This window comes from Flavobacterium sp. FlaQc-47 (genome assembly GCF_044006475.1).
GTDB lineage: Bacteria > Bacteroidota > Bacteroidia > Flavobacteriales > Flavobacteriaceae > Flavobacterium.
Genome location: NZ_JBIPCQ010000004.1, coordinates 346,030 through 461,372 on the forward strand (window position 1 = coordinate 346,030; position 115,343 = coordinate 461,372).

Consider the following 115,343-nt stretch of genomic DNA (forward strand, 5'->3'; position numbering starts at 1 on the left):
CCATCGTTTAATGAGCTCCGCATCTGTTTTTTGTACTACTCCAAACAAACACTCACTAAACCTAATTATATTTATAAGACCAAAACATTGGTCTGACATAAAAAATATTTTTTGATTCATTCTTAAATTTTATTTTCTTAATTAAATCGTTAGCAGTTATTGCTTTTGATTTCTCTTTTTTACTTCACGAATGTTCCTTTAATTGATAAAGTACTACATTCAAATGTTCAAACGCCATTGCGCAGTTATTTTGCGCGATACAAAATTGTTTTATCTTTTTTATACCACTTCTAATTCCAGTCGTTTAATTCCAAAATCTGACTTCCTTAATTTACACATTCTGGTATCAGAGATATGGTGAAATACAATTCCTTCAATGTCATTTTCAGATAAAAACTTTTCCAGATCGTCAAATTCAAAGCTTACAAAATCCAGTACTTCGCTACCGTGCCTAATTAAAAAATGCCTTTCTAATTTCTCAGGATTCCCCTGTACTTTAGGTCCGCATAATTCGTATGTTCCGTCTGTTTTTGCTTTTAAACCTTCAAAACCTTCAAAGAAAAATGTATCCGATGATTTTGAACGATCACATTTTACCCAGTGCGGGTGATGTCCCGTTATTGCATCAGCTTCCTGACATGGGATGGCATTTTCCGGAATTGACCTGCCTTTTTTAGCATCAAATCTCTTAAACAATTCGCCATCAATAATGGCAACAGCCGTACCGTCAAACTTTCTGGTCGCAATTGCTTCACCCGTGATTACCCATGCATTTTCAGCATTTATCTTGTTTATTACTCTTGCTAAATTGTTTGGGTTTTTAGCAAATAATGTGCTTATCTTTTTCATTTTATGTCTTTTTTAAATTTGCTGCAAATGCAGTAAGCTTATTTATTTTGTCTATTCACTTTGTCTTTTTAATCTCAGGTAAAAACGCAAAACCGCCATGTTTTTAATTTTCTTATTAGAAAAAACCTTTGCACCTTTGCAACTTTAAGCCTCTGCCCCTTTTTTTAAGGGCATAAAAAAAGCACCCGATTAAAGGTGCTTCATGAGATTCAATACGATATAACTATCCTACTGCCATTCATGCACCTGCATTGTTAAACATCCCAGTTTAAAACCCGAGCTTAACAGTTGTACGTTATATATATATTTATTAAAAATCATCTTTTGTATTGTATTATATAGTGAAATCTTTGTTGTTGACAAATCCGTTTTAACAGGTTTTCTTATGCAAATATAAAGTCAAAAAAATCAATTATCCAAATCATTTTTTAACATATTTTATTGATAATCAAATAGTTGAAATTAAAAACAAATCATAGAAATTCCTGTCCGCATTATCATGCAGATTCTTGATTGTATCAAATAACTGTTATTGACCAGATTACTTTTCAAGATTATATTTCGCTATTGAGTTTAATCATTAAACATTTGGTTATTTATTTTGTTAATTATTTTTAGTCATGGTTTATTTTTTAATCTTTTTTCTCACATTTCCAATTCTGAATATTCTAAAAAAGTACTTGCAAAAAGGTATGAAACAAAAAAAGCGCCCTGTTGAGGACGCTTTATATATTTATGTTGAGTTTGTAATTACAATTTACATTTCAATTTTTTAAATACATATCACATCCATATCCTTTAGCAGGTATAAATACCTCTAAACGATCGCTATATTGCATTGCGGACAGGTTGATATGTATGTTTTTCGTTTCCATATTATAGAACAAATATAATAGTTTTTTAATATATTTTAACATTTGCAAATAATTAATTCTTAAATATTTATAATACAGCGAACAATTTTAACCAAAATTTTCACTTAAAAAAACCTGCTATCCCTTATAAATTTTATATTTTTGAGAATATACAAACCTTTCATTTTTGATCAACACTTCCTACAACAGCATGAAAAAATACCTCAAATACATAGATGGAAATTCAGATAAGTTTTGGCAAATTGAAGTTACAGGACTAGAATATACTGTGACTTACGGAAAAAACGGAACTTCTGGAACCACTCAGACCAAATCATTTTTAACACCTGAAGAATGCCTCAAAACAGCCGAAAAAATACTTGCCGATAAAGTAAAAAAAGGATATTCAGAAACCGGTGATGTTACTGTAGATTCAAAACCAAAAACAGCCAAAAGCACTAAATCTGATGAAGTTCTGGAAGAATATGACGCTATCGTAAAATCTAAAAATATCAATTTACTATTGCCTTTTCTTAAAGAAAAATCAAAAGGAAATATTGAGACTTTAAAAAAGCTGATCAAGAAAAGTAAACGTTACTTTATGACCTATACTGATCTTACAAAAGATCCGGGTTATGTAAAAAAAGACAAACACGATTACGGCTGGGGAACCCGCGGCGATAAAAAGCAAAGCGATATTATTACATTAAGTGCTATCGCATTATTTGATAAAACCGAAATAAATTCTTGGGATGAAGCTCTAACTTTATTGAACGAAATAGACGAAAAATCTCAGGTTCTGGATGTTTTATTGTGGGCAAAACCCAACTGGCTAGACACTTTTATTTTAGACAAAGTAAAAAGACAAGATTGGGTAGGATTTAATTATCACACGCTGCGCAAACTCGAAGAACACGAATTGTTACCTTTTAATCCTGAATTATACGCTTTGTCGCTCGCCGCAACTAATGAGTGGCGTGCCAAAATAAAGACCAGAAAATTTATTAATAATGCATTAAGCGATAAACTAACCTGGCAAAGGGATATTCCGGAATTGTTTAATTATGAAACGATTCTTCATAATAGTTTTTTTAGGGATAATGATTCGCAACAACACGACGAATTCCAGACTTGGGCGGTTGTTTATAAATCATTATTAGAAGAAAAAAAGATGGAACGCGCGTTTTTTATCGAAAATGCACTCCTGATTCAAACCAAAGAATGGAACAACAACCTAAAATCGTTTTTTAGAAAAAGAATCGAAGAATTTAATGTCACGGCAGATGAACTTGTTGTTCACCAGGAAACTATATTCTCGTATTTACACCATCCGTATCCGCCAATAACGACTTACGGAATTGAACTGATCAAGAAAATTTACGAGCATCCCAAATTCAAAACCAAATCATTTCTGGAATGGCTGGAACCTTTAATGATGCGCAGCGATTGTAAAGCAGGAATTAAAAATGTATTGCCGGTTTTAGAAAAGCTGACCAAATCAAACCCTAAATTAAGCGCAACAATTGCAGCTATAATTGCTGATGTTTATGTAATTGCTGATCTTGCTTTGCAGGAACGCGCTACCAAAATTATCCTGAAAATTGCCAACGTAAAAGATAAAGTTTTAAAGGAAAAATTATCGTCGTACGTAACTTTAATGCAGGGAAATATCAAATCAGGATTAACGCAGTTTTTAGACGAAGATGCTCTGACTGTCGATGATGATGCTCATGAAGAATATACATTCGAACCTCAAAAAGAATTATTGCTTACAGACGAAGTTCAGTTGCCAAAGGACTGGAATGATGTTGTATTTCAGTTTGGTAATTTCATCAATTCAGATGAAACATTAGATGCTGAAATTTTATTGAATATTTATATTGCTCAAAAGGATTTATTTCCGTCAGATTATGGCGTGCAATTACAGCCTTATGAAAAACAATTGCAGAAACATTATTTTGAAAGTGTTCACAAAAGTTTCGTGAAAGCATTTTTACAAAATAAAATCACTAATTACGATAATAAATTCACGAATAAGGCGGGTCATTATTCAAAAATTAATACCGTACAATTAATGCAGCCTTTGCTGGAAAAAGTACAGCAAAAGATGGAAACTAATTCTGTTTTGCCATTACTTTCTTTTCCCAGTCATAAGCCGTATTGGGTTGCACCAAAGGTTTTATTAGAAAGAGTTATTGCGTATCAAACTACCAATGAAGAAATCGATTCGGTTGATTTGGCTATTGCAATCGCGCGTATGCCAAGAGAAAATGTAGCAGAAGCTATTCCGTTATTGGATAAAATCGAAGGAGAATTAAAACAATTATTATCTTTTTGTCTGGGCGTAAACGATAAGGTTGCATTAGATGATACTTCTCTGTTTTCGAAACTATTGGCAACAATGGGAAAAACAACTAAAGAAACCGGAAACTTATCTCTTTGGGCGGTTGCGGCAAGAACTTTTTACCCAAATGATACTTTTACTGAATTTGAAAACACGTATTTAAAAGAGATTCCGTTTGTGGTTACTCCTTTTAAACCCGATGTGAAATTTAAAGAAAAATGGAACGAGTGGACCAATTATCAAACCAAAGAAAAAGAACGAACTCCGTCCTGGTATGAAATGAGATTTGATTTGCCTAATTATTCTAAAATTCCCAATTACTTATTATATAGTCTTGATATTTATCAGCGGCCTAATAGTTGGGATTATCTGATTAACTCAGCAGGAAATACGTATTTCTGGCACAGCCTTACACCACAAAATTCAGATGCGCTGGCGTTGACATTATTGCAAAATTGCGCCACCGGAGATGGAGCAAAACCGGATTTGAAAGCGTTTCTGGAAGTCATAAACCGACCTGAATTTCAATTATCTGATATTAGTTTGCTTTTATATGCGTGTTGCTTTTTTCAGGAAAAGAAAGATTTACGATTAATGGCATCAGAAGTTTTAATGCATTTAATAGAGAAACAATCTATTGATTTGGTTTTATTTGCCGAGAAATTAAGTTTTTTAACTTCAGAAAAATATGGCGTATTTTTAAGAATGGCAGATGCATTAATTGCTATTAAAGATGTTTCGCCTTTGCACAATAGTGCTTTATTACAATTGCTAAATTCGTTTTTTGAAAATCTGGATTTAAAAGAAAAACTGCCCACAAGCTTCAAGAAAATAGTAGAAAACTATCTTGATATTTTAACCAAAACAAATGGCAAACCATCAGACAAAGCAGCCGTTTTCTTTGAGCAATGGAAAGATAATGCATCGCTTAAATCATTGATTAAGCAAATTTTAAAATAAAAAAAATGACAGATCTCGAATATAATTATAAAGGAATTTCGACTTACAGTAAATCAAAAGGCATCAATAATCTGGTTTTAGCGCATCAGACAGAAATTGAGGAAGTCAACAATATTCCGTGTTTTTTCTGGGGAAGCTTAACAGATCCGTATGTTACCGCAAAATGCTGGAGCACGATTGCAAAAGTCGTTCGCTCCAGTTTTGGACCCGTTCCGCCAAGTTTGCGCGATCCTATCGTTTCGGCGGGATCTGAGAAGTTGCGTTTTGAAGGTTTTTCGTCCTGCAATGGCGTTTATGTGCGATTAGATATGAAACCGGAAGCAATTGACGGTGAATTTATTGCGAACGGAACTACAAATGTCGACTTTAATGATCCAATGCTGAATGCTTTAAATGCGATTCAGAAAAACGAAAAAGTAACGCTTGCAGTGGGTCAGCAGGATGTTCAGGTAATCACCAGCAAAGCAAAAGTGACCGAGAAAAAAGTGACTTTGCCCATGCGATGGATCAAAGGTTTAACGAGCGTTCAATTGTATCTGGCGGATATGGATATAAAATTTGAACTGAATAAAATTCAGACGATCCAGTTGTTTCAGAGTTTACCAAAAGGAACTGTAAAAGGTGATTTTTTCATTACTAAAAGAGCCGGAAAATTTATGTTTTCTACTTTGGCTACAGCCGATAGTGTCAGAATTGGCGGCGTTCAGCGTTTACGATTGTTAGAAGGAATTCTTGCCATTGTAGATAAAATTTTCATCTACGAATCGTCAGACAAACAAACGTGTGCTATTGTTGCCGAATTTGGAAAAATGCAGCTTTTAATGGCGTTTTCTCCTGATTCGTACCGCGGATTTTCCGGCGAAGGAAATGTACTGGAAACCATGACCGAAAACTTACCAATAGAATGGGTTTACGGCTTAAACAGTTTATTGAAATCGAATGAAACTTTTGACCCAACAATGCTGTCTATCGAAAATGATATTGATTTTGGTACCATGGATAATCTGACTTCGAATTTATCTTCAATGGGATTACTGGGTTATGATTTAAGTGAAAAATCGCATTTTTATCGTCGTCTTCCTTTTAAAACAGAACGTATTTTATCACTAAATCCAAGACTTAAAAATGCCAAAAAACTAATCGATAATGAAGATATCGAAATCGTTGAAAAAAGAGCTAATTATATTGAGGCCAAAGTAAAAGGTTCGGGCGTTTTACACAAAGTGATTATCGACAATAATTCACAAAGATGTACTTGTGACTGGTTTACGGCTTATCAGGGAAAAAGAGGAATCTGCAAACATATTCTGGCAGTAAAAATGACTGTTTCTTAATCGAATTTTGTTTCTATAAAATATAAAAATCGCCTTGATATTGGGGCGATTTTATTATTATATAAAAAATATCAATGTGTTTATTTAGACGCGGATTATATGGATTCGCTTTGCGAAAACGCGGATTTATACTGATTTTTTTAGGTTATTGCTTTTCATTTAATTCACATAATAATTGAATTAAAGTATGGAATGATTTAAAGTTTATAAAAGTCTTCTGTAAGATAGAAAACGGTATCGATAAAAAATAAAGCTCCCTGAACAGTCAAAACATTTTCATCGTGCAAATCTTCAAGTATAATCCCTAATTCCGGATTAAAATAATCATTATTTCTAGTGTTCACAAAACCGTTTGAGGTTAAAAAAACTTTTACGTTTTCTAACTCTGTATCACTATCAGATTTTACAAACATTTGTTCTACTACCGCATAGATTGTTTCATTTTGTTCAAAAAAACCAATCAATTGATATGCAGTATCAGGGAAATAGTAGTTGTTTAGTAATAAATTATTGAGATAGTCTTCCCAACTTTCGTAATAAATACTGTCATTCAGCTTTATTACTTTATGTGTATTTTGAAGATAAACTTTTTGCTCAGCTCCAGAAGAAATAAAAGCATTGATATTAATCTGAGTAATCCAAAAGCCATTCTTATCGCAAAACTGTTTTATTAACGTTGCTTCTTCTCTTTTGATTTGCTTGCCTGACTCAAACGTTCCGCTTGGGCTCTTGCTTTTTCTAAGGTAACGGGAGATTGTTTGGATAGAATTTCCATGCCTAACCTGGCTCTTTCCTGAAATGATATTTTGTAGCTCATTCTTCATGATTTATAATGCAAATATAACGTTTTAAAAATTAAGATTTACTTCACAAAATCATTCTGCAAAATGTCAGCAAACAGGTTTGAGTAAAATAAAAATCGCCCTGAAAATCCAGGGCGATTATTCTAAAAAATATTTTTATTTGCTTAGTTGATTTTGGCAACACTAATTTTTTCCAGTGTAACTTTAGCATCTCCGCTTCCGGTTTTTTTGATGATGATTTCAAAATCCTTATCAGAGTTTACTAAATCATCAGAAATATAATAAGAAAAATTAAGTTTAATTCCGTCTTCGGCAGTATCATGTTTTACGTCGATTCCGTGATCGTGAGCCACGCCAAAGAACGTCATTGCACCCACATACTGATCTGGTTTTCCGGGATAACGAAGGTAAACCGTATAAAAATCTTTTGGCTCTTTGTACACCACAACATCCAGATTCAGGACAATTTTAGAATTCAATTCAGCAGTAAAAACCTTGTTCGTGTTTTTTGCCAAAGTACTTGTCACTTTGTGAGTAAAAGGCGTTGCGCTTAAAGGTTTGCCTACTTTTTGTTCCCAGATAATTTTTTCTTTTGAATCCTGAAACGAGATTTCGTTTTTTGCTTTTGCTTCGTTAGCAGCCAAAACCGGAGCTTTAGATCCGTAAAGCAAATTATCATATTTATAATCTAAATTAAAAACAATTTTATAGACTTCCTCCATAGTGTACGTTTTGCGTTCACCGGTTGGCGTTATAAACTCATACGTCCACGGGTTCGCTTTTAGTTCCTCTAATGTAGGACGTTGCCCGTAAGCCGAAACATCCCATGATTCCCAAATACGGTCAATCATACTGTGGTGCAGCCAAAATATTGGATCAAATCCAGCCGAAGGAACATTTGCCATCAAGCCTGAAAAATTCTTTAACTGATAAATTTCATTATAATACGTTTCTGCCGGAGATGCATATTCTCCGCCTATTAAATCGTGCATAAAACCATGAGGCGCAATTTCCAGATTTTTACTAAAACCTGCAGATCCCGCAAACGAAGGATTTGTTTTTAACTCGTTTAATGATAATTGAAGCTGGTTCACCTGATCTTTAAGGATAGGTTTTCCGTCGTTTAAAATACTGTAACGCGCTGCAACATATAGAGAACCTGATTTATCACGTGCTTCTTTTGGCATAATATTATCCGCTTCGTCTGTGCTTCCGTAATTCCAGTATGGGATTGCAAAATCCTGTTTTCCGGATAATTCCCTCACGATTTTTTCCAGATACCAAATGTACATTCTGTGCCATAAAAGGAAATTTAGTGACGCAGCATCAGAATTTTTCTTGTGCGTACAATCTTCCCACGCCCAGAGTTTATCTTTAGTGGTTTGATACTTGGCACAAAGCTCGTTTTTACCGTTAATTTCTGCCGGAATATTATGTATTGCGCCCTGATAATACCAGCCAAGACCGTTCTCGCAACCCATATCGCGCATTTTTTTAAAGGCAACATTCATCGCGTCAAGATTAGCATGTCCCTGCGGTGTAGTCACATTATATCGCGTATATTTCGCATTTGGGTTATCCTGACCAAAGGAATAGAGCGAAATCAAAATAATAAACAGATTAGTAATTTTTTTCATTTTGTTTGTTTTTGGGTGAATATTTATTGTTTATTTCCCTTAAAGCACATCGACTTCAAAGGTTAAAATTTTAGCATAATCAGGATTTGCCTTATCATAGATTTTAAACTTTACAATGCCGTTGCCCGGTTTGTTTGCCGGAATTACATGAATGGCAATAAATCCCTGCTGATCTGCATTTAATTTATTAAAAGCCGAACCCTTTGGAATTCCAATCTGGCACGCTCCATGCTGGCACATAGAACAATCCCACTCTTTTGGGAACGTATTTGATACGGTTTCCCAAACCAGATAAATGGGTTTGTTCGAAATGTTTTCGACCTTGATTTTAGAAATATCAAGGCGTTTATTTTTCAATAAACTTTCCTTATTTATCGCGTTTCCCACCACCGAAAATGTGGGTTTGCTTTGCGCAAATGCATACGAAAACGAAATAAGAAGAATGAAAGAGAGTAGATTTTTTTTCATAGTTTTTTGTTTTTAATTTAATAGAAAACCGGAAGAATGGCTTCGTAACTAATTTTGTTTGAAAGAGGATTTATAAAATGATAAACAATAAATTCCTTATCGGCTGTGTTTTCTAAAAAAGCCATTAATTCCAGACATTCGCCGGATTTTAGCCTAACTTTTCCCTGCGATAATGCTTGTACCGAAGTTTCATTTCCTGAAATCAATTCCAGTTTAATTGGCATTGGAAACTGTATTTCATGAACGTATAGTCCTGAATTTACCAAACGGAGCAATACGGCTTCTTTTTTGTGATCCCGCGATTGTAACCCTTTGATATTGTTTGTTGTTTTGCCATTAATCAAAAAGTAATTGGGCGTGTAGTCAGGCAGCATCAACGGTTTATTGTCAACATCATATTCTGTTCCCATAATGGCGTTTGTGTGCCATTTAGTGTCAATTTCGTTGCTGCACCATAATACCTCAGCCACAGATTGAGGCGCACTATCAATTTGTTTTGAGCGAATAATAATCACGCCAAACATTCCTGCCTGAAGATTAAAAGGATAATTTTCAGGACTATAATAAAGATAGGTTCCTGCTTTTTTTGCCTGAAACGAATAAAAACCATGTTCCATATGATGAATGGCTTCTTTGGTTTTCATTATTTCGTTTTGCTTATTGCGCTGTACAAATTCAATTTCCTTGCAAAACAAGGAAACAGGATTTCCCTGCGAAATATTCCAGAAGTCAATATTCACGCTGTCACCTTGCTGAACCTGAATATCTGATCCCGGAAAAGTAACTTGTGCCGAAAGCGAATTAGTAAAACCAAATGTTCTGATTTCCAGATTTTTCCTGATCAATAACTTTCCGGTTGTTCTGCCAATAATTAATTTTTCGTTTTGAGAAAACGAAGATGTGATAATGAATAAAAAAGAAAATACCAGTAAAATTTTATTCCATCGTTTCATTTCTAAACTCAAATAAATATTGAATATCAATTGTTTGAAGATTCAAAATTAGAATTATTTGCAGCTAAAAAATAGCGTATAAATACCTGATTTTGTAGTAAAAATCTCAATTCACTTTATGATATATAGAAGCATTTTACTAGAAGTTGAGAAAAACAAAGATTAGCTTCTTCCAGAAACAATCCCAAATTGATACATATTCTGATCGTAAATTAAACCTTATTATAATACTATTAAAACTTTTAGTAGCTATTTAGGAAATATCCTCTCAATACATTTACTACAACGATTTAGTTTCAGGTATGTTTCTGCATACAACTATTTAATCTTTTGAAATCTAAATTCTAGACATCTACTAATTAACCAATTAAGAAAATAAAATGAGTTTTTTATCCAAATTACATATTGACGGACAAGAATTTAATGTCCTGGATTTCGACACTCAGTTTACTCAGGGAAAAGATTCTACCGGTAAACCAATGGGCGAACCAAAAGGAGGAACTATTAATATCGTAATTGAAGCAACCCAAAGTACTGATTTTTTATCATGGATGCTGAACAGCACGTTAACTAAGGATGGCAAAATTGTATTTTATAGAAGAGATGCCATGAGCAAAATGAAGGAACTCAAATTTGTAAAAGGTTTTTGTATCAACTACCGCGAACAATTTACAAGTACAAATGCTGTACCTATGAGAATTACACTGGAAATTGTGGCAAAGGAACTCACCTTTGGCAATGCTAAATTCTCAAACAACTGGATTTCATTAGATTAAAATTATAAGCCACTATTAAAATAAAAATTATGTCACATTTCGCAGAGCAGGTACATATTACAATAGATGAGTTTACACAAAATATTGTGTACTATGATTTAAAATTAACACAGTCAATGATGGATCATCATCATTTTTCTTTTACATGGCAATATACAGCCTCGCCCGTGATTAAACCCGCAGATCAGGCAGCTGCGCTTAGAAAATATGAAGGAAGAGAAGTAATTTTTACTTTTAAAAGTCAGTCAGGGATTCGACTAATGTCTAAAGGTATAATCACTAAGTTAAAATCAGTTGATGTTGACGGAAGTCCTCTTGGATTGCATGTTACAGGAATAAGCCACACTATTTTATTAGATGATTTGAAAAAGTCAAGATTTTTTTCAGACCGCAGTCTTAAGGAAATAGCGATAAATATTTTTGCTGAAGAAACCGCGGGTGAGTTTTATCAAAGAGACTCGATTGAACCCACTTTTACTAAAATATTTGAACATAAAACACAATATAACGAAACCAGTTTTGAGTTTTTAAAACGCCTTTCGGCAAGACACGGGCAATGGTTTTATTTTGACGGAATGCGTATTCAGTTGGGACAAACCAAAACCAGTAAAGTAAAATTAATCAACAAATCATCATTACATAATTTTTGCATAGAAACCAATTTGGTATCGCATAAAGCATCATTTGCCGGTTATGATTATACGAGTGCAACAGGAATGCGAAAATCTGCTCTTGCAACCAATACCGGTAGTGCCGATAGTTTTTCAAGAGTTGTTCTGGACAGGCAGGCATCTGTTTCACAGCCTAATTTAAATATTGCATCCTATACCAATCAGGCAAAAAATGCCGATGAAATTTCAGAAATGGTCAAATTGAAAACCGCAGGAAAAGATGCCAATAGTGTTTATTATAGCGGAACTTCTTATTTACCCATTGGAGTTGGACAAGTTTTTAGCATCGAAAACCAAACGGTAGAACATCACCTTATTGCCATTGAAGTTATTCATCACTCAGAAGTACACGGTAATTATACCTGTGAGTTTAAGGCGATTCCTGCCGATGTTACCGCTCCGCATTATACAGATGTAGAAACCTTTAGAAAAGCAGAAACTCAGTCTGCGATAGTAAAAGACAATAACGATTCGGAAAAACTGGGACGTGTAAAAGTAGCATTTTATTGGGCAGGCGGAAATACCGAAAGTGAATGGATTCGTGTAAAACAACAATATGCAGGAGAAACAAGAGGATCGTATTACACACCCGAAATTGGTGATGAAGTTCTGGTTGATTTTGAAGGAGGAAATATCGAATGTCCTTATGTTTCAGGATCACATTATAACGGAAAAGCAAAACCTGAATTCTTCGATCCTAAAAATATGATAAAGGGATTCAAATTTAGATTTGGTCAATTATTAAAATTTGTCGAAAAAACAGGTATCTGGCTTTCTGATCCAAGCGGAAATGAATTACATCTTGATGAAGAGAATAAAAATATGAATATGACTTCTACTGAAACCATCACATTCAATTGTAAAAATTTTATAGTAAACGCCTCAGAAGGGATTACATATAATGCAGGAACTCATATTGCTGAAACGGCAATTCTAAATAAAACTACAACCATTGGCGGAGGTTTAAATACAAGTGTTACAGGGAGTAATAGCTTAAAAGTTGATGGTGATTTTTATGAGCAAATAGATGGAAACTTTCATTCGCATACTGAGAAAGATAGAAATGAAATTGGTCAAAATGGAGTTGTAACATCCAGTGAAAATGATTTAAAAAATCATTCAAAAAATATAATTCAACATAACAGCGGAGAAGGAACCAGACAAAATTAAATCATGAGGATAAGAATTGTAAAAGGAACAATAACAAAAACCACCGGTGGAAATCATAATATTTATTCTAATGGAGATATTATCTACAATGCTGGTGGTTTTATTGATGAATATGCTGAAAATGGTTTTGTTTACGGAGATCCCGAAGATGCTCCATTACCAAAGTTTTTTGATCGCATCATAAATGTAAACGGACATTTTTATAATAAAGATGGTACATTTGAAGGTAAAATAAACGAGCCTGATTATGAAGGAAGTGTAAATGACGTTTACGTTTGTGATGGGAAATCGACACAAACAGATAAAAACGGAAATGAAACTTTGACCTATAATAATACCAAATTATTGAAAGAGAATGAGGTAAATATAACGCATGAAAAGTTTATAAATTTGGCGTCTATAGCATATGGAGAGTGTTCGTTAGAGTATAATATAGATGTCAAATTAGAATTGTTTGCAATAGCATATGTCAACTATAAACATCCTAAGAATGTAGCTTATGGAAAAGATAGTGCCGGAGCAATATCTTTTAGAAAAAAAGAAAATGAAAAAAGAAATAGTACAGTAATGCAAACTGCAATTGCTGCCGTTATTAATGTACTTATAGGCGGAAAGGATTATAGCAATGGTGCAGATTCATGGGATGGCGTGGATGTATTGACAGGAAGATCTGATGCAAAATGGAAGCAAGAAAATCATTTTAGACAAAGAGTGCATGGCAAAAGAAAAGGAATAACTGATCCCGAAAATTTGGCTTCAACGTTTTATAATAGTGTGAAAAAAGGATTAGAAAATAAAATCAGCAATCCAAAAACAAGTGAAGCATTACAAAAAGATTATCAAAACAAACTTGATAATTTAAAAAATCTAATAATTTATAAAGAGGAATATGAAGTTGTAAATAAACAGGACAAACTTAAATATACACCTTGTTTTGAAGTACTAGCAACACATGCAGCAAGTATTTTCTATAAAGAACTAAAATGATTATGAAAAAAATTTATATAATATGGGGGATTTTAATTGTTAGTAATCTATTTTCTCAAAATAAAAAATACGATACAATATTATTTAAAAATATTAAAATTGATAATCATGAATTGTATTTTCATTATAAAAAAATCAAAGATTTAGAATCTATTTATGGAAAGTTAAATAAAAATTCAAATAAAACGAATACTGCTGAAAAGATTCCTTTACATTATCATTCAAAACTCATCAATTCATTTTCTAATGATGAGGTTTCATTATTAATAACTAGCGACAGGGCTTTTATAGATTATTTTAACTTTGAATTATCTAAAAACACTGGAATAATTTATTATAAAAACAAGAAAATTATATTATCTAAAAACATGCAATTGTCTCAATTTAAAAAAGTCTTTAAAAACTCATATGAAAACGCTTCAGGATTACCAGTTATTGCGCTGGAAAGAGCTGCTTTTATATCTGCTTATATAATAAACAAAAAAAGTATAGGATATATTAGCTTCACATTTTATGATAGTAAATTAATTTCAATATTTATATCTGATCATAAACCAGAAAACTTTTAATAAAATGAAGCATTATTTACTCACATTAATTTTACTTATATTTTTAATTTCTTGTAATTATAAAACTAAAAAAGAGAATATTTTAATTATAAAAGATCAACCAAAAGATACTATTTATCTGCCAAAAAATATGGCGATAACTAAAACATGTCAAGATCAGGTAAAAGGCTATAAAAATAAATATGGAATAATTTTTTCAAATTATTATACAGATGAACATTATAACCTAAATTTTGGCAATGACAAGATAATTGATACGATTGCTGTTTTAAAACCATTTTATCAAAAAAATATAGATGATTGTTACCCTAAAAATGCTGAATATGATTTTCCAATTCTCATAGTATCAGATATAGATAATAAAGGTAAAAAAAATAAAATTTACAGAAACATATTAAAAAATAATGAGGCTAACTATTACGAAGAAATAAGTGTTAAAAAAGATGGTTTTATCATTTCGAAAGATTATAACGGTAATAATGGTTTTTATACCAAAACGTATGTTTCATTTAAGCAAAATGATTTTTATGTAGATAGTATAAGTGTAGAATCTTGGGGAGAACATCAATATAAAAAAACAATAAAATTTAAAAGTAGAACTTTTGAATTATCAAAATACAATAGGACATATATTGATTCAATAAGAAAACATTTTGATAATTAATCCATGAAAAAAGCAATTCAAAGACTTTACAGACATTTAGAAGGAAAAGATGGAAAAGGTCATGATAAAGATAAATCAAAAGCAGAAGCTTTAGCGACCATACCGTTTGAAGAAAAGAAAAATACCTTGACAAATGATTCATATAATATTTTTGATTTTGAACAAAAGAAAAACAGTGTTTGGGATATTTCAGTTGATTCAAAAGGATTAAAAAATGTAGATTATTACGAAACAGTTGGCACCGGCCAGTACAATAAAGGAAGAACTCTTAATAAAGCAACTACAGTTGTAGGAAGACATATATTTTGGAAACCATATAAAGAACACCCGAACAATAAAGGATATTATTGGAAAGCAATGATGAATCATAAACTATAAAAATGAAATATAAATTTTTAATCCTTTTATTAATTGGCTTTATCAGTTGTAAAATGGATAATCATAAATCTATTAAGCAAGAAAAAAAAATAAACAAATCGATAGACCCAGCTAGCGCGAGCGTCTCGCTCGTGAACACAAAGAATTCCACAATACAAATAAAAAAATAAAAGCTAACAATAATCTAATAAATAGATAAGGGATTAATCTATTCTTGATTTGATTGCGTTCACGAGCGAGACGCTCGCGCCAGCTGGGGGTAAAATTTTATTCCATCGTTTCATTTCTAAACGCAAATAAATATTGAATATCAATTGTTTGAAGATTCAAAATTAGAATTATTTGCAGCTAAAAAATAGCGTATAAATACCTGATTTTGTAGTAAAAATCGTAATTGAAGCTGTAATAAATCGCAGCATTTTACAAGAAGTCGACAAAAAACGAAACCTGGCAATTAAAGTAAGAAAAAGCATATATTTACCACAAGCGAAAAACATTAAAAATGATATTTTACTAAATCAATCTGTTTTTTACCAATGAGTATTTTTTAAAAGAATTTTAAATATCTTTGAATTATGAGCACAGCAACAAAACCAAAACATATTGGCAGAAATATTAGCCGAATCAGAGAGCTTCGCGGAATGAAACAAGAAGTACTTGCAGAAGCTATTGGCATAAGTCAACAAACTATTTCAAGTATTGAAGGAAGCGAGGAAGTTGAATTTAAAAGACTTTTAGAAATTGCCAAAATTCTGGGAGTTACCGTAGAAGCAATTGAAAACTTTTCGGAAGAATCAGTTTTTAGTTTTTTCAATAACTTTTATGATAATAGTACTGCTGGAAGTGGAGTATTTAATCATCCAAATCAATGTACTTTCAATCCTCTTGATAAAGTTATTGAGCTTTATGAACGTTTGGTTCAGGTAGAAAGAGAAAAGGTAGAATTCATGGAAAAATTAATGAACGGGAAATAATATTCTTCATAGAGAATTTTTATATAAAATGCGCAATGAGAATTGCGCATTTTTTTTTGGTTTTAACCCGATGATGGTTTCGTTTATATTTTATTATTTTTTAGATTATTTCTTATTTATCAGAAAGATTTATTGTTTATATAATCATTTTGTAGTATTTTTACCATTTTTATTTTAACCGAGAACACAAGTAAAGAAATAATTACTTCACTATTAATAATGAAAAATCACCAACTTTTTTTAGTACTACTATTTCTATTTTCTTTTTGTGCAAAAAAAACAATGATTGAAAATGAATTAAGTGCAATAGAAATTAATAAAGAGAATTATAATGTAGTCGACACTATTCTTTATGAAAGAAAAAAAATAAAAACCCTGCGTTTTCACAAAGCAAAATCAGATTATATCATGGTTGGCTTTTACGAATCTGGAAAAAAGAAATCTATTGCTAATATTAAAAATAGTACTCAATTTTATGATAAAGCTATTGATTGGTACGAAAATGGAAAACCTAAATGGATTCGTAAATATGATCGTAATGGAACGCAAATAGAAAAAAACATCAGTTTTAGAGAAAACGGAAGTATTGAACACGAGTATGATAATGACACAAAAGAATCAACAGATTACTGGCTAAATGGAAAACCAAAATTTAAATACATAGAAAACGTATCCCAAAGCTATCATTACTTTAATGGCAACTTCATGGAAAAATACACACAAAAAATAAAAGATGAATATTACGTAGAATATTTTAATGAAAATAGCGATTTGGTTTTTTCCGGACTTTATAAAAAAAAGATTCTTTTTAAAGACAATGCAAGATACAACGGGAAAATCATTTGTTATTTCAACAATGGGAAAATTTCACACTTCGAGAATCTTATAAATGGAATTCCGAATGGGAAATCCTTTGCTTATTATGGCAATGAAAATCTAAAATATGAAAGAGAAGTAAAAAATCAGGAAGAGATTTTTTATAAAGCTTACTACGAAAATGGAAAAGTTGATTTTATTCGCGATCAGGTAAAAAACACATTTACAAAATGGGACGAAAAAGGAAAATTAATAGAAGAAGTTTTGCTTTGATAATATTCTTTTGAATAAGTTGTTGAGTTTGACGTTTTGTTCAGGTGGAAATAGAAAAGGTCGAATTCATGGAAAAATTGATGAACGGGAAATAATATTCTTGATAAAAGGATTTTTTATTTTTTATCTTTTTAAAGTATAATTCTTCTCAAAGTTTGAATGTAACTTTTCTAATGTGGTTTTCTCGGAAGAGTTGATGTTTGATAATGATTTGAGATTTAACTATAAATAGTCGAAATTACACTTTTTAATTTAACAAAAATAAACTGCAAATTAAATGTAAAAATGTATTTTTGAGTTTTACTATAAACTATGACCAAAATTTTAAATATTCCACCAAAATTAGAAGATGCAATACAGAAAAACAATCTAGTGATTTTTGTTGGCGCAGGTTGTTCAATGCCTTTAGGCTTCCCTTCTTGGAAAAAATTAATTGAAGATATACTTCAAGATTTGGATAGTAAATACGGAGAAACATCTGATACAAATTTTAAAAATATACTTAATGGTGTTAAAACAAATAGCAAATCATTATTTGATGCGTTAAGTAAAATTGAAAATGACTCAGATAATGGAAGTGCTTTTAAAATAAAGTCAAAAGAGTTTATTAATTCTCTTGTAGAAGAAATCTCCAAAACTTTACCCGAAGAATCTAAAGTACACAGTTTGTTGTGGGAAATTTCAAGCAAAATAATCACTACGAATTATGATAAAATATTAGAGAAATACATTCCAAAACATTTAGATCCAAAAATTTTCTATAATACAAATGCTTTTCAAGGTTTAAAAAGCCAATCTGATAATTCTCAGTTTTTATATAAAATTCATGGTGATTATGAAGACCCAGAAACAATAATTCTATTTGAAAGCGATTACAATGATATTTACAAAAATGAAAACTATAATAATGACACATTAACAACTCATTTCAAAGAAAAAACTTTTTTATTTATTGGTTTTAGTTTGACAGACCCTTTCGTGAATGATTTATTTATAAAAATTAAAAAAATATACAAAGGTTATACTGTCAATGAACATTTTATTTTTACTACTAAAAATGAAGATTTTATTAAGTATGACGTTAATCCGATAAAAATTGATAATTGGAATGAAAGCTTAATTGAATATTTGGAAGAGTTAAAAAAAATAAAAGTACAGAATGAATCAACAATTAAGAAATTAATAATTGTCAATGAACAAGAAATAAAAAAAGAAGATGAACTAACAAAAGATGATGTCAATAATATTTTTGAGATTATAACTAAAAAGACAAATGAACTATTAAACAATCCAGGAAACAAAGAACTTGCAACAGAAGTTAAAGACCTTAGAGTAAAACTAGACAAACTACTATATGAAAAAATAGATTATTTGCAAGAAATAGATAAACCATTTAGAAATAATGATTTACAAATTTTATTTGATGCTATTTATTCTTCTGAAAAATTGAACACTTATACTTTAGAACAAATTAGAAAAGTAAGAAATAGTACTGATATTTACAAATGGTATGATAGAAGTGTGATTGTAAGTGCTATTACATGCAGTTTGATACACTTTAATAAAGCGGATGAGCAAAAAATAACTCTTCTAATAGATTTTATTAATGATAATGAAGAGAAAGTTTGGCAAAAGGCTATAACATCATTATTTATGATATTAAATCATTTAGGAAATAAATGGTTAAGATTTGATTCACTTAAGACTAAAATAAAATCTTTAAATCAAAACTTAAGAATACAAGATTCTTGCGCAACAATAATTAGATTGTTTAGTGTAGGTCTAAATAACATTTCAATGGTAAATGAAGAGATATTTGATAATCCCTATTTTAGCAACAGTCCTTTCAATTATTTTCTCCCTTATTACCAAGAGGAAAATCCACAGTTTAATTTGGTATACGAAACATACGAAGGTAATGATATTGAAAACTATATTCGATTCCTAGATGAAGTTCCCCTTCCAGATCAATTAAAATACTTGTTATGTAGTAAAGAGACAAAAAAAAGTGTGCAAGAAAATGAAGAAGGAGAAGATAAAAGAGAAAGTTTAAATCACATTTTAAATTACAATTCTTATTTTTATCCTTATTCCGTTTTTGTTCAAGAAGTAATTAGCTTTTATAAATATTTTCCAGTGTTTAAACATGAAGAAAAATTAAAATCGCAACTTAAATTAACAGAAACACCTTTAAAAGACTATTTGTTAAACGAAAAAGAAAAACATACAGCATTAGGTATACACTTTATGCAAGACGAAAATTGGTCACAAGCGATTGTAAATTATAAACAAGCATTAAAACTAGATCAAAGTGATATCTCAGATTTATTGAACCTAGCCAGTTGTTACCATAATATTAAAGAATTCGATGAAGAATTAAATATACGAATTAAAATACAAAATGACAAACCAGAGAATGAAAGTAATCTTAATCAATTATTTGAAATTTATTATAATATAAAAAAAGACTTTAAAACTTCACTAATTATAGCGAATCAATTACTTTCAATTGATAAAAAAAATGCTGATTATTGGAATTTAACAGCTGCAGCATATGATGAATTAGATGAATTAGATAAATCTTTAATAAACTATAATAAAGCAATCGATCTTAATTCACAAAAAGCTTCATTCTTTTTTAATAGAGCTAACCTATATTCTAAACTTGAAGAATACCAGAAATCTATTTTAGATTATAATACTGCAATTAATCTAGATTTGAAAAAAAACTCTGTATACCTTTATGGTAGAGCTGCAGTATTTTCTTTAATAAAGGAATATGAAAAAGCAAATAATGACTTAAATATTTCAATTAAAATTAATAATAAAGATACAAATTTTCTACTCAGTAGATCAACAAACTATTTACACTTAAAAATGTTCGATGAAGCTCTTATAGATATTAAAAAAGCTGAGTCTCTGGGATGCAGAAAAGATTTTATTTTTAATTATTTAAGTAATTATTTTAGACTTCAGAATGATTTTATTCAAGCTTTAGAATATATCCAAAAGGCAATCGATATAGAAAAAGATGCTAGACATATAGGAACCAAGGCTACAATATATGCATCAATGGGTGACGATACCAATTTTTACATGTATTTAGAAGATGCTCTTGCTAAAGGAGCAAAATCAGATTTACTTTTTCCAGATATAAAGGAAAAATACAAATATAAACCGCAATTTCAAATTCTTTTAAAAAAATATAAACAAACAAAAAGCCTTTAAACCCAGTAAAAACACCTGATTTAAAAGCCAACAAATAAAATACCTAACAGGTTTCTAAAGCCTGTTAGGAAACGCTAAATCCCAAAAAAACCATTAGCATTCCTCGTAGTTTCCTCCGCAACTTTATCTAACGAAACTCCTTTAAACTGCGCCACAGTTGCAACAACAAAAGGCAGAAAAGCGGGTTCGCAACGGCGTTCGTGGTATTTTTTCAGGAGATTGTTTGGTACGTTTTTCGGGAGCATAAATGGCGCATCGGTTTCGATCATCATTCGGTCCAGCGGTACGTATTGAATCACTTCTTTTAAATGATTAAAACGTTTACTGTCGGAAATCGCTCCCGTAAAACCGAGATAAAATCCGTTATCAAGATAGGTTTTGGCTTCGGGCAAACTTCCTGTAAAACAATGCACGACAGCTTTTGGCAATTGTATCAAATAGTCTTTTGTAATTTCCATAAACTTTGTAAAAGCCGCTCTTTCGTGCAAAAACAAAGGTTTCCTGACTTCAATTGCCAGTTCTAATTGCGCTCTGTAACAGGTTTCCTGAATATTTCTGGGCGAAAAGTCACGATCAAAATCGAGTCCGCACTCCCCTACCGAAACCACGTGTTTTTGTTTTAATAAATTCCGCAGCCTGGAAATACTCTGCCCATCAAAACTTTTCGCATCATGCGGATGAATTCCGGCTGTGGCATATAATATTCCAGGATATTCTTTGGCTATTCGCGATGATTCTTCGCTGTTTTTTACGCTTGTTCCGGTGAGTATCATTTGCGATACATCAGCATCTAAAGCGTTTTGTACAACATCGTCTATGTCGTTGTGGAATTGTTTATTGGTTAAATTAATTCCTATGTCTATGTATGTATTCATTTTTTTTAAAGTTGCTAAGGCTCAAAGGTTCAGAGGTTTTTCTCTTTGAGTCTTTATTATTATTTATTTTTTGCCACTAAGGCGGTAGGGCACAAAGTTTTTTTACACAAAGTTTGTCATTTCGACGGAGGAGAAATCACATGACGTAACCATACAGTTCGTCGCTCTCTGGATGTGATTTCTCCTCCGTCGAAATGACAATATTGGGTTCAATCTTTGTCGAGCTTCTTGCGAAGATTTCTCCTTACGTCGAAATGACATAAAATGAGGCTAAACCTTTGTCACTTTGAGCCTCTGCCCCTTTGAACCTTCAAAAAAACTAATCTTCACGACTCCCGTCATCCGCCATTCTTACTAATTTTGGTGTGAACTTAGCAACGACATCAACTAATTCCTGTTGCGCTTCCATAACCTGATTGATATCTTTATACGCCATTGGGGCTTCGTCAAGACCTGCGCCAATAAGCGTAACGCCGTGATGTTGCAAGATTGATTTCATCTCGTTTTTTGTGATTGTTTTTATGGCTTGAGTTCGGCTCATTTGTCTTCCTGCTCCGTGTGAAGCCGAGTTTATGGCGTTCTCCTCGCCTTTTCCTCTCACTAAAAATCCCGGTGCGGTCATACTTCCCGGAATAATTCCCATCACGCCTTTTCCTGCCGGAGTCGCGCCTTTTCTATGCACGATCACTTCTTCGCCGTTCCAGATTTCTTTCCACGCAAAATTATGGTGATTTTCGACTTTGGCTAAAATCGTAGCGCCTAGAGCGCGTTCCATTTTGTTATGGATAATTTCATGACAAGCCGAAGCATAATCTCCCGCCAAATTCATCGCCATCCAGTATTCCTGACCCAATTGGGAGTTCATATCCAGATACGCTAAATTCTTCGCCACATCAGGAAGTTTACAAACGTCTTTTGCCATTTTAGTATAATGTCCGGCAATTGTGGCGCCCATTCCGCGTGAACCTGAATGTGTTAACAAAGCGACATATTTACCTTTTGGGATATTCAAAACCGCATCGTCTTTTGCAAATTCCATGATTCCGAATTCAACAAAGTGATTTCCACCACCCGAAGATCCTAATTGCGACCAGGCTTTATCTTTTAAATTTTTCACAAACGGAGTCATATTAAAAGTATCGTTTTCTAAAACTGCGTGATCTGCTTTGTATTGTCCGTGAAATCCGTGACCCGCTCCAAAAATAGAGTTGGCAATTAATTCTTTTTTGAATTTGGCTTCGTTTTCAAAGTAAAAATCCTCCGCAATATCATAAACCGACAACGCCATTCGACAACCAATATCAACCCCAACTCCATACGGAATAATGGCATTTTTGGTCGCTAAAACTCCGCCAATTGGTAATCCGTAACCTTGATGCGCGTCTGGCATTAAAGCTCCGGCAACCGTAACAGGCAATTGCATCGCTACTTCCATTTGTTTTCTGGCACCGTCTTCGATACCTTCTAATCCGTAAGCCGAATATGCATTTGGGTTTTGGTTTAAAGCAATAAAATCTTCAGGTTTTTCATTTGCTTTTTCGATCAAGGCGATTGCCAGTTTGCTGAAAATAGCATCGTCTATATAATTTTCAGGAGTTGCTAGAACGTTTTTGAAATTGGTTATCATTTCATCGCGTTTCAATCCGTGTCTTTTACTGTTTATTTTTAAGGCAATCCCGATTATTTTTCCTTCAGGGAATCCTAATTCTATTATATCTGTACCGTTTATTTGTGTTTTCATGGTTTTTGTTTTTAAGGGACAAAGTTGCAGAGGTTTTCTTAGGTGCAAAGGTTTTATACAAGTACGCAGCTATTTTGCGTAGATTATTTTTTTATTTGTAATGTGCTTTTATGCGTAAGTTTTTTTCACGCAGATTTTGCAGATTTGAGCCGATTTTTTTCTTATTTTTTGTCATTTCTCATTTTATGTCATTTTCGACGAAGAAGAAATCACACTGGAAACTCCTCACAGAATGTCGCCAATCTTTGTCGAATCCCTCGTGTGATTTCTCCTCCGTCGAAATGACAAACTGTAGGCCTTTGCGAGATTAAATTTACCACACTTTGCGAAGACGCGCAGTAATCCACCTCTACAAAACCTCTGTCCCTCTGAACCTTTGTGCCTTTGCCCCTTTTTTCCTTTAATCAATTAATAATTGCGTAACTGCCGCAGCATTTATCGCCCATTTTGCATCGTAAACCTCATCGGCATTTTGATCTTCGGTGATGGTTAAACCCTGGGCTTCCGCTTTGAGTTGTAACAAACTACCAATATTCAATTTGCTGCTTAGTTTTGCCAATAATGCCTGAACTCCTTTAAAATCCAAACCTTGAACAACTTGTCCTCCAAAGGTCATCTCTAACCAAATGATTTCTCTTTTGGCTATATCCAACACTCCAAAAACCAAACCTTTGGCAACATTTTGCGTCACACGAACCTGATGATCTACACATGACGGATCATAAGCTACTCCGGTTTTTTCGGAGATTTTCATCGGGTGTTTGCTGTTCATCCAACCTACAATAAGATTTGGCGTAATACTTCCGTTGCTATAAGCGTTGCAGGTAAAAGTTACAAATTTGGCATTGGCTTTCGCCAAATCGTCAATGTTAATGTTGATATATTCAGCCGTTCCAATTTTACTCGGAATACTTCTGATATCACCGCTGTGTTTACAACCAACAGTTTCCAATCGGCTGAAAGAACATATATCGGCTTTATCTTCGTAGGCAATATGGCAGCTTAAATCCATATCCAGATGTTGCGCCGGTAAACCCGCACCCCATTGCATGAACAAACGCACTTCGTTACCTTCAATCGGGAAACGTGTTCCCATTAAAGCCACCGGTAAATCCTGAACGGTCTCGCTTCGATCTCCTATAGAAACCGGCATATTAAACAATTGCGGATCGATGTACATGGTTTTGTTTGGGTTTGCAATTGCCGCAAATCGTTTTTTCATAGCTAATAAACACAACGCTTCGATTTGATTTTTCATCGCTTCTAATTGTGCTTCGTCGTACAAATTCAATAATGCATTTGGTGCAATACGTTTGTTGGTTCCACCCAAAGGCTTCACGCTTCTTTGCATGTTTTTATCAAAATAATTTTGAGCGTACATGTTTAAAGTAAACACCAATCTTGCAGGAACTTTATCGATAATTTCTTCAAAATGTGCGATAGTTTCGTCTGCACCAAACCAAAGCATATTCGAGAATAACGAACGTGCAAATAATCCCGGACGTTGTTTTAATAAAGCAAATGTTTTATCGGCATCAAACTTTAATCTTGATGTGTTTACTTTGCTTTGCCAAACGTCATACACCTGATTGTAAAACACATCCATTAAAAAAGCTAATTTTTCAAAGCCTTTTCTTTTGCTGTATTCTGCCAAACGCAACGCTCTTATAAAACGAACCCACATTCCTCTTTTTGGGTGCATGATTTCGCACATTGTTTCCACCTCCATATCCAGATTATTCAACCAGGAAGCCACCATTAAGCATTCTTTTCTTGAATATTTAAGTTTCAAATCTTTTTGAGAAGCAATTTTCGCCTGAGCGCTTGTATCCAAAACATTGAAAAAGTGCTGTGCATTTTTTGACGTTCTTTTAATGATTGTTTTCGGTTCTATAATTTGCAATAATCCTGTATTCTTGAACCACAAATATCTTAAGATATCTGTTGGCGATTTAAAATACTGAGACGCATTTTCGGCCTGACCTTCTTCGATTAAAACATCAATCACCAACATCAAAGTTTCTTTAATTGCGATATCTGTTTTTGGTAAAGGCAAATATTTCAAAGCCATTTTTAAACTATCTGCCTGCGTAGCGTCCAATGCAGTTTTTGATTGCAATAATGATTTATAGAAATCTTCCAATTCCTTTTCTGACCATAAATCCAATACTTTTAATTTGCTTCCCTGACCGAAATTTTCGATTTTACCAAATTCAAAGGGAGTTCCGCAAAACGGACAACCATTATATCGTTCTAAAGGAAAAGTATTGTTTGGGATAATATGTCCGCATTGTAAAGTTGTTCCTTTTTTTATGTTCAGAACATTCCAGAAATAGGTCACAATATGATCTAAAACAGATTCTCCCGTTGGGATATTCCATTCTTTCACTAAAGGCGTCCAGTTTTTATCTGTTCCTAAAACTTCTCTTAGTACTTCTAAAACTTCCACTTTATAATTTGGGTTTACATTATTTAAAGCGTGTAATAACGACTCAGAAAATGTAAATCCAAGTTTTGAAACATTGGCTAATAAAACCGATGTTGTTCCTGATAAATTTTTTAATATCATTCGCAATCATTGCTGATGGAATGAAAATAGCGTTTTGACGCAAACTGATTTTTAATAATGCTGACGTTTTCATTTTTTTTCATTTTTAAAATTTAGATAATGGTGTTTCTGATTTCTACCTAAAAGATTTGAAGTAAGAAACACTTGACCTGAAATTGGAGTTTAATTGATGAACTTTTTATCAGACGGGTTTCCCCGAGAAGTAAGTTAATCTTGACCCTCCTTTTTTATTAATGATGATTTTAAAACTATGCTCGGATTCGAACCGAAATTAGCCGTGTTCTGAAGTAAGTTTTAATTGACCATTAATAGTGAAGCAGATGGGATTCGAACCCACGACCCGGACATTAGAAGTGTACGAAGTAAGTTTTGATTGACCTGTTAGGATAATTTCAAAACTACCTGCTCTACCGCTGAGCTACTGCTTCAATTTAAATTGTGTTAACCGGTAATGGTAAAAGTTTGTACGTTGGAAAGTGTTTTCGAAGTAACTTATACTTGACCTTGCTAACTCAATTTTTTATTTCTATGAACGTATGTTTTTATTTCTGAACAAAGATTTCACAACTAGTGCGCAGTTATTTTGCGCAGTAAAAAAAGAATTCTATATTTGGGTAAATTATGGTTATCAATAATCATTTAAGTCCCTTTAGAGACGGCATATTCACAGTTTTTTAAACGCATTGCAAAAAAGCCCCATCGGGTGACATATTTTTATTGATAAAGATAAAAACCGAAAATATCGCTCCGCTGGAGTTTTTCTAAAATGCATAAATTGGCTATAAATATTACGCTCCGATGGAACTAAACTACTATACCGTATAAATGTCTATAAATATTAAACTCCTCCGGAGCTTTATCAGATTAAAAAAACAACATGAATTTAAAAGAAAATTATACTGAATTACTTTCGAATATTGGCTTTTCAGGAAATGACATTCAGAAAAACTGGCTGGGTTTACAAAAAGCCTATTCTCATAAATCAAGACATTATCATAATCTCACGCATATAAAGGATATGATTGAATGTTTTGAAATGTATTCTGACCAAATAAAATCGCCAAACGAAATATTATTTTCGATTTTCTATCACGACTACATTTATAAGAGTAGTAAAAAAGACAATGAACTTAAAAGTGCCGAATTTGCATTGTCAATTTTGCCTGAAAATATTCAGCTTGATAAAACATTGGTTTTTGATGCTATTTGTGCGACACAACTTCATCAATATAATTCAAATGAAGATATTAACTGGTTAATTGATTTTGATTTGAAGATTCTCGCCCGCGATTGGGAAGATTATAAAGCCTATTTTGAACAGATTCGGAAAGAATATCGCATTTATCCTGATTTTCTATATAAACCCGGACGCGCAAAAGCTTTGAAACATTTTCTGGAGAATGAATTTATTTTTCAGACTGATGAATTTAGAAAATTGTATGAAGAAAAAGCGAGGACAAATATTGAAAAGGAGATTTTATTGTTGACGTAGAATCGTTACCGTTATTAAACCCGACAGGTTTTTAAAACCTGTCGGGTTTGCTGTACGAAAAATAGAAATAGATAAAATATAACCAAAAATTTTCTTGTTACCGTAAATGCGTGAGGGATAGAGGCGATATCCTTTTGTGAAGTGGAACGGAACAAAAGATAAAGCCGAAAGCCCGGCCCGGAGGGACACGCCCAAAATATAATAAGTCAAATTAATCTCGCAAAGACGTTAAAGACGCACAGTTTTTGTTTCACACAGATTTAGCAGATAAAGCAGATTTTTTTTATCATTTTAATCTTTTAATCTGTGGCAAAAAAAACTTTGCGTCTTCGCGACTTTGCGAGCAAAAATATACACACTATGTCTCAAAATAAAAATGCCTTAATTCGGTACAAAACAATAGACAAATGTCTACAGAATAAGTATCGCCAATGGACTCTCGAAGATTTGATTGAATGCTGTTCTGAAGCTTTATTTGAATATGAAGGTCGGGAAAATTCTATTAGCAAACGAACGATTCAGATGGATATTCAGTTAATGCGAAGTGAAAAACTGGGCTATAATGCGCCAATTGTAGTTTATGATAAAAAATATTATAAATATGAAGACGACGAGTTTACGATAACCGATATTCCGTTGACGGAAACGGATATGAATGTTTTGACAGAGACAGTTTCGATGCTGAAACAGTTTAAGGATTTCTCTTTGTTTAATGATGTATCGGATATTTTACAGCGTCTGGAGGATAAAATCTATGCCGAAAAGTCGCATACCAAGCCGGTTATTTACCTGGAAAAAAATGAAGAACTGAAGGGTTTGCATTATTTAGATGAAGTTTATCAGGCGATTATCAAGAAAATTGTTCTGGTGATAAGCTATAAATCTTTTAAATCGATCGACGAAACTAAATTTCATTTTCATCCTTTTATCCTGAAGGAATTTAATAACAGATGGTTTTTGGTGGGGAAAAAAAAAGGTTCTGCTCCTATTACAAATCTAGCTTTGGATAGAATTATTGGGATTGATTATGATTTTAATATGCCTTATTTAGAGGAAGATTTTGACGCCGATTTGTTTTATAAAAATGTGATTGGTGTTACGGTGAATTCAGGTTTGGCACCACGAAAAATTGAACTTTGGATTGATGCCACCAATGCGCCATATGTTTTGACAAAACCTTTGCATCATACACAACGGCTGATTACAGAAAATGAGGATAAAAGTATTATCGTGCATTTGTTTATTTCTCCTAATTATGAAATGGAACGTATTTTACTGGGTTTTGGTGATGGAATTGAGGTTTTAAAACCTGAAAACTTACGAAATCGTATGAAAAAAATCCTTAAACAGGCAATTTCCAGATATGAACCTCAAGAAATTACTGAATTAAAATCATGATTTTTTACAAAATGTAGAATTAAATCTTAATTTAAATCCATAAAATGATTTTTACGGCATTTATTTTGTTAAAATCTCAAAAAAGAATAGTATATTTCAATTAAAATTAAACCATAAACCACTCTAAATCAGAGATATTTTTTTAATAACCTAAAATTAATCATAAAATTATATGCATGCATAGTATTTTTTGATTATATTTGAAATCGATATAGTTACATATGAAAGAGAAAACAATAGATTATATTTTGCGAGCTACGTGGCAAGCTGTATCAAGAATGTACAACGAAGAAGCTGCTAAATACGATGCTACAATGGCTACGGGATTTGCTCTTTTGAGTATTGATAAAGAAGATGGAACTCCGTCGACAGCTTTGGGCCCAAGAATGGGAATGGAAGCCACAAGCCTAACAAGAACTTTAAAATCGATGGAAGACAAAGGTTTAATTGTTCGCAAAAAAAACCCAACTGACGGTCGCGGTGTTTTAATTTACCTGACTGAATTTGGAAAAGAAAAAAGAGATTTATCAAAAAATACGGTTCTGAAATTTAATGAGACCATTAGGAAGCATGTTTCTGATGAAAAACTGAAACATTTTATCGAAGTTTCTGAAATCATAAATGAATTAATTCAGGACAAAAATATATTTAATCAAACAGAAAAATTAGAAAACGAATAACCTATACTATAGGTTTATCTCACATTCAAATAAAAAACAAAATATTAACTCTATGAAATCGCCTACATTGATTTTCACAAATAATAAAAAGGCGATAACATATTTGACCAATAGAAAATAAAATTTACAAATATGAAACGCACAATTAAAAAAGTTGCTGTAATTGGATCCGGAATTATGGGTTCAGGAATAGCTTGCCATTTTGCCAATATTGGTGTTGAAGTTTTATTACTTGACATCGTACCACGCGAGTTGACAGAAGCTGAAACTAAAAAAGGATTAACACTTGAAAGTAAAGCTGTTCGCAACCGAGTGGTAAACGAGCATTTGGCGAATTCATTAAAATCGAAACCGTCTCCTATTTACAGTCAGAAATTCGCAAGCCGAATAACGACAGGAAATACGACTGATGATATGGCAAAAATTGCCAATGTTGACTGGATTATTGAGGTTGTAGTAGAGCGTCTGGATATCAAGAAACTGGTATTCGAACAAATCGAAAAATTCCGTAAACCGGGAACTTTGGTTACTTCAAACACTTCTGGTATTCCAATTCATTTTATGAGCGAAGGTAGAAGCGAAGATTTTCAACAGCACTTCTGCGGAACTCACTTTTTTAACCCTGCGCGTTACTTAAAGTTATTTGAAATTATTCCTGGTCCAAAAACTTCAACTGAAGTACTGGATTTCTTAAACGAATACGGTTCTAAATTTTTAGGAAAAACTTCGGTTGTTGCTAAAGATACTCCGGCGTTTATTGGAAACAGAATTGGTATTTACGGTATTCAGAGTTTGTTCCACTTGGTAAAAGAAATGGGATTAACGATTGAAGAAGTGGATAAATTGACTGGTCCGGTAATTGGTCGTCCAAAATCGGCTACTTTTCGTACCGTTGACGTTGTTGGTTTGGATACTTTGGTACACGTTGCCAACGGTATTTATGAAAACTGCCCAACTGACGAACAACACGAATTGTTTAAACTTCCTGATTTCGTCAACAAAATGATGGAAAATAAATGGTTGGGAAGTAAAACTGGTCAAGGTTTTTATAAAAAAGTAGATAAAGATATTCTTTCTTTAGACCTAGATACATTAGAATACCGCGCTGCTAAAAAAGCAAGTTTTGCTACACTTGAACTAACAAAAACTATTGATAAACCAATTGATCGTTTTAAAGTTTTGGTAAAAGGAAAAGACAAAGCGGGAGAATTCTACCGCAAGAGTTTCGCCGGAATGTTTGCTTATGTATCAAACAGAATTCCTGAAATCTCAGACGAATTATATAAAATTGATGATGCGATGAAAGCCGGTTTTGGATGGGAAAATGGTCCATTTGAAATTTGGGATGCGATTGGTGTTGCAAACGGTATCGAAATCATGAAAGCAGAAGGTCTTGAACCAGCTGCATGGGTTACAGAAATGTTGGCTTCCGGAAGCGAAAGTTTCTACTCTGTAAAAGAAGGAGCAACTTATTTCTATAACATTCCAACAAAATCACAAGTAAAAGTTCCTGGACAAGATTCATTCATTATCCTGAACAACATTCGCGAAAGCAAAAAAGTTTGGAGCAATAGCGGTGCAATCATTCAGGATTTAGGTGATGGAATTTTAAACTTAGAATTCCAATCTAAAATGAATACTATTGGTGGCGACGTACTTGCTGCTATCAATAAAGCAATCGACTTATCTGAAAAAGAATATCAAGGTTTGGTTATTGGTAACCAGGCGGCGAATTTCTCTGTTGGAGCTAATATCGGAATGATTTTCATGATGGCTGTTGAGCAGGAATATGACGAATTGAACATGGCTATCAAAATGTTCCAGGACACTATGATGCGCGTTCGTTATTCTTCTATTCCAGTTGTGGTTGCGCCTCACGGAATGACTTTTGGTGGTGGATGCGAAATGAGTTTACACGCTGATAAAGTGGTTGCTGCGGCAGAAACGTATATGGGATTAGTTGAGTTTGGTGTTGGTGTACTTCCTGGTGGTGGTGGATCTAAAGAAATGGCTTTGAGAGCTTCTGACCTTTTCCGTAAAAACGATGTGGAATTGAACGTCCTTCAAGAGTATTTCTTAACTATTGCTATGGCAAAAGTTTCGACTTCTGGTTATGAAGCTTTTGATACGGGACTTCTTCAACATGGAAAAGATGTTATCGTAGTAAACAAAGATCGTCAGATTGCTGAAGCTAAAAAACATGCTTTGCTAATGGCCGAAGCGGGTTATACACAACCTATCAGAAGAACTGATGTTAAGGTTCTTGGTAAACAAGCTCTTGGAATGTTCTTAGTTGGAACTGACCAAATGGAAGCTGGAAAATACATTTCTGAACACGATAAAAAAATCGCTAACAAACTGGCTTATGTAATGGCTGGTGGTGATTTATCTGAAGCGACTTTAGTATCTGAACAATATTTATTAGATATCGAACGTGAAGCTTTCCTGAGTCTATGTACTGAGAGAAAGACTTTAGAGAGAATTCAATATATGTTAACTAAAGGAAAACCACTTCGTAATTAGAAAATAGAATGAAAGAGTGAAAAGAAGAAAGATGCAAGAAACAAGACTTCAGAACAGAGTTTTGTCTTTTCTCTTACATCTTGTTTCTTGCCTCTTGCTTCTTCCTAGAATCTTAAAAAACAAAACAAATGAAAACAGCATATATAGTAAAAGCTTACCGTACTGCGGTAGGAAAAGCACCAAAAGGGGTTTTTAGATTTAAAAGACCTGATGAATTAGCAGCAGAAACGATTCAGTTTATGATGGATGAACTGCCTGATTTTGACAAAAAACGTATTGATGACGTTATGGTAGGAAATGCCATGCCGGAAGCAGAACAAGGACTTAACGTTGGACGTTTGATCTCTCTTATGGGATTAAAAGTAGAAGATGTTCCTGGTGTTACGGTTAACCGCTATTGCGCATCCGGATTAGAAACTATTGGGATGGCAACTGCCAAAATCCAATCAGGAATGGCAGATTGTATCATTGCTGGTGGAGCCGAAAGTATGAGTTTTATTCCGATGGGAGGTTACAAACCAACTCCGGATTATAAAGTTGCAGCTGCAGGTCACGAAGATTACTACTGGGGAATGGGTTTAACTGCTGAAGCGGTGGCTAACCAATACAAAATCTCCAGAGAAGATCAGGATGAGTTTGCTTACAACTCTCATATGAAAGCTTTGAAAGCTCAGGCTGAAGGTAAATTCGACAAACAAATCGTTCCAATTACTGTTGAACAGACTTTCATTAATGAAAATGGAAAAAAAGAAACGAAATCATATGTTGTAAAACAAGACGAAGGTCCACGTGCCGGAACTTCTGTTGCCGCTTTAGCAGGCTTAAGACCGGTTTTTGCTGCTGATGGAAGTGTAACTGCCGGAAACTCTTCTCAAATGAGTGACGGTGCTGCTTTTGTTTTGATTATGAGCGAGGATATGGTAAAAGAATTAAATCTTGAGCCAATTGCAAGATTAGTAAACTTTGCTTCTTCTGGTGTTGAGCCAAGAATCATGGGTATTGGTCCTGTAAAAGCAATTCCGAAAGCGTTGAAACAAGCTGGTTTAGAATTGAAAGATATTGACTTGGTAGAATTAAACGAGGCTTTTGCTTCTCAGTCTTTGGCTGTAATTCGCGAACTAGGTTTAAATCCTGATATCGTAAACGTAAACGGTGGAGCAATTGCTTTAGGTCACCCTCTGGGATGTACCGGTGCGAAACTCTCTGTTCAGTTATTCGACGAAATGAAACGCAGAGGTAGTAAATACGGAATTGTTTCTATGTGTGTGGGAACTGGACAAGGAAGTGCGGGGATTTACGAAGTATTGTAGAATGTTTTTAAGAGGAAAGAAGTTAGAGCAAAGAGAATAGAGCAAAGAGTCAAGACTAATATATTTTTTTGAGAAGTAAGAAGAGTGACAAATGCTTTAAAAGTAATAAAAAACTTACTTTTTAGTTCGTGTTTATTATCTTCGCTCAAAACATGAGACATAATTTTAAGAATTTGAAAATTTGGATTTTAGCTATGAATATTACAAATGACATTTATAAACTAACATTAACTTTTCCAAAATTCGAGATCTACAGCTTGACTAGTCAAATGACAGATGCTCCGTTTCGATGCCATCAAATATTGCAGAAGGTTCAAACAGAGGAAATAAACATTTTCAACATTATCTGAATATCAGTTTAGGATCTTCATTTGAATTGCAAACACAATTATTGATAGCATGTCAGAACGACTATTTATCAAAAGAAAAAACAGAAGAAATAGAAAACAAAATAATTGAATTTCAAAGGATGACCACAGGCTTCATAAGCAAGTTAGATTAAAATCTTGCTTCTTGATTCTTTCATCTTTTACCTAAAAAAAATAAAAAATGGCAGATACAATCGAAAAAAACGTAACCCGTGGTGGTCAGTTTTTAGTTAAAGAAACAAAATGCGAAGATATCTTTACACCAGAAGATTTTTCGGAAGAGCAATTAATGATGCGTGACTCTGTGAAAGAGTTTGTAGACAAAGAAATTTGGCCTAACAAAAATCGTTTTGAGAAAAAAGATTACGCATTTACTGAGGAAAGCATGCGTAAAGCTGGTGAACTGGGACTTTTAGGAGTTGCGGTTCCTGAAGAATACGGCGGATTAGGAATGGGATTTGTATCTACAATGTTAGTTTGCGATTACATTTCTGGTGCTACAGGATCTTTCTCTACTGCTTTTGGTGCTCACACAGGAATTGGAACTATGCCAATTACTCTTTACGGTACTGAAGAACAAAAGAAAAAATACGTTCCTAAATTAGCTACAGGTGAATGGTTTGGAGCTTATTGTTTGACTGAGCCAGGCGCAGGATCTGATGCTAATTCAGGAAAAACTAAAGCTGTTTTATCTGAAGATGGAACTCATTATAAAATTACTGGTCAAAAAATGTGGATTTCGAATGCAGGTTTCTGCAGCGTTTTCATCGTTTTTGCCCGTATTGGTGATGATAAAAATATTACTGGTTTCATTGTAGAAAATACTGCTGATAACGGAATTTCTATGAATGAAGAAGAGCATAAATTAGGAATCCGTGCTTCTTCTACACGTCAGGTTTTCTTCAACGATACAAAAGTACCTGTTGAAAACATGTTGTCTGAAAGAGGAAACGGTTTCAAGATTGCAATGAATGCTTTGAACGTGGGTCGTATTAAACTGGCGGCTGCATGTCTTGATGCTCAAAGAAGAGTAACTTCCGGAGCTGTAAAATATGCTAACGAAAGAATCCAATTTAACACGCCAATTTCAAGCTTTGGAGCAATCCGTTCTAAATTAGCTGAAATGGCTACTAATGCTTATGCAGGTGAAAGTGCTTCGTACAGAGCTGCAAAAGATATCGAAGATAGAATTATCGCTCGTGAAGCTGAAGGAACCAGTCATCAGGAAGCTGAATTGAAAGGTGTTGAAGAATATGCTATCGAATGTTCAATCCTTAAAGTAGCTGTTTCTGAAGATGTTCAAAACTGTGCTGATGAAGGAATTCAGGTTTTTGGCGGAATGGGATTTTCTGAAGATACTCCAATGGAAAGTGCGTGGAGAGATGCTCGTATCGCCAGAATTTATGAAGGAACCAACGAAATTAACAGAATGCTTTCTGTAGGTATGCTGATCAAAAAGGCTATGAAAGGTCATATTGATTTATTAGGACCCGCTATGAAAGTTTCTGAGGAATTAATGGGAATCCCCTCTTTTGACACGCCTGATTTCTCTGAATTATTTGCAGAAGAAAAAGGAATCGTTGCTAACCTTAAAAAAGTTTTCTTAATGGTTGCAGGAAGTGCAGTTCAAAAATATGGTCCGGATTTAGATGCTCACCAACAGTTATTAATGGCGGCTTCTGATATCTTAATCGAAATTTATATGGCTGAAAGTACCATCCTTAGAACTGAAAAATTAGCCAAAAACAAAGGTGAAGATAAAGTTCAGGAGCAAATTGCTATGGCAAAATTATACTTGTACAAAGCTGTGGATATTGTAACACAAAAAGGAAAAGAAGGAATTGTTTCGTTTGCTGAAGGTGACGAACAACGTATGATGTTAATGGGATTACGTCGTTTTACAAAATACACAAACATGCCAAATGTTGTGGCTTTAAGAGAAACGATTACCAATAAATTAGTGGCAGAAAACGAATACTGCTTCTAATATAAAAATAGTTTTTAGCTTTTAATTTTGTTTAAACCCGCACTCCTCCGAAACAGTGCGGGTTTATTTTTTGTTTTTTTTCCTATTTTTTTTTACCATATAAGTTATATAAGTTCATTTAAATATACTTTGCCGATATTACTTACTAATTTTAATTCTTATATTTCTATAGCGCATTCTAAAGATGCAGCTTATATTTTTCTTACATCACTTATATGGTTTAAAAATGCCATTTCACAAATCTTTATTAAAATTACATTTCTGTTACATCATTGGTGATGAATTTTCTAATGTAATGTTTTATATTTAGCATTCTAAAAAACGCTAAAAAACATACAATGAAACAAATTAACCTGATTGCCTTGCTTTTACTGTGCAGCTTTACGTCAACAATCTTTGCACAAAAAAGTAAAAAACTGGACATTATTGCTTATTACACAGGCGATGACAAAGTAATTAACGAATACGAAGTAAAAAAACTGGATCAGATTATATTTAGTTTCTGTCATTTAAAAGACGGAAAATTAAGCGTTGATTCTGCTAAAGATTCTATTACAATTAAACATTTGGTTTCTCTAAAAGCTTCAAATCCGCAACTAAAAATTGTACTATCGCTTGGTGGCTGGGGAGGTTGCGAGCCTTGTTCTGCTGCTTTTTCTACTGCCGAAGGAAGATTAACTTTTGCTAAATCCGTAAAAGAAGTCAGCAACTATTTTAAAGTTGATGGTTTAGATTTAGACTGGGAATATCCTGCAATTGAGGGACTGCCAGGACATTTATTTCAAGCTGCTGACAAACCTAATTTTACTGAACTAATTAAAATTTTACGTTCGACTTTAGGTAAAAAATACGAATTGAGTTTTGCTGCCGGAGGATTTCAGAAATATCTGGATGAATCTATTGACTGGAAAACTGTCGCTCCATTAGTAAACCGAATCAACATTATGAGTTATGATTTAGTAAACGGATATTCTAAAGTTACGGGACATCACACACCATTATACAGTACAAACGCTAAGGAAGAATCTACAGATAAAGCGGTTACCTATTTATTGAAACAAGGAGTTCCTGCCGAAAAGTTGATTATTGGCGGCGCATTTTATTCCAGAACATGGAGAAATGTAGAAAATATAAACAATGGTCTTTACCAGGCCGGAGAACATATTGAGGGTGTAAATTTCAAAAATTTTGCTACAACTTATACGGAAGCAAATGGCTGGAAATATTTTTGGGATGAAAAAGCAAAAGCGCCTTATTGGTACAATGAAAAAACTAAAACCTTTGCGACATCAGACGATCTTAGATCTATCAAAGCTAAAACAGAATATGTGAAAGCTAAAAAATTAGGCGGAATCATGTTTTGGGAACTTACATTAGACAGTCCGCGTGACGGAATGGTAAATGCTATTTATGAAGCTAAAACGGCTAAATAAATAAGTTTTACAACAAATAAAAAAACGGCAGTTATAAAATTTATAACTGCCGTTTTTTCTATTTTATTACTTTAGAAAGCTACTGAATTTTCGATTTATCTAATTCTCCAATAAAAGGAATCGATTCTAAAATTTCTGCTCTGATTATCGTTTGCAGGTATATTTCTAACTGAATAAATTTTGCAGCGTTTATTGCTCCAACTGCCTTTTTTGCTTTAGAATACGTTTTACAATATAATTTTTCATAGGCTAAGTGATTTTTCAAAGTACCTTTTGCCAGCTCATCAGCTTTTTCATCTGTAAGCGTCGCGTAATTAGATGCGTAATCATTGATTAGCTGAAATTTTGATTGACCGAGAGCTTTACGTGCTGTTTCATAATCATCGTACACTTTTGTAAAAGCAACAGATTGTGTATCAGATAAGTTCATATACTGTTTTACAAGATCACTTTTTGATTTACCGTACACACTTTGCAAAACATCGACATCTTCCTTGAACGAAGATTGAGCATAAGATGATAAGCAAGTAACAATCATAATAAGAATAAGACTAATTTTTTTCATAGTATTACATTTTTAATTTGTTTCTAAAAATCAACGGGTTATCAAATATACTGATTTTTTTTAACAAGTTAAAACGTTCTATTTTTTACTTTCAGTGCTTTTTGGAGCTTTGATTTCTCCATCGTATGAAATTGATGCTCTGTTATTACTATTAATAGAAACCGTTGCACCTCCGTCAGGAAAAATAGTAAACATCAGGTCATAAACATCATTTTTACCTTTGACTGTTGCTTTCACAATATAACTTTTCTTCTTTTTTTCGATCTTTATATTCTCAGGAACACCTTCAAATTTTATTCCGCCATCACCTCCGTAAGCAACATTAAAAGCCCTGCCGAAGAACGGTAAATCTCCAGTTGTTTTTTCAGTATCAAATTTTAAAAAATAGGTATTGTAATCTAAAATGATCATCCTGCCTCCTTGCGGAGTTACTTTTTGTGCTTCAAAATCGAATTTCCTAGCATTTATTAATGCTTCAGTTTCTTTTTGCTTTTGTGAATCTCTTTCTGCTTTTAGTTCTTTTTTAGTTTTTTCCTGTGCAAAAACGGGAGAAATTAAAAAGCTTAGCAACAGTAATAAAAGGGATAATTTAGTTTTCATAAAACATGTATTTAGAAGTTTCATCTTCCTTTCTATTTTTTAGTAAATAGATTGTGCCAATGTATCTTGAAATTTAAAACACACTAAATTACGTAATAAATTCCTGATGCCTTCTTGATGTCAGACTAAAATTACTAATGATAGTTTTAGATATATTTAACTTTTAGCGGGAATGAATGTCGGAATTTTATGTTAAATTTACTTAATGTTTAATTTAAAAGCCTTTTTTATGAAAAAAATAATCGTTTCCTTCGCTATAATTACAGCCTTAATTATTGGCTGTAAGACCAATACAAAATCAAATGATGCCAAAACGTTAACTGTTGCTTTAGAGCCAAAAAGTAATAGTACTGTTACCGGAACTGCTACTTTTACAGAGAAAAACGGAAAAGTAACTTTTGTAGCAAAAATGACCGGATTAACTCCCGGAGTTCACGCAATCCACATTCACGAGAAAGCAGATTGTACTGCTGCCGACGGAAGTTCTGCTGGCGGACACTGGAATCCAACGTTTAAAAAACATGGAAAATGGGGCGTTGCAGAATATCATAAAGGTGATATTGGGAACTTTACCGCTGACGCAAAAGGTAACGGATCTATCTCATTAACTACTGACGAATGGTGTATAGGTTGTGGAGACACAAACAAAGATATTTTAGGAAAAGGTTTAATTGTACATCAGGGAACTGATGATTTTACAACTCAGCCTACCGGAAATGCTGGCGGAAGAGCTGCTTGCGCCGGAATCATCAAATAAAAACATAAATAACCACCGGATTTCACAAAATCTGGTGGTTATTTCATTTAAAACTTATCCTAACAAGAGAAAAAGATATAGCTTTGCAGCTATAAATTAAAGTGAATGATTAACCCATCGGCATCAGGTTGGATAGACAAGTTTTTTAGTGAACAAAAGTTTTTAGAGGCTATTCCTTTTGAAACTACGGAATCGTTTTACTATAAAGTCAGAGAAACTGGTTTTATCTATGGACATATTATAGCTATTGATTCTCAAAAGCCTGTACATATAAAGGGCTGGTTTAAAACCGAAATTTCTAAAATCGCTTTATTAAATACCTTATATGGCGTTTATTGTTTAGAACAAAGAAGCTCTGAACCTGATAATTTTATTGCAGAAGTTTTAAAGTTTTATAATGAAATGAATCCTGAAGGGTTTAATTTATTCAAAATTTTACTTCCAAAAGATACGCCTTCCCACTCTTTAGAAAATATAATAGATCAACGTGTTCAGACAAATGACAGCATTATCAGTAAAAACTTTTCGCATTTAGTAACGAATGCACTTTTGTTTATTGATGTTTTGGCGTTCAGACAATATTTGGAAAAAGGTGCAATTCCTGAAAAATATTTAAAACGAATTGAAGAAACCGTTTTGGGTATTGTGGGATTGGCTTTAAAAACTAAAACTGTAAAATCACAACACGACGATTTATTAATTAAGCTTTTTGAAGCTTCTATTAGATATTCTAAATTTTCAAAAGTTACGGTTGACACTTTAGAAACCTTACAACTGAATTACTTTAATAATAAATTAGAATATTATTATTTAATAGATATGGCGGGAATGGCTTTATGGAGCGATGGTGTTGTAGAAAATGAAGAAGCTTACTTTTTATATTCGTTAGGATCAATGATGGGCGTTTCTGATGATTTTGTAACCAAAAGCATCGATACTACACACGATTTTATTACTACTCATAAAAAGAAGATTCCGTATTTTAATTATTCTAATCCGGTAAAGCATTTTTATGATCAAATGACGCACAGCGTTGTAAAACTAATTATAAGAAATAAAAACCGATTAGTCAAGGAAATTATTCAAAGTAAGGAATTAATGGTTTTATTGGCTTATTCTACAACCAGAGATTTGGATGCGAAGGAAAAAAAGAAAGTAAAAAAACAACTTTTAGATATTTGCAAAACGATTCCGTCACTGACTATATTTTTACTTCCCGGCGGAAGTTTGTTATTGCCTATTTTAATCAAGTTTATTCCCACTATGCTGCCATCGGCATTTAATGAAAATCTAGACGAAAACGAATAAAAAAAATCGCCCTTGTGAGGCGATTTTTTATTTATTATTATAGATTACTTAGTTGGTAAACATCGTCTAATTCATCATTAGAAGCAATGTTTACGTTTAAATCTGTTACAAAACCAGAATTTAATCCGTAAACCCAACCGTGAAGCATTAACTCCTGACCGTTTTTCCACGCTCCCTGAACGATAGAAGTTTTTGCTAAATTGTAAACCTGCTCTTTAGCATTGATTTCTACAAAAGCATTAAAACGTTCTGTTTCGTCTTCAATCGAATTTAAATATTTATCATGTAAACGGTATTCATCTTTAATATGACGAATCCAGTTGTCGATAATCCCTACGGATAAATTTCCCATAGCAGCTTTTACACCACCACAGCCGTAATGCCCGCAAACAATAACGTGTTTTACTTTTAAAACGTTTACTGCATAATCTAATACACTTAACATATTCATATCAGAGTGTACGACCATATTAGCAATATTACGGTGTACAAAAACCTCTCCCGGTTTAGCTCCAATAATTTCATTTGCAGGAACACGGCTGTCAGAGCATCCAATCCATAATAATGGCGGAGTTTGTCCTTTAGCTAAATCTGCAAAATAATTAGGATCTAATGCTAATGATTTTTCTACCCACTGCTTGTTGTTTTCTAGTATTTGTTTATAAAACTCTTTCATTTTTTTGTTTTTTGAATGGTACTTCTACATGTTTAAACATATTAAAATAACTTTACTGTAAAGTTATCTAATTTTCATACTTCTCACAATGAAGAAATACCTAAAATTAATTTAATTATTTAAAAATCTTCTTTTACCGTTTCTTTTTTAATCAAGGCTCTTTTTGCAACATCATAATAATGCTCTATAGTAACATGATTGTTAACCTCCGGAGAATTTTCAAGCTCATAAGCTTCTTTAAATCCTTTTAGTTTTACTTTGATATTTTCATCAATAGCGCGGGTTTCCTTAAACTCACGAATTAAGTCTAAAACATCATGGGCAATATACTCTGTATCGTGCGCATTGATAATTAATTTAGAATTTTGAGGAATTTCGCTCAATGTTAATTTGATAGCCGCTTTGTTTAAAAATGAAACTTCCTGGGCTAAATCAATATGAATCACATCTCCATCTTCGTATTCTTCTTTTTTGAAACTGTACGCTCTTTTCAGGTTTCCTCTCAATACAAAAATGATACTAATTACAATTCCTAAGGCAACACCTTTAAGTAAATCTGTAGCTACAACAAATACTAAAGTTGCTACAAACGGTATGAACTGGTATTTTCCTTTCTCCCAAAAATGTTTGAAAGTGGCCGGTTTCGCTAATTTATATCCTACCAAAATTAAAACGGTTGCTAAAGTTGCTAAGGGAATTTTATTTAAAATTGATGGAATTGACAACACGCTTATCAGTAAAAGTATACCGTGAATAATAGCAGACATTTTAGATTTTGCCCCTGCATTATTGTTTGCAGATGATCTCACTACAACAGATGTCATAGGCAAACCACCTAAAAGTGAACTTAAAATATTACCAATACCTTGTGCTCTAAGCTCGACATTAGTATTTGTATAACGTTTTTGAACATCCATCCTGTCCGCAGCTTCAATACAAAGTAATGTTTCAATAGAAGCTACAATCGCAATTGTAACAGCAACTACCCAAACTTGTGGATTGGTAACCGCACCAAAATTTGGTGTAATCAGAATAGATTTAAATTCACTGAAAGATTTTGGAACTGGCAATGAAACCAAATGTTCTTTTGCAATCGCCAATGAACTTCCTGACGAAACAAATAATTGGTTTAATACTACTCCTGCAATAACGGCGATAAGCGCACCCGGAACTAATTTTAATTTCTTTAAAAATGGAACTTTTTCCCATGAAATCAATATGACAAGTGAAGCAAGCGAAATTACTACTGCTCCTAATTGAATATGATTTAAGACATCAAATAAAAACGAAAAGGAATTACTTCCATCATTTTGAATAAAAGCCTGATCTCCTTCAAAATCAGCATCGTAACCAAAAGCGTGTGGCAATTGCTTTAAGATGATTATAATTCCAATACCCGCTAACATTCCTTCAATAACATTGGTTGGGAAATAATTGGAAATACTTCCTGCTTTTAAAAATCCTAATGCTAATTGAATTAGTCCAGCAATAAAAACAGACATTAAAAACACATCAAAGGCGCCAAAATCAGTAATGGCGGTTAAAATAATAGCTGTTAATCCAGCTGCCGGACCAGATACACTAATGTGCGATTGGCTTAAATAACCTACCACAATACCACCAATAACACCTGCAATAATACCAGAAAATAATGGCGCTCCAGAAGCCATTGCGATACCTAAACACAATGGAAGAGCCACCAAAAAGACCACTAAACCTGACGCAAAATCAGATTTGAGGTTGGCAAAAAGATTGATTTTTTTTGTCATAATACAATACTAAAAAAATTATTCATTAAAGATTTCCTGTATTTATATAAATACAGTTGAGTTCAAAATAATCGGAAGTATTATGCCAAGTTGGGAGGTGGAGCAAAAATGCTCGGAGAAATATTGTCTAGTTTTACAATATTTTCAGACACTATGGTCTTTTTTTGAATATAAACGGGCATTACAACTTCATGTTGAAGTATTACCGGATAAACGGCAGCCTTAAGTTCTTTATGAGAATGCTCCTCTTCAGAAAAACTGAAAAACATACATCTATCATTGCTTTTCTTCATCACCGTAACAAGAGTTGGGGTTGATAAGAAGGCAATAAATATGAATAATAATATGCGAGCGATTAATTTCATTGCAGCAAAAATAGTGTTAAAGAAATAAAATCAAAGCGTGAGAGCAAAAATTTTTTACAAATTTAACAAACATAAAAAAACAGAATGCCGGCGGACCAACATTCTGTATGTATAACATTTAAAAACAATTAGTTACAACTCTTCTTCTAACCAGGCATTCATCATCCAGATGGTTTTTTCCTGCTCTGCAATAAAGTCACTCATCATAGAATTTGTTCCTTCATCATTAATATCATCTGATTGTTTTAAAATTCCTCTTTCTATTTTCAGTAAATCAGATAGAGAGTGCACGATTAAATGAACCGCTTTTTCATCGTTTGAGATATTTTTTCCAACAGTTAATTTATTGTTGGCAATATAATCTTCAAAAGTATGCAACGGAGTCCCTCCTATTGTTAAAACTCTTTCTGCAATCATGTCGATTTTCAATTGAGAGTCTGTATATAATTCTTCAAATTTTACGTGTAAATCAAAAAAACGTTTACCACGAATATTCCAGTGTATCCCTCTTAAATTTTGATAATACACCTGAAAATTTGACAACAGAATATTTAATTCTTTCACTAACAATTCTGATTCTTTGACAGGCAATCCTAAAATATTTGTTTTCATCTTTCTTCTTTTTATAATATGATTACTACAAATTTAAAATAACTTCTTTAAAAATAGTATAAAAAAAAATTATATTTTCTTATTTTTGCATCACAAAATACTATCAAAATGACGATTACTCAATTACAATATGTGTTAGCAGTTGCAGAACATAAAAATTTTACTCTTGCAGCCGAAAAATGTTTTGTTACCCAGCCTACTTTAAGTATGCAAATCCAGAAAATCGAGGACGAACTTAATATTCTGATCTTCGACAGAAGCAAAAAACCAATCCAATTGACTGATATTGGTCAAAAAATTGTCAATCAGGCGAAAAACATTGTAAATGAAGCCGATAGAATTAAAGATATTGTAGAACAGCAAAAGGGTTTTATAGGAGGAGAATTTCGTTTGGGAATTATCCCTACTATTATGCCAACACTTTTACCAATGTTTTTAAACAACTTCATTAAGAAATATCCTAAAGTGAAGCTTTTAATCGAAGAATTAAATACAGATGAAATTATTCTGAAATTAAAAAACGGTCATCTTGATGCTGCGATTGCTGCAACTCCGCTTGAAGATGAAAAAATAAAAGAGATTGTTTTGTATTTTGAGCCGTTTGTGGCTTATATACCGGAAAGCCATTCGAGTTTTCAAAAAGAAGAAATTGAAGTATCTGATTTAAATCTAAATGAAATTTTGCTGCTGCAGGATGGACATTGCTTTAGGGACGGAATTTTAAATTTATGTAAAAACGGTTCCGATACCGACCAGAATAATTTTCAGATTCAAAGCGGAAGTTTTGAAACGCTGATCAAATTAGCCGACGAAGGTTTGGGCACAACATTACTTCCGTACTTGCACACTTTAGATTTAAAGGAGTCCGATAAACTGAAACTACGAAATTTTAAAGAACCAAAACCTGCTCGTGAGGTAAGTTTGATTTACCCTAAAAGCGAATTGAAAATGCAAATCATTGACGCGCTCAGATCTACAATTGCAGGAGTTGTAAAAGGAGCAATTGTTTTTCAGAATGTTCAAATTATAAGTCCGTTACCAAAAAAATAGAAAATAAAAAAGGAGCCAATTGGCTCCTTTTTTTATACTTTGATCAGTAGTAAACTTTGTTCTAATTCTGGTTTTTCAATAATAAAATTCATTAACCATTCTTGTAATTGTTCCATTTCGTATGGTAACAGTGTTTTGATAGCTTTCTCTAATTCTTTGCAGAAAAGTATCGGGTCGAAACTAACTCTCTCAAGTATTGATTTCGTGTAATCAAACATCATTTTTGACATAATAAAATAAGATTTTTGGGGGTTATCTATATTTCTAAACTCGCACAAATTTAATCAAATATGATTCATAAGCGCTTATTTTAACTTATTTTTTTAAAAACTATAATTACGAATACGTTTTCTTAATAAATATAAATCAATATAGAACAATTCTAAACAACTCATTTAAACCTTTTTAAAGGCTCTAAACATTTCTCGTTTTCCTGGAGGTCCCTCTAATTTTTCAACTGTAAATCCAACTTCAATCATACTTCTTTTAACAACTCCGCGAGCTGCGTATGTTACTAAGACTCCATTTGGCTTTAAACTATTGTACATTTTCCTGAAAATTTCAGTACTCCAAAGCTCCGGTTGCACTCTATATCCGAAGGCATCAAAGTAAATCAAATCAAAAATTTCAAAGTCGTTGATTTCATGAAAAAATTGTTTCCTTTTGGTTAACGAAAAAGCTTTGCAAATTTCAACTTTTTCATTCCATTCACATTTATGCATTTTTTGAAAAATGTTCTCAAATTCCAATGCCTCCAGTTCAGTCACATAATTCATTGCCAAAACTTCTGCTGCATCAACCGGATACGCTTCTACTCCAACATAATCAATCGTCTGATTTTTTTGATTACTTTCTAAAAAAGTGACAAAAGCATTTAAACCTGTCCCAAAACCAATTTCAAGAATACTTACCGGATTATTATCAAATAATGAAAGTCCGTTTTTTATAAATACATGTTTCGCTTCCTGAATGGCACCATTTTTTGAATGATAACATTCGTCCCACTCTTCTAAATGAATTGTTGTAGAACCATCTAACGTTTTAATTATTTCTCTTTTCACTATTTTCGGAATTTATAATCTGATTTTATTGGTATTCAGCGTATTTTACGAGTCAAATTTAATCAAAACAAATGCGTAAAGCCTTAAAAAACGGCTGTTTTTTCATAAATTCTTTATAAAAATGTCCTAATTTTTTGACTTTATTATAAGATAAATAAATCTCAGTTAAACGGCATAAATAATGCAGTTTTACTAAGTAAATTATATATTTTTACTTAATTTTGCATTTAATAAATTCTATTTTACACCAAATCATTACTTTAGAATCTTCTATTGGAATGTAATTACATAAAAACCTTTATATAATTATGAGTACAACTCAAACAAGCAAAATTGAAATCAGAAAAGCGACTTCGTCAAAAATAAGCGGAGTAGACTTTCAAAACTTAAGCTTTGGTGCTGTTTTTACAGACCATTTATTCGAATGTGATTTTAAAAATGGAGAGTGGCAAAATCCTGTCATTAAACCTTATGCTCCAATTTTAATGGATCCTTCTTCAAAAGTCTTCCATTACGGACAAGCTATTTTTGAAGGAATGAAAGCTTATAAGGATGACAATAACGATGTTTGGTTGTTTCGTCCTGACGAAAACTTTAAACGTTTTAATAATTCGGCAATTCGTATGGCAATGCCTGAAGTTCCGGAATCTATTTTTATGGATGGTTTGAATGAGCTTTTGAAAATTGATCAGGAATGGGTTCAAAAAGGAAACGGAAGCAGTATGTATATCCGTCCTTTTATGATTGCAACCGGCGCTGGTGTTGTTGCTAATCCTTCTGACGAATATAAATTCATGATTTTACTATCTCCTGCACAATCGTATTATGCCGGCGAAGTAAAAGTAATCATTGCTGAACATTACAGCAGAGCTGCAAATGGTGGAATTGGCGCTGCAAAAGCTGCCGGAAACTATGGTGCACAATTTTACCCCACTAATTTAGCCAACAAAGATGGCTTTCAACAAGTGATCTGGACAGATGATGCAACCCATACTAAATTAGAAGAAGCGGGAACAATGAACGTTTTCTTTAGAATCAATGACACTTTATTAACTGCTCCAACAAGCGAAAGAATCTTAGATGGTATCACCAGAAAAAGTTTACTTGCCATGGCAGAAAAAGAAGGTCTTAAAGTAGAAGTTCGTCCAGTTATTGTTTCAGAATTAGTTGAAGCGGCTAAAAACGGATCACTAAAAGAAATCTTCGGAGCCGGAACTGCTGCAGTTATCAGCGTTATTAAAGGCTTCTCTTATCAGGATGTTTATTATGAAATGACTCCCGTAGAGGATTCATATGCTTCTCTTTTAAAAGAAAAACTAACAAGTCTTCAAAATAAATTAACTGAAGATACTTTTGGATGGACGGTTAAAGTTCAATAATCGTATTTAGTATTGATATATAAACCCGACAGGTATTAAAACCTGTCGGGTTTCTTATTTTATATTATAACTATAATGCAAACTAACTTAACGAAGACAACAGGAATGTCAAACACAATCTTGTCATTTCGACGAAGGAGAAATCACACTAGAAACTCCGCAATCAAAATCGCCAATCTTTGTCGAATCTTGAGTGTGATTTCTCCTTCGTCGAAATGACAAAAATTACACAAAGCTTTGCGAACTTTGTGTTTTTACAAAATCCAGCTTATATAAAATCTTAGCGTTCTTTGCGTTAAATTTTTTTCACATTTCTATATGTCAAAATTTTTCCAGCCAGTTTCTCTATAAAAGTTTAGAAAAATCAGGTTTAAAATAATTCGGACCTTTTAATACTTTCCCGTCTTCTCTGTAAATTGGCTGACCGTCTTCGCCTAATTTACTCATATTACTACGCTGAATTTCGTCAAAAACAGCTTCAATTTTATCCTGCAAACCGTGTTCGATAATTGTTCCGCATAAAATATACATCATATCTCCAAGAGCATCAGCAATTTCAACAAGATCATTGTTTTGAACTGCTTCAAGATATTCCTCATTCTCCTCTTTCATTAAATTATAACGAAGCGTTTTTTTAATTTCGCCTAAATCTGCAATTGGCGTTTGACTGTGACCTATTTTAAAAGCAGTATGAAATTCAGTAACTGCATCAAGTTGTTTCCTCATGATTTTATTTGGTTAAATGAAATGCCAAATTAGCAACTATTCATATACAATTCTCTAAATTTGTCAAAAATAATTTTTACTATGTTTAGTCAAGGACAATTAATATTCGCGCTCTGTTTTTTTATTGCATTTGTAATCGTAATGATATTTGCTTATCGAAAAGATCTTGCATTACACAAAATTTTCTACAAAGGAAACTACAAAGTACTTATAGCATTTTTGATTTTTATCGCCCTTTTGTTTGTGATCAAATTTTTCTTTAAAAGATAACTTCAAAAAATTATTACTACATTTAGAATAAAATAATTTCGGAAAAATTTGCAATTAAACTTCGTCCGAAACGTTTTATTTTAAAGCTTTTTTTGATCAATATAATTTCATAAAGTTTACTTTTATTCCAGCACTATTAACGCGACTAGTAATAAAATTTATAACTTTACGACTCAAAATAACTGAATACAATGAAGATTCTAAAATATTTATTTCTACTATTATTATTAAGCTTAGTTGCCTTAACTGTTTTTGTCGCTACCCAAAAAGGGAATTTTGCTGTTGAAAGAAGCAAAGTGATCAATTCACCAAGAGCAACCGTTTATAATTATATAAATGATTTTAGAAACTATGAGGATTTTGAATCATGGGCTATTGAAGATCCTACTATAAAAATGACTTTCCCAAACAAAACTACCGGAAACGGTGCTTCTTTTTATTGGGACGGAACCGAAGGAAAAGGAAATGCAATTACATTAAAAGCCATTGAAGGAGAAAGTATTCAGCAAAAAATGAAATATGACGGCACAGAAGCCGATGTAAACTGGACGCTAAAGGATACGCTGGCAGGAAAAACAAAAGTTACCTGGAAATCAAGCGGAACAATGAGTTTTTTATTCAAAGTATACGCAGCTCTAAACGGTGGTTCTGATAAAGTTATTGGAACTATTTATGAAAAAAGCCTTGCTAACATTGATAAAAACCTAGATTTTGAAACTAAAACCTTTGCTGTAAAAGTAAACGGAATTGTAAAGAAAACGGAAACTGCCTATATCAAACAGACGTTTACAAGTGAAATTGCAAAAATTAATAAAAACGCCAGAATTGTAATTCCTAAACTTATTGAGTTTAGCCAGAACAATGGTTTATCGACTAACGGCAAACCTTTTATTATTTATCATACTTACAACACTGCAACAGGATTAGCTAAAGTCTCTATTTGTTTGCCTACAAATAAAGAAATCATGACAACATCCGGAAGTGATATTTTAGGCGGGAAATTAAACGGATTTGAAGCTGTAAAAACAACCTTAACCGGTGATTACACGCATCTTAATGAAGCAATGGCAAAAACCACAGCTTTTATCAACAGAGAAAAAATAACTCCGGAATTAAGCTGGTCTCATCTTGAAATTTTGGCTGTTAGTAAATTAGATGTAAAAAGTCCGTCTAAGTTAATCACGGAAATTTATTATCCGATAAAACCAAAAGTGGTTCCTGTTGTTAAAGAAGTTCCTGCATACAATCCTGCAGCAACAACATCAACTACTCCAAAACCAGCAGCAGAAGCGCCAAAACCGACACCAAAACCAACTACTGAAGAGGAACAATCAGAATTCTAAAATAATTGGCGTTAAACCTTTTGTTTAAAATTCATTCTAATAAAGTAAATCAAAAAATTTGACCGACGAGAAGGAATTTATAGCTCAATTATTAAATCCTAAAACGCAAAATACAGCGTTTCAAAAACTCGTATCTGATTACCAAAAACCGTTATATTCTCATATTCGGAACATCGTTTTGAATCATGATGATACTGATGATGTTTTGCAGAATACTTTCGTAAAAGTTTTTCAATATCTAAAAAATTTCAAGGGAGAAAGTAAACTTTTTTCCTGGATGTATCGAATTGCAACTAACGAAGCATTGACTTTTTTGAATCAAAAAGCAAAATTAAACGGATTATCATCTGAAGCATTGCAAAATAAAACTATCGACAATTTAAAAGCTGATGTTTATTTTGACGGTGACGAAATCCAGATAAAACTTCAAAAAGCCATTGTAACATTGCCGGAAAAGCAACAATTGGTTTTTAAAATGAAATATTTTCAGGAATTAAAATACGAAGAAATTGCTGAAATTCTGGGAACTTCAGTGGGAGCTTTGAAGGCATCTTACCATCATGCAGTAAAAAAAATTGAAATATATGTTACATCAAATTAAACCTTTTGTTATAAAACATATCTTATAAATATTATGAAAGCATTTAAATTAGAAAACGAACCGAAAATAGCCACTGGATTTAAAACTCCGGAAAATTATTTTGATGATTTTTCGGCAAAAGTTTTACAACAGATAAGCGAAGAAAAAGAAGTAAAAGTAATTCCGATTTACAAACGTAAAAAGGCACTTTCATTACTTGCTGCAGCAGTAGTTGTAATTGCAATGATGATACCTATAATAAACAATTACAATAATACCTCTAAAGAACTTGACGAAGATACTTTAGAAACGTATTTAGCCTATCAGTCTAATTTAAATCAATACGATCTGATTCAAAATCTAGACACGAAAGACATCAAAAAACTAAGTAAAAATGTTGCAATTGAAGATGAAACCCTTGAGGATATTCTGGCAACAAACCCAAATATTGAGCATTTAATTTCCGAATAAAACAACTTAAAAGATGAAAATCAAAAATATATTTCCAATAATGCTATTTCTGATTAGTTTTTCATTTTACGCTCAAAGCGGAAAAACAGATGAAAAACGTGAAAAAATCAAAGCTTATAAAGTTTCTTTTTTAACAACAGAACTTGAGCTGACTTCTACAGAAGCAGAAAAATTCTGGCCAATATACAATGCATACGACGATAAACAATTTGAATTAAGACATCAAAAAATGAAAACGTATATGCGTAAATTAGATGATGACAACATCAATTCAATGTCTGAAAAAGACGCTGTAACACTTTTATCCCAGATGGAAAGTACAGATAAAGAATTATATCTTTTGCGTGATAAATACAATACTAATTTAAAAAAGGTTTTATCAGCAAAAAAAATATTAAAACTTAAAAAATCAGAAGACGATTTTAATCGAAAATTATTGCAGCAATACCGGGATAAAGCTGCAAAAGATTAAAATTATTTTTACCGTAACAACAGCGACAGGAACCCTATATAATAATACTTACTTTATTATTTAGGGTTCTTGTTATTTTTATTTAAAATTGATTCTCACCAATTTATTATAACCAGCTGCAATTGCAGTATTTTTATTTAAAAACCGAATTGTAAAAAGCTTGGTATCATTTGATAACTGAACCCATGAAGCTCCATTATCAGTTGAATATTGCAATCCTCCGGATCCAACGCAAACTAATTGCATACCATTACTTCCAGGAACATATTGCACGCATGAAGCATATCCAAAACCTTCATTTTGACCAATCAGTTCCCATGTTTTTCCTCCGTCTTTAGTAAAAGCTTTGTTGTCTTTATTTTTATCGGGAGAATCAAAATCACCACCAGCAATAAAACCTAATTTGGCATCATAAAAATCAGCAGTAAAAATTCCTGCCATTTCTTTTCCCTGAGTTATAGGTGTATCCACCACTTTCCATGTTTTCCCTTTGTCCGGAGAATAAAAAGTTCTTGCTTTTTTTCCGCCCGAAACCAGCCATGTATCATTTCCTTTTATTACAATATTAGTATTACTTGCAGAAAAAGCAGCTTCACCAGCAGCATTCGTCGGCAATTTATCAGATAATAGTTTTGTCCATGTTTCTCCTCCATCACGAGTAATAATTACAGAAAAAGTATCTTCTGTAGGATCTCCAACAGCAATTCCTTCTTTGTCATTCCAGAATTGCATACTGTCATAAAACACTTTATCATTAACTTCTTTGTAAACTAATTTTATTTTTTTTGTTTTTTTAGAAACCTGATAAAGTAACGCAGGATTTCCTACACTTAGTAAAAAAACATCATTTGGAGTCTGAGCAATGCTTCTAAATTCTAACTTTAAAGTATCACGATAAATATGCTCTTCGTACTTCTCCTTTTTATCTAAATCATAGTAACCAAAACGAGAATTATCTCCACCGTACCAAATTTTATTTTTGTCTATTGATATCGCACGAATACTAATTTTATCCTTAAATAAAGTATCAACTTCAATACTGGAAAAGTATCCATTTAACGCTACTTTATCACTGTAATGCAGTGTCTTGAAAGACATAAATAAAACAAATGCGCAACAAAATAAAAGTACTTTTTTCATATAAATAATTGTTTAATGGGTGCTAAAATACAATTATTTACAAAATATAAAATAAGTTAGGTGTTTTTTTCTGGCACAGTAATTGGATATCCCAGAATATTAATCTTAATATGATTTAAAAATGAAAACGAAAATACTTTTAATAGCCATGTTAGCAATAGGTTTAGGTTCTTGTGCAGTGCAAAGCCAGACTACTGTTTATGCAAAAAATTCAGATATAAGCGATAACTTAGATTTAAGAGCGGTAGCTTCTATTTTTGGTGAATCAGCGAATCTTCAGGATTTTGAAAGACGTTTGAATGATCCAAAATATCAAATATCTAATCTTGATTTAAATGGAGATGATCAGGTTGATTATTTACGTGTAATTGAATCTGTAGAAGACAGAACTCACGTTGTAATTATCCAGTCGGTTTTAGATCGTGATGTTTATCAGGATATTGCCACAATTGATGTAGAAAGAGATAATTACAATAAAGTGAACGTTCAGGTTGTAGGTAACACCTACTTATACGGAGACAACTATATTTATGAGCCGGTGTATAGCGTTGCGCCAGTAATTTATTCTTCGTTTTGGGTTACAAATTACAGACCTTATTATTCCAGCTGGACATGGAATGTTTATCCAACCTATTATGCTGCCTGGAGACCTTACCCAATTTACAGATACAGAAGCAACATAAATGTTTGCATCAACGTAAACAATCATTATAATTATGTAAATACAAGAAGAAGTTACAGAGCTCCTGTCCTTTATGCATCAAGACGTACTTATGGTTACGAAACAAGACGTCCTGACTATAGTTTTGCTCAAAGACATTCTAATGTAACAAACAGATATGATTTAGATCAAAGACGTATTGCAAGCAGAGAATCCGGAAGAAGCCAGAATACTTATAATACTAACAGAACAAATTCTTCAAGAGTTTCAACTAGCGAAAACAGAACTCCTAATAGAAATTATGCTGAAAATAGAACTCCTGGTACTGACAGAAATTATAACACAAACCGTGGGACAACGACAAACAGAACACCGTCAGCGACTGTAAATAATTCTAATAATCCTGCAAGAGTGGAAAATGCTCCAAGAACAGAAAACAGAAGAGATTATAGCCAAAACAACACCAATACTCCAAGAGTAAATTCTCAAAACAGTATGAATACGAATAGAACGGCTCCAACTCAAAGAACAGAAGCACCGAGAAGTTATTCAGAAAACAGAGGAAACGCTACAAGACAACAAAGCACTCCAAACACGCAACGTTCTGAAGCTCCAAGAGTAAGTCAGGAGTCAAGAAGCAGCCAGCCACAAAGAGAAAGCGGTTCTGGTTCAAGAAGCGCCGGCGGCAGAAGAGGTTAATATTAAATTCGCATTTCTAAATAAAAAACTAAAGCACAATTTGACGATTGTGCTTTTTTTTATCTTTTTTCTTATAATTGATTCTAATTTGTTTTAAAACAGTAAATTTGCAACCGTCTTTTATAAAAACATACATGAGCGCATCGCATAAAAACTTACACAGTAAGTTGTCTATAGGGGGTTTATTGATCACATTAGGAATTATTTATGGAGATATTGGTACATCTCCATTGTATGTAATGAAAGCCATACTGGGCGATTACGCCATTAATTCTGATATTGTTTTAGGTGGAATTTCATGTGTCTTCTGGACCTTGACTTTACAAACCACTATAAAGTATGTTCTTATTACTTTAAGCGCTGATAATCACGGAGAAGGTGGTATTTTTGCACTTTATGCATTAGTCAAAAAGACTAAAATTCAATGGCTCATTGTGCCCGCCATAATTGGTGGTAGTGCCTTACTTGCCGATGGAATTATTACGCCGCCCATCTCAATATCATCTGCCGTAGAAGGAATTAGAGCGTTTTATCCTACAATGGAAACCCAGACAATTGTATATATTGTTATTGGGATTTTATTTATCCTGTTTACCATACAACAATTTGGAACCAAGCTCGTTGGAAAATTCTTTGCTCCAATGATGTTAATTTGGTTTGCCATGTTGGGAACATTGGGAACAATTCAAATTATAAGTCATCCTGAAGTAATAAAAGCCGTAAATCCTTATTACGCTTATCATTTATTATCCATTCATCCTGATGGTTTCTTTGTACTTGGATTTGTATTTTTATGTACAACCGGTGCCGAAGCATTGTACTCAGATATGGGACACTGTGGAAGAAAAAACATCAGAATCAGCTGGATCTTTGTAAAAACTACTTTGGTATTAAACTACTTTGGTCAGGCTGCTTATTTAATTCATCACGAAGGAAGCACATTACAACAGTTAGGCGGCGAAAACGGAAATCCTTTTTACCTCATCATGCCACACTGGTTTTTACCATTTGGGATTGTTGTTGCAACTCTAGCTGCCGTTATCGCTTCTCAGGCACTTATTAGCGGTTCGTTTACCTTGATTAACGAAGCAATGAGATTGAATTTCTGGCCTAAAGTTAAAATCAAATATCCTACTGAAGTTAAAGGACAATTATATATTCCGTCAATTAACTGGTTATTGTTTTTTGGTTGTGTCGGAATCGTTTTACACTTCGAGAAATCAGGAAATATGGAGCATGCGTATGGTCTTGCCATCATTTTATGTATGATCATGACCACTATTTTACTTAATTATTATTTGATAATGAAAAGAGTAAAATTGTATTTGATGGTGCCGCTTATTACCATTTACCTTCTGATAGAATTTAGTTTCTTAATTGCCAACATTACCAAATTTGCCGAAGGCGGATATGTAACGCTAATCATTGCCATGATGCTGATTTCGATTATGACAATCTGGTATCTGGCTAAGAGAATCAACAAAAGCTACACTAAAATCATCAAAATTGACGATTATAAAAAAGTATTAATGGAGTTGAGCGAAGACTTGTCAATCCCAAAATACGCAACGCATTTAGTTTATATGACAAATGCCAATCGTGTAGATGAATTAGAGGAAAAGGTAATTTATTCAATTTTACAAAAACGTCCAAAAAGAGCCGATATTTATTGGTTTGTTCATGTAAACATTCTTACTGAACCTTATAAAACACAATACAAAGTTACTGAGATTGCGAAAGATGACATTTACAGAATCGATTTTAATTTAGGATTTAGAGAACCTACAAAAATCAATTTGATGTTCAGGGAAGTAATTCGTGATATGGTAAAACGTGGCGAAGTAGATATTACGAGCCGTTACGAATCATTGAACAAAAACAATATTATTGGAGACTTTAAATTTGTATTGTCTGAGAAATTTTTATCGAATGACAACGACTTAAGATGGCACGAAAATATTATCATGAACTCTTACTTCTTTATTAAGAAACTGAGTTTGTCTGAAGAAAGAGCCTTTGGTTTAGATAGCAGTTCAGTTAAAATCGAGAAATTCCCAATGGTGCTTCACGCTCCGGAAAACATTGGATTAACCAGAATTATAAAATAAATCATTCTAAAATACAATTAAAAAACACTCTTTTAAACTTTTATCAGAGTGTTTTTTTCTTTTTAAAAAAGTTAAAATAACAATCAGAATTAAAAATTTAACTTTCAATCAATTAATAGTACCTTTGCAACTCAAATATTTAAAATGAGATTACACAGAAATTTAGTTTATACTACCATCGATTCTTTAAATGCAATTTTCAATGAAGGAGAATATGCAGACAAAGTGGTAGCAAGAGCATTAAAAAAAGACAAACGTTGGGGAAGTTCTGACAGGAAGTTTGTTGCTGAAACGATATACGAAATTGTTCGTTGGAAACGATTATACGCAGAAATTGCCGAAGTAAAAGAACCTTTTGACAGAGAGAATTTATGGAGAATGTTTGCTGTCTGGGCAGTTTTAAGAGGATATCCAATTCCGGATTGGAAACAATTAGAAGGAACTCCTGAAAGAAAAATTAAAGGACGTTTTGACGAACTTTCTAAAATCAGAGCATTAAAAGAATCTATTCCGGACTGGATGGACGAATTAGGTGTGAAAGAATTAGGTGAAAAAGTCTGGGCTACAGAAATTGCTGCTCAAAACCAGCCTGCCAAAGTTATATTAAGAACCAATACGCTTAAAGGAACTAAAGAAAGCCTGAGAAACACGTTGATGGATTTGAATATTGAAACAGAATATTTAAAAGATCAGCCGGAAGCTTTAGTTTTAAAAGAAAGAGCCAATGTGTTTTTGACAGATGCTTTTAAACAAGGACTTTTTGAAGTTCAGGATGCCAACTCACAATTAGTTGCCGGTTTTCTCGATGTAAAACCAGGAATGCGTATTGTAGATACTTGCGCCGGAGCCGGAGGAAAAACACTGCATATTGCTTCTTTAATGGAAAATAAAGGACAATTGATTGCAATGGATTTGTACGAAAGCAAACTAAAACAATTAAAATTAAGAGCGAAAAGAAATGGCGCTTTTAATATTGAATACAGAATCATTGACACCACAAAAGTGATTAAAAAGTTACACGAAAAAGCAGATCGTGTTTTAATTGATGCACCTTGTAGTGGTTTAGGAGTTCTTAAAAGAAATCCGGATGCTAAATGGAAATTAAAACCTGAGTTTATTGATAACATTCGTAAAGTTCAGGCAGAGGTTTTAGAAAGCTATTCTAAAATTGTAAAACCAGGCGGAAAATTAGTTTACGCAACGTGTTCAGTATTACCATCAGAAAATCAGGAGCAAGTAGAAAAATTCTTAAAAACTGAAATTGGGAAGCAATTTACTTTCGTAAAAGATCGTAAAATATTAGCCTCAGAATCTGGTTTTGACGGTTTTTATATGGCATTATTAGAACGTAAAAATGCTGTGGCAATAGCTGAATAAACAATAAAAATTCTAATATAAAAAATTCCAAATTCCAATTTTACAATTGGGATTTGGAATTTTTATTTAAGGAGCTATTTCCTGCTTTTTCTTCCAATCCTTTACGCCGAAACCCGTGTAAAAAAAATTTTTCTACACCTTCATTCTATACGCTTGTTTTCAAAAGATTTTTATTAAAACAAAAAAATGCCCTAAGCGACTTGAAACGCTTAAAAACACAGTTGTTCGGAAATTCCGAACAACTAGAGTAAGTAGAACTGTCAAATAATTTTAGTTGAAAGCCTTGTTAAAAAGTGTTTAAGAATTACTGAAAAATTTAGTAAACAGTACGAGAGGAAATTTTAAATACTCTAACTTTAATTAAATATAAAAAAAATTATTTTTCAATTGAATTTTGTACTTCACTGAATATTCTTTGTAGAATACTTCTTTTATTAGTATAGTATTCAACTTGACCAGGCATATTATAGGAGAAATCAATAACTTTGTCATGATTGGTCATTAATCCTCTTGGAAGTTTAATATCAACATAATAAATAGTGTCATGATAAACCTTTGACTTATTATAAATAACTCCCTTCAACTCTCCATATTCTTTATAAGGATAATCTTTGAGTTTGATAAATACAGTATCTTTAGTTTTAATTTTTCCATAACCATTTGCTGACATTATTCCTCTGGCGTATAAATTAGTTGCCTTTGGTAATAAAATGAATAAAGGACTATCTTTTTTTACAAACTGAGTAGAATTAAAGAATGGTTGATAAAATTCAACTTTACCAGAAACCGGAGCTTTAATAGTATAATTATGTTCCCAAAAATCGATAGCTGTTTTAAGTTCAAAAAAAGCTTTTTTTAAATTAAATAAGGTTGAAGCTATATTTTTCTCCTTTTCCTTTTCTAAAATAAAAGTTTCATCCTTCAATTCTTGATTATAATGAACTAAATCCTGACTACTTTTATCTATTGTTAATTTTTTTTCTTTAGAATTTAGTATGTTTAATTTAGAATCATCCATTTTATCTTTTATAATTGCATTAAAAGCAAATAAAGTTGAATCTGTCATAAAAGATTTTACCAAAATCTCAGACTTTTGATCGAATAGCGTTTTTCCTTCAATAACTATTTTTAATTTTTCATTATTACGTTTTGTCTTCTTCTTTATATTAGCAATTTTTTGTTTTGCTAAGTCAATTCTAAATATATTATCACATTCTATCAATGAGAGTAAAAAATTATAATAGTATTTTTCTACTTCTCCAAGCTTTAGTGTTTTATCAAATTTGAATTCATATAATGAATTTTCAATACTATTAATATTTACAATACTCAATTGACTTTTTAATTTAATTAAATCCTGATAATTTGTAGGACTATTAATTAAAGCTAAAAGATCACCCTTTTCAACATTAGTATTTTCTTTTATTATTAGAATTATTTCTCCACTATTAGGCGAATAAATATTATTAATTTGATTTTCGGAAACGATAAAAACTTTACCTATAATTTTTTCAGGATATTTTATAAAAGTTCCCAATAAAATTGCAAGAATAATAAAAGAGAAAATAAAAATAATAGTATTTTTATAACCTTGAATATTGCCTGCTAAAGATATTTCTTTTAGTTCTTCTGATTGATATTTATCTGTATATTTATCCATTTTCGTTAGGTATTTGGTCTTTAAAAAGATTGTAAAAAAATGATTTTTTTTCTATTAATTGTTCATAAGTTCCCCCATCGACAATGTATCCTTTATCGATCATAATTATTAAATCAGCACATCTAATTGTTGAAAGTTTGTGCGAAACCACAATAGTTGTTTGATCTTTCAATCCTGTAAGTGTCTCTAAAAATTTATTTTCACTAATTGAATCCAGCGCATTTGTTGCTTCATCTAAAATTAATAGTTTTGGTTTTTTATATAAAGCTCGTGCTAATAACAATCTTTGTTTTTGTCCCTGACTTAGCCCTTTACCTCCTTCGCTTAATTGTGTATTTAGCGCATCTGGCAATGCATAAATTTCATTTTTTAAATTTACTGATGGCAATATTTTATCAATTAGCTTAGAATCATAATCCTGTTCGTCTGATAAAATTATATTATTTAAAATTGTGTCTTTGTATAATGTACTTTCCTGAAAAACCACACCAGTTTGTTTTCTTAAAAAATCATTATCGATATTTCTTAAATTATTCTGACCAATATAAATCTCTCCCTGATACTCATCATATACTTTTGTGATTAACTTAAGTAAGGTACTTTTACCACAACCACTTACTCCAACAATCGCTGTGATCTTTTTATCCGGAATACTAAAAGTTACATTATTTAATGTAGTCTTGCTTGCTCCCTTATATCGAAAAGATACACTTCTAAAAATAATATCATTATTATCATTATCAAATTCAGTAATTAACGATTTAGACTTCAGCTGTTCTTCCTGCATATTATTAATATCATTAACCCTTAAAAAACTTATAAAGGCAGATTGCGCCATTCTTATAAATGCTATTAATTCCGAAACAGGCATGCCTAGTTGACTAATAATAAATTGAATAGAAATAAAAGTTCCTAAAGTTAAATCTCCCTGAACTACTAAATAAGCTCCATAAAAAGTTAAACATATATCTTTAATACCATTAATAAAATCAGCTCCGAGTTGCTGTGTTCTATCAACATTTAACAACTTAATTTCTATTTTATACAATAGTCCTTGAATTTTTTCCCATTTCCACCTTCTGTTCAAAGAATAGTTATTTAGTTTAGTGTCTTCAAAGTTCTTCAGGATTTCAATCCAAGAACTTTGATTTTCACCCATAAGCTGAAAATATTTGATGTCCATCTTTTTCCTAATTTCATAGAAAAACATAACCCACAAAACATAAAGTATTGTTGAAATAATAAAAATTAAAAACAAAAATTTATTAAATACAAAAAGGATTACACTGTAGATTGTAATAATAAAAATAGACATTATAACAGAAACAGCTGAAGTAGATACAAATTGCTGAATTCGTTCCTGGTCTTTTGACCTTTGCATTATATCCCCCATTAACATACTATCAATAAAACTGACAGGTAATGAAAAAACTTTAATAAGATAATCAGTAACTATTGATATTTTTATTCTGCTTGCAATCTGTAATGATATAGATGCTCTAATCCATTCTCCGATACTTTTAAATAACAGAAGGCAAATATTAGCTGCTAGAACAATTGTAATAAAGTTAAAATCATTGCCTTCAATTCCTACATCAATTATCGATCTGGTTATAAATGGAAGACACGCATAAACAAAAGAAATGATTATCATAACCATTAATAACTGTACTAACTTTCTTTTATAGGGAGACAAATGTCTGGATAAAAATTCAAGTGCAGATAGATAGTTTCCTTTGCTGTTTTTTTGTTCTGAAAATTTTTCTGAAACTTCAAGAACTACGACTTTTCCAATATTTTCCGAACTAACCCAACTTTTTGCAAACTCTTTTTGATTGTATTTTAAAAGTCCTTTTGCGGGATCAGAAACATAAAAAACTCCTTTTTTTATTTTATAAAGCACAACATAATGATTCTCGTTCCAATGAATTATTATTGGTTTTTTAATAGATTCCAGATCACTCAACATAATATTATAAGCGCGGGTTCTAAAACCTATGTTCTCTGCAATCTCGCATAAATCATGAATAGAAAGCCCCTTTGGGCTTAAACTTTTGTAATATGGGGAAACATCAATAATTTTTTTGTGATATTTCGCAATGATTTTTATACATGTAAGACCACAAGTCAACTTATTTTGCTGAGGATAATGAGGGAAAGATCTAATCATTTAATTCTATTTTTTTTATAACAAATGGGATGAAGGAAACGAATCTATTATCAATAAATACAACTGAGAATAGCGTAAATAAAATTTCTCTATACAGACTCCACTGTTTTACATTGATATCTTTTAAATTATCGTTGATGAAGTATGTTTTATATAATGGAATACCTTCAATATTCAGAGTTTCCGCACTATTTATCAAAAATTTTGTGATTGATTTTTCTAATACTCCCGAAGAATTATAAATCTCTGTGAATTCTCTTTTTTGGCTGTTGTACATAGCCTCAAATTTTTTCAAAGTGTTTTCTTTATCTTTCAATAAATCTGTGGTTTTAAAATTCATCCCATTATCACATGTAATTGGCAAAAAACAATTCAATAAATATTCATTAAAGGCAACAAATACGTTTGAATCATCTTTAAACCAGATTTTCTTTATTTCTTTCATTAATGAAACTGACCATTCAATTTGAAAAGATGTGTCAAATATTCTATTAGGTTTTTCTATTATTAATTTAGACACCTGCCTGAACATTGGAGTCAGAGACGCATAAATATTTTTTGTTGAAAATTTATATACAGGATCAAATTGAAAAGGAAATATTAGCTTAGCTATTTCTCGCTTATTTTTAACTAAAAACTCCAACCGATCAATTAAATAGTCATTTATAAAATCTTTATCAGCTTCAATAATCATATAAATATTTTGCTCAACTTTATTTACATTTATGGGTTTTGATAAAAAAAAGTAGTACTTCAATTTAGGCACAACAATTTGTTTTCCAAAATCATTTAAAACCGCTATAGTTTTTTTTACTATCTCTAAATTTGAGTTATTGTCTATTTCAATAACCAAATAATCGTCGTAAACTTTTGTAAGTGAATTTGCTTTTGAATAATAGGGCAATAATCCACCATGCTGATTTAAAAGGCTTGTAGCTAAATCAATTAACGGAATTTTGTTTTTATTGCCAAAAATCTCCTCTACAGCACTTAATAATAAAGTTTGAAATGTTTTATCCAATTCCCCCAGACTTTTTATTTTATATTTCCCACACCATATTCTATTCATTCTCAGCTTAAACTCAGTAGTCAAATCAATTATTTGGGTTATTGTAAATAATAGTTCATCCAGACTCTTTCCGTCCATAATATCATACAATAACGAAGTTATTTTTACCCGCATCATATAAACTTCATGGTCAGTTAGAGGCATACAACCCATTTGCCTTAATTGCTTTGCGTGAGGAATTAAGTGTTTTAAAAAATTTGAATGGTCAAAAACAATAACACCTTTAGCAAGCATACCTATAAAAGCACCTTTGGCAGTTATATAATCCATCCATAAAGTTTCCTGAATATTTTGAACGGGAATAATCATTGCCTGTATCTTCAATTTTTTATAGGAAACCATTTCATTAAATACCGTATTTCTATTCTGAACAAATACAACAACATCAATATCAGAGTATTCACTATTTGTTCCATCAACATAGCTCCCGGATATTAGACAGGCATATTGGTTAGAATAATATTTATTTACAAAAATTGTTATTTCTTTAAGAATATCCTTATTTAATTTCATTCTAATTTATTTTTTATAAGTTTTTTTTTATTTTAAACATTAAATAATTAAATATTTTTCCTACATTAGCAAATGTAAAAATTTAATCTTAGAAAACAATTTTCTACATTAAAAACAACAAATAATATTTTGATGTGTTTTTTTTAAGTTAAAAAACAATGAAATCGACTGAAAATATTTCCTGATGCAGAACTAAGAGCTGGAATGTTCAATACAGCATTTTATAAGAATAAAAAATAATACTAATTTAAAAACCAGTAATTATGAGAAATTTAAAATTCCCGGAAATTGAAAAAAAAGTACAACAAAGTGTATATGGAGCATGGGGAGGATCTAATTCAAACGAACCTTTATACGACGGAGGCTGGCTTGACGAAGTAGTTATTGGCGGCGGCGGTTCCGGTGGAGGAAATGGCTCTAGCGGCAGTTGGGATTATGGTGACAACGGATCATATGATAACGGCGGTTATTGGGGTGATTATGGCGGTGGCGGTGTTCCAGAAGCTGACAATGATTTTGGTGAAAATTTTATTGTCGCTAATAGTATGCTAAATTTTGCTCAAGGTGTTGCTAATGCCGGAGAGGCTAATTATGTTGAAAATCAAATAAGAAATGCTGTTAATGCAACGGGACTTGCAACAGGATTTATAGGAACAGCAATGGATGGATTGGAAGCTATTACTAAAGAAATTGGTTTTACCGTAAAAACATTTGGTAAGGTTGCTACTGGAATAGGAGCAGTTAGTGTTGTTATTGGTGGACGTGAAGTTTATATTGCAGCTCAAGAAGCAATATCAGGAGTAGATCCTTGGGATGAAGCTGATACATTAAATGCGGTTTCTACCTTGTTGGGAGGTATTGCTTTAATTCCTGGTCCACATTCTATAATATGTGGTGGACTATCGATAGCAATAGGACTAGTAGGTACAGCATACTCTCAAAATTAAAAAAACATGATAAAATCAAAATTGCTTTTATTTTATGAAATGTTACTTAATACATATTATTATAATCAGAATAAGGATGAAGAAACATCTAAGGAATATGCTTATTCTGCGGTAAGAAATCTTATAGGCCTTGTAGTTTTCATGCCATCAATGGTAATTCTCGCAATTGTTACATGTCTTTTCAAGTTTGAAATTAGCCTATTAGCAGGACCAATGTTCTTTGTAATTACTGGAGTCTTTTTGTACATGTATATTTTACTTACCAAAAAATTCTTTAAACCTTTATTTAATAACGTAGAACTTAAAAAAGAGAAGCCTCCAAAAAATTATTTTTTTGTAGTTACATTAGCTTTAGCAGGCTTATTTGGGGGAGGAATGTATGTTCTAGGCAGGGTGTTAACTATTTACTTGTGTGGATAATCTAAAAAATTTCAATCCGTTGCAATATTTATTAATAGCAACGGGTTGACTTTAATATTAAAAAGATAAATGATAAAATCAAAATTGCTTTTGTTTTATGAAAAATTACTTAACGACTATTTTTATAATCAAAATTATGATGAAGAGACAGCTAAAAAATATTCGTATATAGCGGTAAGAAACGTTATAGGAGGTATTGTATTTATGTTATGTGTAGTGTTTTTTATAGTTATTACATGTGTTTTTAAAATAAATGTAGATATAAAGAGAAACAGACCTCTTGCTTATCTGTTTATGGCAATTTTAATATTCTCTTATATTGAGTTTACTAAAAAAAAAAATTAAAACCAATGTTTGGAACAATAAAATTGAAAAAGGAAAAACCGCCTAAAAATTATTTTTTTTTATTTTCAGTCTGTTTTTTTCAGTTTGTTTTGCGGAGGAATGTTTGTCATTGCAAGATTGTTAAATTTTTATTTATGTAAATAATCTACAAAATTAGAATTCAATCCGTTGTAATTATTTATAGCAAAGGATTGAATTTAATAAAAGAATAAGTAATGTAAACAGAATATTATCATCCTGTTTTTTTATAGCATATAATTATGTTGAAAATATTTTTTACAGGTTTTTTGTGTTCTTTGAGTTTAACTGTTTTTTCTCAAAAAATATTTAAAGTCGATGACTTTATAAATAATTCAGAAAACTCAATAGAGAATTCAAAAAAAAACAAGTACATCAAAATTAATAAAAATGAGGATGACTTATTTTATAAAAGTTTTTTACCGGATATTGGTTTAAATTTTACATTTCCTGCTTATAATCGATCGATATCAGAAGTTACTCAGCCTGATGGGACTTTTGCTTTTAAAGAATCAAACTCTGCTAATTCAAGAGTTAGTCTTTCATTATCACAAAAAATTCCTTTTACCGGAGGAAAACTAACCATTTCTAACTCGCTGAATCGCTTAGATTTATTTGGAGATACCCAAAACTCAACTTCTTATTCAGCTTCATGGATGGGGATAAATTTATCACAACCATTGAATTTTTTTAATGCAATGAAATGGGATAAAAAAATTCAAGATTCAAAGTTTGATTATAATAATATCATGAACATCAAAAATGGTTTTGGGATTAAGAAAAAAGCTGTAAAAAATTATTTTGAGTTACTTAAAATAAAAACTGAAAAGGATTTAATAAACAAAAGATTAGAAGTAACACAGAAGTACAAAAGATATATTATAAACCTTATTAATGCAGGAAAAGCTATGGCATATGACTCCATAGATGTGGAACTAAAATTACTAAATGAACAAAAGAATTTAAGATTTCTGGATAAATCAGAAAATTTAAAAATAGAGAGTATTAATACTTTTTTCAAAAACAAGATTTTCAAAAAATCAGACTCGATGTCGATCCCGAGTGTCAAGATAAATCTTCAGGAAAGAGATTATTATATCAATAGATACATGGATGTTTACTATATAGTTGAAAAAAATAATTCATTAAGTTTTCAAAAAAATATAAAACAACTTGAGAAAAATAAGTTTTATGCAGCAAGTTTATCTGTGGGAGCAGGATTTAATAATTCAGCTCAAGAATATACTGGTATTTTCAAAAATCCTAATGAAAGTCAAAATTTTTCTATTTCATTAAATGTACCCTTGTTAGATTTTTCAAAAAAACGTATAGAATTAGAAATTGTTAGAACTCAATATGATGTCGAGATCTTAAATTTAGAGCAAGAAAAGATTTTTAACATAGAGCGTATTTCATTTTTGCATGAAGAAATAAATGATTTGCTAGATAATCTGGGAATTGAAAAATCGAGAACTGATCTTTTGAAAATTAAATTAAACAGAATGGGATCATTACTGTATGCTCAAAAAATTCTATTCCAGGATTATTCTGAAACAGAAAATTTACTATTTGAATCTCTTAACGCAAGAATAAATATCACTCAGAACATTTACAGTAAAATGATTGAGATAGAAGAAATAACTTTAGTAGAAATTATAAAAAATGAATAGAAAATGAGAGAAGAAGATAATAATATCTTAATAAATGTCATAATAGGTCTTTTTTCTGCTTTGATAATTTCAATTATATTTTATTTATATTACAAAGGCGAATATAAAAAGCCATTAAATGGAGAAACAATTGGGCTTGCAACCAGAATTAAACAAGGTAGACCCAGTACTTTAAGATATTATTTTTATGTTGATGAAAAGAGGATTTTAGGCAGAGCTTCCTTAGCTAATCCTGATCTTGTAAATAAGTTTTATAGAGTAAAATATGATCTAAATAGTCCCGAAAAAGGGCATGCTATTATTTTAAATGAAGAATTACAACCAGATTCAATCACACTAGTAAAAGCAGGTTTTACTAAAACCAAATATTACATATATGACGCTGGTGTAACTTGTAAATATATAGAGAATTCAAAATGGAAATAATCTATTACTAAAAGAATTGATGTAGAAATATAAATGTATTTATAAATCTATCTTTTTTACAACAAAAGCAATACGCTATGATTCAATAAAATAACTTTAACAGAATTATAAATAATGAAAATTAGACTCGCCGAAACGAAAGATATTAAACAAATCTTACCCCTTTTTATAGAATTAGATGTTAAGCATAGCAATAACAATACAGACTTGAGGACTGTTATTCCTAAAGAACGTTACAGAAATATTTTTCAAGATGTTTTTAAAAGTAATAGCAACTTAATATTAATAGTTGTAGAAATTGAAGAAAAAATAGTTGCATTTGCTTTAGGTAAAATAATAAAAATTCAAAACAATTTACTTTTAAAAGATCAAATTGTGGGTGAAATTCTATATTTCGCAGTTGATGTTAACTTCCAAAGAAAAGGGATAGCTAGGGTACTTATGCATGATATTGAAGAAAGACTTAAAAGTAGAGGAGCTGATAAATTAGAACTGCGTATATTTAGTTTTAATAACGAACCAATACCCGAAAAAATTAATTATAAACCTAAATATACTGTTTATGAGAAACACTAAAACAGGGGTATTAATCTCAATAAAAAATGTAGATCTTATATTAAATGAGACAAATATCGTTTTCCGCAAAGAGATTAACCAGCATAAAAAAACAGTGAAGAAGAATAAAAGAACTTTAGTAAAAAATTATACATCCCAAATTATAAATTTTGGATTTTTAAAAGTACAAACTTATTATTAATACATTAGTTTCCCATGATTTATTTGAGGTAATGCTCATCGGGAAATTATTAGGAAGCAGTATTTCATAAATGCCTTTAACCCTTAACTTATTAAAAAATACTCCATAACTATTTTTTAACTTATATTCTCTTTTTTAATATACATTAGAATTGTAAGAGACAGTTTAAAACTGCCTCTCTTTTTTCAACGAAAACCTTTATTCATTTTTCTTGTGATCATGCTCTTTTAAAGGCGGATAATCTTGCTTTTTTTCTGGTGTAACACGTCTTCTTTCATCTAATGTTCCATCTTCTTTTTTTGGTTTTGGACCTGGCTTAATAGCTTCAACTGTCTGCATATTATTTTATTTTAATTGTTATTAAGATTGGTGACTATCACTTATCTTAATAACAAATAAAATTATTAAAAACAATTTTTAATTATGGAAAACCATAATTGGAGGAATTATAAAAAACATTTAATTCATTACGGTTTTCCATACTTTAATTTTAAATCCTTTCAGTATGTTTGCTTAAAATACTTGATAAAAACATACTGGAAGAAGATGGATACTTTATTTATTTAAGAACTATCAGAAATAAAGATTATCAAAAAACAAGATAAAATATGATATTATACAAACTTGGAAGCATATGGGGAACGGGAGCACCTGATTTTTATGAAATGATCAAAAATAAAAATATTTCTTTGAGTCATATTGGTGATTGTAATCCTAAAAAAGATTCAATTATATTAATAACTAAAGGACATACTGTTAAAGCAATTACTATTCTTTTAGAAGATTGTCAACCGGTAACAAACAATCCTGAATTAAAAAATTCATTTGATGAATATAATATTAGTTATAACATAGAAACTCTTTATGCTAGATCTAAATGGATTGAATTAAAACCACAAGACTATTTTTTATTCAAAACTCAAGATGGAATCTGCAGAATTCATAAACAAGAAATTCATCAAATTACAAAATCCCTCATTTCAAAGTATATGTCAAATGAAAATTTAAATAAAAATATAGATTTACTTAAATATAAAAAACAAATTATACTCCAAGGTCCTCCAGGAACTGGAAAAACAAGGTTGGCAAAAGAACTAGCTAAAGTTTTAATAGGAGAGCAAATAATAAAGGAGAAACCGTCTAAAATTAACAATACTGATATTGAAAGGTATTTAAAAGTAGGATTGGAAATTTCAAGCGTTAAAGAAAAAGCAATATATACAATAACTGAAATTACTCCAAATAATGTTCGATTAACATTAGCAGGAGGAAAAACTTATTCTCCTAACTTTTTAGATATTAAAAAATGGTATACTAATAAAAAATGGGACATAAAAGGAGAACAAACAAATCAGTTAGATCCTTATAATGCTGCATTAGCGAAATATATTCATGATAATATTGAAGATATCGAAAATAAAATTGATTTTACTGAATCGAATCAATTCAAGCTAATTCAATTTCATCCTTCTTACACCTATGAAGATTTTGTCAGAGGCATTGTTTCTAAGCCAAATGAAAATGGAGAAGGAATTATATTTAAAACAGAAAATAAAATAATAGCTGAATTTGCAGAAAAAGCATTAAAAAACAAACTTAACAGTAAAAAAGGGGCTGCTGAATTATCAAAGGAAAAATGGGTACATGAACAATTTGAACAGTTTATATATGATATATCTGAAGATATAGAGAAAAAAGAAAAAATTGAACTAACTGAGTCTGTTTATATAGTTGAATTAGATGACGACGCTTTTAGATACAAAGGACTGGAAGGATGGACTAAAAGAGGTAATAGAATGCTTTTCAATGACATTAAACAAGCTTATTTAGATGAAAATTCAGATAGACAAGATTTAATCCATAATGACAACTTATCAGGATTAGCTAAGTGGCATGCAAGCTATTATATTAGGGTACTTGATATGTTTAGAAAATTCTTGAATGATAACAATTTAAATTTTATAGCGGATAATAGTGATAAAGAAGAATTAATAAATTACGTTTTAATAATTGACGAAATTAACAGAGCTAATCTCCCTTCTGTTTTAGGAGAGTTGATTTATGCGCTAGAATATAGAGATGAATTAGTAGACAGTATTTATGAGTATGAAGGTAAAAGAGAAATAATCTTGCCTTCTAATCTATTTATTATTGGAACTATGAATACTGCAGACAGAAGTGTTGGCCACCTAGATTACGCAATAAGAAGACGTTTTGCTTTTATGGACATTTTACCTAAAGATTTATCAGAGGAAGAAGAAATCATTTTCGATTCTCCATTATTTCATTCAGTTAAAGAGTTTTTTACCTCTGACGATTACAAAACACGTTCTAACTATTTATCAACCGATTTTGAACCAAAAGATGTTGCATTGGGTCACTCTTATTTCATTGACAAAAAAGAAGATGGAGGTTCTATGAATATTAGACTTGAATATGAAATAAAACCTATTTTAAGGGAATATATAAAAGACGGAATCTTAAAAGAAATTGTAAGAGAAAAAATTGAACAACTATCCACTACCATTTAGATTATGCTCTTCTTAACTGAACATTTTGAATACTATCAATCCAATCACATTTCCGCTTTTCAGAAACTTGATAGCTGGATGACTTATTTTGACAAACCTATTCTTGAAGATCAAATACACTTTGCAAATGATAAGAGTAAAAAATGCGTTAGTATAAAACTGCATAAAGAAGGTTTTGTAGGACATTCTTGTGATATCACATCATCTTATTACATTGGTTTAGATCGCTTTAAATCTTTGGAATGTAACGTATATATTGAGCCCAAAATAAATAACAGCAATCTGCAATTAGATTATATAACAATGCTTCTGGAGGCTTTGAAAGAACCCGAAAATTTTGATCATTTAGAGAGGTTAATTGAAACTAAACTAAAAGATAAATGGATTGAGATTAAAAGCGATCTTAAACCTATATTAACTCCTTTTTTAATAGCGCAATTTCTTTCTTTAGTTCAAGATTTGGTGAGAAAAGGATTGAAAAAATCTTATTACACCGTTCAAGAAAATTTAAATTCTAAAATAAAAGGAAAAATATTAATAAGTCAGCAAATTAAACAAAATCTGTTAAAAAATAAATTAACTAAAACAATCTGTCAATATCAGGAATTTGGTTTTGACACAGAAATTAATCAATTTTTAAAGTACGTTCTTTCGGTAATTCCAAATTTACTATCAGATTTCAGTCAGGAAAAACAATTCGACCAATTGCAAGAATTATTACATTATTGCAATGGTGGTTTTTATCAAGTAATAAACAAAAAATTTAAAAATCTAAATCATACTGAAAATAATCCTTTCTATTTAAATTATAATCAAGCTATTAAACTTGGAAATCAGATTTTAGCACTACAAGATTATAATATATCTTCTAAGAATCAGCAAGTAACAGCTATGCATCCTCCTTTTTGGATAGATATGAGTAAATTATTTGAATTATATGTCTTTAAACAACTTAAACAAGAATTTCCAGAAGAGGGTCAGGTAAAATATCATGAAAAACATAATCGTCAGGAATTAGATTATATTATAAACACACCAAATCTCAAAGCAGTTGTAGATGCTAAGTATAAACCAAGATATGTTAATGGAAATCCATCTATGGACGACGCAAGGCAACTATCAGGATATACAAGACTTAATAGTGTTTATAGAGAACTAGGAATAAATGATGATACATTGATTCCAGCATACTTTATCTATCCTGCCAATCTTTATGAAAATATTATAAACGCAACAACAAAAATAGAGACTGATATATTAGAAATCAATACAACTTCAAAAAAAATACTCAAATCTAACTTAAGAAAGTCCTCTACATATCGTGAAATATTTTTACAAGAAGTAGAATTACCAATTAATCAATATCTTTAAGTAATTAAAAATTCATTTTCTAATTTTTACATAATACTTTATTTCCACTAATTCGGTATTTCCGAATTACTTATTCAAATATCAAAATATCCCTACTCCTCATACATTTCCATCCACAACCTCGTCTCTTCCAGATCCAGCTCCTTCTCGATCTTCCTGAAAATCTCCTCATTGACAGAACCGGATTTATGCATCGATTCTAATTTATTGCGTTCCACATTCAAAAGATCAATTTGAATTTTAGTAAAATCGTTGAAAATCTCGCCACCCATCAGTTTTCCTTTTCCGAAGAAATTGGCCGGGAGTTCGGTTTTTTGAAGGCGGTTGAATTTTACTTCATATTTGCTTTTTATGTTATGGAGTAAGTCGTCGTTGAGTAACGAGAAATTATCTTCTATATGAGTAATCGTTTGCGAAACGATGATGTTTCTTATTTCGTATTCTTCGGCAAGGATGGAATATTTTTCGATTTTTAGTTTCTTAATTAACCATGGTAACGTCAATCCCTGAATAACCAGAGTAGAAAGAATCACACAAAACACCAGGTAAATAATGAGGTTTCGCAACGGGAAAACTTCTGTTTCATTCATCATTAAGGGTAATGCCAAAGCCGCCGCCATTGATACGACTCCGCGCATTCCGGACCATCCGAAAACGATCATGTTCCTGAAATCGAATTCTTCCTGCAGTCGGATTTTTTTACTGATAAATCGGGGAAGCAAAGTCGCCGGAATCACCCATAAAAAACGCACTACAATCACAACTAAACTTACAGATGCGCCCCAAACAAACAACAACCAACCGGAATAATCGCCTATTCCTAATATAATCTGGCGTAACTGCAATCCAATTAATATAAAAATCAATCCGTTAAGGATATTCGTTAGAACGCTCCAGATTGTTCCTGTCATCATTCGGCTTTCGTGGGTAAAAATAGTTCCTGATCTTGCCGAAAGGAAAAGTCCTGTCGCAACAACCGCCAAAACTCCCGAAGCTTCAAAATGTTCTGCAATTAAATAGGACGCAAAAGGTGTCAGCAATGTTAAAGTAGCTTCGATAACCTCATCGCACACAAACTTTTTATGAATAAAACTCATAATATAGCCAACACCTAAACCAATCCCAATTCCCAAAACGGACATCACGACAAAATTCAATCCGGCTTGCCAAAGCACAAAATTCCCTGCTGTAATAGCGGTCAGGGCATATTTGTAAGCCACCAGACCACTGGCATCATTTACCAGACTTTCGCCTTCAAGAATCGCAATTAACCTCGGGTGTAAACCCAAACCTTTTGTAATTGAAGTTGCAGAAACTGCATCAGGAGGTGAAACTATCGCTCCTAATAAAAAAGCTAACGGCCAGGAGATATCATCTATCAGCATATGTGCTGCAAAAGCCACGGCAACGGTTGTAAAAAGCACCAAACCTACAGCGGCAAGTGTTATGGGGCGAATGGTTTGTTTAAAATCTGACCAACTGGTGTACCACGCCGCATGGTATAAAAGCGGCGGCAGGAATACGATAAAAACAACTTCGGGGCTTAGCGCAATAACCGGAAGTCCGGGAATAATACTTATAATAACTCCGCAAAGTACGAGCACGATAGGAATGGGAAAATTATACTTTTTACTGATAAGGCTCAAAAAAGCGACTCCAAATAGTAACATGATGATTACGGTAATATTTTCCATTTTGTGGTGTTTTGGTATTTCTGGTGAGAGTACGAATATAATATTTTTAAAGTTTCCTTTTTTGTCACAGATTAAGATGATGAAAAAGATTTTGCTTCTGTTTTTTTGCTCGCAGATTTTGCAGATTAAGCAGATTTTTTCTGGTTTGTGTTTGCTTTATCCAATGATTAAATGAATTGAAAAGATTATTCCTTATAGACTTTAGTCTATGTGTATTCATGCAAAGTGAAACGCCTTTTTTCTACACATCAAAAACTATGTATATATGTGTTAAAAATTATACGCAACGAATAAGCAATCATTTTAATCCATTGCAAAACAATTATACGCAACCTACAAAACTCCAAAGCCTTCAAAATCTCATTTAACCAAATTTTATCATACTTTCCATCATAAATATCGCAAAAAAAATTACATTTGGTCCTTAAATTTATTGCCCTCAATTATGATTCATAAAAGATATTTTATTGGTTTATTGTCCTTATTTGCAGTCTTTTTTTATGCACCACTCGCCTACTCTCAAACTGCACCGCCCAAAACAGAAAACCGTCCAAAATTATTTGACGATACTACTACAGACAGTGATTATTTAATTTCTATTGAAAAAGCCGGAGAAGTTTTAGAATCTGCTCATAATGACACGGAGTTTGACGGAAACAGTCATCATTTATTTGGAGATATTAAAAGAACGCAAAGTAAACTTGACCTTATTTTATCGAGTTTAAAAGGTGCAAATCCTAATGTTCGTAATCAGCAAATGTATCGCATTGTACTGAAAGAAATCGAACAGGAACTTAACGAGCAAAATACGGCGATCAACTTACGCAATGAAACGCTTGAAAAAATAAAAAGCCGTGTAACTGATTTGCGCAAGGACAAAACCCTTATGTTGCTTATAAAAGATACGATTATCCGCAAGCGATTTAAAAGTGAATTGGCTAATCTTAAAAACAGATACCTGAGTACAGACAGTTTAATGACCAAAAATCAGGGTATTTTAAATAAAAATAAAAGACTTACCGTAGAAAGAAAAATTGCCGTTTCGAATGCTTTAATCACTGTTGACAGCAAACTCGAACAGTCCGGAATAAGTATGCTCAAAAAGGAATATCCCGTATTGTGGAGTACGAGCGATTCTACCTCAAAAAAAATCGTAGGACAAAACATTAAGGATAAAATCATCATTGAGGAAAATGTCGCTGCCTACTATTTAAGTTACAGAATAGGCGGATTAATTTTTCTGGTAGTATTAATGAGTTTATTAGGCTGGTATATTGCACGCAACTTAAAATACCTGAAAAATAACGGATACGCCGAGAACCTCTCTCAATTTAACTTCAAATATTTAAATCGGGGTATTATAATTCCGGTTGCAGTTGTAGGTTTAAATATTGCAGTTGTGAGTAATATTTATGCGCCGGCAATGTTTATAGAGCTAATTCAGCTGGTGCTTTTGGGACTATTGACTGTACTGTTTAAAAACAACTGGAAAAAAACCTCCATGGAAAATTGGTTGTTGCTGTTAGCCTTATTTTTTGTACTTTGTTTCCTTGACCTATTTATTTCGGTAGGATTTATTCAGCGTTGTGCATTTATTGTGATCAATATTTTTGCAATTCGTTATGGATTTGTTCAGATAAAAACGCTTAAAGACCAACTTTACATCAAAGGTTTCTTTAAATGGGCCACTATTATATTTATCGGCTTAAATGTTCTGGCATTATTAAATAATCTTTTCGGACGTGTTTCTCTGGCAAACATGTTAAGTATTACGGCTTTTATTTCGCTTACGCAGATTGTTGCCTTAAGTGTACTTTTAAAAATAGTTTTAGAGATTATTCTTTTACAAATTTATACAACCCGTGTTAAACGTGGTATTGAAAAGATTTTTGATTTTGAGTCTTTATCAGATACACTAAAAAAACCTTTCATAATTTTAATTAGTTATATGTGGCTTGTTGTCATTGCTTCTAATTTGAATATTTGGGAATCGCTGCGTGCCAACTTAACTTCATTATTAACGCATCCTAATACTATAGGAAGCATCACTTTTACTTTAGGAAACATTGTTTTGTTTTTCATAATTATCTGGGTTGCGCATTTATTACAAAATTATGTAGCGTACTTTTTTGGAGAAGTTGATGATGAAAATGAAGAAAACATCAACAAAAGACAACATTCTAAATTACTCATTACAAGACTTGTAGTCTTAATTGTGGGATATCTTCTGGCGGTTGCCGCATCAGGAATGCCATTAGACAAACTAAGTATTTTATTGGGAGCTTTGGGTGTGGGTGTTGGACTGGGACTTCAGAGTGTGGTTAATAATTTTGTTTCGGGTATTATTTTAATTTTTGATAAACCCATACAAATTGGAGACGTAATCAATATTAGTTCAGAATCCGGCCGTGTAAAATCGATGGGATTGCGTACCACCAAAATCAACTCGGCAAACGGTGCCGAAATCATTATCCCAAATGGTAATTTATTATCCCAAAATATTACAAACTGGACGTATACTGACAATTTTAAACTGGTAGAAATTGCGGCAGAAGTAAGCGGTGATATTATGCCGGAAGAAATTAATACCTTAATATTAGAATCTCTTGAAAGCATGGTTTTAGTCAATAATGCTAAACCACCACAAATTTATTATACTGCTATTGCCGACGGAAAGTTCAATTTGCAAATAAAATTCTGGTGCAGCATTTACCGTACCGAAGAAACAATAAGCAGCGCACGTCAGGTATTATTCAGTAATTTTAAAGCTAACGGCTTAACGTTAGCTACGTAAAATAACATATTAGATTATATCTTAAAAAATCCGTTACGCACAATCGTGACGGATTTTTTTTGAATTTATTTGCTCAAATACAAACTTTTAAGCAAAGGACTTTCTTATTCGATCCCGCCGGAATTCTGTTTACTTTCAATTTTGTTTAACTTCATTAATCTCAACCTTCAACAAATAAAATTTTATATTTTAAAAGAAGACTACAAATTGCGAATTTCGACCTGAAAACGTTAAACTTATTAGATTATACTTGATTAAAAGTAATAGAATTAATCTTACCTTAGCAGAAATATATCCACTTCAATTTTAAATGATGCGTAAAATCATCTTTATTTTGAATAAAAACGGAATTATTCCAAACAAAAAAACCTAACTAATTTTACTTATTCAAAATGAACAGACAGAATTACAATCTCTTACTAGCCGATGATGATGAAGATGACTGCGCTTTTTTTAAAGAAGCACTTGATGAAATAGTAGTACCTGCAGATCTTGTAACTGTTAATGATGGTGTAGAGTTAATGAAGTTTTTAGCTGTAAATACTTTACCGGATATTCTTTTTCTGGATCTTAATATGCCCCGCAAAAATGGGCACGAATGTCTGACCGAAATAAAACAAAAAGAGGAACTTAAAGATTTGCCCGTAATTATTTTCTCTACTTCTCTGGACATTGAAATTGTTGATAAGATGTATGAAAAAGGAGCTACGTATTACATTCGCAAACCGGGAGATTTTTCGAAATTAAAAAAAGTAATCGAAAATGCTCTGATTACAGCTTCCAAAAATAATTTTAAGCAACCCGCCAGAGCAGAATTTATTCTTCAACCCTAATTGTTTTTAGAATGAGCTTTACAAATAAAGAACATTATTTTCTTGCCGATGGTGGCGAAATGGGTAAATTGATGCGGGCTAAAGACTGGAGTAAAACACCTTTGGGCAATCCTGAAACCTGGCCGCAGAGCCTTCGCATCATGACATCTGTAATGCTCAACAATCCTTTTGCGATGTACATTGTATGGGGTGAGGATTTTACACAATTATACAACGATACTTATAGCCGGATTCTTGGTCCTGGCAAACATCCTGAAGCTTTAGGAATTACTTCACGCATTACATTTGCAGAAATCTGGGATACTATAGGTCCCATGTTTGATGATGTAAGAAAGGGAAATTCGATTATCAATCCTGATATAAAATTAATATTAAAGAGAAATGGAATTGATGAGGAGTGTTATTTTAATTTTTCATACACGCCCATTAAAACTGAAGATGGCAAAGTAGGCGGTGTTTTAGTCACCGTTATTGAAATTACCGAAAAAGTAAGAGCAACAGAAGCACTTAAAATAAGCAATACCAGATTTAAAAACAACATCATGCAGGCTCCTGTGGCGATGTGTGTTTTTAGAGGGAAGAAACATGTGGTGGAAATTGCCAATGAAAAAATGATTTCATTATGGAGAACAGAAGAAAAAGATGTACTCAATAAACCCATTTTTGAAGCATTACCGGATACAAGAAATCAATATCTTGAAGATGTATTAGATAATGTTTACAAAACCGGCGAAAAATTTGTTGCCAATGATCAACTCGTTAAGTTCTCACGCAATGGCAAAATAGAAGATACTTATATCAATTTTGTTTACGAAGCGCTCAAAGAATCTGATGGAACAATTTCCGGCGTTATGGGGATTGCGCTTGAAGTAACATCACAAGTAGTGTCACGCTCAAAAATTATAGAGAGTGAACAAAAAGTCAGGGAGTTGGTCGAAAATGCGCCTTTCCCTATTGCTTTGTACGTAGGAAAAGAAATGACAGTTGAATTAGCCAATGACTCCATTATTAAAGTATGGGGAAAAGGCAATGATGTTATTGGTAAATCTTTTAAAGATGTTGTGCCGGAACTTGATAATCAATTGGTATTTGAACAAATTAATGAAGTTTTAAATACCGGAAAATCCTTTCACACAAAAAACACACCACTTGATTTAACTGTTGACGGAAAATTAGGAACCTACTATTTCAATTATAGTTTGACACCAATATATGATGCAAACGGCAATATATATGGCGTAATGAATACCGGAGTTGACTTAACTGACCTGAATATTGCCAAGAAAAAAATTGAGGAAAGCGAGGAGAATTTACGCAGTATGGTCGCGCAATCGCCCATTGGTATCTGTGTAATAGATGCAGAAACGCTGATAAGCGAAATTGTAAATGAGAGTTTTGTTGAAGTTGCCGGAAAATCATATGACCAAATTGCAGGAAAAAACTATTGGGACACATTTGCTGAGGTAAAAACTTATTATGAAGATGAATTAAAAAAAGTAATAAGTGATGGAATACCTTTTTATGCTAATGAAGTAGAAATGCACCTCATCAGACATAGAAAAGAGGAAAAAATCTATGTAACTTTTGTCTATGCTCCGCTAAAAAATATTGAAGGCAAAGTATCAAAAGTAGCCATTTGGGTACTTGACAATACACAACAAGTGATCGCCAGACAAAAAATAGAGGAAGCCGATAAGCGTTTTAGAGACACCGTGAAACAAGCTCCGGTAGGAATCACTATTTTACGCGGTCCAAATTATATGGTCGAAATGGCAAACGAAGCTTATCTTAAGTTAGTGGGCAAAGAGGAAAGTACTTTTATAGGCAAACCTTTATTTGAATCCTTACCGGAAACAGTAGAAATTGTAACTCCGCTTTTAAAGGGTGTAATTACTACCGGCATTCCGTATCACGGCAATGAAGCGCCTGTACCTATAAACCGACACGGAATACCGGAAATATTTTATTTTGATTTTCTGTATCATCCTTTAAAAGAGGAAAATGGAGAAATTTCAGGTATAATAGTAACTGTTACAGATGTAACTGAAAAAGTAGAAGCCCGCAAGAAAGTCGAACTCAATGAAGAAAGACTAAATATTATTGTTGAAGCCAGTGAACTGGGAACCTGGGAGTTGTATGTTAAAACAAAAAATCTTCAATATTCAAAAAGATATCTTGAAATTGTTACAGGACATCAAAATGACGCATACCTAAGCCATCAGCAATTATTGAGTCACGTTCATCCGGATGATTTACACATACGCGAACGCGCTTTTAAAGAGGCAATTACCTCAGGATATATACATTATGAAGCACGTGTAATCTGGGAAGATCAATCGATTCATTGGGTTGAAGCCAAAGGAAAACTTTTTTATGATGCTAATAATAATCCTGAAAAACTTCTGGGAACCATACGAGATATTACCGATGAAAAAAATCATCAGCATGAGCTCGAAGTCAGTGAAAAAAGATTTCGAAAACTGGTCATGGAATCTCCTGTCCCAAAAGCGATTTTGAAAGGGAAAGATATGGTGATTGAAATTGTCAATGAAGCACTTTTAAAAAATATCTGGCGAAAAAAAGAAGACGAGGTTCAAGGCAAAAAAATATTTGACATATTCCCGGAACTCCGCGCTCAAAAATATGGCAAACTTTTACATGAAGTTTATACAACCGGAAAAATACACTCAGAATCTGAATCCTTATTATTAATTAACGAAAATGATGGCGAACAAAAGTTTTACATCGATTTTGAATACGCGCCAATGCGTGAAGCCGATAACGCAATTTCAGGTGTAAGAATCACCATAATTGATGTAACGGAAAAAGTCGAAGCCCGAAAAAAAATACAGGAAAGTGAAAAACGATTCAGATCATTAACCGAAAGTATTCCGCAGCTTATCTGGGAAACCGATGAAAAAGGAAACGCATTATTTGCATCAGGTAAATGGTTAGAATACACCGGAATTCATCCTGCCGGTCTGGCCGAATGGAAAGCAATGATTCATCCTGATGATTTTGAAGAAAATGTGAGAGTCTGGACACGTAGCCGGGAAACAGGCGAACCGTATAAAACAGATGTAAGGGTTTTAAGAAAAGATGGCAATTACAGATGGCACTCCGTAATAGGCGAACCTGTTTTAAATAAAGACAATAAAATTATAAAATGGGTAGGCGCGTTTACAGATATTCAAACTGAAAAAGCCTTTACTCAGGAATTAGAAAAACAAGTAACAGAACGTACAAAAGAACTGGAACATAAAAATGTAGAACTGGAGCAAATGAATAAGGAACTTCAGTCGTTTGCCTATATTTCAAGCCATGATTTACAGGAACCGTTGCGAAAAATACAAACGTTTGCAACACAGATTATCGAGAAAGAATCTCAGAATTTATCTGATTCCGGAAAAGATAAATTCCAACGCATGCAAAATGCGGCTCAAAGAATGCAGACACTTATCAATGATTTACTCTCGTATTCGAGAACAAATATTCAGGAAAGAAAATTTGAAAAAGTCAATCTTTCCCAAATTATTGATGAGGTAAAAGAAGATTTAAAAGAAGAACTGGAACAAAAAGATGCCATAATAGAAAATACTGAAAGCTGTGTTGTCAGTATTATTCCGTTTCAGTTCAGACAATTATTATACAATCTTGCCAGCAATTCATTAAAATTTTCGAAACCGGATACTCGTCCTGTAATAAAAATAACAAGTCGATTTGCTAAAGGATCAGTTTTAGATCATGACCCTTTATCAAAAGATGTTGAATATTGCCATATTAGCATTTCAGATAACGGGATAGGTTTTGAACCTCAGTACAGTAAAAAGATATTCGAAGTTTTTCAGCGTTTACACGGAAAAATGGAATATACAGGAACCGGAATTGGTCTTGCCATTGTGAAAAAAATCGTTGAAAACCATAACGGATTCATTACCGCAAAGGGCGAACAAAACAAAGGCGCCACTTTTGATATTTATATCCCGGTGATTCACCATTAAAACTAAACAAAAAAAAACGGAAATAACTTTTAAAGTCATTTCCGTTTTTGTTTTTTAATTCTAGTGAATTAAGATTACTTCAATTAATTATCTTGTATAAACAGTGATAACTCCAGTAGTTTTATCTTTAATTTTCAACTCCTTATTAGTAAGGTTCATGATATCGCTAGTTGTATTTGTAGTACCAATAGTAAGAGTTAAATCATTGTGAGATCTTACGTAAGTTCCAGTAGTTTCTACTAATGCACAGTTTGAACCGTTATAATCACCTATTACTGCTGCATTACTTAATCTTAGGTCTAAATAATCTCTGTTACATCCAGCTGCGTTTTGTGGAGCGTCGATTAAAACCTCTTGTCCATTAATAATTGTACCTGTTTGGCTTAGGTTGTATTTACCTTGGATTGGTACAATTGTTTCCCCGTCGTTGTCATCGTTACTACAAGATGTTGCGAATAAACCGATGCTTAATAATACTGCGAATAATATTCTTTTAGTTTTCATGTTTGATTTGTTTAAAATTATTTATGCTAAATTACTTTTAAAGTCTATCAGAATTGTTCTATAATTTTCGGAAAGATTTACATAATTTCATTGAATTACTAAATAATTACTTGCTAAACCCTGCTATTACTAACAATAAAGCAATATTAACCTCTTAATATCAGCATTTTATAACAAATAAGCATCTGATTTATTTTTCTCACAAATTGGTTTAGTATTGAGTCAGATCTCTGAAAAATTGTATTTTTACTTCATTAAGCAAACAAATTAGCGATTTAATTGTACCGAATCATTTTAACCGTATAATACGGCACCTAATATGTTTTTTACCTATTGCCTGATTACACTTAATTAGTATCTTTGAATTATGAGCACACTTACAAAACAAAATCACATAGGGCGAAAAATCAGCCGTATTCGTGAACTTCGGGATATGAAGCAGGAAGCTTTGGCGTATGAAATGGGCATAAGCCAGCAAACAATATCTGCAATAGAAAATAGTGAAACTATAGATGAGCAAAGACTTATTGAAGTTGCAAAAGCTCTTGGTGTAAGTGTTGAAGCCATTAAAAACTTTTCGGACGAAGGAGCAATTAATTATTTTAACAGCGTATATGACAACGATATTAACGGCAACATTTTTAATGCAAACGTAAATAATTGCAACTTCAATCCTTTAGATAAAATGATGGAACTTGTTGAGGAAAACAAAAAACTTTATGAGCGTTTACTGCAGGCTGAAAAAGATAAATTCGATTATGTAGAGAAATTATTAAACGCTAAATAATAAGTCGTAACATATATAGTATAAAAAGGACGAGGTTTCATATGAAGCTTCGTCCTTTTTTTGTGTGGTTTCAGGATGACAAGATTGCGTTTACTTTGTCATTCTGAGGAACTAAAAATAGCGCAAGAAACTCCACAAAGATTAGCACCCAGTTTTGTCATTCTGAGGAACGAAGAATCGCACACGTAATTCGACAAAGATCAACGATTTTCGTTACGGAAATCCTAGTGCGATCCTTCCTCCGTCAGGATGACAAGATTGAGTTTACTGCAATCCTTTTACTTCTTTACATATTTATTCAGGATATAATGCGTCACAGGTCTCAACGGACTATTATTTTCAGGATGTCTTCCGTGTACATTAAAAAAATCTACTCCGTTTGCTGTTTTTGCATACCATATAATAGCAACTCCGTTTTTATCAAAATAAGTCGTAGTATCACAAACTTTCAATTTTTTAAGATTAACAAGCGTTGGATCTAAAATCTCAATATTATTAGATTTACCAATACCTTCTATTTTCAATTCACAATCTACAATTTCATAATGATCGCCAGACCATTGCATGCAGTCTTTATTTGGAAAAGCAAAAAAGACAACTACAAATCCAACAAATAAAAATATTGAAGCTACCATAATAGCGTATTTTTTACTTATTTGTGATATTCCTGGTTTCGTTGGTTCTATTGGTTCCTCTATTTTCCCTGGCTTCTTCCCTACATCTACAAACGAACTTATTCCTTGTGGTGTTGAATGTATTACTTCAACAACACCTTTTTCCTTTCCTTGCTCATTTTCTTTTTCCTTAATAAATGTTTCCAAATCTCCAGAACTATCAATTTCTTCCTTTGGTGAATTTGATAATTCTGAACCATTATCAACTAAAATCTCATCTTGGTATAAACTTAGAATTCTAAATTTATTAAAAGGTCTTCCGCTAAAATCTACCAGAATTGCCGCCATATTTACCGCATCCACATTGGTTGGATCAGTTTCTCCTTTAAAAAAAGAATCTATTGGTCTGAACTTATCAATTTGTTCATCAAACTTATTCTTTCTATTTACATCAAAAGGTAATCCTAATAAAGAACTAAAAACATTTAAATCATCTTGATTTCTGTTTTGCTGCTGAAATAATTCCCAACATAAATTACGAAGTTTTGCCCTCGTAGGATTTTCCAAATAAACATGATGCGAGCCGTTTTTTTCTATCTCATACTTCTTTTTAACAGCTAATTTATAATCTTCAAAAGTATTTTTTTGCATAAGCTTTAGGAATTTCAAGGATTTCTCACTTGGATTTTTAAGGATTTTTACGGAATTGTCAGGACTTGAAAAAATACAACGGAATTCCCGGAATGCCCCATAAACAAAGGCTCATAAGCGTTGTTCCTTTGCCTAAGAAATTAGTTCTTGTTTCGATATCGTATTAAAACAAAAATACAAAACTAGTTCAATTAAAAGTACGGAAAACCGTAAGACGAAATTTATCTGGGAAGTATAAATCAATCTTACTGTTCTACGCACTTCACTTCCCAAACACGAAATGATTATTGCTTTAACAAGCTCTGGAAAACCTCCGGACGGCAATACTCATGCTTACTTTAAAATTATAAAAACATGAAAAAGCTATTTATATTGGGAGCGTTTGCGCTATTGAGTACAACATTATTTTCTTGCACTGCTGATGAAGATTCATCAGATAACAACGCTAAAACTGAGGTAAAAAAGGAAGTCATTCCCGCAAAACCATCCTATGCTGATGGTCCTGGCGATGCTCCTATAATTGTTCCACCACCTCCAACAAAAGATTAAATATTAATAATTAATTTGTAAATAAACATTTATAATAAAATGTGTAAATTCGGGGAAAGTATCTTTTATGTTACGGTCCCCGTTTTTTTTGTTTATTATATTCTTCATTGTTATTTCCTGCCAAGAAACAACGACGCCATCTATTAAGGTTAAATCAACCCCAAAAGAAGCTTCTATTTTAAGAAATAAAGGCATATCTAACTTTCAGAACAAAAATTTTAATAGTGCTTTTTACTATTTCAATAAATCTAAAATAGTTTATGAAATCAAAAAAGACAGTGCAAATGTTGTATATACTCTTATACAAATGGCCACGATACAGCAAATCAACGGAGATTATTATGGAAGTAAAGAAACTCTGACCGAGGCTTTACCCTATATTAAAAAGAAAGATATTTATAGTGCTGCAATTAATAATTTCTTTGGCATTGCAGATAAAGAACTGTCTTTATATAGTGATGCCGTTTTTTATTACAAAGAAGCCTTAAAAGATTGTACTGATGAAATATGTAAACAATCTCCATTAAATAATATTGCTGTTTTATATATTCAACAACAAAAATATGATGACGCAATTAAAGCCCTTGAATCAATTTTAAGCAATAAAACACTTGATGATAAATCATTTCTGTTTAATAAAGCACGTGTTATAGATAATCTGGGTTTTGCTTATTTTAAAAAAGGTCAGCCTGAAAAAGGTCTTTTATTATTGAATGAAGGTCTTCAACTAAGAAATAAAGTCGATGATACTTACGGTAAAATCGAAAGCAATTTACATCTTGCCGAATATTACTCGAAAACAAACCCTGAAAAATCCCACCAATTTGCGAAAACAGCCTACCAAATTGCTACAAAATTGCATAGTATTGATGAACGTCTGGAATCATTATCATTTTTAATTTCAAACACATCGAGCATTCATAATACAGAATATGCACAAAAATATGTTTTCCTGAATGACAGTATTATTAAGATTAGAAATAATTTTAAAAATAAGTTTGCCAAAATTAAATACGATTCTAAAAAAGAAAAAGACGAAAACCAAAAACTGCGTTTAGAAAAAATTGAAAATCTATATGCAATACAGGAAGCAAAATATCAACGAATATTTTTTATAGCTGGATTTATTTTTCTGGTAATTATAATTGTACTTGTTGTTCGATATTATAAAAATCGAAATCGAATTGAAAAAATAAAAACTGCCTACGATACTGAAACCCGAATTGCAAAAGACATTCACGACGAATTAGCAAATGATGTTTTTAATACGATCATTTTTTCGCAAACACAATTATTATCGAACGAAAGTATAAAGGAAAACCTTATTCAAAAACTAGATCATATCTACAATCGCGTTCGCGGAATTTCAAGAGAAAACAATGATATTGATACTAAAGAAAATTATTCGGCAAACTTAAAAGAAATGCTTTCTACTTATAATAGTGACAATACAAACGTCATTATTAATAGTATCGAAAAAGTAAACTGGGAATTAATTGATGAGGTAAAAAAAGTCGCGATATATAGGGTTTTACAGGAATTAATGGTAAATATGAAAAAACACAGTCACGCATCTTTAGTGGTTGTAAAATTTGAAAGTAACGGAAAAACAGTTTCTATAGATTACACCGATAACGGAAAAGGCAGTCAAAAAGATAAAATTATCAAAAATGGCTTACAAAATATGGAAAACCGTATTCTGGCAATAAAAGGATCGCTTATTTTTGACACTGAACCTGATAAAGGATTTAAAGTAAAAATAACGCTGCCTAAATAAAAGCTCTATGTTTAAAAAAGTAATAATTGCCGAGGATCTCGAAGATATAAATTTAGGAATCGAGCAAACCTTAAGAAGTTTAGATATTGTAAATTTTCAACATGCAAAATATTGTGATGATGCCTTTTTAAAAATACGAAAAGCCATTATGGACAATGAACCGTATGATTTATTGATTAGCGATCTTTCGTTTAAAAAAGATCATCGTGACGTAAAAATTACTTCGGGCGACGAACTTGTTGAAAAGGTTCGTGAACTTCAGCCCAATATTAAAATCATAGCCTACTCTATCGAAGACAAAAGTTTTAGGATAAAATCACTTTTTGATAACGCAGATATTGATGGTTTTGTATTAAAGGGACGAAACAGTATTGAAGATCTCAAAAAAGCAATTCATCTAATTTCAACTTCAGATCAAAAATTTATTTCGCATGAAGTTGCATCTGCACTTCAGGAAAAAAACAACTTCGAAATTGACGATTTAGACATTCAAATCCTGAAACATTTATCAGCCGGAATTTCACAAGATGATATTATTCAAATTTTCAAAGAGTCAGGAAAAAAGCCAAACAGCAAAAGCGCAATGGAAAAAAGACTTTCAAAACTAAAGGACTTTTTTAAAGCAAATAACACCATACAATTGGTTTTTATTGCAAAGGATATGGGGATTATTTAAAGTCCCTATCTACTTCATTACTAACATTCAAGCTCCTTCTGGGGCTTTTTTTTATTGTTAAAATATAAAGTTTTTGCGATTATGGATTTCCGTAAAATACTGGTTTAGAATAGCTCTAAGTTTGAATTATCAAATCATTTAAATTTAAAATTATGAAAAAATTAGTCGTTTTATTTAGTTTATTCTTCCTTGTTTTAGGAGGCAGTATTGAAGCCCAAAGTGGTCATTACAAAAGTGGAAAAGGTAGTTCTCATAAAGGAGGAAAATATAAAAATTCCAGTACAAATAATCACTACAAAAAAAGGAAATAAAAATTTACAGCTTCGATTGACATGAAAAAGGGTTCGTCAAAAGAAGTTTCTGAACTTAGAAAAACTTTAATAACTAAACCTAAAAATCATGGGCTTTCGATTTCAAAAAAGAGTAAAACTTGGAGGAGGATTTGGATTAAACATAAGTAAATCCGGTATTTCTCCAAGTTTAAGAACAAAAATGGGAACATTCAGCAAAAGCGGATATTCTACAAAAACCGGTATATCCGGACTACATTATAAAAATAGCGGATGCATGGTATTATTTGCATTTACAGGATTTATTACATTTTTAATTTATATCATATAACACTAATAATCATGGGATACAGAAAAGGATATTTCAGAAAAGACGGAACGTATGTTCAAGGACATTTCACCAACACAAGATCAAAATCATATTCAAACAAAAATAAAGGATGCATGTTGTTGCTATTATTAACAATGACATTGGGATTAGGGATTTCATGTTCAGATTCAGATGCAACAAACTCAAATTGCCCAACAAAAACTTGTGGTGATTTTGCAACTCAGCCTCAGGCGCAAGCAACTTTTGAAAGTAACAAAAGCTGTTACAAAAACTTAGATGGTGACGGAAATGGACGCGCATGCGAAAGCTTGCCTAAAAAATAAATTTAAAAAACATGATAACACTAGAATTGCAAAGCCATTTTTTAAGATTATATCAAATGGCATTATCAGACGATCAATTTAATGTTTTAGAACTTCAGATGTTATATCACTTTGCTGATGAACGCGGAATTTCAAAAGAAGAACTGGATAAACTTTTCCTAAATCCCATTAACACGCAATTACTTGTACCTGAAACCCTGACTACAAAAATTGAATATTTATACGATTTTACAAGAATCATTTGGGCCGACGGAAAAATTACCGATGACGAAGAAAATATGCTAAAAAAGTATTGTAGAAAATTTAATTTCCTGGACGAAAACATTAACGACTTATCGAGTTATCTTATTGATTGTGTTCAGAAAAATATTGGAAAAGAAGAAATTATTAATCAGCTAAATTCATAAATAATGAAGTCACTTACACAATTATTTAGTTTAAAAAAAGCAGAAGATGCGCTGGCAAATGCTTTTGAAGAAAATGAAAATGATCGCGAGCAAATTAGAATTACTTATTATCAAAGTGGATTTGCTGCATCAATAAAAGCAACCGGAAAACCTATTGTTTTAAAAGCTTGTTTGCAAAATTTATATATGAGTTTTGAAGATCAGTGCCGAAAACAAAAAGTAGAACAAGACAGATTAAAGCAGCCTTATAAGGAAGAGCAGGAAAAAAACAGAACCGAGCTTAAAAAATCTGAAGCTGCAATTGGAATCTACGAAAAGAAAGAACAGGATGTAAATACTGAAATTGATCAGATAAAAAACGAAATTATCGAGGTAAAACGCAATCCTGATAAATACGGAATCGAAGATGGCAAGGGATTAAAAGCCCAATTTTATATCGGTTTATTTTTATTACTGCCAATAACACTTTATGTATTGGTGTTTTATATTTCAGCTTCCTATTCTGCATTTTTCAAGGAATTTGCAAATGATAGCTTAACAGCTGCAATTTTTGATGCCAATGCTTTAACGAATTCTTTTCAGGCAAGTTGGCTTGAAGGTGTTTTAGTAACCACAATTCCGTTTGTATTTATGGGTTTGGGTTACGTAATTCATATGGTTCAAAAAGGAAAAGGAATCAAGAATGTTTTTAGAATGATAGCACTTTTTGTTACCACATTTTTATTTGATGCTTTACTGGCCTATCAAATAGAAAAGAAAATATATGAGTTTAATAAAACAACCGATTCTGCTCCTTATAATTTAAATATTGCATTAGGAGAAGCTGAGTTTTGGATGATCATATTTGCAGGTTTCGTAGTTTATATTATTTGGGGACTTGTTTTTGATTTTGTAATGAAAGAATTTGAAAACATCGATAAAATCAGAGCTTTTATAAGAGGTAAAAAGGAAAAATTAATTGACCTGGAAAAACTAAAAGCTGATTATCTTAATAAAGTCAATGATTTTAAACAGCAAATTGTAACCATAACCGGAAAAGTAGCTGAACTGCAATCTAAGATTGATGGTTTTGTATTTCCTGTAAAAGAATATCTGCATTATCATCACCAATATAAAGAAGGATGGTTTCAGGCAATTAATACCGAAATAGCTCTGCCCTATACAGAAAAAACAGAATTATTAGAAAGCTGCGATCTTTTTTCAGAAGAGCATTTAAGTAAATTAAACTTAGTAGATCCTGATTTTCAACATTTAGTATATTCTAAAAACTAATAGCTATGAAAAACATTTTGACAGTAACTGCAGTGTCTTTATTGCTGGTTTTAACAATCTCGTGCAAGAACGATTCTGATAAAGAAGATAAAAAAATTGCAGCAAAAAGTCCTGCTGAAGAAAATTACAACATTAGTATTCTACTTGATTTATCGGATAGAATTAGCCTTCAAAAAAATCCGAATCCCACAATGGAATATTACCAAAGGGATTTGGGATATATCAAATCAATTTCTGAGGCTTTTACCCAACATTTAAAATCTAAAAGAATACGACAAATGGATGATAAAATGCAATTGTTTTTTAATCCGGAACCTCTTGATCCAACAATAAATTCAATTGCTAAAAATTTGAGAATTGAAATTAATAAAAACAATGCTTCGAAGGATTTATTGAATTCAATTAACTCAAATTATGCTTCGCAAACGTCAAAAATTTACGATTCGGCAATAAAAGATAATAAATATGTTGGATCAGATATCTGGAACTTTTTTGATACTAAAGTAAAAGATCAATGTATTGAAAACAATTATAGAAATATACTTGTTGTATTAACAGACGGATATATGTTCTATGAAGGAACCGTAATAAAAGAAGGAAACCGAACGACTTATATTACTCCTGAACTGATTAGAAAAAACAAATTAAACACCCAGAATTGGGACAAAAAAATGCATGAACAGGATTTCGGGTTTATTAAAACAAATGATGATATATCAAATCTGGAAGTTTTAGTAATTGGGATAAATCCAAATCATAATAATCCGTATGAAGAAAAAGTAATAAAAGCTTATTGGACAAAATGGTTTACGGAAATGAAAATAAATCATTTTGAGATTAAAAATGCTGATTTACCATCGAATATGGAAACCATTATTAAAGATTTTATTCTAAAAAAGTAAATGCTACTTTACATCATCAATCTATTTAAAGAGGCAATTTATTTGTCCTCTTTTTTTCTATTTATATACTTTCAGAAATTATTTCTTATTTACGGATTTCCATAAAATACTGATTTTTATTGGTTTTACATTTGAAGAACTAAAAAACTCAAATAATAATTAAAACTAAAAATTATGGAATATAAAGTAGTACCATTCGCAGCTTCAATCGACCCAAAAAAAGGAACTTCAGATCATGTTGCTGAACAACTTGAAAGTTTGATCAAACGCCAAAATGTTCAGGGTTTGGAATATGTTCGTCTTGAAAGCGTATCAACATTTGTTCATCCGGATAATGGATGTTTTGGTTTAGGTGCCAAACCTGGCTATACAACAACGAGACAAATGGTCGTTTTTCAAAAAAAATGAAATATCTAATATTATTTAGTATTCAATTGTATTGGAAATTTATTCCTGCATCTAAACGAAAAAGATGCATTTTTAAAAAATCCTGCTCCAATCACGTATTTGAAACCACTCAAAAAGAGGGATTCATTAAGGGATTACAAGCGTTTCAATTTAGATACAAAAATTGTCGGGGAAACTTTCAAATTTTTAAAAATCCAATAAACCATCACGTACAAATGATTCTTCCCTCGCAAATAATTATTGACAGGGAAGAAATCGCTGAAAGACTAATCGATTTTTCAGATACAAAATATTAAAATCCAGTATAAATACGCATTTTAAAGAACGCATTTCTAATTAGATTAGCAACTAATAATCGATCCGGATTATTAGATTTAAATCATAAAATAGATCTGTTGTATAATTAAAATTTCATCCAGCGCCTATGTCAAAAAACTACCTAACCTTATTTTTATTACTCTTAATTTTTTCCTGCAAAAAAGCTGCTGCTCCACCTTCGCTGCAAATTAATTCATTTTACAAACAGGTCGCCCGAATTACTCCGGATGACCGAAAAACAATTACACCCGAAGAAGCTAAAACGTATCATATCAACAACACGTATCATTACGAATACAGAACGGGAAATCCTGGACAATATGAATACAATTATGATGTAAAAGGAATCAATATAAAAGGCGATTCGGTTTGCGGGAATATCAATGTTCAGGGCAAATATGGCGCAGGAATTTTACTTTGTGATTCTATTGACGATATCGAAATCAATACCGAATGGATTTCATACGGAAAACTAAAAGCTACTGACCTGAAAGGAAATGAATACCAATTAATTGTCAAATAAAAACTATAATGAAATACATTTTAATCCTACTCTTTATTGTATTTACTTCTTTTGATTTGCCGGAAACTTCAGTTTATATCTGTGGTTCAACCGGTGCTAAAAAATATCACTATAAAGAAACTTGTCGTGGTTTATCATCTTGTAGCCATGAAACGGTAAAAACGTCGCTAAAACAGGCACAAGGTTTAGGACTCACACTTTGCGGTTGGGAAGATTGATTTTCTTATTCAAATATTAGAATTAATCATTTGATAATAATCAGTTTACGTTTAATTCACATTAGTTTTATTAATTTGAATAAAACTAAACGTTATGAAATTTTTCAACCTAAATTTTCTGGTTTCATTCAAAGAATGGCTTTTTTTAAGAGCCATGCAATCCTCTTTCCTTCATTAATAGATTACAATAAAAATAAAGGAAAACTTATTTGAATGAATAAAATTGAGAACTCATTTTTAAACAAAAACCAATTTGGAGATGATTTCTTGTGGGGTGTTTCAACCGCCGCTTTCCAAATTGAAGGGGCTAATGATGCCGATGGAAAAGGTTCCTCAATCTGGGATGTTTTTACAGCTCAAAAAGGAAAAGTAAAAAACGGACATCATGCTCTAACCGCTTGCGATTTCTATAATTCATACCAAAATGATATTGACTTAATACGCGAACTAAACATTCCGAATTTTAGGTTTTCGATCAGTTGGACCAGAATTATGCCTACAGGAATTCATCCTGTAAACCAAGCCGGAATTGATTATTACAATAAAATCATCAACTCTTTATTAGCTTCCGGGATAGAACCCTGGATTACGCTTTACCATTGGGATTTGCCTCATGTTTTAGAAACCAAAGGCGGCTGGACCAATCGGGAATCTGTCACATGGTTCTCCGATTATGTGGCTATTTGTGCGCAACATTTTGGAGATCGTGTCAAGAACTGGATGGTTATTAATGAACCTTCGGTTTTTACGGGTGCCGGTTATTTTCTGGGTATTCATGCTCCGGGGAAAAAAGGTATTACCAATTATCTTAAAGCCATGCATCACGTGACATTAGCAACGGCTGCGGGCGCAAAAATACTTCGTGATAAAGTTCAGGATGCTAATATAGGAACCACATTTTCCTGTACACATATTGAACCTGCAACGCAAAGCCAAAAAGATGTTGATGCCGCAAAACGTGTTGATACTTTACTGAACAGAACTTTTATTGAGCCAATTTTAAGATTGGGTTATCCGCAAAAGGATTTACCTGTACTAAAAAAACTCAACAATTATATTTTAGGGGATGATCTGGATAATCTTGCTTTCGATTTTGACTTTATAGGCCTGCAATGTTACACGCGCGAAGTCGTAAAATCATCGATCCTGATTCCGTACATTGGTGCCGAATTAATCAGTGCCGAAAAAAGAAACGTGATCTCAACTGATATGGGATGGGAAGTTTATCCGCCCGCACTTTATGAAGTCCTTAAAAAATTCAACGAATACAAAAACATAAAAAAAATCATCATTACGGAAAACGGTGCCGCTTTTCCCGATATTCTTACCAACGGAAAAGTGTATGATATCAAACGCACGCATTATATTCAGGATCATTTAGAACAAATTCTAAAAGCAAAAAAAGACGGTTTAAACGTTGAAGGATACTTTGTCTGGAGTCTGACCGATAACTTTGAATGGGCTGAAGGTTATAATGCGAGATTCGGATTAATTCATGTTGATTTTGACACGCAACAAAGAACTATTAAACATTCAGGATTGTGGTTTAAGGATTTTTTATCTTAAAACTGATATTTCAAATACAAAAAGCCTTTCGCAATTAATGTGAAAGGCTTTTTGCATTTGAAATAAAATCGTTTATCGCTGAACTCTAAAACTATATTGTTGTTTTAAGATCCCGATATGAACCTTGCCATTATTTTTTAAAAATGCTGACACAATAATATATCTTTCTTCGGGATACTTTATTTCATAACTAAAAGTGGTATCTCTTACTTTAAACTGAAGCAAATGTTTTCCATCATCTGATATTGGCAGTTCTGCTGTTTCATATTCAGGCATTGCATTTGTTGCTTTTAAGTTAATATCCTGGACTTTCTTTTTATCCAGAAGTACTTCCAGTTTTAAGTTGTCCAATTTCATGTTTGTAGGTTGCTCAAACGAGACAACATATTTTTTACAACCAAAAGCGGATAAAACAATTAATACTATTAGAAGCTTTTTCATAAGGATATTTTTAAACTGATAGTTCTACAAGGAACATTATTGTAATGTTTTATAAATATAAATAATTTTATTCCAAAAATCCTGCTATCATTAAAAATCAAGCTTTAATAATTTAAAATTTAGTAATTAGCAGGAGTGAAATTCCTGAAAAAAAAATCCATATTTAAAAGCAAAAAAAGTACTTATTTCCTTGATTTCACTAGGTTTATCGAGATTTTTTTCTTATCTTTAAGGTATAAACCAACAGCTAATATATGATAAAAAACAAACTTTTTAAAGGTTTCAATTACTCCTCAAAAAATTATTCTTTTTATTTCTTCCTGCATTTTGATTCTCAAAATGCTTCTAAGTTTCATTCAGAAACTATTCTGTCTCCTCTTTTTTGTGCACAAAGTATAAAAGCGCAAAAGGTACCAAAGCGACAGACCCAATCCCAACCATAATTATTTTTCCTGAATATATTTTCTGATCTGTTTTTTCAGAAATATATCTCCAAAATTAAAGAAAAGATTTCCTTTTTTAGGATGTTCTTTCGACTCTTCATTTTTATTTATCACAAACTACATGTAATTCTATGATTGATTTTTTCAACACTACATTTTTCACTTTTTTTAATAGTCCTGGGCAACCTTTTTAGGATTTTTTGCCTCTATACTATAAAGGTCAAAATTGGTTTTACGCGTAAATAACACGTTCAAACAATCCTAAATTCCCATGCAATGTATTTTGTTTTAAGGAATTTTTGGGAATCCCGGGAAAACGCGGGAATTCTGGGAATCCCTTATCAACAAAGGCCTCAAAGCGCCTTTACTTTGCAATAGAAATTAGTTCAAGTTTATATCTGCAGATTAAACAAAAAACTTAAAACTAGTTCAATAGCAATGTAGAAAACGGTAAGACTGAGTTTATCCGAGAAGTATAAAACAACGTCTTACAGTTCTACAAGCTTTACTTCTCAAAAATCAATTGGTATTGCCATTAACAAGCTCTGGATAAAGCCGGACAGCAATACCTATGTCTAATTTCTAAATTAAATAAAAATGAAAAATCTAATCCTATTTATCGCTTTTGCGCTATTGTTTACTATATTTTCTTGTACTCCTGATGAGTACGAGACACAAACCAAACAGGATATACAAAAAACTGTTCAACCATTAAAAGCGACTTACGCTGATGGTCCTGGTGATGCTGGAGGACCGCCTCCACCAACACCAGAAACTGATCACTAAAAATATATTTTTAGTATCTAATTAATTACTATTTTCGGGGAAAGTAAATTTATATGTTACGGTCCCCGTTTTTTTGTTTTATTATCCTTCTCTTACTTTTTTCCTGCAAAGAAAAAAAGACCATTAATATTGACACAGAATCTATACGAAAAGAGGCACTTAGTATAAGAAATAAAGCTATTGAAAACTTTAACAAACAAAACTTTAATAATGCTTTTCGTGAGTTTAACAAATCAAAAGCACTATATGAAACTATAAAAGACAGTACTAATATAGGGTATATACTTATTCAAATAGCAACAATTCAGCAAGTCAATGGAGACTACTACGGCAGTAAGGAAACCGCAACTGAAGCATCATCTTATTTTAAAAAAAAGAATGTCTATACAGCTGAAATAAATAATAGATTAGGCATTGCTGACAAAGAACTTTCTCAGTATGATGATGCAATTGTTTATTATAAAGAAGCTGCAAAAGAATATATAGATCCTGTTTTTAAGCGAATGCCTTTAAGTAATATTGCACCAGTTTATATCCAACAAAAAAAATACGACAAAGCAATCGTTCTTTTAGAATCTCTTTTGAGCAAAAAATTATTAAGGAAGAAAGGTCAACGAAACGACGACGTCGTACTTATAGATAATCTCGGTTATGCTTATTTTAAGAATGGAATGGATGAAAAAGGATTATTTTTAATGAATAAAGCACTCAAGACCAGAAATGAATTTAAAGATACTTATGGAAGTATTGAAAGTTATTTACACCTTGCTGATTATTATTCTAAAAAAGACATTAAAAAATCAGACGAAAATGCTCATGCAGCTTACAATGCAGCGACAAAACTAAATAGTGTTGACGAAAGATTAGAAGCCCTGCAAATTTTAATTTCAAATAATCATAGTTCCCAAACCAGTAAACATGTTCAAAAATATTTCACACTAAATGACAGCATTATTAAGGTTAGAAATAACTTTAAAAATAAGTTTGCTAAAATTAAATACGATTCTAAAAAAGAAAAAGATGAAAACGCAAAACTTCGTTTAGAAAAAGCAGAAAATCAATTATCTCTTCAAAAAGACAAATACCTGCGAATTGTATTTGCAATTGCTTTTATTTTTCTGGTTATTTTAATCGCAATTTTAATACGCTATTATCGCAATAAAAACAGAGCTATAGAATTCAGGACTTCGTACAACACCGAAACCCGAATCGCTAAAAAAATCCACGATGAACTGGCAAACGATGTGTATCATGTGATTGCTTTTGCCGAATCTCAGCCATTATCTATGGAAAGCACTAAAGAGAATCTACTCCAGAAACTAGATGATATTTACGGACGTGTGAGGGGAATTTCAAGAGAAAATAACAAAATTGAGACTGGTATAGATTTTACAAACAGCGTAAAAGAAATGCTTTCGGCTTTTAATACCAGCGAAAGAAATATAATGACCACTAATTTAGAAAGTATCGACTGGGAAATTATTGACGATATAAAAAAGATCACCATTAGTCGTGTTTTACAGGAATTAATGGTCAATATGAAAAAACACAGCGGCGCGAATCTGGTAATTATAAAATTTGAAAGTGATCAAAAATCAATCTTAATAAACTATACTGATAACGGTAAAGGAAGCGAAAAAACCAAGATGGTAAAAAATGGTCTTCAAAACATGGAAAGCCGTATTCAGGCTGTTAAAGGAACTATTGATTTTGATACCGAACCTGAGAAAGGGTTTAAAGTTAAAATATCTGTACCTAAATAAATACAAACTCAATTCAAAACTATAAAGCCTTTTTTTACCGCAAAGAGCGCAATTTCTTTACACTTATAGTTTTATGAAAACACAAAGTCCGCAAAGCTTTGTATTGATTTCCAGCTTTGCAGAACTTTGTGTTATCCGCAGTTAATTTTTACCCACAGATGAAATGATTAAAAGATTTAATTGGGCATTTGATGAAACAATTCTACCATTATTTTTAATCCATCCGGAGAATACATCCACTCCATCATTTCTGCAGTTTCTTTTCCTTCATCTGCAAATCTTTCAAACATCTGTTTTTCATAATCACTTATTGCCTCTTTTATATCCGTAAACTTTTCGTTATTTAAATTCTCGCTTAAATACAAAGCGTCCAGCATCGCCGAGTTTACTCCTTCTCCATTTGGCGGTAATAAATGTGCCGCATCACCAATTAACGTTATATTAGGATTGGTTTCCCAATATTGATCGAGTGGCATACCGTATAAAGGCCTTACAACAAACTCGGTTTCATCATAATTAAACAATTCCAACCACATCGAATCCCAACTCGCAAATTCCTTTTTAAACCATTCTAAAACCTGTTTATTATCTTTAAAATCGATTCCGCTTTCCACAGCCCAGTTTTCAGCTGCTTTCCATCCAATATAAAAATCCAGACTGCCATCACCTTTGGCACTTAAAAATAAAGTTTGGGAATGGGCCATGGCAGAAATCTTTCCACCTTTTACCAACTCATGCAATTTTCGAGCATTCTTTCCCGATTTAGGAATATTGCAGACTAAATAAGTAACACCAGAATAAATGGGTTTAATTGGCGTAACAAACGGACGGATTTTTGAATTCGCACCATCAGCTCCTATTACAATATCGGCAGTTGCAACGTTACCATTTTTGAAATTAATTTCCCAAACATTATTTTTGTTTTCAACCGAAACTATATGACTGTCCCAAACCATAGTTTCAGGTTCAAGAGCATCTAATAAGATATCTCTTAAAGGTCCGCGATCAATTTGAGGCCTGAAAAATTCATCACCAAAAGCTCCTGTTGATTCTTTTGCGTGGTCATCATGAAACACATTTCCGTTTTCATCCATAACACGGTATCGATCATTATCAGGTCTGTAATTTGCTTTAAAAGCATCCATTAATCCCGCAGCTTCAATTGCCTTTAAACCTGATTCATAATGCAAATCCAGCGTTGCGCCTTGTAGTCTGACATGTCTGTTTTCATCTCTTTCATATACTTTTACATCAGCACCTTTAAGTTGTAAAAGACGGGCAAGAGTTAATCCGCCGGGACCACCTCCTATGATAGCAATTTTTTTATTTTGTAGTAACATACTTTTAAAATTAGTTTTATTACTGCAAAACTATTTCTTTGGTAACTTATGGAATAGTAGAAATCGGTCGTTTTTATCTTTGAATAATTCTTTGGGAACCACTCCGGAAAGTCTTTTGATTTCCTTTATAAAATGATTTTGATCGGTGTAATTGAGTTCAGGAAAAAGTCTTCCTTCTTTAATATGTTCCAGTGATTCCTTGAATCGGACAATATTACAATACGCTTTTAATGAAATTCCGAAATGATCATTAAAATAACGATTGATCTGACGGCTGTTCCAAAATACTTTTTCGGATAATTCTTTTACCGACATAGAACCATTTGAAGCATAAATCAATTCAAATAATTTTTGCTTTCTTGGATCGATATCCAGCTTGATAAGCGAAATCATTTTAGTGGAAACTTTATCGCAAAATAGGTCAAAATCATTTAGGTCGTCCTTTGTAATTCCCCAAAAATCTTTTGGTAAAGCATCAGCAGTATTTATTATGGAAGCTGCTTTTACATCTAACAAATATTCAATCGCAAGAAGTTTGAAACTTATGGCAAACAACAACGCTTTGGGCGAAATCGCAGTTTGCGCAGGTTCAGTTTCCAAACCCATTCGCATAATATGAAAGGATTGTTCCGGTGAATAAAAAAACATAATATCAAACCTTCCGTTAGGCAAAACAACAATTTCATGTGGTGAATCTGATGTATTTTCAAGCATCCATATATTTTCTACAAAATCAGAAAGTTCCGGTTGAGGTTTTATTACTTTACGTATTATGTCATGGTTTGCTGTCAAATTTTTCTTTTAGTATTAAACTTAAATTTTGTTTATAAAAATAATAAATTTAATAAGTGAGTGAGTGTAATTAATTTCAAAGAAAAAAACTCATTTCTCCCACCAATAAAAAAGCCTTTCAAAATTTACTCTTGAAAGGCTTATTATATTTAAATTAATAAGATTATTTACTTTCTACGGAATTTAATCTTCTATTTTGTTCTTCAACAATCTTAGTCAAATCGGTAATATTTTTTTGTTGTTGTATTGCGTGCAAAGTTAGTTCTTCAATCTTTTTTAATAAATTCAAATTCATCTCAGCCAGCATTAATCCATTTTTTTCAATTTCCTTAGCTGAAGGAATTTCAGGTAAATGATTATTTGCCTTTATATATTCTTCAACTTCTTGTAATGGCTTTAATTTATAATCATTTGCAAAAACATAATCCGGAACTACTACTCCAGCATTAAGTGTAACTTTTACTTCCTGAGCATGAATATTTCCTGCAACTGTAAGTTTTGAGTCCGGGGCTGTTGTACCGATACCTACATTACCATTTCCCTGAATTCTGACCTTTTCTGTTTGACCAGTCCCATGCGAATCCTGTGTGAAGAACTGCATTCCGTAAATATTAGACCCTTCGCTTTCTGTGATTGACCTAATAGAAGTACCAAAAGTTACAAGATTGCCATTTGCAATAGAATGTGAAATCATTATAGCAGAACTGTTATTACTATTTGATAAATTTCTGACCGATAAACCACCATAGAATGTTTGAATCCCTTCAAAATTATTTTCTCCGCGAGTAGCTAATTCGTTCCATGAATTCCAAATACCTTCAGGATTTAAATCCGAACTTTTAGTTCTAAAAGAAATTCGATTGCCCCCGTGTGGACCGTAATCAGCACTAATCTGACAATCGTATCTATTATCTAACCCTCCAAAACTTATTAATGCACCGTTCCAGGGTGTCCCTGCTGTTGCATAAGAAAAAGTATATCCTCCCTTAAAAGTATCTGCAGTACCAGGAACTCTTATACTATTAGTCGGGTTTAAAGTTTGCGCTACTAAGTTTGTCACATTAAATAATACAATTGTCAGTATTATAATTATCTTACTAGTTTCATTTTTTTTATACATCTGTTATTTTAATTTTTGTTCAATTTTAGATAATCTTCGAAAACAGTTCTAAAAGATTTATTTTCTTTCTTTATCTGTTCAATTTGCTCAATTTGTTTTTCAATTTTATTGTTTTGTTCAATCATATAAAGCGTCATTTCCTCAATCTTTTTAAGCAAATTCATGTTCATTTCTGCCAGCATTAAACCATTCTTTTCTATTTCCTGAGCAGACGGTATTTCTGGCAAATGATTGTTTTGTTTGATATACTGTTCGACTTCTTGCAATGATTTTAACTTATAGTCATTTGCAAAAACGTAATCAGGAACTACTACTCCAGCATTAAGTGTAACTTTTACTTCCTGAGCATGAATATTTCCTGCAACTGTCAGTTTTGATTCTGGATTAGTTGCACCAATACCAACATTCCCATTTTTTAAAATCCGAATAAAACCATAACTAGCACGAAAACTAGCCACTTTTATATCTGTAAAATCATCTGTAGCACTAGTATAACCCGTTTCAATTATTGGAGTACTTGACCATGCAGAATTCCCTACAGATAACTTAACTCCATGATTATTTCCTATCGACAAAGGAGAGGTTAACTCTGAAGTTCCTATACCGCCACTTCCGCCAATTTTTAGATTAGCTGAAGATTCAACATCATTTTTAGAATCTAATATGTTACGCCAATCGGTCCAACCACTTTGACCATAAAATGCAGTTCTGTATCTAATTCTGTCGTTGTCAGCTCCTGTCCCAACAAAATATAACTGAGAAACTAAATGATTAACTCTTCCATTTATTTCCAATAATGAACCATATTGAGAAGGTGAATTTGCAGCATTATAATTATCCCAAAGTTTTATAGACATGGGATCAATACCAACTCGCGGAAGACTTGTAAAATCTTTTTGTTCTAGTGACCAACTTAAACTCTTCGATCCTAAATTACCATTAAACGTTTGGCTATAGGAAAATGAGTAAAATAGTATTATTAAAAAAAGTAATATTTTTTTCATGAGTTTGTTATTTTAATTTTTCTTTCAATCTTTAGATAATCTTTTAAAAATGGTTTTAAAAGATTGTTTATCTTTTTTTGTTCAATCCTAACAAATCGGGAGAACTTTGCAATCCATGTTTCGCAACGTTAGAAATCTACGAGGTTTAATAATACTTTCAATCTTCCTTTTGTCTTATTGGAATGGGCAAGGAAAGAATTCCGCGCTATCGTTACATACATTCGAGCGATCGGGTCATTCCCGATAACTATCACGTAATATCTTCAAAATAAAAATTATAAATATAAAAACACTACAAATAGATATAATTTTAAGCCGTTCATCAATACTAGAATAATAAGATAAAATACTGGGGAATAAAAAAATGACAAATAAATTACTACTCACATGTATAAGAAAATTATTCATTATTGATTTACTTTTATAAAAAATATATGATAATGCTAGACTACTAATAAAAGCAAAAATCGCATTGTTTCTCCCAAAAAAATGTAAAAATGCAAAACCTAGAGAAACAATTAATATTGATATTAATATATTATACCTAACTAGAAAGTTCTTTAACCAATATCCTCTAAATATTAATTCTTCTGTAAAGGATTTTATCACTAATGCAACAATAAAATAAAAATCAACTTTATCATAATAGTCAATAGAATTATTATAAAAAAAACATATTAAGCCTTCTTTAAAAAAAAGCATAGAAAATATAAGCAAAACACCACATAAAAGACGATAATCAAAACTAAGAATAAAATTAGTTTTGATATTTTCCCTATTACATACTATAATATATATTGATAGAACTACATCAAATGTTATTGATAAAACACCTCTCAGGTTAAAATGAAAATCCAAAAAACCCAAGATTATACATAAAAATATATATATTAAATATTTGATCATGGCATTAGTATCCTTTAGTAATTAATTCAAATCTGCTGGGACCATAAATCCAGCTTTGCTGAGAATTTCTCATTGTAGGTGTTTGATAAATTGGTTGTTTTTGAAAAACACGATTAATTAAACGTTGCTTAGCCTGTTGAGTTCTGTCGTCTCTCGATGCTTGAGTATCTTTTGCATTTAGATCAACTGTATCTAATAAATTACCAGGTGCATTTAAGAGTTTTACTATACTATTATGTAAAAAGTATTCTTTAAGATGATCCATTATTTTAGACTCTCCCGAATCTTGAATATATTGCGACACAGTTGGATCATCATCTATTTTTTTCGAAGAATATACTTCTTCTCCAGTACCCTCTAATTCTATACCTTTATGAGTAGGTTTAAATGGATGCTTCTCTAAAAATTCTTTTACTTTTCTCCAATCGTGCCCGTACTTTTTAGCAATTTCTTTTGCATCTTTTGTTATTTCATCATCACCTTGTAATCTGTGCATATAATGATTCAATCCGGAAACCACAAGTCCAGTTACTGCCCCTTGCCAAAAATTACCTCCAGTAAGTACAGCTCCTGCTCCTCCTGATACAGTCCCGAAAGCAATCATACCTAAACCTCCTGTTCCTGTCCCTATACCTTGCATACCTGTACCTGGAATAGCATGAGCATTTTCCCCCAAGCCATCCATACTTGAACCGCCACTCCAAGCACTTGCTGCAATACTACTCAAAGCACCTGCTGCAAAACCACTCCAGAATTTACCTCCGGAAATAGCAGTCATACTACCTTGAAAAGTACCATGTGCTGCCGCACTGAAAGCTGCCTGTGAATAAAAATTAGTAAACAATGCTGAAGAAGCGCTACCAATACCAAAAGTTACCGCAGAACTCGCTGCCCCAATAAAAGTTGCTTTAAGCAAACCTCCAACACTAAAAGGAACATCAGCTAGTAAGGCAGTTAAAGTATAAGTTGTGGCAGCTATGATTGCACCAATAATCACTACGGCACCAAGCGTGATTGCTTCTTCACCGCTAGGGTCTGTATACTTTAACGGATTATTCAACACATAACCGTAGCGGTTGTAATTTTGTGTGTTTGCAGGATCCTGAATAAAATTGTCGGGTTGCAGGAAACGGTGCAATTTTGGATCATATAAACGACCGTTCATATTTATAATTTCTACGCTTTGCAAATGCTCATGACCAGTATATCCACGATCTAATACTGTTAGAATTGCTAAGACTGTGCCCGCACCATTTTGTACTTGTAATACAGCTCCCCAGGCATCAAACAATCTTTTTTCGACTATTCCACCAGCGTTATCCGTTACAGCTAATATAGTGCCTTGGTAATCTCTATGTAAATATAAATAATTTTGTGTTATACCATCACTTTTTACTACTATTGGGGCACTATAGCCATCTCCCCCAATGTAAGTTACAAACTCGATTTTTCCTGTAGTTCTGTTTTCTTTGATCTCCATAGTACCGTCACCCGAATAATGCTTGCGAAGCGGACGTAATAATTTATCTCCTTGTACCCCTCCATAAAACATTGTACTACGATCATTACCATCATTATACGTAAAACTTAAGTAATCGATATAATTTTCATCACCTCCTCTTTCTCTTATCGTTACAGGGCTCTTAAACGTATTATAAGTAACTTCAAGCCCAATTGTAGAAGCCGGAGGTGTTGGTACCGCTAACTGGGATGATGCTTGGTTGTTTGTAAATGATGTATTTTTTAAATTTGCTAATCTGTTTTGGTAATAACTCAATGCCTGTGGCGTTAACGTAATTGAATTATTTTGGTATGTTTTGCCTGTTACTGTATAATTATAAGTACCTACACTATTCTGGGTAATTTTACCTTTTGCATCATAATTCTGCGTTTGTGGTATTGACCGTACATCATTGTAAGTTAATAATCGATCTAATTCATCATAAGTAAAGTTTTCATTCCAATTGAATAAATTATTTGTTCGAGTAGTTAAATTTCCTCTTTTTGGTTCAAAAACTGTGGTCAATGTCATTACATTTCCAGGATTTGTAACCATTCTGTCAAATTTAAACTGAGAAGCATAACCATATTGATCATAGGTATTAGTAATACCCATACCGTTTCCTAAACTGGCACTTGTTAACTGTCCTCTTTCGTTCAGCGAATTGGTTTGCCATAATACTTGTTGAGTAGCATCGTCTACAAGTTGCCATGCAAAACCATTTTGATACATATGCTTCAAAGTCTTTGAACTTGATTTACCTGAGATAGCTGCTGTCGATGTTTCTTTATCGGCACGGCCAAACGTATCATACGTAAGCTCTTTAGTAAAAGTGGCATAAGGTGTATTCTCTATGGTTTTACTTATTCTGTTATAACTATCATATTCAAATGAATTCGTAATCGAATTGCCTTCTATGATATTAACAAATGAACTACTGGTTAGTAAATTAGTACTTGGATTATAAACATAGTTGGTTTTGCTGTTGGTATTGGTACCCACTATTGTTTTTTCGGTTGTTTTTCCTGTGGCATCATAAATATAAGCAGTAGTACCATTTGGTGTAGTCTCCGTTTTAATTTGTCCAAAAGCATCATATGAATAGGTATAAGTTCCGGCACTAGGGTCAGTCATTGCAACTTTATTACCCCAGCCATCTATAGAAATCGATACTTTGTTACCTTGATAATCAGATTCCTTTAATTGCCCGTCAGCATAATATATAAAATTGACTGCTCCTCCCGGATCAGTAGTCTGGGTTTTATTTCCTAAAGCATCAACTGTAACAGTGGTTATTTTTCCATCATCATTACTGGTTGTAGTTAATCCGGAATAGGATAAAGTCTGAATTTTACCTGTATGCGCTGTCACTGTAGTAGGTCGCATTAAATAATCATACTCATAAATAGTCCATTGGTTAGGAGATGAAAAATAAGGTTCACTTTCTTTGGTTTTTCTTCCTAACGCATCATAAACAACCTGTTTATACACTAAAGAACCTGATGTAAAACCTTTTGTACTAGTGATTATGGCTCTTCCTAAAACATCATATCTGGTTGAGGTTTTGGCATCGGTATTATTAGTGGTAGTAGTTGTATAACCTCCATCTGACAATTTAGTATAAACGATTGTAGTTACCAGAGGTGTTGAAGATACATTTTGAGTGGTTGTATTGATCAATTTACCCCAATTATCATACACATAATCATTTACAACTCCTAAATAATCTGTGGACTTAGTAACTTGTCCTAAAGTATTATATATAAAATTCGTAACAAACCCCTGATGGTCTGTTTTTTTAATTACAAATCGTTTTGTACCATCATACTCATCTGAAATGGTTCTTGGTATTGCAGGAGTCGATGCACCAGGAGCACTTACGGTTTTAGTCAATAAATTACCTAACGAATCATACGTCATATCCTCTATTATTGGATATGTATTATGTCCTTTTTTTTCTGTTCTGGTTAAATTTGATCCTGTATACGTATATTTTTCTTCTGATGAACGTGTATCTCCTGTATAAATAGTACTTGAAGCACTAACTTTTTTAGGTCTTCCTACATAAAAGGCGCTCCCTGCACCATCAGGATTATTATCATAATCTGTATCTATAGTTGTAGTCCCTTGTAAAGTTGCTCCGCTATATTGCTTTGAAACACTGCGTACCTGCAAACCAAAATAATTAGTACTATCGACTGTTCCGTCATAAGTGAAATTGGTTTCGTTTTTTACACCTGTTAAATGATCTATAGAAGTTTGTTTCGTTAGTAAAACATTGTAAACTCCACTATTTGAATTCGATGCACCCGCACTCTGAGAATTTGTGGTGGGTGAAGCTGTAAACTTACTGTTATTAGTTGCGCTGGCAATAAACCCGGGCTTTAAAATTATTTGTGGTGCCTGATAATTTACCGCAACATCATCATTTATTTTTGATGAGGCAGTAATAGAACTATTTGCTTTATATGTTTGTCCTACAGTAACAGGATCTTGTATAATGATATTATCCTGAATAGTTCGTGATGAAATAGCGTCACCACCGCCTTCTGTATAAACAGCGAATACATTTGTCTTGGTGCTTAATAAATTCGACGGAACACTATTAAATACCGTTGTGCCGTCAGTACTGCTCCAAGTTATTGTATTGGCACCTTTAAGAGCAACATCATTAAATTGTGTAGTCCATATTTTAGGATCAGATTCACTTAAGTACCAACTACTTCTCGTTGTTTTTATAAAGCCAACTGTTCCGTAATTAAAATTAGATACAAAACCTCTATATCTAAAATCTTGGTATTTAGAAATTCCATTTATGGTAGCGATAAGTTTTGAAACTAAGTAATTCATAGGATTTCTTATAATTTCAATATTAGGATAATTGACACTATTACCCGAAGAGTAAAAATCTAATGTACTGTTACCTAATCCACTATCAGTAGACTCCATTGTTTTATATTCAATAGTCTGTTTTATATTACTGCTAGATTCTGTTACGGTTATCAGCCTATTTTCTGTTTCTACATTTTTATTGAATTGATAGTATTCAACTATATTCTTGTGACCTCTAACAACAATTATGTCAGTATTAGCTCCATTATATCTATAATTTGATGTAACAGGAATAGGAATGTCAGGTGAACCAGAATCAAACACACCGGAATTATAAGTTTGTATAAAACCTGAGGATCCTACTTTACCTATATTATTTGTAAAAGCGGTTACCTGCCATTGAGTATTATGATCGTTAATCGTCCACATTGGCTTATAATATTTTCTCCAAATACGAACTAAATCCGATTTACCATCACCATTAATATCCAAGGCATAATAATTACTAAAATCTACTTGCGTATCAAAATGACTACCAGTACTAGGCCAGTATTCAACAATATCATGAGATTCTTTAGTAAAAAATTCTCCTCCTGCCGGATTAGCATTATTAAAATAAATATGCCATTTTATTTGTCCCTGACCTCCTTCAGCGTCAGGAAGCATAATATCTGTCTTACCATCTCCATTATAATCTCCGAGAAGCATTTGTTTAGTTTGGGAATATTTATCAATACTGCCATAACCTATCACCTCAAGTTCTAACCACGGAGCTGCTGGAAGTTGTTTGAAACTTACAATTCGATACGATTTGTCGTAATTTATCACTAATATATCGGATTTACTGTCTCCATTAAAATCAGCTATTATCCTCCGGTCTCCTTCTAATAAACTACTATTTCCTATCTTTAAAAATCCATTTTCTCCTAATATTGTAGATGCATTTTGGTCTAGATTTACAATATGAAATTCTTCTCCTTCATTTGTATATTCTGTATAGCAATCAGTACTAGGAATACCATCTGGATCATATACTTCCATTCCGCTGTTAAAAGCTTTTGCGTTTTTGATACTAACAACTAGTACTTCACTTATTCCATCACCATTAAAATCACCCTCAGAATATGTATTTATTTTAAGAGGATCAATATAAAAACCCGTACAATTTGGATGATCTAAAGTAGTATCGTGATTTAGTAAATTATTAAAATTTATAGTTTTTGTTTGATCTAAGATAATGGCTCCAGCTCTTAAATTGTAAATTTTAAATTCAATTGTGCCTAAAGTTTCCTTTACATAAACAAAAGACTGAAATTGGTTTAACTTATTGTTTAATACAGTAGTCGCTGAAAAAGGTACTCTTCCTAGATTTGGCAAATTTATTGGTGCATTTCCTGAATTACCATTAAATAAATTAGTAAAAACTTGATTATTTGCTACAAAATCTAACCTTCCATCACCATCAAAATCACCCGCTAAATCTGTTTTGTCAAAAGCCAGATTATTTGAATATTCTTTTTCTGTTCTTTCCGGAGTAACAGGACTTGAAGCATATTTGAACTCTACAGGATTTGACACTTCATTTTGAGCATTTATTTCCTGAATGTTTGCTATTCTTTCATACCCCAAACTGGTATCTTCCAGATGTGTAAGCTTATAGGTCCTAAAAATATTATTATTTGCAAATACCTGAATATTTTCTAATATTTGAGTAGCATAAACTGGAGATCCTTTCATAAAATCTCGTTCTACACGTTTAGCACTTCTATAATTAAAACTTATTTTATTTTGAGTTGCGATTCCTGCAATACTGTTTCCACTAAACGTAATATTATCAATATATAATTGACCTGTATTATTATAAGCGACTGTTTTGTAATTATAATCAATAAAATTACCATTTACATCTTCGTAATGAACAATGTACCAAGAATTTAATGAAACTGAATTCTGCAAACTTCCGGCACCTTTTGAACCGTACCAACTTCTTGATCCATCCGGAGCTGTAACAATAAAGTAAGTCGTTGTACCTTCAGTTTTTAATTCAATTCTGGTATTACTTTTATATTCCGTCTCATAAGTAGAACCACCTGCCCAATACGTTCCGGTTTTTATTAAAAGTCGTTGACCATCTAATGCTAATTTATCGTTATCATCAAAATCGACTCCATCAACAAAGCCATCAATATCCCGTCTTGTTGAAATACGACTTATAGCGGAGATACTATTAATACTCCATCCTTGTCCTGCAATCCCTCCCCTAACTCCACTGCTGTAAGTAAGATTAATTATTGGCGCCACACCTTTTATACTTGGCGGAGTTGCAATAGGCAAATTATAATTTGCAGTTCCTGATGCTGAAATTTGTAATTCTCCTTTTGTATCTGTAAAATTTTGAGAAAAAGTAAATTGTGTTATTAAAACTAAAATGAAAAAGTAAAATTGCTTCATATATCTTTTTATTGCTTAATGATTTTTATAGTTTTTTGATCTCCATCATTATAATGTAATATCACAGCATAAACTCCCCTTGGATATTCCTGAAAAGGAATATTTTGGTTATTGTTATGTAAACCTGGCTGATAAGATCTCAGCAATTGTCCTGTTAAAGAAAAAATCTGAATGGAGTTAACGTAATTATTTTCTTTAAGCTCCCATTTAATATATAATTCTTCCTTAACGGGGTTTGGATAATAAGAAATCACATCTTCAGATGAAAACTTTAATAAATCATCCTCTGTTAATGCGGCAATTTCTTTAACTTCATTTGCTTGTTTTGCAGATTGGGAGCAACCTGACAAACATAATTCACGAAGAATTTGATTTCCTGCGGCATCATAATTAAAAGTAATTTTTTGCTGTGCGTAAGAGAAAACGCCGAGCACCAAAAAAATAAGAGTAGTTGTTTTTTTCATATTAGCTTATATAGGAGAACAAAAAGGCAAATTATTTATAGGATTTCAATGTTTAATTTTTTGTTAAAAAAAAGCAAAACTAATAAAATTTCTCTGTCAAAAATTTTAATTCGTATTTATTTTGCAGTTGATAATTATCACTTAATATTACTGAAAAATTATTGCTATTTTAATTTGACAAATTTTTCAAATATTATAATTGTAATTAATTTTTGAAAATTCAAAAAACAAATATGATTATTATAATCTTACAAACTTTACGGGAAGACGTAAACTCTAAAATTTAATTTTACCAATATTTTAAACATAAAAAAGCCTTTCAAAATTTACTCTTGAAAGGCTTTTTATCTACAAATTAACAGGCAATATTATTTCCATCCGCCTCCTAAGTCTCTATAAACATGGACAGCAGCATTCAATTGTTCTTTTTTAGTATCAACTAGTTCTAATTTTGCTTCTAATGCATCACGTTGCGTCATTAACACTTCGAAATAATCTACTCTTGCCGATTTAAACAAATCGTTAGAAACGTCGATCGAAGTATTCAATGCATCCACTTGTTGCGATTTAAGATCGTATCCTTTTTGAAGGTTTTCAATTTTAGAAAGCTGATTCGAAACTTCTAAATAAGCATTTAAAACTGTACGATCGTAGTTATATAACGCCTGAAGTTGTTTTGCATTGGCACTTGCAAATTCGGCTTTGATTGCATTTCTGTTAATCAATGGCGCAGCAAGATCTCCTGCCAGTGAATATAATATTGATTCCGGAAATGTAAACAAATACGATGGTTTAAAAGCATTTACACCAACTGCAGCCGAAATATCCAATGAAGGATAAAACTCAGCACGAGCCACTTTCACATCTAGTTTTGAAGCTACTAATTCCAGTTCTGCTTGTTTAACATCAGGACGATTGGCTAATAATTGTGACGGAATTCCTGAACTTACAGCAGCGGGTAATAAACTTAAGAAATTCGTGCTGGTTGTTCTTTTGATTTCCTGCGGATATCTTGCCAGCAAGAAGTTGATTTTATTTTCTGCTTCTTTTATTTGTTGTAAAATGCCAAATTCAAGACTTTTTGAAGTTAAAACTTCAGCCTCAAATTTCTTAACACCCAATTCTGTTGCTCTTGATGCCTGCTTCTGAATTTTCACAATCTCCAAAGCATTACTCTGCAATGTGATCGTTTGTTTTACAATATCTAACTGAGTATCCAATGCCAATAATTCGTAATAAGAATCAGCCACTTCAGCAATGAGATTGGTTATTACAAAGTTTTTACCTTCTACAGTGGCTAAATATCTGTTTAACGCTGCTTTTTTAGAATTACGCAGTTTCTTCCAGATATCCACTTCCCAATTGGCGTAAGCCGAAATGGTAAAATCCCCAAGCGGATCCGGAGTTTCTACTCCCGGTTTAATTTCCGTTGTAGCATCACCCGCTCCCTGGCTTGTGTATCGACCAACTTTTTCAACTCCTGCTCCGGCGCGAACACCAAGTGTTGGTAATAAAAGCCCTTTTCTTACACGAATATCATTTTTTGCAATTTCAATTTCCTGTAAAGTAATGTTTAATTCCTGATTGTTTTTTAAGGCAACATCAATCAAATCTACAAGGTTTTGATCTTTAAAATAATCTTTCCATTGTAAAGCTGAGGTGTTGTTTGAATCCTGAGTTTGTGCAGTTGCGCCAAATGATTCAGGAACCGGCGTACTTGTAGTAGGTGCTGCCTCAGGCGCAGGGGCTTTACACCCTGCAACCGTAAGACAAATACCTAATGCAATACCATATTGATATGATTTGAATTTATACATGATTGTTATCAATTTCTTCTGTTAATGGATTCTCTTCTTCATGTTTCACTAGTTTGTGTTTCTCTGCTATTTTTCCAAAAATGTAATACAATCCCGGAATCACGAATACACCACAAATAGTTCCTATCAGCATACCTCCGGCAGCGGCTGTACCAATAGTTCTGTTTCCAATTTTACCCGGACCACTGGCGAAAGCAAGAGGTAATAAACCTGCAATAAATGCAAATGAAGTCATCAAAATAGGACGGAACCTCGCTTTAGCTCCTTCCATTGCTGCTTCAAGAACAGTTTTGCCTGCTGCATGTCGCTGTATGGCGAACTCTACAATCAGTACGGCATTTTTACCCAGTAAACCAATAAGCATTACCATGGCAACCTGAGCATAAATATTGTTTTCTAATCCTGTTAATTTCAATAAAAGGAAAGCTCCAAAAATACCCGCCGGTAATGAAAGAATTACAGATAATGGCAGAATAAAACTTTCGTATTGTGCTGCTAATACCAGGTAAACAAATCCTAAACAAATCAGGAATACCCAAATTGCCTGATTACCCTGAGCCACCTCATCAGCAGAAATACCTGCCCAGTCAATATCATAACCTCTTGGTAATTTTTTTGCCGCAACATCCTGAATTACTTTAATTGCCGTTCCAGAGCTATATCCCGGAGCTGCGCCACCACTAATTTCAGTTGAGGTGTACATATTATGTCTTGTAATTTCAGAAAGACCGTATACTTTTTCTAATTTCATAAAAGCTGAAAAAGGAACCATTTCATCGTGATTATTTTTTACATACAGTTTCAGGATATCATCCGGTTGTGCACGATATTCCGGTGCAGCCTGAACGATTACTTTATAGTTGATTCCGTATTTAATAAAACTGATTTCGTAGTTACTTCCCACAAGAGTTGACAAAGTATTCATGGCGTTTTCAATAGAAACCCCTTTTTGTTGTGCCAGATCATTGTCGACTTTCATCATATATTGAGGGAAACTCGCACTAAAGAAACTAAATACGTTAGATAACTCCGGACGTTTGTTTAGTTCTTCAACAAATTCTTTATTTACAGCTTCTAATTTTTTGAAATCACTAGATCCTGTTTTGTCCAGTAAACGAAGTTCAAATCCTCCTGCTGCTCCATATCCGGGAACTGCCGGTGGCTGGAAAAATTCGATATTGGCACCTGGAATATCTTTTGATTTTTCTTCCAGTTCGTCCATAATTTCCTGAACAGATTGTTTACGATCGTTCCAGTCTTTTAAGTTGATCAAACAAGTTCCTGCATTTGATCCCGTCCCTTCGGTCAAAATCTCATAACCTGCTAATGACGAAACTGATTTTACTCCTTCAACATCTTCTGCTATTTTTTGCAATTTAACGGCAATATCATTGGTTCTTTCTAATGATGAACCCGGAGGTGTCTGAATAATGGCATAAAACATTCCCTGATCCTCATTCGGGATAAACCCTGAAGGAACCGTGCTGCTAATTAACCATGTTCCGGCACAAAAACCCAGAAGTGCAATAATAGTAACGGCTCTTCTGTTTACGATTTTCCCCAATACATTTTGATACTTGCCCTGAGCAAGGTTAAACTTGTTATTGAAACCATCAATAAATACATTTACCGGAGTACGTTTTTTAGGTTTACCGTGATTGTTGACAAGCATCATTGCACAAAGTGCCGGTGTTAAAGTCAAAGCCACAATACCCGAAAGGATAATAGCCGTTGCCATCGTGATCGAGAATTGTCGATAGAATACTCCAACCGGACCAGACATGAAGGCAACAGGAATAAATACTGCAGCCATTAAGAATGTAATCGCAACAATAGCTCCTGCAATTTCGTGCATGGCTTTTTTAGTCGCTTTAAGTGGCGAAAGATGTTCTTCCTCCATCTTGGCGTGAACGGCTTCAATTACAACAATCGCATCATCGACCACAACTCCAATTGCTAAAACCAAAGCAAATAATGTGATTAAGTTCAACGAAATATCGAAGAATGTCATGAAAACAAACGTTCCAATTAGGGAAACAGGTACAGCAATTGCTGGAATAATCGTTGAACGCCAGTCACCTAAGAAAAGGAAAACTACTAATCCAACCAAAATAAAAGCTTCGATCAACGTGTGAATTACTTTTTCGATAGATGCATCTAAGAATTTAGAAACGTCATAAGAAATTTCATAATCCATTCCTTTTGGGAATTTCTTCTTGATCGTTTCTAATTTTGCTTTCACATCTTCAATAACCTGATTGGCATTACTTCCAAAAGATTGTTTTAATACAATTGCCGCTGATGGACGACCATTTAAGTTCGAATAAATATCATACATCGAACTTCCAAATTCAACTTTGGCAATATCTTTTAAACGTAACAATTCTCCGTTACTGGTAGATCTTACAACAATATTCTCATATTGTTCTTTAGTTGTAAAACGTCCTGAATATTTTAATACATATTCAAAAGCCTGAGAACGTTTACCGGAGCTTTCCCCGGTTTTACCAGGCGAAGCTTCTAAACTCTGACTTGATAATGCCTCCATTACTTCATCAGCAGATATTTTATAGGCTAACATACGATCAGGTTTTAACCAGATGCGCATCGCATATTCACGTGTTCCTAAGATATCTCCTGATCCTACACCATTTACCCTTTTTAATTCAGACAATACGTTGATATCCGCATAATTGTACAAGAACTTCATGTCGGTATTTTTATCCGTACTGTAAAGATTCACATACATCAGCATACTCGGAACTTCACGCGTAATCTTCACACCTTCTCTAACTACCAAAGGCGGTAATTTATTAGTAACCGAAGCCACACGATTCTGTACGTTAATTGCAGCCTGATTAGGATCTGTACCTAAGTTAAAAACAACCTGAATACTCGCTTCACCATCATTTCCTGCATCAGAAGTCATATATTTCATTCCGGGAACTCCATTCAGAGCTCTTTCCAGCGGAATAACAACTGATTTAATCATCAATTCTCCATTTGATCCAGGATAATCTGCCGTAACATTTACCATTGGAGGAGAAATCGAAGGGAACTGTGTAATAGGCAAATTCAATACCGACAAGATCCCTAAAAAGACAATGACTAACGATATTACTATCGACAATACAGGTCTTTGAATAAATTTATTAAACATTTTTATATTTTTTTAATGATTAAACCAAATTGGAATAGCATTGTAATGTGAAATGTATTCTGTAAACTGTTACTGAATACTGACACTGAATTACTTATTCCGCTTTTAATCGTAAATTATTAACCACCTTTTGAGGAGCTATGTATGTAAAGTTGATCTTGTCATTCTCTTTTACTTTCTGAACCCCTTCAAGTAAAATTTTATCATTTTCAGTAATTCCGCTGCTTACTACGTATAAATCAGGGATTTCGCCTGTAATTGTAATTTCTTTAGAGCTTACTTTATTGTTTCTATCAACGATGAAAACATATTTTTTATCCTGAATTTCGTAAGTCGCTTTTTGCGGAATCACGATCGCATTTTTAAGAGGAACAAGCATTTGAACCTGACCTGTTTCTCCGTTTCTAAGTAATTTACCTGTATTTGGGAATCTTGCTCTAAAAGCGATATTTCCTGTTTCGTTGTTAAATTCACTTTCGATAACTTCTACATTTCCTTTGTATTTAAAAACTTCTCCGTTAGCTAAAAGCAATGAAACTTTGTTTTCAGCACGGTCCTTTATATCCGTTTGGTATTGTAAATATTCAGGCTCAGATACATTGAAGTAAGCAAACATTTCACTATTGTCTGAAAGGCTTGTTAACAATTCACCTTCGTCAATAAGACTTCCTAATTTTAAAGGAATACGGTCAATTGTTCCGTCAAACGGAGCTCTGATTTCAGTAAATGATAAATGTAGTTTTGCTAATGAAACCTCAGCTTTTGCAGATTGCAATTTTGCCTGTGCTACACTTAGTTCGTTTTTAGAAACGATATTTTTATCTGCCAATAATTTTGAATTTTGCAATTCAATTTCAACAGATTTCTGTTCAGCCTGTGCTTTAAGTAACTCAGCCTGATACATATTTGGCATAATTTTAAACAACAGCTGTCCTTTTTTTACAAACTGCCCTTCATCAACATAAATATTTTGTAAAAACCCTTTTTCCTGGGCACGAAGCTCAATATTTCTAACAGATTTAATCTGCGAAACATATTGTTTTGTAAATGAAGTATCGATTTTTACCGGATTGGTTACAGTAAACTTTTCCACTTCTTCTTTTTCTTCTTTTTTAGTAGTACAACTAGTAAGGCACACAAAGGCAATTAAGCCTGTGAACAAGATAATTCTTTTCATGATTTTATTGGAAATTAAGCGATTGAATGCTTGGAATACAGAGATTCCTTTAGATGAAAAAATGCATCAGGCAGCCTTAGTTAGAACTTAACTTTCATATAAGATGAGGTAGAAAAAAAATACATCAACAAGATATGCAGGATCACAACTTAGGTAACCGATGTATACTGTTGAATCAAATTCTTAAAACTCGTTGAGTAATGTAGATAGGATTTGAGTTGCCACAAAATGGCACGAAGATTTTAAAACGATTGTAATCATTTACAATAGTCTGGCTTGAAAAGGAAAGGTACCAATTATCAAGTAAACTGTAGTTTGTTGCAAAAAACTTATTAGTAAGATCATCACTTCCCAGATATTCCTCTTCAGCATCAATATCTGCATCTTCAATAATGGAAGATCCCTGATCCTGATTCGTGAATTTCACGCGGTGTTTTTTCTCAAGAGTATGCTTATGAAAGTTTTGTGGAGTACCAGCATTAAGATATTGACCTCCGCCAAGCAGAAGCAAATTCATGAATACTAAAAATACTATTAACTTTCTCATTTGGGTGCGAAAGTAAGCAAAGTATCGAAACAAAAAAAGATTTTTTTATAAGCTTTAACATTTAATAAAAGCGAAAACGTTTTCATTGTTTTATTAAGTACAAATAATATTAAATTCTTATTTTTTTATGCGAAAAAATCATAAAAAAAAGACCACAAATTACAATACTATTAAGAATCAGGCTGAGATGACGTAAAACCCATCAAAATCGTAAATAATTGATGCTCTATATATTATTCGGTAATTTCGTTGTTACTTCTACAGTAAAATTTCCATTATAGTAAATTCCTGTCCCTCTTTATTAAAAGTTTTACGAGTATCAATCATCTTAAATTTTTCGTAAAAAGTTTTCTTGTTTTTTCTGGCATTGCACCAGACTTTTTTCATTTTT

At 32.3% G+C, this 115,343-nt stretch carries 94 protein-coding genes, 1 tRNA gene and 2 pseudogenes (1 of these 97 running past the window's edge); 58 read left to right on the top strand and 39 right to left on the bottom strand.

From position 1 onward, the window contains the following. Positions 1 to 279: 279 nt before the first annotated feature. On the bottom strand, positions 280 to 849 hold the full coding sequence (locus ACHRVX_RS14725; RefSeq protein ID WP_395333496.1) for a hypothetical protein: 570 nt from the start codon (positions 847 to 849) through the stop codon (positions 280 to 282). A gap of 1,065 nt (positions 850 to 1,914) precedes the next feature. Here ACHRVX_RS14725 and ACHRVX_RS14730 point away from each other — a divergent pair. Together ACHRVX_RS14730 and ACHRVX_RS14735 are read left to right on the top strand one after the other, a co-directional pair. Continuing rightward, positions 1,915 to 5,007, top strand: a complete 3,093-nt coding sequence (locus ACHRVX_RS14730) for a DUF6493 family protein (RefSeq protein WP_395333498.1) — start codon at positions 1,915 to 1,917, stop codon at positions 5,005 to 5,007. Positions 5,008 to 5,012: 5 nt separating this feature from the next. After that, entirely contained in the window at positions 5,013 to 6,341 is a 1,329-nt protein-coding gene (locus ACHRVX_RS14735; protein WP_395333499.1) for an SWIM zinc finger family protein, read from the top strand. A gap of 197 nt (positions 6,342 to 6,538) precedes the next feature. On the opposite strand, the gene ACHRVX_RS14740 is transcribed toward ACHRVX_RS14735, so the two are convergent. The 4 genes from ACHRVX_RS14740 to ACHRVX_RS14755 all read right to left on the bottom strand — a co-directional run bounded on the left by ACHRVX_RS14740 (position 6,539) and on the right by ACHRVX_RS14755 (position 10,202). Next, the gene (locus ACHRVX_RS14740) at positions 6,539 to 7,165 is read right to left on the bottom strand and encodes a hypothetical protein (RefSeq protein WP_395333501.1); all 627 of its coding nucleotides are present in this window, start codon (positions 7,163 to 7,165) and stop codon (positions 6,539 to 6,541) included. A 143-nt stretch (positions 7,166 to 7,308) separates the two neighbouring features. Then, positions 7,309 to 8,781 carry a tyrosinase family protein gene (locus ACHRVX_RS14745; RefSeq protein ID WP_395333503.1) on the bottom strand — a complete coding sequence of 491 codons (1,473 nt, stop codon included), beginning with the start codon at positions 8,779 to 8,781 and terminating at the stop codon, positions 7,309 to 7,311. Positions 8,782 to 8,820: 39 nt separating this feature from the next. Continuing rightward, the gene (locus ACHRVX_RS14750) at positions 8,821 to 9,249 is read right to left on the bottom strand and encodes a hypothetical protein (RefSeq protein WP_395333505.1); all 429 of its coding nucleotides are present in this window, start codon (positions 9,247 to 9,249) and stop codon (positions 8,821 to 8,823) included. A 17-nt stretch (positions 9,250 to 9,266) separates the two neighbouring features. Then, positions 9,267 to 10,202, bottom strand: a complete 936-nt coding sequence (locus tag ACHRVX_RS14755) for a multicopper oxidase domain-containing protein (RefSeq protein ID WP_395333507.1) — start codon at positions 10,200 to 10,202, stop codon at positions 9,267 to 9,269. 380 nt (positions 10,203 to 10,582) lie between these two features. Between ACHRVX_RS14755 and tssD the strand changes: the two genes are divergently transcribed. The 9 genes from tssD to ACHRVX_RS14800 all read left to right on the top strand — a co-directional run bounded on the left by tssD (position 10,583) and on the right by ACHRVX_RS14800 (position 20,708). Beyond that, the gene (tssD, locus tag ACHRVX_RS14760) at positions 10,583 to 10,978 is read left to right on the top strand and encodes a type VI secretion system tube protein TssD (protein ID WP_395333509.1); all 396 of its coding nucleotides are present in this window, start codon (positions 10,583 to 10,585) and stop codon (positions 10,976 to 10,978) included. A gap of 29 nt (positions 10,979 to 11,007) precedes the next feature. Then, a complete protein-coding gene (locus ACHRVX_RS14765; protein WP_395333511.1) occupies positions 11,008 to 12,819 on the top strand; it encodes a type VI secretion system Vgr family protein in 1,812 nt (603 codons plus the stop codon). A 3-nt stretch (positions 12,820 to 12,822) separates the two neighbouring features. Then, positions 12,823 to 13,806, top strand: a complete 984-nt coding sequence (locus ACHRVX_RS14770; protein ID WP_395333513.1) for a hypothetical protein — start codon at positions 12,823 to 12,825, stop codon at positions 13,804 to 13,806. A gap of 2 nt (positions 13,807 to 13,808) precedes the next feature. Then, positions 13,809 to 14,375: a hypothetical protein gene (locus ACHRVX_RS14775; RefSeq protein WP_395333515.1), complete on the top strand. Its 567-nt coding sequence runs from the start codon at positions 13,809 to 13,811 to the stop codon at positions 14,373 to 14,375. Between the two features lie 4 nt (positions 14,376 to 14,379). Continuing rightward, positions 14,380 to 15,039: a hypothetical protein gene (locus tag ACHRVX_RS14780; protein WP_395333517.1), complete on the top strand. Its 660-nt coding sequence runs from the start codon at positions 14,380 to 14,382 to the stop codon at positions 15,037 to 15,039. Between the two features lie 3 nt (positions 15,040 to 15,042). Next, the gene (locus ACHRVX_RS14785; protein ID WP_395333518.1) at positions 15,043 to 15,417 is read left to right on the top strand and encodes a hypothetical protein; all 375 of its coding nucleotides are present in this window, start codon (positions 15,043 to 15,045) and stop codon (positions 15,415 to 15,417) included. 575 nt (positions 15,418 to 15,992) lie between these two features. Beyond that, entirely contained in the window at positions 15,993 to 16,391 is a 399-nt protein-coding gene (locus ACHRVX_RS14790) for a helix-turn-helix domain-containing protein (RefSeq protein ID WP_395333520.1), read from the top strand. Between the two features lie 282 nt (positions 16,392 to 16,673). Further along, a complete protein-coding gene (locus ACHRVX_RS14795; protein ID WP_395333522.1) occupies positions 16,674 to 17,480 on the top strand; it encodes a hypothetical protein in 807 nt (268 codons plus the stop codon). 312 nt (positions 17,481 to 17,792) lie between these two features. After that, a complete protein-coding gene (locus tag ACHRVX_RS14800) occupies positions 17,793 to 20,708 on the top strand; it encodes an SIR2 family protein (RefSeq protein WP_395333524.1) in 2,916 nt (971 codons plus the stop codon). Between the two features lie 74 nt (positions 20,709 to 20,782). Here ACHRVX_RS14800 and ACHRVX_RS14805 read toward each other — a convergent pair whose 3' ends face one another. From ACHRVX_RS14805 to ACHRVX_RS14820, 4 genes and pseudogenes are all read right to left on the bottom strand, one after another. Continuing rightward, on the bottom strand, positions 20,783 to 21,583 hold the full coding sequence (locus ACHRVX_RS14805; RefSeq protein WP_395333526.1) for a TatD family hydrolase: 801 nt from the start codon (positions 21,581 to 21,583) through the stop codon (positions 20,783 to 20,785). Between the two features lie 319 nt (positions 21,584 to 21,902). After that, positions 21,903 to 23,324: an RtcB family protein gene (locus tag ACHRVX_RS14810; protein ID WP_395333528.1), complete on the bottom strand. Its 1,422-nt coding sequence runs from the start codon at positions 23,322 to 23,324 to the stop codon at positions 21,903 to 21,905. 400 nt (positions 23,325 to 23,724) lie between these two features. Further along, a pseudogene (locus ACHRVX_RS14815) lies at positions 23,725 to 25,966 on the bottom strand (hypothetical protein). A gap of 239 nt (positions 25,967 to 26,205) precedes the next feature. Then, a tRNA-OTHER gene (locus tag ACHRVX_RS14820) sits at positions 26,206 to 26,321 on the bottom strand. 449 nt (positions 26,322 to 26,770) lie between these two features. Between ACHRVX_RS14820 and ACHRVX_RS14825 the strand changes: the two genes are divergently transcribed. The 8 genes and pseudogenes from ACHRVX_RS14825 (at position 26,771) to ACHRVX_RS14860 (ending at position 37,084) form a co-directional block, all read left to right on the top strand. Further along, positions 26,771 to 27,385 (top strand): hypothetical protein, encoded by a 615-nt coding sequence (locus ACHRVX_RS14825; RefSeq protein ID WP_395333530.1) that lies wholly within the window; start codon positions 26,771 to 26,773, stop codon positions 27,383 to 27,385. 360 nt (positions 27,386 to 27,745) lie between these two features. After that, positions 27,746 to 28,783: a helix-turn-helix transcriptional regulator gene (locus ACHRVX_RS14830; RefSeq protein ID WP_395333532.1), complete on the top strand. Its 1,038-nt coding sequence runs from the start codon at positions 27,746 to 27,748 to the stop codon at positions 28,781 to 28,783. 221 nt (positions 28,784 to 29,004) lie between these two features. Next, positions 29,005 to 29,463, top strand: a complete 459-nt coding sequence (locus ACHRVX_RS14835; protein ID WP_056252979.1) for a MarR family winged helix-turn-helix transcriptional regulator — start codon at positions 29,005 to 29,007, stop codon at positions 29,461 to 29,463. A gap of 132 nt (positions 29,464 to 29,595) precedes the next feature. After that, positions 29,596 to 31,986, top strand: a complete 2,391-nt coding sequence (locus ACHRVX_RS14840) for a 3-hydroxyacyl-CoA dehydrogenase/enoyl-CoA hydratase family protein (RefSeq protein ID WP_395333534.1) — start codon at positions 29,596 to 29,598, stop codon at positions 31,984 to 31,986. Between the two features lie 128 nt (positions 31,987 to 32,114). Then, positions 32,115 to 33,296: an acetyl-CoA C-acyltransferase gene (locus ACHRVX_RS14845; protein ID WP_026984655.1), complete on the top strand. Its 1,182-nt coding sequence runs from the start codon at positions 32,115 to 32,117 to the stop codon at positions 33,294 to 33,296. Positions 33,297 to 33,448: 152 nt separating this feature from the next. Next, a pseudogene (locus ACHRVX_RS14850) lies at positions 33,449 to 33,798 on the top strand (four helix bundle protein). A gap of 47 nt (positions 33,799 to 33,845) precedes the next feature. Further along, positions 33,846 to 35,651, top strand: coding sequence for an acyl-CoA dehydrogenase family protein (locus ACHRVX_RS14855; protein WP_395333536.1), 1,806 nt, complete (start codon positions 33,846 to 33,848; stop codon positions 35,649 to 35,651). Between the two features lie 338 nt (positions 35,652 to 35,989). Next, a complete protein-coding gene (locus ACHRVX_RS14860; RefSeq protein WP_395333538.1) occupies positions 35,990 to 37,084 on the top strand; it encodes a glycoside hydrolase family 18 protein in 1,095 nt (364 codons plus the stop codon). Positions 37,085 to 37,163: 79 nt separating this feature from the next. Here the strand turns inward: ACHRVX_RS14860 and ACHRVX_RS14865 are convergent, their stop codons facing one another. Both ACHRVX_RS14865 and ACHRVX_RS14870 read right to left on the bottom strand, forming a co-directional pair. Further along, positions 37,164 to 37,649 (bottom strand): hypothetical protein, encoded by a 486-nt coding sequence (locus tag ACHRVX_RS14865; protein ID WP_395333541.1) that lies wholly within the window; start codon positions 37,647 to 37,649, stop codon positions 37,164 to 37,166. 78 nt (positions 37,650 to 37,727) lie between these two features. Continuing rightward, positions 37,728 to 38,249, bottom strand: coding sequence for a DUF4251 domain-containing protein (locus ACHRVX_RS14870; protein WP_395333544.1), 522 nt, complete (start codon positions 38,247 to 38,249; stop codon positions 37,728 to 37,730). Between the two features lie 229 nt (positions 38,250 to 38,478). On the opposite strand from ACHRVX_RS14870, the gene ACHRVX_RS14875 reads away from it, so the two are divergent. Together ACHRVX_RS14875 and ACHRVX_RS14880 are read left to right on the top strand one after the other, a co-directional pair. Then, complete coding sequence (locus ACHRVX_RS14875) at positions 38,479 to 39,006, top strand: superoxide dismutase family protein (protein ID WP_395333546.1); 528 nt, start codon at positions 38,479 to 38,481, stop codon at positions 39,004 to 39,006. 105 nt (positions 39,007 to 39,111) lie between these two features. Further along, complete coding sequence (locus ACHRVX_RS14880) at positions 39,112 to 40,314, top strand: LETM1-related biofilm-associated protein (RefSeq protein ID WP_395333548.1); 1,203 nt, start codon at positions 39,112 to 39,114, stop codon at positions 40,312 to 40,314. Between the two features lie 37 nt (positions 40,315 to 40,351). Here the strand turns inward: ACHRVX_RS14880 and can are convergent, their stop codons facing one another. The 4 genes from can to ACHRVX_RS14900 form a co-directional block, all read right to left on the bottom strand. Beyond that, the gene (gene can / locus ACHRVX_RS14885; RefSeq protein ID WP_395333550.1) at positions 40,352 to 40,990 is read right to left on the bottom strand and encodes a carbonate dehydratase; all 639 of its coding nucleotides are present in this window, start codon (positions 40,988 to 40,990) and stop codon (positions 40,352 to 40,354) included. A 119-nt stretch (positions 40,991 to 41,109) separates the two neighbouring features. After that, entirely contained in the window at positions 41,110 to 42,759 is a 1,650-nt protein-coding gene (locus tag ACHRVX_RS14890) for a SulP family inorganic anion transporter (protein ID WP_395333552.1), read from the bottom strand. An 80-nt stretch (positions 42,760 to 42,839) separates the two neighbouring features. Then, positions 42,840 to 43,124: a hypothetical protein gene (locus ACHRVX_RS14895; protein ID WP_395333554.1), complete on the bottom strand. Its 285-nt coding sequence runs from the start codon at positions 43,122 to 43,124 to the stop codon at positions 42,840 to 42,842. Positions 43,125 to 43,256: 132 nt separating this feature from the next. Then, positions 43,257 to 43,736 carry a Dps family protein gene (locus ACHRVX_RS14900; RefSeq protein ID WP_395333556.1) on the bottom strand — a complete coding sequence of 160 codons (480 nt, stop codon included), beginning with the start codon at positions 43,734 to 43,736 and terminating at the stop codon, positions 43,257 to 43,259. A 108-nt stretch (positions 43,737 to 43,844) separates the two neighbouring features. Between ACHRVX_RS14900 and ACHRVX_RS14905 the strand changes: the two genes are divergently transcribed. Next, positions 43,845 to 44,786, top strand: coding sequence for a LysR substrate-binding domain-containing protein (locus ACHRVX_RS14905; protein WP_213299070.1), 942 nt, complete (start codon positions 43,845 to 43,847; stop codon positions 44,784 to 44,786). 32 nt (positions 44,787 to 44,818) lie between these two features. Here ACHRVX_RS14905 and ACHRVX_RS14910 read toward each other — a convergent pair whose 3' ends face one another. Continuing rightward, on the bottom strand, positions 44,819 to 45,016 hold the full coding sequence (locus ACHRVX_RS14910; RefSeq protein ID WP_244860295.1) for a hypothetical protein: 198 nt from the start codon (positions 45,014 to 45,016) through the stop codon (positions 44,819 to 44,821). 165 nt (positions 45,017 to 45,181) lie between these two features. Next, the gene (mnmD, locus tag ACHRVX_RS14915; RefSeq protein WP_395333558.1) at positions 45,182 to 45,847 is read right to left on the bottom strand and encodes a tRNA (5-methylaminomethyl-2-thiouridine)(34)-methyltransferase MnmD; all 666 of its coding nucleotides are present in this window, start codon (positions 45,845 to 45,847) and stop codon (positions 45,182 to 45,184) included. Positions 45,848 to 46,155: 308 nt separating this feature from the next. Between mnmD and ACHRVX_RS14920 the strand changes: the two genes are divergently transcribed. Beyond that, entirely contained in the window at positions 46,156 to 47,226 is a 1,071-nt protein-coding gene (locus ACHRVX_RS14920) for a branched-chain amino acid aminotransferase (RefSeq protein ID WP_395333560.1), read from the top strand. A gap of 345 nt (positions 47,227 to 47,571) precedes the next feature. On the opposite strand, the gene ACHRVX_RS14925 is transcribed toward ACHRVX_RS14920, so the two are convergent. Then, on the bottom strand, positions 47,572 to 47,952 hold the full coding sequence (locus tag ACHRVX_RS14925) for a nucleoside triphosphate pyrophosphohydrolase family protein (RefSeq protein ID WP_213307686.1): 381 nt from the start codon (positions 47,950 to 47,952) through the stop codon (positions 47,572 to 47,574). An 81-nt stretch (positions 47,953 to 48,033) separates the two neighbouring features. Here ACHRVX_RS14925 and ACHRVX_RS14930 point away from each other — a divergent pair, with 81 nt between their 5' ends. The 5 genes from ACHRVX_RS14930 (at position 48,034) to ACHRVX_RS14950 (ending at position 51,088) form a co-directional block, all read left to right on the top strand. Then, entirely contained in the window at positions 48,034 to 48,222 is a 189-nt protein-coding gene (locus tag ACHRVX_RS14930) for a hypothetical protein (protein WP_394773422.1), read from the top strand. Between the two features lie 191 nt (positions 48,223 to 48,413). Next, the gene (locus ACHRVX_RS14935; protein WP_395333563.1) at positions 48,414 to 49,565 is read left to right on the top strand and encodes a transcriptional regulator; all 1,152 of its coding nucleotides are present in this window, start codon (positions 48,414 to 48,416) and stop codon (positions 49,563 to 49,565) included. Between the two features lie 58 nt (positions 49,566 to 49,623). Then, the gene (locus ACHRVX_RS14940; protein ID WP_395333565.1) at positions 49,624 to 50,166 is read left to right on the top strand and encodes an RNA polymerase sigma factor; all 543 of its coding nucleotides are present in this window, start codon (positions 49,624 to 49,626) and stop codon (positions 50,164 to 50,166) included. A 33-nt stretch (positions 50,167 to 50,199) separates the two neighbouring features. Next, positions 50,200 to 50,616 carry a hypothetical protein gene (locus ACHRVX_RS14945; RefSeq protein WP_395333567.1) on the top strand — a complete coding sequence of 139 codons (417 nt, stop codon included), beginning with the start codon at positions 50,200 to 50,202 and terminating at the stop codon, positions 50,614 to 50,616. A gap of 13 nt (positions 50,617 to 50,629) precedes the next feature. After that, complete coding sequence (locus ACHRVX_RS14950; protein WP_395333568.1) at positions 50,630 to 51,088, top strand: sensor of ECF-type sigma factor; 459 nt, start codon at positions 50,630 to 50,632, stop codon at positions 51,086 to 51,088. A gap of 78 nt (positions 51,089 to 51,166) precedes the next feature. Here the strand turns inward: ACHRVX_RS14950 and ACHRVX_RS14955 are convergent, their stop codons facing one another. Continuing rightward, positions 51,167 to 52,228 carry a WD40/YVTN/BNR-like repeat-containing protein gene (locus tag ACHRVX_RS14955; protein ID WP_395333570.1) on the bottom strand — a complete coding sequence of 354 codons (1,062 nt, stop codon included), beginning with the start codon at positions 52,226 to 52,228 and terminating at the stop codon, positions 51,167 to 51,169. Between the two features lie 121 nt (positions 52,229 to 52,349). Between ACHRVX_RS14955 and ACHRVX_RS14960 the strand changes: the two genes are divergently transcribed. From ACHRVX_RS14960 to ACHRVX_RS14970, 3 genes are all read left to right on the top strand, one after another. After that, a complete protein-coding gene (locus ACHRVX_RS14960; RefSeq protein ID WP_395333572.1) occupies positions 52,350 to 53,588 on the top strand; it encodes a hypothetical protein in 1,239 nt (412 codons plus the stop codon). A gap of 134 nt (positions 53,589 to 53,722) precedes the next feature. Next, positions 53,723 to 55,696 (top strand): KUP/HAK/KT family potassium transporter, encoded by a 1,974-nt coding sequence (locus ACHRVX_RS14965; protein WP_395333574.1) that lies wholly within the window; start codon positions 53,723 to 53,725, stop codon positions 55,694 to 55,696. 144 nt (positions 55,697 to 55,840) lie between these two features. Continuing rightward, a complete protein-coding gene (locus tag ACHRVX_RS14970) occupies positions 55,841 to 57,073 on the top strand; it encodes an RsmB/NOP family class I SAM-dependent RNA methyltransferase (RefSeq protein WP_395333576.1) in 1,233 nt (410 codons plus the stop codon). Positions 57,074 to 57,449: 376 nt separating this feature from the next. Here ACHRVX_RS14970 and ACHRVX_RS14975 read toward each other — a convergent pair whose 3' ends face one another. Genes ACHRVX_RS14975 through ACHRVX_RS14985 form a run of 3 tightly spaced genes read right to left on the bottom strand, consistent with a single transcriptional unit; the run spans position 57,450 to position 62,485 of the window. Then, the gene (locus ACHRVX_RS14975) at positions 57,450 to 58,733 is read right to left on the bottom strand and encodes an HlyD family efflux transporter periplasmic adaptor subunit (protein WP_395333578.1); all 1,284 of its coding nucleotides are present in this window, start codon (positions 58,731 to 58,733) and stop codon (positions 57,450 to 57,452) included. Beyond that, positions 58,726 to 60,903 carry a peptidase domain-containing ABC transporter gene (locus ACHRVX_RS14980; protein ID WP_395333580.1) on the bottom strand — a complete coding sequence of 726 codons (2,178 nt, stop codon included), beginning with the start codon at positions 60,901 to 60,903 and terminating at the stop codon, positions 58,726 to 58,728. Before ACHRVX_RS14980 ends, ACHRVX_RS14975 begins: the two co-directional genes overlap by 8 nt. Beyond that, complete coding sequence (locus ACHRVX_RS14985; protein WP_395333582.1) at positions 60,896 to 62,485, bottom strand: nucleotidyltransferase domain-containing protein; 1,590 nt, start codon at positions 62,483 to 62,485, stop codon at positions 60,896 to 60,898. Before ACHRVX_RS14985 ends, ACHRVX_RS14980 begins: the two co-directional genes overlap by 8 nt. A 263-nt stretch (positions 62,486 to 62,748) precedes the next feature. Between ACHRVX_RS14985 and ACHRVX_RS14990 the strand changes: the two genes are divergently transcribed. The 5 genes from ACHRVX_RS14990 (at position 62,749) to ACHRVX_RS15010 (ending at position 66,887) form a co-directional block, all read left to right on the top strand. Continuing rightward, positions 62,749 to 63,432: a hypothetical protein gene (locus ACHRVX_RS14990; protein WP_395333584.1), complete on the top strand. Its 684-nt coding sequence runs from the start codon at positions 62,749 to 62,751 to the stop codon at positions 63,430 to 63,432. A 6-nt stretch (positions 63,433 to 63,438) separates the two neighbouring features. After that, complete coding sequence (locus tag ACHRVX_RS14995) at positions 63,439 to 63,852, top strand: hypothetical protein (RefSeq protein ID WP_395333586.1); 414 nt, start codon at positions 63,439 to 63,441, stop codon at positions 63,850 to 63,852. A 605-nt stretch (positions 63,853 to 64,457) separates the two neighbouring features. Further along, positions 64,458 to 65,885: a TolC family protein gene (locus ACHRVX_RS15000; protein ID WP_395333588.1), complete on the top strand. Its 1,428-nt coding sequence runs from the start codon at positions 64,458 to 64,460 to the stop codon at positions 65,883 to 65,885. Positions 65,886 to 65,888: 3 nt separating this feature from the next. Continuing rightward, positions 65,889 to 66,311 carry a hypothetical protein gene (locus tag ACHRVX_RS15005; RefSeq protein ID WP_395333590.1) on the top strand — a complete coding sequence of 141 codons (423 nt, stop codon included), beginning with the start codon at positions 65,889 to 65,891 and terminating at the stop codon, positions 66,309 to 66,311. A gap of 114 nt (positions 66,312 to 66,425) precedes the next feature. Continuing rightward, positions 66,426 to 66,887 (top strand): GNAT family N-acetyltransferase, encoded by a 462-nt coding sequence (locus ACHRVX_RS15010; protein ID WP_395333592.1) that lies wholly within the window; start codon positions 66,426 to 66,428, stop codon positions 66,885 to 66,887. A 379-nt stretch (positions 66,888 to 67,266) separates the two neighbouring features. Here ACHRVX_RS15010 and ACHRVX_RS15015 read toward each other — a convergent pair whose 3' ends face one another. Continuing rightward, the gene (locus ACHRVX_RS15015; protein ID WP_395333594.1) at positions 67,267 to 67,407 is read right to left on the bottom strand and encodes a hypothetical protein; all 141 of its coding nucleotides are present in this window, start codon (positions 67,405 to 67,407) and stop codon (positions 67,267 to 67,269) included. A 269-nt stretch (positions 67,408 to 67,676) separates the two neighbouring features. On the opposite strand from ACHRVX_RS15015, the gene ACHRVX_RS15020 reads away from it, so the two are divergent. Further along, the gene (locus tag ACHRVX_RS15020) at positions 67,677 to 69,599 is read left to right on the top strand and encodes an AAA family ATPase (RefSeq protein ID WP_395333596.1); all 1,923 of its coding nucleotides are present in this window, start codon (positions 67,677 to 67,679) and stop codon (positions 69,597 to 69,599) included. 3 nt (positions 69,600 to 69,602) lie between these two features. Then, entirely contained in the window at positions 69,603 to 70,970 is a 1,368-nt protein-coding gene (locus ACHRVX_RS15025) for a restriction endonuclease (RefSeq protein WP_395333598.1), read from the top strand. A 92-nt stretch (positions 70,971 to 71,062) separates the two neighbouring features. On the opposite strand, the gene ACHRVX_RS15030 is transcribed toward ACHRVX_RS15025, so the two are convergent. Further along, the gene (locus ACHRVX_RS15030; protein ID WP_395333600.1) at positions 71,063 to 72,664 is read right to left on the bottom strand and encodes a Na+/H+ antiporter; all 1,602 of its coding nucleotides are present in this window, start codon (positions 72,662 to 72,664) and stop codon (positions 71,063 to 71,065) included. 445 nt (positions 72,665 to 73,109) lie between these two features. On the opposite strand from ACHRVX_RS15030, the gene ACHRVX_RS15035 reads away from it, so the two are divergent. From ACHRVX_RS15035 to ACHRVX_RS15045, 3 genes are all read left to right on the top strand, one after another. Further along, entirely contained in the window at positions 73,110 to 75,458 is a 2,349-nt protein-coding gene (locus ACHRVX_RS15035) for a mechanosensitive ion channel family protein (RefSeq protein WP_395333601.1), read from the top strand. Between the two features lie 392 nt (positions 75,459 to 75,850). Beyond that, entirely contained in the window at positions 75,851 to 76,291 is a 441-nt protein-coding gene (locus ACHRVX_RS15040) for a response regulator (protein ID WP_395333603.1), read from the top strand. Positions 76,292 to 76,302: 11 nt separating this feature from the next. Continuing rightward, complete coding sequence (locus tag ACHRVX_RS15045) at positions 76,303 to 80,292, top strand: PAS domain S-box protein (RefSeq protein ID WP_395333605.1); 3,990 nt, start codon at positions 76,303 to 76,305, stop codon at positions 80,290 to 80,292. A gap of 87 nt (positions 80,293 to 80,379) precedes the next feature. On the opposite strand, the gene ACHRVX_RS15050 is transcribed toward ACHRVX_RS15045, so the two are convergent. Then, positions 80,380 to 80,796, bottom strand: a complete 417-nt coding sequence (locus tag ACHRVX_RS15050; RefSeq protein ID WP_395333607.1) for a lipocalin family protein — start codon at positions 80,794 to 80,796, stop codon at positions 80,380 to 80,382. Positions 80,797 to 81,163: 367 nt separating this feature from the next. Here ACHRVX_RS15050 and ACHRVX_RS15055 point away from each other — a divergent pair, with 367 nt between their 5' ends. Next, on the top strand, positions 81,164 to 81,583 hold the full coding sequence (locus ACHRVX_RS15055) for a helix-turn-helix domain-containing protein (protein WP_395333609.1): 420 nt from the start codon (positions 81,164 to 81,166) through the stop codon (positions 81,581 to 81,583). Between the two features lie 278 nt (positions 81,584 to 81,861). Here the strand turns inward: ACHRVX_RS15055 and ACHRVX_RS15060 are convergent, their stop codons facing one another. Beyond that, on the bottom strand, positions 81,862 to 82,848 hold the full coding sequence (locus ACHRVX_RS15060) for a hypothetical protein (RefSeq protein ID WP_395333611.1): 987 nt from the start codon (positions 82,846 to 82,848) through the stop codon (positions 81,862 to 81,864). A gap of 354 nt (positions 82,849 to 83,202) precedes the next feature. Here ACHRVX_RS15060 and ACHRVX_RS15065 point away from each other — a divergent pair, with 354 nt between their 5' ends. The 14 genes from ACHRVX_RS15065 to ACHRVX_RS15130 all read left to right on the top strand — a co-directional run bounded on the left by ACHRVX_RS15065 (position 83,203) and on the right by ACHRVX_RS15130 (position 92,408). Beyond that, positions 83,203 to 83,397: a hypothetical protein gene (locus ACHRVX_RS15065; protein ID WP_395333613.1), complete on the top strand. Its 195-nt coding sequence runs from the start codon at positions 83,203 to 83,205 to the stop codon at positions 83,395 to 83,397. Positions 83,398 to 83,704: 307 nt separating this feature from the next. Continuing rightward, the gene (locus ACHRVX_RS15070) at positions 83,705 to 85,174 is read left to right on the top strand and encodes an ATP-binding protein (protein WP_395333615.1); all 1,470 of its coding nucleotides are present in this window, start codon (positions 83,705 to 83,707) and stop codon (positions 85,172 to 85,174) included. Positions 85,175 to 85,181: 7 nt separating this feature from the next. Then, positions 85,182 to 85,850, top strand: coding sequence for a response regulator (locus ACHRVX_RS15075; protein WP_395333617.1), 669 nt, complete (start codon positions 85,182 to 85,184; stop codon positions 85,848 to 85,850). 152 nt (positions 85,851 to 86,002) lie between these two features. Beyond that, the gene (locus ACHRVX_RS15080) at positions 86,003 to 86,161 is read left to right on the top strand and encodes a hypothetical protein (protein ID WP_156062672.1); all 159 of its coding nucleotides are present in this window, start codon (positions 86,003 to 86,005) and stop codon (positions 86,159 to 86,161) included. Between the two features lie 88 nt (positions 86,162 to 86,249). Continuing rightward, on the top strand, positions 86,250 to 86,471 hold the full coding sequence (locus ACHRVX_RS15085; RefSeq protein WP_395333619.1) for a DUF4236 domain-containing protein: 222 nt from the start codon (positions 86,250 to 86,252) through the stop codon (positions 86,469 to 86,471). 11 nt (positions 86,472 to 86,482) lie between these two features. Next, positions 86,483 to 86,794 (top strand): hypothetical protein, encoded by a 312-nt coding sequence (locus tag ACHRVX_RS15090; RefSeq protein ID WP_395333621.1) that lies wholly within the window; start codon positions 86,483 to 86,485, stop codon positions 86,792 to 86,794. Positions 86,795 to 86,805: 11 nt separating this feature from the next. Further along, a complete protein-coding gene (locus ACHRVX_RS15095) occupies positions 86,806 to 87,201 on the top strand; it encodes a hypothetical protein (RefSeq protein WP_395333623.1) in 396 nt (131 codons plus the stop codon). A 3-nt stretch (positions 87,202 to 87,204) separates the two neighbouring features. Continuing rightward, on the top strand, positions 87,205 to 88,473 hold the full coding sequence (locus tag ACHRVX_RS15100) for an ABC transporter permease (RefSeq protein ID WP_395333625.1): 1,269 nt from the start codon (positions 87,205 to 87,207) through the stop codon (positions 88,471 to 88,473). A gap of 5 nt (positions 88,474 to 88,478) precedes the next feature. After that, the gene (locus ACHRVX_RS15105) at positions 88,479 to 89,375 is read left to right on the top strand and encodes a hypothetical protein (protein WP_395333627.1); all 897 of its coding nucleotides are present in this window, start codon (positions 88,479 to 88,481) and stop codon (positions 89,373 to 89,375) included. Between the two features lie 174 nt (positions 89,376 to 89,549). Next, positions 89,550 to 89,783, top strand: a complete 234-nt coding sequence (locus tag ACHRVX_RS15110; protein WP_395333629.1) for a hypothetical protein — start codon at positions 89,550 to 89,552, stop codon at positions 89,781 to 89,783. Then, a complete protein-coding gene (gene yidD / locus ACHRVX_RS15115) occupies positions 89,780 to 90,079 on the top strand; it encodes a membrane protein insertion efficiency factor YidD (RefSeq protein WP_395333631.1) in 300 nt (99 codons plus the stop codon). Before ACHRVX_RS15110 ends, yidD begins: the two co-directional genes overlap by 4 nt. 128 nt (positions 90,080 to 90,207) lie before the next feature. Beyond that, positions 90,208 to 90,624, top strand: coding sequence for a hypothetical protein (locus ACHRVX_RS15120; RefSeq protein WP_395333633.1), 417 nt, complete (start codon positions 90,208 to 90,210; stop codon positions 90,622 to 90,624). Positions 90,625 to 90,632: 8 nt separating this feature from the next. After that, positions 90,633 to 90,842 (top strand): hypothetical protein, encoded by a 210-nt coding sequence (locus tag ACHRVX_RS15125; RefSeq protein ID WP_395333635.1) that lies wholly within the window; start codon positions 90,633 to 90,635, stop codon positions 90,840 to 90,842. A gap of 213 nt (positions 90,843 to 91,055) precedes the next feature. After that, positions 91,056 to 92,408, top strand: a complete 1,353-nt coding sequence (locus ACHRVX_RS15130) for a GH1 family beta-glucosidase (protein ID WP_395333637.1) — start codon at positions 91,056 to 91,058, stop codon at positions 92,406 to 92,408. Between the two features lie 72 nt (positions 92,409 to 92,480). On the opposite strand, the gene ACHRVX_RS15135 is transcribed toward ACHRVX_RS15130, so the two are convergent. Beyond that, positions 92,481 to 92,849: a hypothetical protein gene (locus ACHRVX_RS15135; RefSeq protein WP_395333639.1), complete on the bottom strand. Its 369-nt coding sequence runs from the start codon at positions 92,847 to 92,849 to the stop codon at positions 92,481 to 92,483. 1,040 nt (positions 92,850 to 93,889) lie between these two features. On the opposite strand from ACHRVX_RS15135, the gene ACHRVX_RS15140 reads away from it, so the two are divergent. Further along, the gene (locus ACHRVX_RS15140; protein WP_395333641.1) at positions 93,890 to 94,078 is read left to right on the top strand and encodes a hypothetical protein; all 189 of its coding nucleotides are present in this window, start codon (positions 93,890 to 93,892) and stop codon (positions 94,076 to 94,078) included. Positions 94,079 to 94,131: 53 nt separating this feature from the next. Beyond that, complete coding sequence (locus ACHRVX_RS15145; protein WP_395333643.1) at positions 94,132 to 95,841, top strand: ATP-binding protein; 1,710 nt, start codon at positions 94,132 to 94,134, stop codon at positions 95,839 to 95,841. Positions 95,842 to 96,017: 176 nt separating this feature from the next. Here ACHRVX_RS15145 and ACHRVX_RS15150 read toward each other — a convergent pair whose 3' ends face one another. From ACHRVX_RS15150 to ACHRVX_RS15205, 12 genes are all read right to left on the bottom strand, one after another. Next, positions 96,018 to 97,181 carry an FAD-dependent oxidoreductase gene (locus tag ACHRVX_RS15150; RefSeq protein WP_395333645.1) on the bottom strand — a complete coding sequence of 388 codons (1,164 nt, stop codon included), beginning with the start codon at positions 97,179 to 97,181 and terminating at the stop codon, positions 96,018 to 96,020. 30 nt (positions 97,182 to 97,211) lie between these two features. Then, a complete protein-coding gene (locus ACHRVX_RS15155) occupies positions 97,212 to 97,973 on the bottom strand; it encodes a DUF6597 domain-containing transcriptional factor (RefSeq protein WP_395333646.1) in 762 nt (253 codons plus the stop codon). A gap of 163 nt (positions 97,974 to 98,136) precedes the next feature. Further along, the gene (locus tag ACHRVX_RS15160; protein WP_395333648.1) at positions 98,137 to 99,033 is read right to left on the bottom strand and encodes a hypothetical protein; all 897 of its coding nucleotides are present in this window, start codon (positions 99,031 to 99,033) and stop codon (positions 98,137 to 98,139) included. A 68-nt stretch (positions 99,034 to 99,101) separates the two neighbouring features. Beyond that, a complete protein-coding gene (locus tag ACHRVX_RS15165; protein ID WP_395333650.1) occupies positions 99,102 to 100,097 on the bottom strand; it encodes a hypothetical protein in 996 nt (331 codons plus the stop codon). Positions 100,098 to 100,331: 234 nt separating this feature from the next. Continuing rightward, a complete protein-coding gene (locus tag ACHRVX_RS15170; RefSeq protein WP_395333652.1) occupies positions 100,332 to 101,003 on the bottom strand; it encodes a lysostaphin resistance A-like protein in 672 nt (223 codons plus the stop codon). A 4-nt stretch (positions 101,004 to 101,007) separates the two neighbouring features. Next, positions 101,008 to 107,787: an RHS repeat-associated core domain-containing protein gene (locus ACHRVX_RS15175; RefSeq protein WP_395333654.1), complete on the bottom strand. Its 6,780-nt coding sequence runs from the start codon at positions 107,785 to 107,787 to the stop codon at positions 101,008 to 101,010. An 8-nt stretch (positions 107,788 to 107,795) separates the two neighbouring features. Further along, on the bottom strand, positions 107,796 to 108,251 hold the full coding sequence (locus ACHRVX_RS15180; protein ID WP_395333656.1) for a T9SS type A sorting domain-containing protein: 456 nt from the start codon (positions 108,249 to 108,251) through the stop codon (positions 107,796 to 107,798). A gap of 368 nt (positions 108,252 to 108,619) precedes the next feature. Further along, the gene (locus ACHRVX_RS15185; RefSeq protein ID WP_395333658.1) at positions 108,620 to 110,068 is read right to left on the bottom strand and encodes a TolC family protein; all 1,449 of its coding nucleotides are present in this window, start codon (positions 110,066 to 110,068) and stop codon (positions 108,620 to 108,622) included. After that, positions 110,061 to 113,228, bottom strand: coding sequence for an efflux RND transporter permease subunit (locus tag ACHRVX_RS15190; protein WP_395333660.1), 3,168 nt, complete (start codon positions 113,226 to 113,228; stop codon positions 110,061 to 110,063). Before ACHRVX_RS15190 ends, ACHRVX_RS15185 begins: the two co-directional genes overlap by 8 nt. Before the next feature lie 94 nt (positions 113,229 to 113,322). Then, the gene (locus ACHRVX_RS15195) at positions 113,323 to 114,405 is read right to left on the bottom strand and encodes an efflux RND transporter periplasmic adaptor subunit (protein WP_395333662.1); all 1,083 of its coding nucleotides are present in this window, start codon (positions 114,403 to 114,405) and stop codon (positions 113,323 to 113,325) included. A gap of 175 nt (positions 114,406 to 114,580) precedes the next feature. Continuing rightward, positions 114,581 to 114,952 carry a hypothetical protein gene (locus tag ACHRVX_RS15200; RefSeq protein WP_395333664.1) on the bottom strand — a complete coding sequence of 124 codons (372 nt, stop codon included), beginning with the start codon at positions 114,950 to 114,952 and terminating at the stop codon, positions 114,581 to 114,583. Between the two features lie 258 nt (positions 114,953 to 115,210). Next, positions 115,211 to 115,343: the 3' portion of a GNAT family N-acetyltransferase gene (locus tag ACHRVX_RS15205; RefSeq protein ID WP_395333666.1), read on the bottom strand. It continues 272 nt past the right edge of the window; only the last 133 of its 405 coding nucleotides appear in the window; the start codon falls outside the window, past its right edge — the gene reads right to left on this strand; it ends in the stop codon at positions 115,211 to 115,213.

Excerpts from the sequence above, each read along its gene's own strand:
- ACHRVX_RS14910 (WP_244860295.1), bottom strand. The coding sequence starts at position 45,016 with ATGTCAAAAATGATGTTTGATTACACGAAATCAATACTTGAGAGAGTT.
- ACHRVX_RS14955 (WP_395333570.1), bottom strand. The coding sequence starts at position 52,228 with ATGAAAAAAGTACTTTTATTTTGTTGCGCATTTGTTTTATTTATGTCT.
- ACHRVX_RS14860 (WP_395333538.1), top strand. The coding sequence starts at position 35,990 with ATGAAACAAATTAACCTGATTGCCTTGCTTTTACTGTGCAGCTTTACG.
- ACHRVX_RS15050 (WP_395333607.1), bottom strand. The coding sequence starts at position 80,796 with ATGAAAACTAAAAGAATATTATTCGCAGTATTATTAAGCATCGGTTTA.
- ACHRVX_RS15175 (WP_395333654.1), bottom strand. The coding sequence starts at position 107,787 with ATGAAGCAATTTTACTTTTTCATTTTAGTTTTAATAACACAATTTACT.
- ACHRVX_RS14935 (WP_395333563.1), top strand. The coding sequence starts at position 48,414 with ATGAAGATTCTAAAATATTTATTTCTACTATTATTATTAAGCTTAGTT.
- ACHRVX_RS14875 (WP_395333546.1), top strand. The coding sequence starts at position 38,479 with ATGAAAAAAATAATCGTTTCCTTCGCTATAATTACAGCCTTAATTATT.
- ACHRVX_RS15195 (WP_395333662.1), bottom strand. The coding sequence starts at position 114,405 with ATGAAAAGAATTATCTTGTTCACAGGCTTAATTGCCTTTGTGTGCCTT.
- ACHRVX_RS14830 (WP_395333532.1), top strand. The coding sequence starts at position 27,746 with ATGTCTCAAAATAAAAATGCCTTAATTCGGTACAAAACAATAGACAAA.
- ACHRVX_RS14925 (WP_213307686.1), bottom strand. The coding sequence starts at position 47,952 with ATGAGGAAACAACTTGATGCAGTTACTGAATTTCATACTGCTTTTAAA.
- ACHRVX_RS15150 (WP_395333645.1), bottom strand. The coding sequence starts at position 97,181 with ATGTTACTACAAAATAAAAAAATTGCTATCATAGGAGGTGGTCCCGGC.
- ACHRVX_RS15135 (WP_395333639.1), bottom strand. The coding sequence starts at position 92,849 with ATGAAAAAGCTTCTAATAGTATTAATTGTTTTATCCGCTTTTGGTTGT.
- ACHRVX_RS14775 (WP_395333515.1), top strand. The coding sequence starts at position 13,809 with ATGAAAAAAATTTATATAATATGGGGGATTTTAATTGTTAGTAATCTA.
- ACHRVX_RS15075 (WP_395333617.1), top strand. The coding sequence starts at position 85,182 with ATGTTTAAAAAAGTAATAATTGCCGAGGATCTCGAAGATATAAATTTA.
- ACHRVX_RS15085 (WP_395333619.1), top strand. The coding sequence starts at position 86,250 with ATGGGCTTTCGATTTCAAAAAAGAGTAAAACTTGGAGGAGGATTTGGA.
- ACHRVX_RS15125 (WP_395333635.1), top strand. The coding sequence starts at position 90,633 with ATGAAATACATTTTAATCCTACTCTTTATTGTATTTACTTCTTTTGAT.
- can (WP_395333550.1), bottom strand. The coding sequence starts at position 40,990 with ATGAAAGAGTTTTATAAACAAATACTAGAAAACAACAAGCAGTGGGTA.
- ACHRVX_RS15100 (WP_395333625.1), top strand. The coding sequence starts at position 87,205 with ATGAAGTCACTTACACAATTATTTAGTTTAAAAAAAGCAGAAGATGCG.
- ACHRVX_RS15095 (WP_395333623.1), top strand. The coding sequence starts at position 86,806 with ATGATAACACTAGAATTGCAAAGCCATTTTTTAAGATTATATCAAATG.
- ACHRVX_RS15030 (WP_395333600.1), bottom strand. The coding sequence starts at position 72,664 with ATGGAAAATATTACCGTAATCATCATGTTACTATTTGGAGTCGCTTTT.
- ACHRVX_RS15010 (WP_395333592.1), top strand. The coding sequence starts at position 66,426 with ATGAAAATTAGACTCGCCGAAACGAAAGATATTAAACAAATCTTACCC.
- ACHRVX_RS14740 (WP_395333501.1), bottom strand. The coding sequence starts at position 7,165 with ATGAAGAATGAGCTACAAAATATCATTTCAGGAAAGAGCCAGGTTAGG.
- ACHRVX_RS15055 (WP_395333609.1), top strand. The coding sequence starts at position 81,164 with ATGAGCACACTTACAAAACAAAATCACATAGGGCGAAAAATCAGCCGT.
- ACHRVX_RS14855 (WP_395333536.1), top strand. The coding sequence starts at position 33,846 with ATGGCAGATACAATCGAAAAAAACGTAACCCGTGGTGGTCAGTTTTTA.
- ACHRVX_RS15045 (WP_395333605.1), top strand. The coding sequence starts at position 76,303 with ATGAGCTTTACAAATAAAGAACATTATTTTCTTGCCGATGGTGGCGAA.
- ACHRVX_RS15145 (WP_395333643.1), top strand. The coding sequence starts at position 94,132 with ATGTTACGGTCCCCGTTTTTTTGTTTTATTATCCTTCTCTTACTTTTT.
- ACHRVX_RS15025 (WP_395333598.1), top strand. The coding sequence starts at position 69,603 with ATGCTCTTCTTAACTGAACATTTTGAATACTATCAATCCAATCACATT.
- ACHRVX_RS15200 (WP_395333664.1), bottom strand. The coding sequence starts at position 114,952 with ATGAGAAAGTTAATAGTATTTTTAGTATTCATGAATTTGCTTCTGCTT.
- ACHRVX_RS14970 (WP_395333576.1), top strand. The coding sequence starts at position 55,841 with ATGAGATTACACAGAAATTTAGTTTATACTACCATCGATTCTTTAAAT.
- ACHRVX_RS14960 (WP_395333572.1), top strand. The coding sequence starts at position 52,350 with ATGAAAACGAAAATACTTTTAATAGCCATGTTAGCAATAGGTTTAGGT.
- ACHRVX_RS15110 (WP_395333629.1), top strand. The coding sequence starts at position 89,550 with ATGGAATATAAAGTAGTACCATTCGCAGCTTCAATCGACCCAAAAAAA.
- yidD (WP_395333631.1), top strand. The coding sequence starts at position 89,780 with ATGAAATATCTAATATTATTTAGTATTCAATTGTATTGGAAATTTATT.
- ACHRVX_RS14790 (WP_395333520.1), top strand. The coding sequence starts at position 15,993 with ATGAGCACAGCAACAAAACCAAAACATATTGGCAGAAATATTAGCCGA.
- ACHRVX_RS14765 (WP_395333511.1), top strand. The coding sequence starts at position 11,008 with ATGTCACATTTCGCAGAGCAGGTACATATTACAATAGATGAGTTTACA.
- ACHRVX_RS14895 (WP_395333554.1), bottom strand. The coding sequence starts at position 43,124 with ATGAAATTAATCGCTCGCATATTATTATTCATATTTATTGCCTTCTTA.
- ACHRVX_RS15165 (WP_395333650.1), bottom strand. The coding sequence starts at position 100,097 with ATGAAAAAAATATTACTTTTTTTAATAATACTATTTTACTCATTTTCC.
- ACHRVX_RS14980 (WP_395333580.1), bottom strand. The coding sequence starts at position 60,903 with ATGATTAGATCTTTCCCTCATTATCCTCAGCAAAATAAGTTGACTTGT.
- ACHRVX_RS14845 (WP_026984655.1), top strand. The coding sequence starts at position 32,115 with ATGAAAACAGCATATATAGTAAAAGCTTACCGTACTGCGGTAGGAAAA.
- ACHRVX_RS15185 (WP_395333658.1), bottom strand. The coding sequence starts at position 110,068 with ATGTATAAATTCAAATCATATCAATATGGTATTGCATTAGGTATTTGT.
- ACHRVX_RS14795 (WP_395333522.1), top strand. The coding sequence starts at position 16,674 with ATGATTGAAAATGAATTAAGTGCAATAGAAATTAATAAAGAGAATTAT.
- ACHRVX_RS14890 (WP_395333552.1), bottom strand. The coding sequence starts at position 42,759 with ATGACAAAAAAAATCAATCTTTTTGCCAACCTCAAATCTGATTTTGCG.
- tssD (WP_395333509.1), top strand. The coding sequence starts at position 10,583 with ATGAGTTTTTTATCCAAATTACATATTGACGGACAAGAATTTAATGTC.
- ACHRVX_RS14930 (WP_394773422.1), top strand. The coding sequence starts at position 48,034 with ATGTTTAGTCAAGGACAATTAATATTCGCGCTCTGTTTTTTTATTGCA.
- ACHRVX_RS14880 (WP_395333548.1), top strand. The coding sequence starts at position 39,112 with ATGATTAACCCATCGGCATCAGGTTGGATAGACAAGTTTTTTAGTGAA.
- ACHRVX_RS14905 (WP_213299070.1), top strand. The coding sequence starts at position 43,845 with ATGACGATTACTCAATTACAATATGTGTTAGCAGTTGCAGAACATAAA.
- ACHRVX_RS14865 (WP_395333541.1), bottom strand. The coding sequence starts at position 37,649 with ATGAAAAAAATTAGTCTTATTCTTATTATGATTGTTACTTGCTTATCA.
- ACHRVX_RS14805 (WP_395333526.1), bottom strand. The coding sequence starts at position 21,583 with ATGAATACATACATAGACATAGGAATTAATTTAACCAATAAACAATTC.
- ACHRVX_RS14870 (WP_395333544.1), bottom strand. The coding sequence starts at position 38,249 with ATGAAAACTAAATTATCCCTTTTATTACTGTTGCTAAGCTTTTTAATT.
- ACHRVX_RS14800 (WP_395333524.1), top strand. The coding sequence starts at position 17,793 with ATGACCAAAATTTTAAATATTCCACCAAAATTAGAAGATGCAATACAG.
- ACHRVX_RS15000 (WP_395333588.1), top strand. The coding sequence starts at position 64,458 with ATGTTGAAAATATTTTTTACAGGTTTTTTGTGTTCTTTGAGTTTAACT.
- ACHRVX_RS14750 (WP_395333505.1), bottom strand. The coding sequence starts at position 9,249 with ATGAAAAAAAATCTACTCTCTTTCATTCTTCTTATTTCGTTTTCGTAT.
- ACHRVX_RS15130 (WP_395333637.1), top strand. The coding sequence starts at position 91,056 with ATGAATAAAATTGAGAACTCATTTTTAAACAAAAACCAATTTGGAGAT.
- ACHRVX_RS15090 (WP_395333621.1), top strand. The coding sequence starts at position 86,483 with ATGGGATACAGAAAAGGATATTTCAGAAAAGACGGAACGTATGTTCAA.
- ACHRVX_RS15140 (WP_395333641.1), top strand. The coding sequence starts at position 93,890 with ATGAAAAATCTAATCCTATTTATCGCTTTTGCGCTATTGTTTACTATA.
- ACHRVX_RS14755 (WP_395333507.1), bottom strand. The coding sequence starts at position 10,202 with ATGAAACGATGGAATAAAATTTTACTGGTATTTTCTTTTTTATTCATT.
- ACHRVX_RS14780 (WP_395333517.1), top strand. The coding sequence starts at position 14,380 with ATGAAGCATTATTTACTCACATTAATTTTACTTATATTTTTAATTTCT.
- ACHRVX_RS14920 (WP_395333560.1), top strand. The coding sequence starts at position 46,156 with ATGAGTACAACTCAAACAAGCAAAATTGAAATCAGAAAAGCGACTTCG.
- ACHRVX_RS15190 (WP_395333660.1), bottom strand. The coding sequence starts at position 113,228 with ATGTTTAATAAATTTATTCAAAGACCTGTATTGTCGATAGTAATATCG.
- ACHRVX_RS14995 (WP_395333586.1), top strand. The coding sequence starts at position 63,439 with ATGATAAAATCAAAATTGCTTTTATTTTATGAAATGTTACTTAATACA.
- ACHRVX_RS14840 (WP_395333534.1), top strand. The coding sequence starts at position 29,596 with ATGAAACGCACAATTAAAAAAGTTGCTGTAATTGGATCCGGAATTATG.
- ACHRVX_RS14735 (WP_395333499.1), top strand. The coding sequence starts at position 5,013 with ATGACAGATCTCGAATATAATTATAAAGGAATTTCGACTTACAGTAAA.
- ACHRVX_RS14950 (WP_395333568.1), top strand. The coding sequence starts at position 50,630 with ATGAAAATCAAAAATATATTTCCAATAATGCTATTTCTGATTAGTTTT.
- ACHRVX_RS14785 (WP_395333518.1), top strand. The coding sequence starts at position 15,043 with ATGAAAAAAGCAATTCAAAGACTTTACAGACATTTAGAAGGAAAAGAT.
- ACHRVX_RS14990 (WP_395333584.1), top strand. The coding sequence starts at position 62,749 with ATGAGAAATTTAAAATTCCCGGAAATTGAAAAAAAAGTACAACAAAGT.
- ACHRVX_RS14745 (WP_395333503.1), bottom strand. The coding sequence starts at position 8,781 with ATGAAAAAAATTACTAATCTGTTTATTATTTTGATTTCGCTCTATTCC.
- ACHRVX_RS14770 (WP_395333513.1), top strand. The coding sequence starts at position 12,823 with ATGAGGATAAGAATTGTAAAAGGAACAATAACAAAAACCACCGGTGGA.
- ACHRVX_RS15170 (WP_395333652.1), bottom strand. The coding sequence starts at position 101,003 with ATGATCAAATATTTAATATATATATTTTTATGTATAATCTTGGGTTTT.
- ACHRVX_RS14975 (WP_395333578.1), bottom strand. The coding sequence starts at position 58,733 with ATGGATAAATATACAGATAAATATCAATCAGAAGAACTAAAAGAAATA.
- ACHRVX_RS14900 (WP_395333556.1), bottom strand. The coding sequence starts at position 43,736 with ATGAAAACAAATATTTTAGGATTGCCTGTCAAAGAATCAGAATTGTTA.
- ACHRVX_RS14945 (WP_395333567.1), top strand. The coding sequence starts at position 50,200 with ATGAAAGCATTTAAATTAGAAAACGAACCGAAAATAGCCACTGGATTT.
- ACHRVX_RS15060 (WP_395333611.1), bottom strand. The coding sequence starts at position 82,848 with ATGCAAAAAAATACTTTTGAAGATTATAAATTAGCTGTTAAAAAGAAG.
- ACHRVX_RS15065 (WP_395333613.1), top strand. The coding sequence starts at position 83,203 with ATGAAAAAGCTATTTATATTGGGAGCGTTTGCGCTATTGAGTACAACA.
- ACHRVX_RS14810 (WP_395333528.1), bottom strand. The coding sequence starts at position 23,324 with ATGAAAACACAAATAAACGGTACAGATATAATAGAATTAGGATTCCCT.
- ACHRVX_RS15035 (WP_395333601.1), top strand. The coding sequence starts at position 73,110 with ATGATTCATAAAAGATATTTTATTGGTTTATTGTCCTTATTTGCAGTC.
- ACHRVX_RS15040 (WP_395333603.1), top strand. The coding sequence starts at position 75,851 with ATGAACAGACAGAATTACAATCTCTTACTAGCCGATGATGATGAAGAT.
- ACHRVX_RS14835 (WP_056252979.1), top strand. The coding sequence starts at position 29,005 with ATGAAAGAGAAAACAATAGATTATATTTTGCGAGCTACGTGGCAAGCT.
- ACHRVX_RS14825 (WP_395333530.1), top strand. The coding sequence starts at position 26,771 with ATGAATTTAAAAGAAAATTATACTGAATTACTTTCGAATATTGGCTTT.
- ACHRVX_RS15015 (WP_395333594.1), bottom strand. The coding sequence starts at position 67,407 with ATGCAGACAGTTGAAGCTATTAAGCCAGGTCCAAAACCAAAAAAAGAA.
- ACHRVX_RS15080 (WP_156062672.1), top strand. The coding sequence starts at position 86,003 with ATGAAAAAATTAGTCGTTTTATTTAGTTTATTCTTCCTTGTTTTAGGA.
- ACHRVX_RS15120 (WP_395333633.1), top strand. The coding sequence starts at position 90,208 with ATGTCAAAAAACTACCTAACCTTATTTTTATTACTCTTAATTTTTTCC.
- ACHRVX_RS14985 (WP_395333582.1), bottom strand. The coding sequence starts at position 62,485 with ATGAAATTAAATAAGGATATTCTTAAAGAAATAACAATTTTTGTAAAT.
- ACHRVX_RS14730 (WP_395333498.1), top strand. The coding sequence starts at position 1,915 with ATGAAAAAATACCTCAAATACATAGATGGAAATTCAGATAAGTTTTGG.
- ACHRVX_RS14965 (WP_395333574.1), top strand. The coding sequence starts at position 53,723 with ATGAGCGCATCGCATAAAAACTTACACAGTAAGTTGTCTATAGGGGGT.
- ACHRVX_RS15005 (WP_395333590.1), top strand. The coding sequence starts at position 65,889 with ATGAGAGAAGAAGATAATAATATCTTAATAAATGTCATAATAGGTCTT.
- ACHRVX_RS15020 (WP_395333596.1), top strand. The coding sequence starts at position 67,677 with ATGATATTATACAAACTTGGAAGCATATGGGGAACGGGAGCACCTGAT.
- ACHRVX_RS14725 (WP_395333496.1), bottom strand. The coding sequence starts at position 849 with ATGAAAAAGATAAGCACATTATTTGCTAAAAACCCAAACAATTTAGCA.
- ACHRVX_RS15070 (WP_395333615.1), top strand. The coding sequence starts at position 83,705 with ATGGCCACGATACAGCAAATCAACGGAGATTATTATGGAAGTAAAGAA.
- ACHRVX_RS15105 (WP_395333627.1), top strand. The coding sequence starts at position 88,479 with ATGAAAAACATTTTGACAGTAACTGCAGTGTCTTTATTGCTGGTTTTA.
- ACHRVX_RS15180 (WP_395333656.1), bottom strand. The coding sequence starts at position 108,251 with ATGAAAAAAACAACTACTCTTATTTTTTTGGTGCTCGGCGTTTTCTCT.